The organism is Bifidobacterium catenulatum DSM 16992 = JCM 1194 = LMG 11043 (genome assembly GCF_001025195.1).
Classification (GTDB): Bacteria; Actinomycetota; Actinomycetes; order Actinomycetales; family Bifidobacteriaceae; genus Bifidobacterium; species Bifidobacterium catenulatum.
Map to the genome: position 1 here is coordinate 806,004 of NZ_AP012325.1, position 115,343 is coordinate 921,346.

General features: G+C 55.1%; 101 protein-coding genes and 3 tRNA genes (2 of these 104 cut by a window edge). 77 read left to right on the forward strand and 27 right to left on the reverse strand.

The features are described 5' to 3' along the window. From BBCT_RS03365 to BBCT_RS03380, 4 genes are all read right to left on the reverse strand, one after another. On the reverse strand, positions 1–315 hold the start of the coding sequence (locus tag BBCT_RS03365) for an SDR family NAD(P)-dependent oxidoreductase (protein WP_003835294.1). Its footprint begins 492 nt before the window's first position; the window shows 315 of its 807 coding nt (coding positions 1–315); the start codon lies at positions 313–315; its stop codon lies beyond the left edge, outside the window. Between the two features lie 186 nt (positions 316–501). Next, positions 502–1,713, reverse strand: coding sequence for a MalY/PatB family protein (locus BBCT_RS03370; protein WP_003835292.1), 1,212 nt, complete (start codon positions 1,711–1,713; stop codon positions 502–504). 14 nt (positions 1,714–1,727) lie between these two features. Next, the gene (locus tag BBCT_RS03375; RefSeq protein WP_033512915.1) at positions 1,728–2,636 is read right to left on the reverse strand and encodes a DUF3737 family protein; all 909 of its coding nucleotides are present in this window, start codon (positions 2,634–2,636) and stop codon (positions 1,728–1,730) included. Between the two features lie 125 nt (positions 2,637–2,761). Beyond that, positions 2,762–3,277 carry an NAD(P)H-dependent oxidoreductase gene (locus tag BBCT_RS03380; RefSeq protein WP_003835290.1) on the reverse strand — a complete coding sequence of 172 codons (516 nt, stop codon included), beginning with the start codon at positions 3,275–3,277 and terminating at the stop codon, positions 2,762–2,764. A gap of 317 nt (positions 3,278–3,594) precedes the next feature. Here BBCT_RS03380 and BBCT_RS03385 point away from each other — a divergent pair, with 317 nt between their 5' ends. Together BBCT_RS03385 and BBCT_RS03390 are read left to right on the forward strand one after the other, a co-directional pair. After that, positions 3,595–4,269: an AzlC family ABC transporter permease gene (locus tag BBCT_RS03385; RefSeq protein ID WP_003835289.1), complete on the forward strand. Its 675-nt coding sequence runs from the start codon at positions 3,595–3,597 to the stop codon at positions 4,267–4,269. Continuing rightward, positions 4,269–4,604: a branched-chain amino acid transporter permease gene (locus BBCT_RS03390; protein ID WP_033512927.1), complete on the forward strand. Its 336-nt coding sequence runs from the start codon at positions 4,269–4,271 to the stop codon at positions 4,602–4,604. The genes BBCT_RS03385 and BBCT_RS03390 overlap by 1 nt, the downstream gene beginning before the upstream one ends. Positions 4,605–4,654: 50 nt before the next feature. Here BBCT_RS03390 and BBCT_RS03395 read toward each other — a convergent pair whose 3' ends face one another. After that, positions 4,655–5,890 (reverse strand): glycoside hydrolase family 3 protein, encoded by a 1,236-nt coding sequence (locus tag BBCT_RS03395; protein ID WP_167335210.1) that lies wholly within the window; start codon positions 5,888–5,890, stop codon positions 4,655–4,657. A 139-nt stretch (positions 5,891–6,029) separates the two neighbouring features. Here BBCT_RS03395 and BBCT_RS03400 point away from each other — a divergent pair, with 139 nt between their 5' ends. The 13 genes from BBCT_RS03400 to BBCT_RS03460 all read left to right on the forward strand — a co-directional run bounded on the left by BBCT_RS03400 (position 6,030) and on the right by BBCT_RS03460 (position 21,093). Further along, the gene (locus BBCT_RS03400) at positions 6,030–9,302 is read left to right on the forward strand and encodes a UPF0182 family membrane protein (protein ID WP_003835286.1); all 3,273 of its coding nucleotides are present in this window, start codon (positions 6,030–6,032) and stop codon (positions 9,300–9,302) included. A gap of 108 nt (positions 9,303–9,410) precedes the next feature. Further along, entirely contained in the window at positions 9,411–9,923 is a 513-nt protein-coding gene (locus BBCT_RS03405; protein WP_033512930.1) for a GNAT family N-acetyltransferase, read from the forward strand. 87 nt (positions 9,924–10,010) lie between these two features. Continuing rightward, positions 10,011–10,610, forward strand: coding sequence for an aminoacyl-tRNA hydrolase (gene pth / locus BBCT_RS03410; protein ID WP_003835284.1), 600 nt, complete (start codon positions 10,011–10,013; stop codon positions 10,608–10,610). Beyond that, positions 10,600–14,148, forward strand: coding sequence for a transcription-repair coupling factor (mfd, locus tag BBCT_RS03415; protein ID WP_003835283.1), 3,549 nt, complete (start codon positions 10,600–10,602; stop codon positions 14,146–14,148). The genes pth and mfd overlap by 11 nt, the downstream gene beginning before the upstream one ends. A 137-nt stretch (positions 14,149–14,285) precedes the next feature. Next, on the forward strand, positions 14,286–15,584 hold the full coding sequence (gene eno / locus BBCT_RS03420; protein ID WP_003835282.1) for a phosphopyruvate hydratase: 1,299 nt from the start codon (positions 14,286–14,288) through the stop codon (positions 15,582–15,584). Between the two features lie 78 nt (positions 15,585–15,662). Further along, entirely contained in the window at positions 15,663–16,220 is a 558-nt protein-coding gene (locus BBCT_RS03425) for an FtsB family cell division protein (protein WP_003835281.1), read from the forward strand. Between the two features lie 8 nt (positions 16,221–16,228). Beyond that, positions 16,229–16,795, forward strand: coding sequence for a DUF501 domain-containing protein (locus BBCT_RS03430; protein ID WP_003835280.1), 567 nt, complete (start codon positions 16,229–16,231; stop codon positions 16,793–16,795). A gap of 27 nt (positions 16,796–16,822) precedes the next feature. Further along, a complete protein-coding gene (locus tag BBCT_RS03435) occupies positions 16,823–17,818 on the forward strand; it encodes a Ppx/GppA phosphatase family protein (RefSeq protein ID WP_003835278.1) in 996 nt (331 codons plus the stop codon). A 40-nt stretch (positions 17,819–17,858) separates the two neighbouring features. Then, positions 17,859–17,938: transfer RNA gene (locus BBCT_RS03440), tRNA-Leu, on the forward strand. A 104-nt stretch (positions 17,939–18,042) separates the two neighbouring features. Continuing rightward, positions 18,043–18,618: a hypothetical protein gene (locus BBCT_RS03445; protein ID WP_003835276.1), complete on the forward strand. Its 576-nt coding sequence runs from the start codon at positions 18,043–18,045 to the stop codon at positions 18,616–18,618. Between the two features lie 33 nt (positions 18,619–18,651). Next, a complete protein-coding gene (locus BBCT_RS03450; protein ID WP_003835274.1) occupies positions 18,652–20,112 on the forward strand; it encodes an L-serine ammonia-lyase in 1,461 nt (486 codons plus the stop codon). Positions 20,113–20,163: 51 nt separating this feature from the next. Next, entirely contained in the window at positions 20,164–20,571 is a 408-nt protein-coding gene (locus BBCT_RS03455; RefSeq protein WP_003835273.1) for an FKBP-type peptidyl-prolyl cis-trans isomerase, read from the forward strand. A gap of 42 nt (positions 20,572–20,613) precedes the next feature. Further along, positions 20,614–21,093: a GreA/GreB family elongation factor gene (locus BBCT_RS03460; RefSeq protein WP_003835271.1), complete on the forward strand. Its 480-nt coding sequence runs from the start codon at positions 20,614–20,616 to the stop codon at positions 21,091–21,093. 132 nt (positions 21,094–21,225) lie between these two features. Here BBCT_RS03460 and trhA read toward each other — a convergent pair whose 3' ends face one another. Then, entirely contained in the window at positions 21,226–22,113 is an 888-nt protein-coding gene (gene trhA, locus BBCT_RS03465; protein WP_003835269.1) for a PAQR family membrane homeostasis protein TrhA, read from the reverse strand. 143 nt (positions 22,114–22,256) lie between these two features. On the opposite strand from trhA, the gene BBCT_RS03470 reads away from it, so the two are divergent. Then, entirely contained in the window at positions 22,257–23,735 is a 1,479-nt protein-coding gene (locus BBCT_RS03470) for a sensor histidine kinase (protein ID WP_033512920.1), read from the forward strand. A gap of 126 nt (positions 23,736–23,861) precedes the next feature. On the opposite strand, the gene BBCT_RS03475 is transcribed toward BBCT_RS03470, so the two are convergent. The 4 genes from BBCT_RS03475 to BBCT_RS03495 all read right to left on the reverse strand — a co-directional run bounded on the left by BBCT_RS03475 (position 23,862) and on the right by BBCT_RS03495 (position 28,932). Next, complete coding sequence (locus BBCT_RS03475; protein WP_003835265.1) at positions 23,862–24,140, reverse strand: WhiB family transcriptional regulator; 279 nt, start codon at positions 24,138–24,140, stop codon at positions 23,862–23,864. 105 nt (positions 24,141–24,245) lie between these two features. After that, on the reverse strand, positions 24,246–26,024 hold the full coding sequence (locus BBCT_RS03480) for an FtsK/SpoIIIE domain-containing protein (protein ID WP_003835258.1): 1,779 nt from the start codon (positions 26,022–26,024) through the stop codon (positions 24,246–24,248). An 84-nt stretch (positions 26,025–26,108) separates the two neighbouring features. Beyond that, a complete protein-coding gene (locus BBCT_RS03485) occupies positions 26,109–27,536 on the reverse strand; it encodes an LCP family protein (RefSeq protein ID WP_172620098.1) in 1,428 nt (475 codons plus the stop codon). 73 nt (positions 27,537–27,609) lie between these two features. Beyond that, entirely contained in the window at positions 27,610–28,932 is a 1,323-nt protein-coding gene (locus tag BBCT_RS03495) for an LCP family protein (RefSeq protein ID WP_231858099.1), read from the reverse strand. A gap of 345 nt (positions 28,933–29,277) precedes the next feature. Between BBCT_RS03495 and BBCT_RS03500 the strand changes: the two genes are divergently transcribed. From BBCT_RS03500 to BBCT_RS03510, 3 genes are read left to right on the forward strand one after another with little or no spacing between them, the layout of a single operon-like run. Next, entirely contained in the window at positions 29,278–29,577 is a 300-nt protein-coding gene (locus BBCT_RS03500; RefSeq protein WP_033501720.1) for a WhiB family transcriptional regulator, read from the forward strand. A gap of 33 nt (positions 29,578–29,610) precedes the next feature. After that, the gene (locus BBCT_RS03505) at positions 29,611–32,712 is read left to right on the forward strand and encodes a glycosyltransferase family 2 protein (RefSeq protein WP_003835247.1); all 3,102 of its coding nucleotides are present in this window, start codon (positions 29,611–29,613) and stop codon (positions 32,710–32,712) included. Next, positions 32,709–34,241 carry a DUF5719 family protein gene (locus BBCT_RS03510; RefSeq protein WP_033513342.1) on the forward strand — a complete coding sequence of 511 codons (1,533 nt, stop codon included), beginning with the start codon at positions 32,709–32,711 and terminating at the stop codon, positions 34,239–34,241. Before BBCT_RS03505 ends, BBCT_RS03510 begins: the two co-directional genes overlap by 4 nt. Here BBCT_RS03510 and BBCT_RS03515 read toward each other — a convergent pair whose 3' ends face one another. Beyond that, positions 34,242–34,670, reverse strand: coding sequence for a metallopeptidase family protein (locus BBCT_RS03515; protein ID WP_081450277.1), 429 nt, complete (start codon positions 34,668–34,670; stop codon positions 34,242–34,244). It abuts the gene before it with no gap. Positions 34,671–34,747: 77 nt separating this feature from the next. On the opposite strand from BBCT_RS03515, the gene BBCT_RS03520 reads away from it, so the two are divergent. Both BBCT_RS03520 and BBCT_RS03525 read left to right on the forward strand, forming a co-directional pair. Further along, positions 34,748–35,554 carry an HAD-IIB family hydrolase gene (locus BBCT_RS03520; RefSeq protein WP_003835242.1) on the forward strand — a complete coding sequence of 269 codons (807 nt, stop codon included), beginning with the start codon at positions 34,748–34,750 and terminating at the stop codon, positions 35,552–35,554. A 20-nt stretch (positions 35,555–35,574) separates the two neighbouring features. Further along, positions 35,575–36,306 carry a ComF family protein gene (locus BBCT_RS03525; protein ID WP_047750610.1) on the forward strand — a complete coding sequence of 244 codons (732 nt, stop codon included), beginning with the start codon at positions 35,575–35,577 and terminating at the stop codon, positions 36,304–36,306. A gap of 20 nt (positions 36,307–36,326) precedes the next feature. On the opposite strand, the gene BBCT_RS03530 is transcribed toward BBCT_RS03525, so the two are convergent. From BBCT_RS03530 to glgB, 3 genes are read right to left on the reverse strand one after another with little or no spacing between them, the layout of a single operon-like run. Continuing rightward, entirely contained in the window at positions 36,327–37,403 is a 1,077-nt protein-coding gene (locus BBCT_RS03530; protein WP_033513340.1) for a sensor histidine kinase, read from the reverse strand. A 34-nt stretch (positions 37,404–37,437) separates the two neighbouring features. Continuing rightward, positions 37,438–38,166 (reverse strand): response regulator transcription factor, encoded by a 729-nt coding sequence (locus tag BBCT_RS03535; protein ID WP_003835236.1) that lies wholly within the window; start codon positions 38,164–38,166, stop codon positions 37,438–37,440. A gap of 15 nt (positions 38,167–38,181) precedes the next feature. After that, complete coding sequence (gene glgB, locus BBCT_RS03540; RefSeq protein WP_003835234.1) at positions 38,182–40,437, reverse strand: 1,4-alpha-glucan branching protein GlgB; 2,256 nt, start codon at positions 40,435–40,437, stop codon at positions 38,182–38,184. Between the two features lie 138 nt (positions 40,438–40,575). Between glgB and BBCT_RS03545 the strand changes: the two genes are divergently transcribed. Together BBCT_RS03545 and ispF are read left to right on the forward strand one after the other, a co-directional pair. After that, complete coding sequence (locus tag BBCT_RS03545; RefSeq protein WP_003835232.1) at positions 40,576–41,172, forward strand: CarD family transcriptional regulator; 597 nt, start codon at positions 40,576–40,578, stop codon at positions 41,170–41,172. A 9-nt stretch (positions 41,173–41,181) separates the two neighbouring features. After that, positions 41,182–41,676 carry a 2-C-methyl-D-erythritol 2,4-cyclodiphosphate synthase gene (ispF, locus tag BBCT_RS03550; RefSeq protein WP_003835231.1) on the forward strand — a complete coding sequence of 165 codons (495 nt, stop codon included), beginning with the start codon at positions 41,182–41,184 and terminating at the stop codon, positions 41,674–41,676. 24 nt (positions 41,677–41,700) lie between these two features. On the opposite strand, the gene BBCT_RS03555 is transcribed toward ispF, so the two are convergent. The 3 genes from BBCT_RS03555 to BBCT_RS03565 all read right to left on the reverse strand — a co-directional run bounded on the left by BBCT_RS03555 (position 41,701) and on the right by BBCT_RS03565 (position 44,690). Further along, entirely contained in the window at positions 41,701–42,537 is an 837-nt protein-coding gene (locus BBCT_RS03555) for a metal ABC transporter permease (RefSeq protein ID WP_003835230.1), read from the reverse strand. A gap of 2 nt (positions 42,538–42,539) precedes the next feature. After that, positions 42,540–43,433 (reverse strand): ABC transporter ATP-binding protein, encoded by an 894-nt coding sequence (locus tag BBCT_RS03560; protein WP_003835228.1) that lies wholly within the window; start codon positions 43,431–43,433, stop codon positions 42,540–42,542. 171 nt (positions 43,434–43,604) lie between these two features. After that, on the reverse strand, positions 43,605–44,690 hold the full coding sequence (locus BBCT_RS03565; protein WP_033513329.1) for a metal ABC transporter solute-binding protein, Zn/Mn family: 1,086 nt from the start codon (positions 44,688–44,690) through the stop codon (positions 43,605–43,607). A 140-nt stretch (positions 44,691–44,830) separates the two neighbouring features. Here BBCT_RS03565 and BBCT_RS03570 point away from each other — a divergent pair, with 140 nt between their 5' ends. The 7 genes from BBCT_RS03570 (at position 44,831) to BBCT_RS03600 (ending at position 53,143) form a co-directional block, all read left to right on the forward strand. Further along, the gene (locus BBCT_RS03570) at positions 44,831–45,706 is read left to right on the forward strand and encodes a bifunctional methylenetetrahydrofolate dehydrogenase/methenyltetrahydrofolate cyclohydrolase (RefSeq protein WP_033513335.1); all 876 of its coding nucleotides are present in this window, start codon (positions 44,831–44,833) and stop codon (positions 45,704–45,706) included. Positions 45,707–45,870: 164 nt separating this feature from the next. Then, the gene (gene rpsA, locus BBCT_RS03575) at positions 45,871–47,346 is read left to right on the forward strand and encodes a 30S ribosomal protein S1 (RefSeq protein ID WP_003835223.1); all 1,476 of its coding nucleotides are present in this window, start codon (positions 45,871–45,873) and stop codon (positions 47,344–47,346) included. Positions 47,347–47,437: 91 nt separating this feature from the next. Then, entirely contained in the window at positions 47,438–48,100 is a 663-nt protein-coding gene (gene coaE, locus BBCT_RS03580; RefSeq protein ID WP_003835222.1) for a dephospho-CoA kinase, read from the forward strand. 2 nt (positions 48,101–48,102) lie between these two features. Further along, entirely contained in the window at positions 48,103–50,214 is a 2,112-nt protein-coding gene (uvrB, locus tag BBCT_RS03585) for an excinuclease ABC subunit UvrB (protein WP_033513547.1), read from the forward strand. Between the two features lie 39 nt (positions 50,215–50,253). Continuing rightward, on the forward strand, positions 50,254–51,237 hold the full coding sequence (locus BBCT_RS03590) for a TerC family protein (protein WP_003835220.1): 984 nt from the start codon (positions 50,254–50,256) through the stop codon (positions 51,235–51,237). Between the two features lie 172 nt (positions 51,238–51,409). After that, positions 51,410–52,852: a pyruvate kinase gene (pyk, locus tag BBCT_RS03595; RefSeq protein WP_034248127.1), complete on the forward strand. Its 1,443-nt coding sequence runs from the start codon at positions 51,410–51,412 to the stop codon at positions 52,850–52,852. A 217-nt stretch (positions 52,853–53,069) separates the two neighbouring features. After that, positions 53,070–53,143 (forward strand) — tRNA-Leu (locus BBCT_RS03600). Between the two features lie 346 nt (positions 53,144–53,489). On the opposite strand, the gene BBCT_RS03605 is transcribed toward BBCT_RS03600, so the two are convergent. Next, positions 53,490–54,356, reverse strand: coding sequence for a D-hexose-6-phosphate mutarotase (locus BBCT_RS03605; RefSeq protein WP_033513515.1), 867 nt, complete (start codon positions 54,354–54,356; stop codon positions 53,490–53,492). A gap of 332 nt (positions 54,357–54,688) precedes the next feature. On the opposite strand from BBCT_RS03605, the gene BBCT_RS03610 reads away from it, so the two are divergent. The 5 genes from BBCT_RS03610 to glgX all read left to right on the forward strand — a co-directional run bounded on the left by BBCT_RS03610 (position 54,689) and on the right by glgX (position 62,147). After that, entirely contained in the window at positions 54,689–55,450 is a 762-nt protein-coding gene (locus tag BBCT_RS03610; protein WP_003835216.1) for an ANTAR domain-containing response regulator, read from the forward strand. Beyond that, the gene (polA, locus tag BBCT_RS03615) at positions 55,440–58,292 is read left to right on the forward strand and encodes a DNA polymerase I (protein ID WP_003835215.1); all 2,853 of its coding nucleotides are present in this window, start codon (positions 55,440–55,442) and stop codon (positions 58,290–58,292) included. Before BBCT_RS03610 ends, polA begins: the two co-directional genes overlap by 11 nt. 77 nt (positions 58,293–58,369) lie before the next feature. Then, positions 58,370–59,275, forward strand: a complete 906-nt coding sequence (locus BBCT_RS03620) for a Nif3-like dinuclear metal center hexameric protein (RefSeq protein WP_003835214.1) — start codon at positions 58,370–58,372, stop codon at positions 59,273–59,275. Between the two features lie 6 nt (positions 59,276–59,281). Further along, positions 59,282–59,941, forward strand: a complete 660-nt coding sequence (locus tag BBCT_RS03625; RefSeq protein ID WP_003835213.1) for an NUDIX hydrolase — start codon at positions 59,282–59,284, stop codon at positions 59,939–59,941. Between the two features lie 61 nt (positions 59,942–60,002). Then, entirely contained in the window at positions 60,003–62,147 is a 2,145-nt protein-coding gene (glgX, locus tag BBCT_RS03630; protein WP_147522591.1) for a glycogen debranching protein GlgX, read from the forward strand. 34 nt (positions 62,148–62,181) lie between these two features. Here glgX and BBCT_RS03635 read toward each other — a convergent pair whose 3' ends face one another. Next, a complete protein-coding gene (locus tag BBCT_RS03635; RefSeq protein WP_003835211.1) occupies positions 62,182–63,351 on the reverse strand; it encodes a hypothetical protein in 1,170 nt (389 codons plus the stop codon). A gap of 120 nt (positions 63,352–63,471) precedes the next feature. Between BBCT_RS03635 and BBCT_RS03640 the strand changes: the two genes are divergently transcribed. From BBCT_RS03640 to BBCT_RS03665, 9 genes are all read left to right on the forward strand, one after another. Next, a tRNA-Pro gene (locus tag BBCT_RS03640) sits at positions 63,472–63,545 on the forward strand. Between the two features lie 975 nt (positions 63,546–64,520). After that, a complete protein-coding gene (locus BBCT_RS08795) occupies positions 64,521–65,396 on the forward strand; it encodes a transposase (RefSeq protein ID WP_003835209.1) in 876 nt (291 codons plus the stop codon). A gap of 219 nt (positions 65,397–65,615) precedes the next feature. Then, the gene (locus tag BBCT_RS08800) at positions 65,616–65,777 is read left to right on the forward strand and encodes a transposase (protein ID WP_231858100.1); all 162 of its coding nucleotides are present in this window, start codon (positions 65,616–65,618) and stop codon (positions 65,775–65,777) included. 203 nt (positions 65,778–65,980) lie between these two features. Next, positions 65,981–66,367, forward strand: coding sequence for a GIY-YIG nuclease family protein (locus BBCT_RS09410; protein ID WP_231858088.1), 387 nt, complete (start codon positions 65,981–65,983; stop codon positions 66,365–66,367). Further along, positions 66,340–67,431, forward strand: coding sequence for a DEAD/DEAH box helicase (locus BBCT_RS09415; RefSeq protein ID WP_003835206.1), 1,092 nt, complete (start codon positions 66,340–66,342; stop codon positions 67,429–67,431). Before BBCT_RS09410 ends, BBCT_RS09415 begins: the two co-directional genes overlap by 28 nt. After that, entirely contained in the window at positions 67,386–68,306 is a 921-nt protein-coding gene (locus BBCT_RS09420; RefSeq protein WP_003835205.1) for a DEAD/DEAH box helicase, read from the forward strand. Before BBCT_RS09415 ends, BBCT_RS09420 begins: the two co-directional genes overlap by 46 nt. Positions 68,307–68,359: 53 nt before the next feature. After that, positions 68,360–68,497 carry a hypothetical protein gene (locus BBCT_RS09425; protein ID WP_003835204.1) on the forward strand — a complete coding sequence of 46 codons (138 nt, stop codon included), beginning with the start codon at positions 68,360–68,362 and terminating at the stop codon, positions 68,495–68,497. A 45-nt stretch (positions 68,498–68,542) separates the two neighbouring features. Further along, positions 68,543–69,619 carry a DUF262 domain-containing protein gene (locus BBCT_RS03660; protein ID WP_033513493.1) on the forward strand — a complete coding sequence of 359 codons (1,077 nt, stop codon included), beginning with the start codon at positions 68,543–68,545 and terminating at the stop codon, positions 69,617–69,619. Further along, entirely contained in the window at positions 69,612–70,283 is a 672-nt protein-coding gene (locus BBCT_RS03665) for a hypothetical protein (protein WP_003835200.1), read from the forward strand. Before BBCT_RS03660 ends, BBCT_RS03665 begins: the two co-directional genes overlap by 8 nt. A gap of 385 nt (positions 70,284–70,668) precedes the next feature. Here BBCT_RS03665 and BBCT_RS03670 read toward each other — a convergent pair whose 3' ends face one another. Then, the gene (locus BBCT_RS03670) at positions 70,669–71,892 is read right to left on the reverse strand and encodes a hypothetical protein (protein ID WP_003835199.1); all 1,224 of its coding nucleotides are present in this window, start codon (positions 71,890–71,892) and stop codon (positions 70,669–70,671) included. Between the two features lie 1,412 nt (positions 71,893–73,304). Between BBCT_RS03670 and BBCT_RS03675 the strand changes: the two genes are divergently transcribed. The 3 genes from BBCT_RS03675 to BBCT_RS03685 all read left to right on the forward strand — a co-directional run bounded on the left by BBCT_RS03675 (position 73,305) and on the right by BBCT_RS03685 (position 74,364). After that, the gene (locus BBCT_RS03675) at positions 73,305–73,424 is read left to right on the forward strand and encodes a hypothetical protein (protein WP_003835196.1); all 120 of its coding nucleotides are present in this window, start codon (positions 73,305–73,307) and stop codon (positions 73,422–73,424) included. Positions 73,425–73,701: 277 nt separating this feature from the next. Beyond that, a complete protein-coding gene (locus BBCT_RS03680; protein ID WP_228429074.1) occupies positions 73,702–74,010 on the forward strand; it encodes a LysM peptidoglycan-binding domain-containing protein in 309 nt (102 codons plus the stop codon). Between the two features lie 63 nt (positions 74,011–74,073). Further along, a complete protein-coding gene (locus BBCT_RS03685) occupies positions 74,074–74,364 on the forward strand; it encodes a hypothetical protein (RefSeq protein ID WP_003835191.1) in 291 nt (96 codons plus the stop codon). Positions 74,365–74,429: 65 nt separating this feature from the next. Here BBCT_RS03685 and BBCT_RS03690 read toward each other — a convergent pair whose 3' ends face one another. Further along, positions 74,430–75,629: a hypothetical protein gene (locus BBCT_RS03690; RefSeq protein ID WP_003835189.1), complete on the reverse strand. Its 1,200-nt coding sequence runs from the start codon at positions 75,627–75,629 to the stop codon at positions 74,430–74,432. Positions 75,630–75,760: 131 nt separating this feature from the next. On the opposite strand from BBCT_RS03690, the gene dcm reads away from it, so the two are divergent. From dcm to aroA, 7 genes are all read left to right on the forward strand, one after another. Beyond that, positions 75,761–77,110 (forward strand): DNA (cytosine-5-)-methyltransferase, encoded by a 1,350-nt coding sequence (dcm, locus tag BBCT_RS03695; RefSeq protein ID WP_128805892.1) that lies wholly within the window; start codon positions 75,761–75,763, stop codon positions 77,108–77,110. Positions 77,111–77,172: 62 nt separating this feature from the next. Next, complete coding sequence (locus BBCT_RS03700; RefSeq protein ID WP_003835185.1) at positions 77,173–78,603, forward strand: MvaI/BcnI family restriction endonuclease; 1,431 nt, start codon at positions 77,173–77,175, stop codon at positions 78,601–78,603. A 2-nt stretch (positions 78,604–78,605) separates the two neighbouring features. Continuing rightward, positions 78,606–79,787 (forward strand): zinc ribbon domain-containing protein, encoded by a 1,182-nt coding sequence (locus tag BBCT_RS03705; protein WP_228429075.1) that lies wholly within the window; start codon positions 78,606–78,608, stop codon positions 79,785–79,787. Continuing rightward, positions 79,777–80,121, forward strand: a complete 345-nt coding sequence (locus BBCT_RS03710; RefSeq protein WP_003835182.1) for a hypothetical protein — start codon at positions 79,777–79,779, stop codon at positions 80,119–80,121. The genes BBCT_RS03705 and BBCT_RS03710 overlap by 11 nt, the downstream gene beginning before the upstream one ends. Before the next feature lie 448 nt (positions 80,122–80,569). Next, entirely contained in the window at positions 80,570–81,655 is a 1,086-nt protein-coding gene (locus BBCT_RS03715) for a PDDEXK family nuclease (protein ID WP_128805891.1), read from the forward strand. 59 nt (positions 81,656–81,714) lie between these two features. Next, the gene (locus tag BBCT_RS09100) at positions 81,715–82,131 is read left to right on the forward strand and encodes a hypothetical protein (RefSeq protein WP_003835178.1); all 417 of its coding nucleotides are present in this window, start codon (positions 81,715–81,717) and stop codon (positions 82,129–82,131) included. Positions 82,132–82,162: 31 nt separating this feature from the next. Next, the gene (gene aroA / locus BBCT_RS03720; RefSeq protein ID WP_033513467.1) at positions 82,163–83,503 is read left to right on the forward strand and encodes a 3-phosphoshikimate 1-carboxyvinyltransferase; all 1,341 of its coding nucleotides are present in this window, start codon (positions 82,163–82,165) and stop codon (positions 83,501–83,503) included. A gap of 135 nt (positions 83,504–83,638) precedes the next feature. Here aroA and BBCT_RS09810 read toward each other — a convergent pair whose 3' ends face one another. After that, positions 83,639–84,070 (reverse strand): winged helix-turn-helix transcriptional regulator, encoded by a 432-nt coding sequence (locus BBCT_RS09810; RefSeq protein WP_197540541.1) that lies wholly within the window; start codon positions 84,068–84,070, stop codon positions 83,639–83,641. Between BBCT_RS09810 and BBCT_RS08595 the strand changes: the two genes are divergently transcribed. The 5 genes from BBCT_RS08595 (at position 84,015) to BBCT_RS03735 (ending at position 86,896) form a co-directional block, all read left to right on the forward strand. Beyond that, positions 84,015–84,416, forward strand: coding sequence for a pyridoxal-dependent decarboxylase (locus BBCT_RS08595; RefSeq protein ID WP_231858101.1), 402 nt, complete (start codon positions 84,015–84,017; stop codon positions 84,414–84,416). The two genes, BBCT_RS09810 and BBCT_RS08595, sit on opposite strands and share 56 nt — an antisense overlap. Next, entirely contained in the window at positions 84,413–84,586 is a 174-nt protein-coding gene (locus tag BBCT_RS09105) for a hypothetical protein (RefSeq protein WP_003835171.1), read from the forward strand. Before BBCT_RS08595 ends, BBCT_RS09105 begins: the two co-directional genes overlap by 4 nt. 241 nt (positions 84,587–84,827) lie before the next feature. Continuing rightward, entirely contained in the window at positions 84,828–85,004 is a 177-nt protein-coding gene (locus BBCT_RS09740; protein WP_197540542.1) for a nitroreductase family protein, read from the forward strand. Positions 85,005–85,265: 261 nt separating this feature from the next. After that, positions 85,266–86,606 carry an MATE family efflux transporter gene (locus BBCT_RS03730; RefSeq protein WP_033513526.1) on the forward strand — a complete coding sequence of 447 codons (1,341 nt, stop codon included), beginning with the start codon at positions 85,266–85,268 and terminating at the stop codon, positions 86,604–86,606. Between the two features lie 104 nt (positions 86,607–86,710). Further along, complete coding sequence (locus tag BBCT_RS03735; protein WP_003835165.1) at positions 86,711–86,896, forward strand: hypothetical protein; 186 nt, start codon at positions 86,711–86,713, stop codon at positions 86,894–86,896. A gap of 155 nt (positions 86,897–87,051) precedes the next feature. Here the strand turns inward: BBCT_RS03735 and guaA are convergent, their stop codons facing one another. Then, entirely contained in the window at positions 87,052–88,614 is a 1,563-nt protein-coding gene (guaA, locus tag BBCT_RS03740) for a glutamine-hydrolyzing GMP synthase (protein WP_003835164.1), read from the reverse strand. Positions 88,615–89,070: 456 nt separating this feature from the next. On the opposite strand from guaA, the gene BBCT_RS03745 reads away from it, so the two are divergent. The 4 genes from BBCT_RS03745 (at position 89,071) to BBCT_RS03760 (ending at position 96,849) form a co-directional block, all read left to right on the forward strand. Then, entirely contained in the window at positions 89,071–91,548 is a 2,478-nt protein-coding gene (locus BBCT_RS03745) for a phosphoketolase (protein ID WP_003835159.1), read from the forward strand. A 200-nt stretch (positions 91,549–91,748) separates the two neighbouring features. Next, the gene (gene pta, locus BBCT_RS03750; protein ID WP_003835158.1) at positions 91,749–93,419 is read left to right on the forward strand and encodes a phosphate acetyltransferase; all 1,671 of its coding nucleotides are present in this window, start codon (positions 91,749–91,751) and stop codon (positions 93,417–93,419) included. A gap of 88 nt (positions 93,420–93,507) precedes the next feature. After that, positions 93,508–94,737 carry an acetate/propionate family kinase gene (locus BBCT_RS03755; RefSeq protein ID WP_033513533.1) on the forward strand — a complete coding sequence of 410 codons (1,230 nt, stop codon included), beginning with the start codon at positions 93,508–93,510 and terminating at the stop codon, positions 94,735–94,737. 276 nt (positions 94,738–95,013) lie between these two features. Then, positions 95,014–96,849 carry an acyltransferase family protein gene (locus BBCT_RS03760; protein WP_003835153.1) on the forward strand — a complete coding sequence of 612 codons (1,836 nt, stop codon included), beginning with the start codon at positions 95,014–95,016 and terminating at the stop codon, positions 96,847–96,849. A gap of 109 nt (positions 96,850–96,958) precedes the next feature. On the opposite strand, the gene BBCT_RS03765 is transcribed toward BBCT_RS03760, so the two are convergent. After that, entirely contained in the window at positions 96,959–98,350 is a 1,392-nt protein-coding gene (locus BBCT_RS03765; protein WP_003835151.1) for a nucleobase:cation symporter-2 family protein, read from the reverse strand. A gap of 56 nt (positions 98,351–98,406) precedes the next feature. Continuing rightward, positions 98,407–98,988, reverse strand: coding sequence for a xanthine phosphoribosyltransferase (locus BBCT_RS03770; RefSeq protein ID WP_003835150.1), 582 nt, complete (start codon positions 98,986–98,988; stop codon positions 98,407–98,409). 190 nt (positions 98,989–99,178) lie between these two features. Between BBCT_RS03770 and BBCT_RS03775 the strand changes: the two genes are divergently transcribed. From BBCT_RS03775 to rpsD, 5 genes are all read left to right on the forward strand, one after another. Continuing rightward, positions 99,179–101,842 (forward strand): UvrD-helicase domain-containing protein, encoded by a 2,664-nt coding sequence (locus tag BBCT_RS03775; RefSeq protein WP_035136248.1) that lies wholly within the window; start codon positions 99,179–99,181, stop codon positions 101,840–101,842. Between the two features lie 120 nt (positions 101,843–101,962). Further along, a complete protein-coding gene (locus BBCT_RS03780) occupies positions 101,963–102,361 on the forward strand; it encodes a DUF4418 family protein (protein WP_033513212.1) in 399 nt (132 codons plus the stop codon). Between the two features lie 7 nt (positions 102,362–102,368). Continuing rightward, on the forward strand, positions 102,369–103,583 hold the full coding sequence (locus BBCT_RS03785; protein WP_003835144.1) for an ABC transporter permease: 1,215 nt from the start codon (positions 102,369–102,371) through the stop codon (positions 103,581–103,583). Beyond that, entirely contained in the window at positions 103,580–104,419 is an 840-nt protein-coding gene (locus BBCT_RS03790) for an ABC transporter ATP-binding protein (RefSeq protein ID WP_003835141.1), read from the forward strand. Before BBCT_RS03785 ends, BBCT_RS03790 begins: the two co-directional genes overlap by 4 nt. Positions 104,420–104,697: 278 nt before the next feature. After that, complete coding sequence (rpsD, locus tag BBCT_RS03795) at positions 104,698–105,324, forward strand: 30S ribosomal protein S4 (protein WP_003835137.1); 627 nt, start codon at positions 104,698–104,700, stop codon at positions 105,322–105,324. A 109-nt stretch (positions 105,325–105,433) separates the two neighbouring features. Here rpsD and BBCT_RS03800 read toward each other — a convergent pair whose 3' ends face one another. After that, the gene (locus tag BBCT_RS03800) at positions 105,434–105,799 is read right to left on the reverse strand and encodes a phage holin family protein (RefSeq protein ID WP_033513225.1); all 366 of its coding nucleotides are present in this window, start codon (positions 105,797–105,799) and stop codon (positions 105,434–105,436) included. Positions 105,800–105,852: 53 nt separating this feature from the next. On the opposite strand from BBCT_RS03800, the gene BBCT_RS03805 reads away from it, so the two are divergent. The 6 genes from BBCT_RS03805 (at position 105,853) to mltG (ending at position 111,672) form a co-directional block, all read left to right on the forward strand. Further along, positions 105,853–106,527: a histidine phosphatase family protein gene (locus BBCT_RS03805; protein WP_033513218.1), complete on the forward strand. Its 675-nt coding sequence runs from the start codon at positions 105,853–105,855 to the stop codon at positions 106,525–106,527. A gap of 88 nt (positions 106,528–106,615) precedes the next feature. Continuing rightward, on the forward strand, positions 106,616–107,005 hold the full coding sequence (locus BBCT_RS03810) for a DUF948 domain-containing protein (RefSeq protein WP_033513220.1): 390 nt from the start codon (positions 106,616–106,618) through the stop codon (positions 107,003–107,005). Then, complete coding sequence (locus BBCT_RS03815; RefSeq protein WP_003835127.1) at positions 107,005–107,241, forward strand: hypothetical protein; 237 nt, start codon at positions 107,005–107,007, stop codon at positions 107,239–107,241. Before BBCT_RS03810 ends, BBCT_RS03815 begins: the two co-directional genes overlap by 1 nt. Positions 107,242–107,328: 87 nt before the next feature. Continuing rightward, positions 107,329–110,007 carry an alanine--tRNA ligase gene (gene alaS, locus BBCT_RS03820; RefSeq protein ID WP_003835125.1) on the forward strand — a complete coding sequence of 893 codons (2,679 nt, stop codon included), beginning with the start codon at positions 107,329–107,331 and terminating at the stop codon, positions 110,005–110,007. Between the two features lie 10 nt (positions 110,008–110,017). Next, positions 110,018–110,473, forward strand: coding sequence for a Holliday junction resolvase RuvX (gene ruvX, locus BBCT_RS03825; protein ID WP_003835122.1), 456 nt, complete (start codon positions 110,018–110,020; stop codon positions 110,471–110,473). 14 nt (positions 110,474–110,487) lie between these two features. Next, positions 110,488–111,672, forward strand: coding sequence for an endolytic transglycosylase MltG (mltG, locus tag BBCT_RS03830; protein ID WP_003835120.1), 1,185 nt, complete (start codon positions 110,488–110,490; stop codon positions 111,670–111,672). On the opposite strand, the gene BBCT_RS03835 is transcribed toward mltG, so the two are convergent. Continuing rightward, positions 111,673–112,143, reverse strand: coding sequence for a prepilin peptidase (locus BBCT_RS03835; RefSeq protein WP_003835117.1), 471 nt, complete (start codon positions 112,141–112,143; stop codon positions 111,673–111,675). It lies immediately after the preceding gene. A 47-nt stretch (positions 112,144–112,190) separates the two neighbouring features. Between BBCT_RS03835 and aroC the strand changes: the two genes are divergently transcribed. The 3 genes in view from aroC to aroQ are tightly spaced (at most 17 nt apart) and all read left to right on the forward strand, a layout consistent with a single transcriptional unit that may run on beyond the window. After that, positions 112,191–113,384 (forward strand): chorismate synthase, encoded by a 1,194-nt coding sequence (gene aroC / locus BBCT_RS03840; protein WP_003835115.1) that lies wholly within the window; start codon positions 112,191–112,193, stop codon positions 113,382–113,384. 17 nt (positions 113,385–113,401) lie between these two features. Further along, entirely contained in the window at positions 113,402–115,021 is a 1,620-nt protein-coding gene (locus BBCT_RS03845; protein ID WP_033513227.1) for a bifunctional shikimate kinase/3-dehydroquinate synthase, read from the forward strand. A 17-nt stretch (positions 115,022–115,038) separates the two neighbouring features. After that, positions 115,039–115,343, forward strand: partial view of a type II 3-dehydroquinate dehydratase gene (aroQ, locus tag BBCT_RS03850; protein WP_003835112.1) — the 5' portion only. 145 nt of this gene lie beyond the right edge of the window; the window shows 305 of its 450 coding nt (coding positions 1–305); its start codon is at positions 115,039–115,041; its stop codon lies beyond the right edge, outside the window.

Here is a 115,343-nt window from a genome sequence, read left to right on the forward strand (position 1 = left end):
CTCATTCTGCCGGTTCCAATCGGCGTCAAGGAACCCGGTCCAATCTGCGAAACCCGCGTTATTGACGAGATGGTCGACCACAAGGCCCTGTGACGTGGTGAATTCATGGAGTTTCTTCGGCGCGTCGGATTCGCTCAGGTCAATGGCGAATGCCACCACATGTATGCCGAAACGCTGTTCGAGCCGTTCTTTCACCGTATCAAGTCGCTCCTGGCTGCGGGCGGTAATCACCAGATTATGTCCGTCCGCAGCGAACAACGTCGCCAATTCGCGCCCGATGCCGCCGGACGCTCCCGTGATAAGTACGTATCCCATGCCAACTCCTTCGTTGATGTCCGTTGACAATTATATTGGGAATGTGATGGAAATGGATGTTGCACGGAAGTCCCATTACGATTCACCACTTGGCGGTATCACCAGTTATGCGGGAGGATTTGGAGACCAAAATCCGTTTGTTCCAACTTGAAGGCGCGCTGAAACCGACATATGTGAATCGCGAATCTAGAAACCGGCTGCCGTCGGGGATGTCTTCGTGCGGTATGCGAGCAGGCCGTCGATGAACCGTGCGAGCCCTTCGATCATACGCGAGCGTGGGCATGCCACATTGATGCGTACAAAATCGTGTCCGTTCCCACCGTATTCGGAACCTTCGGAGAACATTACCTTGTGTTCGCGCTTAAGATAATCGCACAGCGCGTCTGTATCGTGCGTGATGGCTGAACAATCGACCCACAGCAGATAAGTGGCATGGCCTTCGATCATGATGACGCGTCGGTCGTTCGGTACGGATGCGTTGTATGCGTCAACCATCGCACGCGCGGTGGCCTTGTTACCCGCCAGATAGGCGCGCAGCTCATTCAGCCAAGGTTCGCCTTCCTTGAATGCGGTCAGCGTGGCAGTCATGGCGAAGGCGTTCGGTTCGGCCACTTCGTCGGTGTTAAGCGCACGCCACACCTTATGGCGTAGCACGGGATTCGGAATCATCGCGGCAGCGGAATTGAGACCGGCGATATTGAAGGTTTTGGTTGGCGCCATGCAGGTCACCGAATTCATCGCGCAATGTTCACTCACGGAGGCGAACGGTACATAATCAAAACCTGGATCGGTCAAATCGCAGTGGATTTCGTCGCTGATCACTGTCACATGATGCTTCCAACACAGTTCACCGATATGATTCAGCGTCTCCCGGTTCCAGATACGATCGATTGGATTATGCGGATTGCATAGGATCATCAACGTGGTCTGCGGATCAGCAAGCTTCGTCTCGAGATCGTTCCAATCGACCGAATAACGGCCTTCGCCGTCATAGGCAAGCGGCGATTCGAGTACACGGCAACCATTGTTGAGAATCGAATTGAAGAAAATATTGTAAACCGGCGTCTGAATAAGCACATTCTCATTCGGCGTGGTGAGCTTCCTGACCATGCTGGAGATGGCAGGCACCACGCCAGTGCAGAATACCAGCGAATCAGGGTCGATGACAAGCCCATGGCGACGCCCCCACCAATCCACATACGCCTGGTTCCATTCAGGCGGCACTATCGAATAGCCGAAAACGCCATGTTCTACGCGCCGACGCAACGCCTCGCGAATCTCGGGTGCGGTCTTAAAATCCATGTCCGCCACCCACATGGGCAATGCGTCGCCGGCCTCCTCCCATTTGAGCGAATAGGTGCCGAAACGGTCGATCGGAGTATCGAAATCGTAGGTCATATGGTCGATTCTATCTACCGCTCCGTAACGTCGGCCGTGATGACCGTCGTTGCTGACGGATCGATCCTCTCCGGATCAAGCGTCAGCTCACCGATCGCATCGGCACGAATCGCACCGGACGCAGGATTGAACACGCTGTCGATCGCGCCATGCACGTCCGCGTCCACGGAAGAATATTCAAACGCGAGCGTGGTATTGATAAGCCGACAGTTACGCAATACCAGATTGTCCACATAACACAAGCCCTGCAGGCTTTCAATCGTACAATTCTCAAACGTGACATTACGAGAATTCCAAGCCAAGTATTCGCCGGAAATAAACGAATCGCGCACAGTCACATTTTCGCAATTCCAGAAGCAATCCTTGGAAATCAATCGAGAATTCGAAATCTCAATATTACGCGCGCCATCAAACGGATAATTGCCAACCAAACGCAAATTATCGACTTTGATGTCAGAACAATTCATTGCTAAATAATCACCGCGCGCACTTACATTATTCATCATGACATTCGAACAAGCCCACAATGTTTCCTCGGCATTGACGAAATCAACGTTCCTCAACGAAACATCACGGCAACGGCGGAAATTCTTCGGCGCTTCAAATGTGCAATCCTCGACACGAATGTTGTTTGTATACCACACGCCTGCGCGTGCCATCTCGAACCACGTGCAATCCTTCGCCGAAATATCCGAGCAATACCACAGCGGATACTTCCATTTGAACGAACTCGACTCAAGCTCAATAGCATGTGCATGCTTCAACGGCGACTCGCCATCATCGAAAATCGTGTCGACATAATGACGGTCATGTGCAAAAAACTCCGCGCGCTCGCCGGTGAGAAGCGCCTGACGGGTCTCGGGAATGTCTTGATCGGCGTTGGATTCAAGTGTCTTTGGAATGTTCATCGTGTGCTCCTTCATGTGCTCCTTCATGTGCTCCGGTGGAAGAGCATAGAAACCTCAAGCACTCGAAGTCAAACGGGCGGCCATGTTCGTGCAAAGCGAAACCTAGCCGCCCATTCGGCAGTGGATCCGATATGGGTCGATCAGCCGATCAGCGCGGCAGGATACTTGGACACGGCCTCATCGATCTGCTCTTCGGTGGACGTGGCAACGCCTTGGATGAGGAACGGCTTCAGATACGTCGCATGCGTATGACGGAACGTGGTCTCGAACGGGGAAAGCAGCTCGTCCATGGTGCGCACATGGCTGCCTTCACGGGTGTAGGAATCGGCTGGAGATCCGGTGGACACGGACAGCATGAACTCCTTGCCTTCAAGGGCGCGCCCGCCGCCATAAGCCCAACCGGCCTTGATTACGTCATCCTCCCACTGCTTGAGCAGAGCGGGAGAGCTGTACCAGTAGAACGGGAACTGCAGCACAATGCGGTCATGCGTTTCGATGAGCCTCTGCTCATGTTCGACGTTGATTCTGAAATCCGGATATGCGGCGTATTCATCGACCACGGTCACGTCTCCGGTTTCGTTGGCCGCGTCCATAAGCTTGCGGTTGACCTGCGATTTTTCCAGATGCGGATGGAACACCAGAACCAGCGTTTTCATGCATACTCCTTTTAACTGTCCGACGATTTTCAGTATGCAGCATAATAGCCCTTTCCGTTACGTTTCGAGTGCGATCGGCCATAACCGGAGCCGATGGACCCAAGGGCGTTTGTCGGGGAGCGCGATAGTATGATGGCCGGCGTGATGGTAGGTGTCGGCATGCCATGAGATGAGACGAGGATTGAAAGGAAAGGCATTTGGTCTCGCGAATACAAGGTAGGAAGGCGGTCGCATCCACAGCCTTCAAAACCGCTTTGCCCAGAACGTTGCCGGTTTGTATCACCTTCTTCCTTCTGGCTTTGTCATATGGCGTGCTGATGGGCACGCGTGGTTTCTCCTTCCTGTGGCCCATGTGCATGAGCGCGTTCATCTTCACCGGTTCCATGGAATTCGTGACGGTGAATCTGCTGGTGTCCGCGTTCAATCCGTTCGCCACGTTCATGCTTGCCGTCATGCTAGGCACAAGGCATCTGTTCTACGGCATTTCCATGCTTGGCCGGTTCAAGAACATGGGGGTGAAAAAACCGTATCTCATCTTCTCCCTGTGTGATGAGACTTTCGCCATCGACAACGGCACTGTCATTCCCAAAGGCGTCAACCGAGGCTGGTTCTACTTCTTCGTGGGATTCCTCAACCAATTCTCCTGGGTGGCTGGTGCCACGGTTGGAGGCATTCTCGGCGGACGTATCACGTTCGATACCTCCGGACTCGATTTCATTATGACCGCCATGTTCGCCGTGATCTTCGCAGACCAGTGGCTGGCTACGAAACATAAGAGCCATATGGCGGCGTTGACCGGCATCGTCGTGCCTGCGATTTGTTTGGGAGTTTTCGGCGCCGACAATTTCATGATTCCCTCGCTTGCCGGCATGCTGGTCATGTTCGTTCTGCTGCGGCCGTATCTGAACGATCTGAAAAACGACAAGACGGATGAAGCCGGCGGAGCTGGCAGCGTAACGTCCGACGATATGCAGAAAGAGGCACGTGCATGATGATCATGACCACCTGGCAGGGCGTCGTAACTATTATCATGGCGATACTTGGTACCATTTTGACCCGTTTCCTGCCGTTTCTGGTATTCCCCGAATCGAAGGAACCGCCGCGTTTCATCACCTATCTGGGCACGGTGCTGCCGTACGCCATGACAGGTCTGCTCGTCGTGTATTCGCTCAAGGGCGTGCATCTGCTGTCCGGCAGCCACGGCATTCCCGAATTGCTTGCGATTATGGTGATCGTTCTGCTGCACGTATGGAAAAGAAACATGCTGCTGTCGATCGCCGGTGGCACCGCTGCTTACATGCTGTTGGTGCAGCTGGTATTCTCATGAAAGCTTTTGCGTAACAGCGCGGCTTTCGGCCGTGTCGCAGTGGGCCGTGATTATTTGGCGAGTTCCATATCGTATTTCAGCGTCATCACGCGAATCGCGGACTGCTTCACCTTGTCCGCAAAAGCAGAATCAGCCGCGGCCTTCGCATTCAAACCATCCAAAACCTGCTGAACATAATCGAAAGCGCCAATACAGGCAAGATCACCGCCGGCTTCAACCAATCGCACACCCAAATCACTCGGCTGAACACCGCTCAAGGCAGTGGCGGAGAGGGAATCCGAAGTGATGACACCCTGAAAACCAACCGTATTACGTAGATAATCCGTTACCAAAGTGCTGGAAAACACGGCGGGATTGTTCGGATCAATGGCCTGATAGGTAGCCAAAGACATCATCACCATGGAAGGGTTCACCTCCAACGCGCTATTGAACGCGTTGATTTCCGCACCGTCCAACGTGGTGGTGGTGTCAAGAATGCCGTCGGCGGTGAAATCGGTATTGCCGGTTACCGAACCAAGTCCCGGATAATGCTTGATGGCGCTGCCAATACCCGAATCCGCCATGCCCTGAATGAACGCTTTGGCATGGTCGGCATTACCGGCCGCGTCCAATCCAAAATCACGATCCAACGCTCCGACAGGGTCGTTCGTGGTGCGATCCACCGTCACCGTACCCACCACCGGCGCCAAATCGACATTGATGCCAGCTGACTTAAGCTGGGAACCCCATACGGCCGCCGACCGACGAAGCTGATCGGTCGACATCGTTCCCTGATCGGTGGCGGAAGGCATCTGATCGAAACCAGAGCCTTGAAGATGCTGCACCAAACCACCTTCCTGATCGGTGGTCATCAACAGCCGATTATTGGCCGGCGCATACGATTGCAATGCGGATGTGGCTGCGGCGACACCGGCCGTTCCAGAATTCCAGTTGCCGATGATCAGCACCGAACCGATATGCTGGTTCATAATGAGATTTTGCAATGAGGAAGGATCGGATCCCGCGTAGAGAGGTGCCATGACGAGCTGACCGACACGCTCTGCAAGACTCATGGCATTGACTGCAGCCACGGCTTTGCCGTGCGGAGAGTCGTCCATCACGCTTGGCACGTTGGATTTGTCAAGCGCATCATGTGATGCGCCGGACTGCTGCGAATTGGATTGCTCGGATTGGTTGGAGCCAGCATTCAAACTCGCGCTGGATGAACACCCAGCGAACGATAGCGGCAGTGCGATGGCGCACAGTGCGGCAGCACAACGAGCGAAATGAACGTGGACCCTCTTCATAGTGTCATTATCTATCACATGCCAGTGATGGCGAATACGATCGCATAAGAAAAGAACGGGTGGATTCGTGTTCGTGAATTGCGTAAACATTAGGCCAGTGGCATAAAGCACGTTCCGTGCCTGTCGATAGGCTATTAGTATGTCTTTTTTTGATATGTTTGGTCCCATGTTCGACCCGGAAAGCGGCCCGAGCCGCTCCCAAGGGCAGCGTGCCAATAAATCCGACAACGATGATCCCATCATTCTCAATGTCGAAACCGATGGCGATAACACCGCCCGGTCTTCGGCGAACATGCCTCCAAGAGGTCCGTCCGGTCCGCGCATCACACGCCAGCCGAACCGTCCGCGCAAATCGTCGAACGGCAACAAGATTCTAATCGGTGTGGTGCTGGCGCTTGCCATCATCGTCGGACTGTTCTTTGGCTTGGCGCAGTTCATCACCGATGTCATGTGGTATGCGCAGCTTGGCTTCCAAAGCGTGATTTGGACGCAGTTGGGTACCAGGGTAGGCCTGTGGGTGGCGTATGCGCTGCTGATCGCCGCGGTCGGATTCCTTTCCGCGTCGCTGGCGATCTGGGCTCGCCCCGATGCTGCCGATGGTTCTACCATTCGTATTAATGGCGACACCATCGAAGTGGGCAAGGGCGTGAGCTCAAAGAGTGCACGTCGTGTGGCAGTGGTGATTTCATTGATCGTCGGTTTGATGTTCGGATCGCAGTTTAATGCGAATTGGTCTGAGATTCTGCTGATGTTCAATGCGCAGAGTTTCGGCACCACTGATCCGCAATTCGGCATTGACAATGGTTTCTACGTATTCGTGTTGCCTGGTTTGAAGTTGATTATGTCGGCGGTGGCGCTGCTGTTGCTTGCAGGCATTATCTTCTCCATCGTCACGCATGTGATGATGGGTGGCATTCGCATCACCATGCCAGTGCATGGTCGTGGACTGTTCCACATCACCAAGCGTGCGCGTAGGCAGATCGGCATCTGGCTGATGCTCAACATGTTCGCATGGGCGGCGAATCAGGTGCTTGGTGTGTTCTCTCACCTCACGCAGGAGGGTAGCCGCATCACCGGCGCCACCTACACCACGGTCAACGCCACGATTCCCGTTACCTTCATCATGGCCGCCATCACCGCCACTCTTGGTGTGGTTCTCGGCGTGTGGATCATGAAATCGCATGCGCTGGAAGGCCAGGCCCCAATCGCGGTGCGCGCCTCCGAAGCGCTCAAGGCGTGGAAGGTGCCGACCGTGGCCATCGCATCCGCCATTGTGGTGAGCCTGGTGCTTACCGTGGCATGGCCGATGCTGCTGCAGCGTTTCCGTGTAAACCCGAACGCGCAGGAGATGGAATCAACATATATTCAGCGCAATATCGACGCCACTCGTGAAGCCTATGGTCTGAACAATGTGAAGACGGAACAATACCAGGCCACTACCGAAGGCGAGGAAGGCGCACTGGCCGACTCCGCGGAATCGACCGCGCAGATCCGACTGCTCGATCCGCAGATCGTTTCCCCAACGTTCAAACAGTTGCAGCAATCCAAGCAGTATTATACATTTGCCGACACTCTTGCCGTCGACAAGTATGAGGTCGACGGTGTGAGCCAAGATACGGTGATCGCAGCACGAGAACTTGACCTTGCCGGTCTTGACAATCGCAACTGGGTCAACGACCATACCGTGTACACGCACGGCTATGGTGTGGTGGCCGCCTACGGCAACAAGGTGACGGCCGACGGCCAGCCGAAGTTCTTCGAGGCGGGCATCCCAACCCAAGGCAAGCTCACCGAATCCGAACAGTATGAGCCGCGTATCTACTTCTCGCCGAACGCTTCCGAGTATTCGATCGTGGGCGCTCCGGAAGGCACGCAGTCGTGGGAGTTCGATTACCCGACCGGTTCCGAAGGCGCCACCAACACGTTCGGCGGCAATGGCGGCCCGAAGATCGGCAATATCTTCTCCCGACTGCTGTATGCCATCCGTTTCGGCTCCGACCAGATTCTGTTCTCCAACCGTGTGAATTCCGCATCACAGATTCTCTACGATCGTTCCCCGAAGGAGCGTGTGGCCAAGGTCGCACCATACCTGACGCTTGACGGCCGTGTGTACCCGGCGGTCGTGGATGGTCGTGTCAAGTGGATCGTCGACGGCTACACCACGTCTGACGTCTACCCGTATTCGCAGATGACCGATCTGGGCGAGGTAACCAAGGATTCCACCACGGAATCTTCGGCCACGGTGAGTGAGCTGGCTTCGAAGAACGCCAACTACATTCGCAACTCCGTGAAGGCTACCGTCGATGCGTATGACGGTTCCGTGGACCTGTACGTGTGGGACGAATCCGATCCGGTGATCAAGGCATGGCAGAAGATCTTTCCCGGCCAGTACCACCAGTTGTCGGAAATTTCCGGCGATCTGATGAGCCACCTGCGTTACCCGGAAAGCCTGTTCAAGGTGCAGCGCGAGCTGTTGACCAAGTACCATGTGTCGAGCGCCAGCCAGTTCTTCTCCGGTGAGGATTTCTGGCAGACTCCGGTCGACCCGACCGAATCTCAGCAGGCTCAGGAACGCGACATTCTGCAGCCGCCGTATTATTTGACGTTGCAGACCGGTGGGTCCAACGAGCCGGTGTTCTCGTTGACGTCGTCATATATTCCCGCAGGTACGTCAACCCGAGAGATTTTGACGGGATTCCTGTCTGTCGATTCTGATGCGGGCAACGAAAAAGGCAAGATCGGTGCGAACTATGGCACGCTTCGATTGCAGGAGTTGCCGAAGGATTCCAATGTGCCAGGCCCCGGTCAGGCGCAGAACAACTTCAATGCGTCGGCCGACGTGTCGAAGGAACTCAACCTGCTTGAGTCCGGCTCCACCAACGTGCAGCGAGGCAATCTGCTTACACTGCCGCTCGGCGGCGGATTGGTGTACGTGCAGCCGGTGTACGTCAAGTCCTCCGGTTCCACCAGTTTCCCGCTGTTGAAGAAGGTGTTGGTGGCCTTCGGCGACCAGGTCGGATTCGCCAACACATTGGACGAAGCGCTCGATCAGGTGTTCGGCGGCAACTCCGGCGCGTCCGCGGGCGATGCCGAAAACGTCGACGGTTCCACCAGCAGTAAGACCGACACGAGCGATACTGCCGGTACCAGTGGGGATGCCTCCGCTAACGGTTCTTCCGGAACCGACGGTACTGACTCGTCATCTGGATCGAATTCCGACAATGACAGCAGTTCCGGCAATACTGGCGGTTCCAGCACGATGAGCAGCGATCTGAAGAGCGCCCTCAACGACGCATCCCAGGCAATGAAGGATTCCGACGCGGCCATGAAGAAGGGCGATTGGTCCGCTTATGGCGAAGCGCAGAAGAAACTTCAGGAAGCGTTGAACAAGGCGCTCGAACTCGAGCAGTAGTTTCCGCACAAGTTCCGTACGATTGCTGTTTGCGTAAGGCGGGAGTCTGGTTCCTCATATATGGAACCGGTCTTCCGCCTTCTGCATATGCCCGGTATGCTCAAAAACATGAGTGAGTATTCCTACCGCATCGCCACGCAAAACGACATTCAAGCAATCACCGACATTTACAACGCTGCAGTCATACGAGGTGGATCATCGGCCGATATAACCCCACGCACATACGAACAGCGCAAAGCATGGGTTGAATCGCATCATGATCCGTACGCGGTGTTCGTTACGGAAACGGCAGATGATGACGGAGAGAGACAGATCATTGGATTCAGCGCGCTTTCCGTTTTCTACGATCGCGCGGGATATGATGGCGTCACCGATCTTGCCTACTACATCGACCCGCAATGGCAGGGCAGGGGAGTCGGCACATATACGCTCACCAAACTGCTTGAAGAATGCCGAAAGCGTAATATGCGTAAGGCATGCGGCATTATTTTCGCAGACAATGCCGGTTCGATCGCACTGATGAAATGGTTCGGTTTTACACAGTTTGGCCTCATGCCAACCGCCGCCACCGATTCCACCGGCACCATGCGTGACATGAGTTACTGGTATCTCGACCTGTAAGTACAATCTTTGCGGTTATCAAGACGAGACAACGCGGCGCAATATGAATGCGCGCAATCGTATGTATGAATGAATGGAACGATTTCAATGGCATCTGATTTCTGGCTGATCGCAGGACTCGGCAATCCGGGTTCCAAATATGAAGGCACCCGTCACAATATGGGATTTATGGCAGCTGATCTGCTTGCTGAACGTTGGTCGGTTAACTTTTCCGACCATAAAGGGCTTGCCATGCTCGGCAAGGGTGTGATGAACCTGTCTGGTCGTAACGTCAAATTCTTCCTGGCAAAGCCGCTCACCTACATGAACGAGTCAGGCAATGCGTTGGCTTCCATCAGCGCCTACTACCAGATTGAACCGGACCATATCGTGGTGATTCACGACGACATGGATCTTGATTTTGGACGTATCAAAGTCAAGGCAGGCGGCTCCGCAGGCGGACATAATGGCATCAAGTCGATTGACCGCGCCTTGGGAACTCCGAAGTATGCCCGTGTACGCATGGGCGTTGGACACGCGCAGCGAGGTGCCCACGCCCACGACAACACCGTGAACTGGGTGCTGGGCGGATTCGGACCGGATCAGCGCAAGCAGCTTCCGGAATTCCTCGCCGATGGCGCTGATGCCGCCGAAACTATCATTTTCAATGGCCTCGCCAAAGCTCAGGAGCAATTCAATGGCCGCTGAACCGGTGCAGTTGCCGACTTCAGGTTCCCTGGCTGGCATTCTTGACGTACTCGAAACCGACGAGGATTTTCGTGCGCTGATTTCCGGTGAGATCGAGGTGCCGGAATCCGACATAGACCCCAGCATTACCGTTGGCATTCCCGAAGGATTGCGCCCGGCACTGGCCGCTGGAGCATCGGGAACACGGCCGGTTGTATTTGTGGTGGCCTCCGGTCGCGAAGCCGAAGAGACGGTCGAGACGATTCGTTCGTGGTATTCCGGCGATCCGAACGACGTGGCACAGCTCGAAGCATGGGAGACCTTGCCTCATGAACGCCTCTCGCCACGCGCCGATACCGTGGCGAGCCGTATGGCGGTGTTCCGCAGGCTGAAGCACCCTCAAGAGGGAAGCAAGCTGTTCGGCCCCATCCGCATTCTCGTCATGCCGGTGCGATCCCTGATCCAGCCAGTGGTTGCAGGTTTGGCCGACGTGGAGCCTTTGGTGTTTTCTCAAGGCGAGGAATTGGCGCTCGACGAGGCGTCGCGTCGACTGGTGGAAAATGCTTATACTCGAGTCGATCTGGTGATGGATCGTGGTGAATTCGCGGTGCGAGGAGGCATTATCGACGTGTTCCCACCGACATTGCCACATCCTGTGCGTATTGAGTTCTTCGGTGATGAGATTGACACCATCAGGGAGTTCCACGCTTCGGATCAGCGTACGTATGGCGGGAATGTTCCTGTTGTTTGGGCCACGCCATGCCGTGAACTGCAATTGACTGACAAGGTGCGCAAGCGTGCGAAATCCTTGATTGGATCCATTCCCAATGCCGAAGACATGCTAGAATCCATTGCCAACGCCATTCCGGTCGAAGGTATGGAATCGTTACTTCCCGCATTGGTCGATGACATGGAGCCGGTGCAGGGCATGTTGCCCAAGCATGCGCTGGTCATGCTCTCTGATCCGGAAAAATTGCGTCGTTCGGCTGACGATCTCGCAAAAACCGCCAATGAGTTTCTTGCGGCCAGCTGGCATGTCGCAGCATCCGGTCATGGTGCCGGCGCTCCGATTACGTTCGATCAGGCGAATTTCTACGATTTTGAAGAAACGATTTCATCGCTGGTTTTCTCAAGGCATGACGTATGGAAGCTTACGAGTTTCGGCGTGGACTCAAGCAGGGAAGGACACGTTCAGCTCGACGCTGCCAATCCCGGCGAATATCGCGGAGATGAAGTCAAAGCCGCATCCGGTATCGAAGGTCTTCTTGATGCCGGCTATGCCGTCACCGTCACTGCAGGAGCGCAAGGTACTCTTGTTCGACTCAAGCGTGCCATCAACGAAACGGGAATCGCCAACTTCGACTGCATCAGATCGCGTGCCATCGACGGATTCGTCGATAATGCTGCGAAAGTCGCACTGCTTACCGAACGCGATCTGACCGGACGCACATCGGCCGCGGGACAGGCAAAAACACCGAAACGTCGCCGTAAGGCCATTGACCTTATGGAGCTCAAAGCCGGCGATTACGTGGTGCATGAGCAGCATGGCATCGGCCGGTTCCTCGAAATGCGACAGCGTACCATCGGAGCGGGCGCCAACCAGACAACACGCGAATATCTGGTCATCGAATACGCATCCAGCAAGCGCGGCGCACCTGCCGACAAACTGTTCATCCCCACCGATCAGCTTGACCAAGTCAGCAAATACATCGGTGCCGACGCTCCAAAACTCAACAAACTGGGCGGATCCGACTGGGCTGCTACCAAGGCGAAAGCACGTAAGCATGTGCACGAAATCGCCGAAGATCTGGTCAAACTGTATTCGGCACGTCAACGCATGCAGGGGTATGCCTTCAGCAAAGACACCCCTTGGCAGAAAGAACTGGAAGACGCTTTCCCATACCAAGAAACCGCCGATCAGCTGACTACCATCGACGAAGTCAAATCCGATATGGAAAAGCCCGTGCCGATGGATCGCCTGATTTGTGGCGACGTGGGATTCGGCAAAACCGAAATCGCCGTACGTGCCGCATTCAAGGCGGTGCAGGATTCCAAACAGGTGGCTGTGCTGGTGCCGACCACATTGCTGGTGCAACAGCATTTCGAGACGTTCACCGAACGTTTTGAAGGATTCCCGGTGGAAGTAAGGGCGATGAGCCGTTTCCAAACCACCAAGGAAATCAACGACACCATCAAGGGACTTGAAGACGGTTCCGTCGATGTGGTGATCGGTACGCACAAACTGCTCGGGCCGAAGGTCAAATTCAAGGATCTAGGCCTGGTCATCATCGATGAGGAGCAGCGTTTCGGTGTCGAACACAAAGAGACGTTGAAGGCGCTGCGTACCAATGTGGATGTGCTGAGTCTGTCGGCAACACCGATTCCGCGAACGTTGGAGATGGCCGTTACAGGCATTCGTGAAATGTCCACGTTGGCCACGCCTCCGGAAGACCGCTTGCCGGTGCTTACTTACGTTGGCGCGTATGAGGATGCTCAGGTTACTGCTGCGGTCAGGCGTGAGCTGTTGCGCGGTGGCCAGGTGTTCTATGTGCACAACCGAGTGCAAGACATCGCTTCGGTTGCCGCGAAGATTCACGAGCTGGTGCCGGAATCGCATGTCGGCATCGCCCATGGCAAGATGGGGGAGAAGCAGCTCGACGGTGTGATCCGAGACTTCTGGCATCGCGACATTGATGTGCTCGTATGCACCACCATCATCGAAACCGGTCTTGATATTTCCAATGCGAATACGTTGATCGTCGATCATGCCGACCGTTTCGGCCTAAGCCAGCTGCACCAGCTGCGTGGCCGTGTCGGGCGAGGCCGTGAGCGTGCCTACGCGTACTTCCTGTACGATCCGACCAAGCCGATGACCCAGCAATCTCATGACCGACTGGCCACCATCGCGCAGAACACTGCGCTTGGTTCAGGTTTTGACGTGGCGATGAAGGATCTCGAGCTGCGTGGCACTGGCAATCTGCTGGGCGACGAGCAGAGCGGGCATATCGAGGGCGTTGGCTTCGATCTGTATGTGCGCATGGTTTCCGAAGCTGTCGAACAGTACAAGGAGCCGGAACGTGTGGAATCGGTTGCTGTCACAATTGATCTGCCGATCGAAGCGTCCATCCCCGTCGGCTACATCGATTCCGACAAATTGCGATTGGAAGCCTACCGCAAGCTGGCAGGGGCACGTACGGAAGCTGATCTTGACGAGTTGCGCGATGAACTTACGGATCGTTACGGCAAGCCTCCGGTCGATTTCGAAGCATTGTTCGATGTGGCGCGATTGCGATTCAAAGCAAGAAAGCTTGGCATTACGGAGATCATCGGTCAAGGACGTAACATTCGTGTGTCCAAATTCGAGCCACGTGAATCCGTACAGATGCGCATGGCGCGAATCTACAAAGGCATCCAGTACAGGCCTGTCACTCAAACGTATGTGATCCCCACCCCGTTTGCGGGTTCGCTTGGATCCGGGCCAATGAGTTCCGATGAGATCGTTGGATGGACCAACCAACTTCTCGACGATCTTGACTGGAAGCCAGCGCCAAGGAAATAACAGGCGAAGTTCCGGACGCGTCCGACACGTTTTATGTGAGCGTTCACATAAAACGTGTCGGATAAGTTTGCCATACGTCCACAAAACGCACTATTCTAGGCAATGTCATCACAACCTAACGTTTATAAGGAGTAGTTGTGGCAGTAATTGAAAGCGTTTACGCGCGTCAGATTCTCGATTCCCGCGGCAACCCGACCGTTGAGGTCGTTCTCGACACCGAAGACGGTGCTCAGGGCTTGGGCCTCGTTCCGTCCGGTGCTTCCACCGGTGAAGCTGAGGCTTGGGAGCGTCGCGATGGCGACAAGTCCGTGTACCAGGGCAAGGGTGTTCTCAATGCCGTCAAGGCCGTGAACGAAGAGATCGCTCCGAAGGTCATCGGCATGGATGCTGCCGACCAGCGCGCTCTCGATGAGGTCATGATCGAGCTCGACGGCACCCCGAACAAGGGTCGTCTGGGCGCCAACGCCATCCTCGGCGTGTCCCTGGCCGCTCTGTACGCCTCCGCTGAGTCCGCAGGCCAGCCGCTGTACCGCTACATCGGCGGCACCAACGGCCACATCCTGCCGGTTCCGAACATGAACATCATGAACGGTGGCGCTCACGCTGACTTCGCCACCGACATTCAGGAGTACATGATCTCCCCGTACGGCTTCGACACCTACAGCGAGGCTCTGCGTGCAGGCGTTGAGGTCTACCACACCCTGAAGAACGTCCTGAAGAAGGAAGGCCTGGCCACTGGCCTTGGCGACGAGGGCGGCTTCGCTCCGAAGATGAAGTCCAACAAGGACTCCCTGAACTACATCATGGACGCCATCTCCGCCGCCGGCTACGAGCCGGGCAAGCAGATCGGCATCTCCCTCGACGTGGCTTCCTCTGAGTTCTACAACAAGGAGACCGGCAAGTATCACTTCGAAGGTGACGATCGCGAAGCCGGCTACATGCTCGACTTCTACGAGAACCTCATCAACGAGTACCCGATCGTTTCCATCGAGGATCCGTTCCAGGAAGAAGGCTGGGAAGACTGGGCTGCCATCACCGCCAAGCTCGGCGATCGTCTGCAGTTCGTCGGCGACGACCTGCTGGTCACCAACCCGGCACGTCTGGCTAAGGGCATCGAGCTCGGCGCCGCCAACTCCCTGCTGGTCAAGCTGAACCAGATCGGTACCGTCACCGAGACCCTCGACGCCATCGAGCTGGCCACCAAGAACGGCTTCACCTCCATGGTTTCCCACCGTTCCGGCGAGACCCCGGACACCACCATCTCTGACCTGGCTGTGGCAAAGAACACCGGCCAGATCAAGACCGGTGCTCCGGCTCGTGGCGAGCGTATTGCTAAGTACAACCGCCTGCTCGAGATCGAGGAGGAGCTCGGCTCCACCGCTCAGTACGCTGGCTACAGCGCTTTCAAGGCTTGCAAGAAGTACATCGCCAAGTGAGCGTAAGCGCATCGAATATGCGCTGATGTAGAGTGCCCGTCGTGTTCCTCGTCGAACGCGACGGGTATTTTCGTTGCTATGAGCTCAAAGTCACGCAAGAAAGCATCCAAAAAAGGCAGCGCGGGTCCCATCGCGTTCTTTGTGGCGGTATTTATCGTGGCTTTAGGAGCTATCCAGTTGGCGTCGACATTCCACACCTATGCGTTGAATATGGCTGAATTGAATGGCTTGAAGAAGCAGGAAGCCGCGTTGATAGCGCAAAAGCAGGAATTGGAAAACGACATCGCGCGCTGGGATGACAAAGCCTACGTTACGGCGCAGGCGAGGGATCGTCTGGGATTCGTGTTTCCGGGAGAACAGGCGATTCGTGTGGAACATCCCGAAGCGGTAACCGGCGAAACCACAGAAGATAAGAAGACGACGGACGAATCGCGGAAAACCGTACTGCCTTGGTACAAGGAAATGGCGTATTCGTTCAAACAGGCCGACCAATCGGATGAGGTGAAATCGAGGGAAACGTCCGAAAGTACGGCAACCGGCGAATCGGATGCGAATGGAACAAGCCCGGAATCCGGTGGTCAGCAGCAGGCTTCACAAGACAACAACCAACAGCAATCAGGAGATCAGCAGGAGTGACACAGGGTATGACAATCAGCGAACAGGCCAAAACCTTGGCGAAGAAGGTTCTCGACCAGCCTGCCACCGAGCATGATATTGCTGTGGTTGAGCGTCAGTTGGGTCGCTACCCGCGTGGCATGGTGGCTGTCGGAGCGCGTTGCGTGTGCGGCAGGCCTTTGGCTGTGGTCACGCGTCCGCTGCTGCCGGGAGGCGTGCCTTTCCCTACCACTTGCTATTTGACTGGTCCGGAAGCGGTGAAAGCCATTTCCCACATCGAAGCCGAAGGTAAGATGAAGGAGTACAACGATCTTTTGGCTGAAGATGACGATCTGAAAGCCGCTTACGAGCGTGCGCACGAACTGTATTTGGCGTTCCGGCATGAAATCGCCGTTGCCATGGAAGACAGCGAAGAGCATATCGAAGGCACCAGTGCCGGCGGCATGCCTGTTCGCGTTAAGTGTCTGCACGCCTTGTTGGCGCAAACGCTGGTGATGGGCGAGGGTGCCAACCCGATTGGAGACATGGCATTGGAGGCGATTCGTCATGAATTCGACCCCAATGTATGCCGTTGCACGGTGGCAAATGAAGACTGAACCATATTCAGACAGAAAGAAGAAGCAATGAAATCCGTTACTGTTGCCGGCATTGATTGCGGTACGAACTCGATTCGTCTGAAGGTCTCCCGCGTCAGTGAAGACGGCGTTGAAGATATTGTTCCGCGTATCCTTCGTGTGATTCGTCTCGGTCAGGATGTTGATAAGACGCATCGTTTCGCCGATGAGGCATTGGAACGTGCTTACGCCGCTGCCCGCGAATTCGCCGAGGTGCTGAAAGATCATCCGGTGGACGGCATTCGTTTCGTTGCCACTTCGGCCACTCGTGATGCTGAGAACCGTGAGGAATTCGAAGACAATATCGAGCAGATCCTCGGCGTGCGTCCAGAAGTCATCCCCGGCACGGAAGAGGCTGATCTAAGCTTCCTTGGTGCCACGAGCGTGGTTCGTCGCGACGTCGAAGCTCCGTATTTGGTGGTTGATCTGGGTGGCGGCTCTACGGAATTGGTGCTTGGCGGCGACGGTGTAAGCCATCCGAACACGCAGGTGCAGGCCGCGTTCTCCATGAACATTGGCTCGGTGCGTATGACCGAACGCCACTTGAAGAACGATCCGCCTACCGAAGCACAGATTCAAGAGGCTATTGCCGACATCGACGAGCATATCGATGAAGCGTTCAAAACGGTTCCTGCAGGTAAAACCCGCACTATCATCGGCGTGTCTGGCACAGTGACTACCATGACCGCTCTGGCCATGGGATTGACCGAATACGACCATTCCGCGGTGGATGGTGCCAGCTGCTCGCTGGAAGACGCTTATGCGGTCGATAACAAGTTCCTTAAGATGCCGCGCGAAGAGCGCCTGACCTATAAAACCATTCACCCGGGTCGTGTTGACGTGGTCGGCGGTGGTGCTCTGGTGTGGAATCGTGTGCTCGCCAAAGTCAGTGAGGCAGCCTATGCCGACCATGGTCAGCATATCGACTCCTTCATGGCCAGCGAACACGGTTTGCTTGATGGCATTGTGTTGGATTACGGCACGCGATTGCTTGCCGAACGTTAACGTGGCATAATAACTTGGGCGTCGGCTTGTTCGACGCCTTGCCGCCATGGCGAAACTGGTATACGCAACCGACTTAAAATCGGTCTCTTCGGATTGCGGGTTCGATTCCCGCTGGCGGCACCGAATGACGTTGTAAATGTGTTGCTGGATAGCACGTACGAAACAATCCGTTATTACACTGGCGGCATTGATAACCCCAAGTAGCCGACTGGAACGGAAAAAGTATGACGTCGAAAGATATCAAGCCAGTAATCGAACAGCCCGATACGGAAATTCCGCTGATGCTCTCCCAAGCGATTATCGTCGCAGGAGTTTTGGCTGTGGGCGAACTAGCTTGCTCTCCGCTGTATTTCTCGTTGTTGAAGTCGTCGTTGGCGTTGATTCCATGGGCTATGGAAGCGGTGTTCATGGCAGTGGCGTTCACGTTCGTTGTGGGCTTTGCGTTGCTGTGGTGTGCCGAATCGTTTACGCTCAAAATGCGTGAGCGGTTCCGTCCGTTCGCATATGCGATTGTTGGACTTATCGGTTACGGTGTGTGGAGCCTGCTGGTGTTCTCCGCCACCATCAATTCCGTGCTTGCCATGGTGGGGGAAAGTGTGCTCACCAATGGCCAGATTGGTGCGATTGCGCTGAATGGCGCAGCTCTTGGCTTCGTCGCCTTCCTGTTCGCCAAGTTGCTTGACGTTAAACTCGGCAATCGTAAAACCACTGCCATCATCATGCTGGTGGTGGAAGTTGCGGCCGCCATCATTGGTTTGATTATTATGATTCTCATGTTCCGTGCATTGTATGCAGCCTGAGCAAGGCACCTGAGAGGCAAGGCGGCGATTGGTATGTTTAGTATTCTCGAAATGTTCAAGATAGGCGTTGGGCCAAGTTCCTCACACACTGTTGGTCCGATGGTGGCGGCATGCAAGTTTGTCGAATCCCTTGAGCATACGGGAACGCTTGGCCGTGTGAGCCGCGTGCGTACGGTACTGTATGGGTCTCTTGCGTTGACGGGCTTGGGGCACGGTACCGATCGTGCGACTGTGGCAGGTCTGGAAGGCAACATGCCGCAAACCGTCGATACGGATCATGTGAATACCATTCGTCATGAATGCGAGGCGAGTGGGGAACTGTTGCTGGCGGGTAAGCATCGCATCGATTTCGACTATGAGCATGATGTGGTGATGGACGTGTGGCATCGCATGGCCGCGCACCCTAATGGCATGCGTTTCCAAGCATTTGACCAGCAGAACAATCTTGTTGATGAACAGGTCTGGTATTCCATCGGTGGAGGCTTCGTGCGGCAAGGCAATGCCGAGGATCTGATGATCGGCATTCATGAGCGTCCGCCGGTCGGAACGTCTTTCGCCGATCAGCAAAGTGATTCCTCACTTGATGACGTTTCGGATGTGCCATATCCATTCACGTCATGCGACGAACTCATTGCTCTATGCGAGAAGCACCATATGAGTATTGCCGACATTGTGTGGGCCAACGAAACGGCCATGCAGTCGGCGGTGCAGGTTCGTAGCGAACTGGATAACGTGTGGAGGGTGATGCGTCGTTGTGTACAGCACGGATGCTATACGTCGCAGACCGTGCTGCCCGGCGGTTTGGATGTGCCCCGCAGGGCGCCGAAAATGTATGCAAGGCTTGCCTCCAACAGTGATGTGCTTGCGCGAGACAAGAAGCGCGTGGATGCGGTGCTCGAATCGTCGGATGCGGCATGGGTGGATTTGTTCGCTTTGGCGGTGTCGGAGGAAAACGCCAGTGGTGGGCGAATCGTCACCGCACCGACCAACGGTGCTGCAGGAATCATTCCGGCAGTGCTTCACTATTACTGGCATTTCGTTGACCATGCGAATGAAGAGGGTGTTATTACCTTCCTGCTCACTACAGGCGCGGTAGGGTACCTGTTTAAACGCAATGCCTCCATTTCCGGTGCGGAAGTCGGATGCCAGGGAGAGGTCGGTACGGCATGTTCGATGGCTGCGGCCGGTTTGTGCGCGGTGATGGGTGGTACTCCGCGGCAAGTGGAGAACGCTGCGGAAATCGGCATTGAGCATAATCTGGGACTGACCTGTGATCCCGTGGGAGGTTTAGTACAGATTCCATGCATCGAACGCAACGCCATGGCGGCGAATACTGCTATCAATGCGGTTCGTATGGCCATGCTGGGAGATGGAACGCATATCGTGACCTTGGATCAGGCCATCAAAACCATGAAAGACACGGGCGAAGACATGATGGCCAAGTATAAAGAAACCTCAAAAGGTGGTTTGGCGGTCAATGTCGTTGAATGCTAGCGGTGGTTGGTGCTAGTCTAGGTGGCATTGTGCTTTTCAAGGAGGTTCACCATGGCATCTCAAATGCCCGTTGTCAATGTTGAGTTCGGCGATCGCCCGACCATCGAATTCTCGTCCGAGACCGCTCCGGCAGGTCTGAAGGTTGTGGAGCTGCTCGAGGGCAATGGCCCGATGGTTCGTCGCGGCGACACCGTCACCGTTAACTATCACGGTGTGGTCTGGGGCAAAGACACCCCGTTCGATTCCAGCTTCGACCGTCACCAGCCGGCCAGCTTCGGCATCGGTGTTGGCCAGGTCATCAAGGGTTGGGACCAGACCGTTCCGGGTCACAACGTCGGTTCCCGCTTGGTGGTGTCCATTCCGCCGGAGTATGGCTATGGTTCCCGTGGCGTTCCGCAGGCCGGCATCGGCGGCGAAGACACCCTGGTATTCGTGATTGACATCATCTCCACCCGCTGAAACTAAGCGGTATAGAGTAATTTCCAAGGTCAAGGAGGCAACATGGCCGAAGAAAAAACGCTTCTGCTGACGCAGGAAGCTTATGACAAGATGAAGGAAGAGCTCGCTTGGCGTGAAGGCGAGTATCGCGACGAAATCCTTTCCAAGGTTTCCGCGGCACGCGCCGAGGGCGATTTGAGCGAAAACGGCGGCTATCAGGCCGCTCGTGAGGCTCAGCGAGTAAATCAGGGACGCATCGAGGAACTGACCGTCAAGCTACGCAACGCGAAGATTCTGACCGCACCCAAGGCCGGTGAAGTCGGCGACGGTTCTTTGGTGACGCTGGATGTCAACGGCCGTGAAATGGTCTACGTGCTTGGCACGCGTGACCTATCCATCGCCACGGACTACAGCATCATCAGCCCGGAATCCCCGATCGGCGCAGCCATCAACGGCGCTCACGAGGGAGACACGGTGTCGTATACGGCTCCGAACGGACGTGAGATTTCCGTGACCATCAAGGAAGCCAAGCCGCTCGCCTGAGTGATGTTCGCCATAAGCCGAATCTGATATTCCAACGACATGAAGCGATATGACAAGGCTGGTTCATCGAATAAAATGATGAACCAGCCTTGTCATATATTTCGTCAAACTGCAATCAGATATGATCTGAACTTACGGCCATAGCTGCACGATCACCATGTAAATCGCCACCATGTGGCATGCGTAACCGGCGACGGTGCCGCAATGAAAAATCTCATGGAAGCCGAACACCTTCGGCCATGGATCAGGCTTACGTAGCGCGTATACGATGGCTCCGGCGATGTAGCAGGCGCCGCCCGCGGCCAACAGCACCACAACCGCTGGGCCGGCGTATGGTGAAATCCAGAACAATCCCATGAATGCCACGCCGGAAACGCCGAAAATAATATACACAATCACGTAAAGCCAGCGTGGGGCACTGATCCAGATGACGTGAATGATGAGCGCCACGGTAGTGCAGATCCACATGCCTGCGATGATTGAATTGCGCCAGAATGGTTCGAGTGCAAAGGAGACCGGCGTATAAGTTCCTGCGATTAGCAGGAAGATATTCATATGGTCGATGCGTCGTAGCGCGTCGGTAACGCGAGGTGACCAATCGCCCAAATGGTAGCAGGCGGAATTGCCGAACAATACCAGCGAACACGTCATGAACACGGCGCAGGCCCACTTCAAACCGATACCGTGTGCCAGACAGATTAGCACGATGCCGGCCGCCAACGCCAGAGGAGTGGCCACGGCATGAATCCAGCCACGCATCGCCGGCTTGGGGCGACCATGCACGTCAAGACGAATCTTGCGTTCAATCTCCGCCGGAGTGATGCCTTCTATTTTTGCGGCACGAGCTTCGCCCTTGGCGATAGCCATTTTCGCCTTGCCGTCGGCCTTCTTGCGGATGTTCTCGGCCTTGTTGCGTGCCTTCACGCGAATTATATCGGCCTTGGCTTGAAGAGCCTGTTCGCGTGCTTCTGCGATGATCGCGCGTTTTTCCTCGATCTGAGCTTCTGTGGGTTTCGCCATCTGCGTGCCTCCACTGTAAGTTACGGAACCGTAACCTACGTTACCGTAACTCATGGATATGTCAACATCCCTTTCCAATAATATGCGTCTAATATGCGCATGTGTCGTACAAAACCTCTGGCGTGATGCGTATGATGGAACGCATGGCTGATTTCTCACATATCTTGACGACCCGCCCTGATTTCGACGACGAAGATCGTGAATGGCTGCATCATCTGGTCGCCGACTGGCAGGTGATTGCCGACCTGAGTTTTGCTGACCTGCTGCTCATTTTGCAAAATGGCGAGGGCAAATACATTATCGCCGAGCAGTGTCGTCCATCCACGGTGATGAGCCTGAGAACCGATGACGTCGTTGGCGATGTTGTTGAGGAGGAGATGAGCGCTGAATTGGATGCCGCGATGGCTTCCGAGTCGGTGTTCCGTTCCACGGTGCTCCGCACGGTGGGTGGATCTACGGTATGCAATGTGTATGCGCCGGTGCGCCACAACGGCAAGACGCTGGGACTGGTGGTACGTGAGACGAACATGGCTACCCGAGAGTCGAATGGACGTTACGAATCCGAAAGCATCAGCGCGGGCAAGCATCTGTATGAGATGATTCCGCGCGACCAGTTCCCGTACCGCAATCCGATCATGAACCAGCGTCATAATGCGCGTGTGGCGGACGGTTTCATCGTGCTTACCGTCGACGGCATCGTGCGATACGCTTCGCCAAACGCCATCAGCTGCTTCCGACGTTTGGGGTCGGTCAGCACCATGCAGGGGGAGTACCTGAGCGAAATCGGCACCAAACTGCTGCGTGAGAACGATCCCGTGCTGGAAACCCTGCCTCTGGTGCTCAGTGGCAAGGCTGCCGTCGATTCTGAACTTGACGCCAACAAGTCCGCAGTGTCCATGCGTTCGCTGCCGTTGATGGATGCCAATGGCCGTGTTGGCGCTGTCGTGCTATGCCGAGATGTGACCGAGCTTCGTCGTCGTGAAAAGGAACTTCAGACCAAGGATGCGACGATTTCCGAGATCCACCATCGCGTCAAGAACAATCTGCAGGCGGTTTCCGCATTGCTACGGCTGCAGGCACGTAAAACCAAGTCCGAAGAAGTCAAGAAAGAGCTGAAAGAGGCGCAGCGCCGTGTGCAGACCATCGCCATGGTCCATGAAGGCTTGAGCCAGACCGCCGATGAGATCGTGGACTACGACAAGGTCATTTCCAGTCTGTTGAAGATGGCTGTGGATCTGGCCACCATGCGCGACCAGCACATCGACATCGATTTCATCGGCCGATTCGGCATGATGCCGGCGCAGGATGCCACGCCGCTGTCTCTGGTGCTGACCGAGCTGATCACCAATTCCGTGGAACATGGTTTTGAAGGCCGGAAAGACGGGCACATCACGATTTCCGTGGGCCGTGGCGGCAACAACCTCAATGTCGTAGTTGAAGACGATGGCACCGGTTTGGCCAATGAGGAGCATGACGGCATGGCGCGTTCCTCCGGGTCAGGCCTAGGTACGCAGATCATCAGCACGTTCGTCAACAACGATTTCGGAGGTACGGTCCGTTGGGAACCTCGCCGCGGCGGCGGCACCCGAGTGGTGCTTGACATGAAGCTGCGTGCAGCATAAGGCCGATGAACGCGAAAGCGATTCGGAAGGCATAAGAAAGTCCGGTCGACTGTTAGAAGTCAACCGGACTTTCTTGTAAGCTGCTATTCGCAGAGCATATGCAAATGACGGATCTTCGAAAAACCCTTAGATCTGCATCTGCATGGCCTGGGAACGACGGGCTCGCATGGCACGACGCTTAAGCGCGCGGCGCTCATCCTCGCTCAGACCGCCCCAAACACCGTAATCCTGATTGGTGTCGAGAGCGCATTTCAGACACGCGTCAATCACCTTGCAGGTGCGGCAGACGGCCTTGGCCTCTTCGATCTGCTGGTAGGCGGCACCTGTGTTGCCGACCGGGAAAAACAGCTCCGGATCCTTGTCGCGGCATGCGGCCTTGGCGCGCCAGTCAAAAGCACTGCTCATATAATCGCCTTCCTCTTGCCATGTACGGCATATAAGTCTGTTACTCAGATAACCACGAATCGTGCGACTTTTCAAGAGTCTTTACGAAAAGAATCCCACGAATCGTCAAAAACCTTGAAATTCCACACATTGAATAGGGCGGGCTTTGGCTTGCTGAATGAGCACGCCACGACCGTGAAGGGTATAGTCGTCCGCTGAGAATCCGTCCAGAATTGCTCCGGGAATGCCTAACATCAGATCATTGGAACGTTCTCCGCAGGGAAATGCCACACGGGTGGGGCATCGGTCCAACAGTGCGGAAATGGGTTTTTCCGTAGCTGCAATCACGGTGATATTGGGATTTGCCAATGCCTCCCGCAGCTCGTTCGCTTCAGGCGAAGTGGAAAAAGGATTGAGCGGCTCGTCCGCATCATCCACAATCCAAATGGTGCGTTCATGCAAAGGCGATGGCCTTCCGTCATCCGTCACCATGCCATGCTCGCTTTTGCGTGTGAAACGAATATTGGCACGACCTGTGTCGTACAGCCAACGTGCGCAATGCAGCAGCAAATTGGTTTTGCCGCTGCCATAAGCGCCGATAATGGCGATGTTCTGTTGGCTCACGTTGAGAACGGCGGTATGTACAAGCACGCCATCGTCGGCAAGAGCGAAAGGAATTTCGTTCCATGGCCGGTTCGTTGTGGTCGACAGATCGGATTGCGTCGCATGCCGGGCGAGAGGATCGGAAAACAAGAGAACGGGGCGTTTGCAAGCATGGAATCGTGCGGCTATGTTGATGTTGAGGATAAGCCGGTCGACATCTCGAACCGCGCTGCATAGGAAAGGCGTGGTGCGCTGTCCGTCATTGCAATAGGCGGCGCCAGGCATATTGGGAGGAATCAACGCCGCGTCGCGTATACCGATCAATTCGTTCGACTGCATCTGGTCCGTAACCCTTAAACATATGTTTAGCGACATGTTGGCCTTCATATCGGCATGGACTTGGCCCATGGGATTTTGCGTGCAGACAATCAAATGCATGCCAAGGGAACGGCCGAGCGATGCAAGACGGTTCAACCGTTGCATATAGTCGGGCAGACGGTCGCGAAGCGCGTGGAACTCGTCGATGACCACGACCAGTCTTGCCGGAGGATTGGCCAGCTGATCGAAACGGGAGACGCGTTCGGAGCTTACCAAAGCCTCACGCCGAATCAGCTCCTGTTCGATGGCGTTCAGTGCACGGACCGCATGGGACAGGTCAAGATCGCAAACGTTGCCAACCGTGTGTGGAAGCTGTTCCAAGGCGTTGAATGTCGATCCGCCCTTGAAATCCAGAAACACGAAATGCAGATCGTCCGGGCTATACTGCATGGCGAGCGATAGACACCAGCTGATGAGCAGTTCCGATTTTCCCGATCCCGTGGTGCCTGCAACCATCGCGTGCGGGCCTGATCGTTGCAAATCCGTACGGAACAAGCCATGTTGCGTGATTCCTAAGAGGCAGGAGGATGTGGGGGAGAGCCACGTTCGTGCGATGGTACGCCACGGCAGCATGTCGTCGTTCAAACCGTAGAGGTGTTCGAAACATACACGGGGCATCGCGGCGAATGATGGTCGGTCAATGGTCCGCTCTAGCGTTTCCGCAACCTTCGACGGTGTGGCGTCCGCAGGTTCGTCATACTGCTGTTTCTGACGGGACCGCAATGCCATGGATACCAACGACATCGCGCTGCCGATAAGCCCCGGGGCGAGCATAGCCACGTACAGCCATTGTCGTTGCGCGATCATCACGACAAGCATGACGAGCTGCGCCAGCACGGGTGCGGCCCAGCTGATGAGCATCAGCCGGTCTTCATTGAATCCATCGGTATGCTTGCGTTTGTTCTTGCCCTTCATACACGCCATAGTGGGCAATGCGGATGAGCGGGTGCAAGCTGAAACCATGGTTGTGGTCGGAGGATGAGTTATCCACATCTCCCGACCGGAATGTCAGCCTTGCTGTTCGGCAAGCGTGCCTACAGTGCCTGCTTTGTGGGTGCCTTTGGCCAGCTCGGAGAACAATTCGAGATTCTTCTCCTCATCCAACAGTACGCTGGAGCCAACGCCATCAACGTAATAGCCGGGGTCGGTCCAGTAGACGCTTCCCGAAATGCCTTGGTCTCCAGAAGCGCTTTTGAAGGCCAAGGCCATGCGCATCAGCGATGAGGTCGAAGCCTTCTCATCCACGGTCACGGAGCTTAACGCCGCTTCCGCGACTTTCTTGACCTTGCCGAAGTTCAGAAGCGTATTCTTGGATGCGCCTTTTTTCACTATGGCATTGATGACCTGGCGCTGACGGGCCGCACGCCCGAAATCACCTTGCGCGTCGGCATAACGCATACGAGAGAACGCAAGCGCGGTGGTGCCGTCGGCAGTATGACAACCGGCAGTCCAGTTCAATTGGGAGTACGGGTCATCCACGTCTTGGTCGTAGCACAATTCGACGCCGCCAAGGGCGTCGACCACTTTGACAAGGCCGCCGAACTGCACCATGGTAACATGGTTGATTTTCTGCCCTGTGATGTCTTCAACCTCGTTGACTAGCTGTTTTCCGCTATATAGTTGCGCGACCGCATTGATTTTCATATAGCTTTGGTCGATTTCCACCAAGGAATCACGCGGAATGGAAATCAGTGAGGACGGGCCGGATTTCGGCTTGGTGAGCACGAGAATAGTGTCCGTTCTGAAACCGGTCACGTCTCCCGCATCGCCAATGGTGCCTTCGCGCTCGTCGGAACCGAGAATCAGCCAGCTTTCGCCGGCAGTATCGGCTTTGTCGGTCAGCCAGGACTGTTTGTTGAGCTGCCCGTCCACCCAATTCCATGAGGAGAATATCGACAATCCCAAAGCGAGGAGTATGACAAGGAAGATGAGCAGAATGGTTTTTCCCACATGTCGCTGTCCATGCGGTCGAGCGGCTTTTGCGACGGATCGCAATGCCGATGTGCCGGAGCTGGCCATGTTTTGGTTTGGGGTGCCTTGGTTAGTCATTCGTGGCGTGCTTGCTGGTATGGAGGAGGAGCCTCGTACCTGTTGTGCCGCACGTTTCGGATTATGCGATGCTGAAGCAGGTGCGAATGATGCGGGAGAGGACGTGGCCGGTTTGCGTGTTCCGCTGGCGGAACGTGCGACAGGACGGAAGCTTTGCGGTGCGCCCGACGAAGCTGCGGAAGACGATTGCGTAGATCGTCTGGCCGAATGCGAAGCGCTAGAACGGGCCGGTTGCGAGGCGGGAGAAAAACTCGGAATCGATGGGGAGCCGGATTTCGGAGGGACCGGGGATTTATGAGGTTGTGGTTCCGTCTTCTTCCGTCCTGCGGACGGGATGAAGCTCGGTGGTACGGACAGGGGGTCCTTGCCGCCGTTCTCTTCACTCATACAAATATCCTCCAAAAAGAAATCCGTTCCTACACCATTTACACCGTGTAGGAACGGATTCGGTGAAAGCGGTCTAGTTCTTTGCGGGAACGGCACAAACCGTCGCGTTGAGGTAACGGTCGGCAAGTCCGATGTACTGCCCGGTAAGAGCGTCATGGATGGAACCATCTTCAGGGTCGACCGTGCCGCCGGTGTTCGGATCGATCAGCGTGCCATCGGCCTGCGTGATTAGACCAGTGACCGAATCGGGTGTTGGCGCGGCTTCCTGAGAACCCGTGTTGTCGGTGCCTTCAGTCGAATTATCGGTGGAATCGCCGGCATTGCCTGCGCTGTCGGCATCAGTGTTCGTATCGGACTCATCAGAACCATAAATCGGCTTGTCCATGCGCATCTTCTCCCAAAGCGTCTCCGCCTCATCGGCCCAGACCGAACGGTTCGGATCCGACGGCGCGGACACCACTGGAACGGTCTGTGAATACAGGTTGGACAGATTGAAATCCTTGAGGCTCATGGCGAGACCTGCAAGTGCGGCGGTGTCAGCCATGCCTTGTGAAATATACAGTGATTGCAACGCCGATTTCGCCAGCTGATATAGCTGTGCGGTATCGGTGAAAAGATTCTTGCTGAGCGCCTCGTTCATCAACTGTTTGATGAGGTACTGCTGCCTGGTTGTGCGCGACGTGTCGGAACCATCTCCCAAACCATGGCGGGTTCGCGCGTACTGCGTCGCCTGATATCCGTCCAGATGGTGCAGTCCCTTGGTGAGCTGTAGGCTGGTGTAGGGATCATCGACATCCTGCGGGATGCACAGGTCGACGCCTCCCACGGCGTTGATCATCTTGACCAAGCCTGCGAAATCCACGACGATGAAGTTCTGAATGTTCAATCCGGTGAGGCTGTTCACTGCATTCAATGTGCAGCTTGCGGCCGAAGCGAGATCACCGCCGGTCTGATATGCGTTCGCGAAAATCGAATTGAACATCACGTTGTATTGCGCGGGAATTGTACCATTGGTTGTCTCGCACTGAGGTACATCCACCAAGGAATCGCGTGGAATGGAAACCAGGTTGATTTTGGTGCGGTCCGCGGAAATCTGCGCCACCATCGTGGTATCAGCCTGATGGTTGCCTACCACATCGTCGAAATTGCCTCCGACTGACTGGTTTTCCTCGCCGTCGCGGGAATCCTGTCCGATGAGTACGAATTCGATGGGCTTGCCGGAATTTGGGTCGATGATCGACGTGTTGGCGTCAAGTGAACCTTGGCCGATAAGCTCCACTGAATGGTTTTTGATGATGCCATTCACATCCAACCATGTCGCAGCTGCCGCGGTACCCGAGAACACCAGCATCGCCGCGATGACCGAAGCGACTATCGTTCTCGCGCGATGCTGCACTCGATAGCCAAGGCTGTGACGCGGCTGTGCGTCTCGCAGTCCATTGACGTTAGGAAGCTTATCGCCGGCTGGTGATGTGGTCACGGTATCGCCTTCCTGTTTGTATAAAAGATCACGCCATATCTCAACGCGTTCTAGAACATATCACTACGCTGTTATGGGATTATAGAGATGTTCCCCGATTTTCGCTGATTCTGCTTCAGGCCCCCGTCATCTTGATCGTTCCTCGTACCACATTTTTCTTGAATCAAGGTTATTGACACGGCGGAAAACTTGACAAAAAGAAATTGCATGTGTGTAATTCAACGTGACTAAGTGCGCATACGTATGGATAGGGGAGGACGCATGTGGGGTGTGATCGATGAGTCCTCCGACAATCCGCTTGCGGAGTTGTGGGGTCTGTTCAAGCGCGATGACGATGTTTCCTGGCAGCATAGGGCCTTATGCTCCCAAACCGACCCGGAGGCGTTCTTTCCCGAAAAGGGCGGTTCCACTAGGGACGCCAAACGCGTGTGCGCCCAGTGCGAGGTTCGCGAACAGTGCCTGAAATGGGCCATCGAACACGATGAGAGATTCGGTATTTGGGGTGGTTTGAGCGAACGCGAGCGGCGTCGTTACAAGAAGGAACACAAGGAACGGGCATGACGTACGGCGTGCCCCGTGCGTACACTTGAAATTATGAATTCTAATGCCAGCAGCGATATTCAGGGAATCGTGACCGATCTGCTCAACAGCAGGCCGTACTCTCACCGGCAGGATGCCGATCCGTCCGTGGCTGCGGTGATTACCGCGCAGAGCGATTTACGTTTTTTCCCCTCCACCTTTGCGGCGGTGCTCGCACAGCGTGTGCTTCCGGGCACCATCATCGTTGCGGATTGCACCAATCAGGTCGAACAGCCCATGCAGATGACGTTTGACGTCATTCCGTCGCCGGCTGGCGTGCTTACGGAAGTTCCTGAAAGCAAGACCATACGTGTCGTTCTGGTAGGGGTGAAAGGGGCGACGTCATTCACGAATGCCGTGTCTCGTGCGATGCGGCAGATCGACCTTGACGCCCAGATCAGCGCACTGTGGACTTTGCACGACGACTCGAGGCCGGCTGACGAGTCATGCCTCGAAGCATTGCTTGATGCTTGGAGAAATACACCGACGGCGTCTTTGCTCGGCGCGAAACAGCTGGATTGGCAGGCGAAAAGCCTGCATAACGTCGGCCTGTATGCGGGGCGTCACAATCTCGTATCTTTGGTGGTGGATGGGGAACCCGATCAGGAACAGTATGATGGCCGGCAGGATGTGCTGGCAGTCTCGCTTTCCGGCGCGTTGGTTCCATTGGCCACCTTGCGAACGTGGAAGGGCGCTGATTCCTGGTTTGGCACCTTCGCCGAGTCCACGGATCTATGCCGGCGCATCTGCCTGGGTGGAGGTCGTGTGGTGGTGGTGCCGCAGGCTCGGATTGCCCATAGGAGAGCACGGTTCGAAGGCGTGCGCTCCAAAAGCGGCCAGCAGGTCGGAGACGAGGATGGTCGCATCGATCCATATCTCGCGAAGCGTGAAGCGAATACGAAATATGCGTACACGGATGTGCACCGTTCCTGGTGGCTTTTGCTGTGGATCTGGTCGTTTATCAAGGCACTGGGCTTGGCCGTGCTCTGCCTCACCCGTAAGCAGCCGTACCATGCCTGTTGTGAGCTGGCTTTGCCGTGGCGTTCGTTGCTTTGTCTGCCGGGCGCATGGCGTGCTCGTGCCAGGCTGCGCGAGCAAAGCAAGGTTTCCCTGAAATCATTGTCGGCATTGCAGGCGGGCCGTCAACAAATCAAACAATGGAACGATCGCAAGCGAGCCTTCCTCGACCAGCGTGGCACGGTGATTCTTAGCCCCCTCGCCAAGGCGCATCTGCGCAAAAGGCTGATGCGCAGATGGGGATTTGCCCTCACCTCTGCGCTGATCGCGTTCGCTTGGATCGTCTTCCTGTATTGGAATGTGTTCCGTAGCGTGCTCTCCGGCGCGTCGATGTATTCGCATACATTGCTGCCGACCGACGCAGGCTTTGCCCAGCTGGTCCGTGCCGCCACTACATCGTGGGCGTATACCGCGGGAACTGGTGTCAGCGCGCCGAGTGCGCCATGGCTGTTGGTGCTCATGGTGGTTTCCGTGTTCACTGCGGGGCATGTGGCGACCGCCGTCGCTGTGGTGTTTTTCCTGTCTGCGCCGTTGATGGTGCTGTCGTTTTGGGCTTTGGCTGGAATCTTCACCCGCTCTGACACGGTACGTTGCGTGACTGCATTGGCATGGTTCGCCATAGCGTTGTCAATGAGCGTATATAACGATGCCGATGTGGCGATGATAACGGTTATGGTGTTCCTCCCCGCGGCTTTCGCGTTCTCTTTCCGAGCTGTGGGTATGTATCGAACGGAGGATTTGCTCAAACCTCAGGCTTCCGTGCAGGCCGCCGCTCTTGCCGCGTTATGCTTCATTCCCGTTGTGGCCTCCGAACCGCAATTGTTGCTGCCGTTGATGTTGTCGTTCCTTGTGTTCCTTATGCTTGTGCGTTCCCATAGAACGACCTTGCTGTTGATTCCGCTGCCGGCTGCATTCGTATGCGCGCCGACGTTGGTCAATGCGGTGCGTTACGCGGGAGCTGGCACCTGGCGTCAAATTTTCGGTAACGTGATGTTGCCGTCGTCGGCGCATGATGGGCGTCCGATGATCGTCAATCTTTCGGATATTGTCTCCCGAGCGTTCGGCGTCACCCTATCAGGTGAGGCATGGCAGTATGCAGCTGTGGTGATATTGGCCTTGATTGTGCTTCTCGCCGCGGTGTCGCTGTTCCTGCCGTTTGTGCTTCGGGTGTCGCGCATGATGTGGGTTGTGTCGGTTGCGGGCTTGGTCACTTCGCTGCTTTCCGCTGCGGTTGTGGTCGCGGTCGACTCCGACGGAGCCGTGGCCGGTTCCGTGCTTCCAGGCGTTTCGTTCACGATGATGGGATTGCTGTCTTGCGTGTGCATGGTCGCCGGTAGTGCGGTGCAACGATTCGTCATGCTGTGGCAGCGGCCTGCCGGTGATATTGGGATTGAGGAGCATGGATCCTCTGAGGGCATTATTGCCGGTCATGCCGTGCGAATCGTGCTGGTCGTCTTGATCGCCGCATCCGTTGTAGCGAGTGCCGGTTTCGATTTCATCACGCGAGATCATGACACGGTCGCTGCCAGTGATTCGGGACTGCCGATTGTCGCTTCCGACTTTCTTGCGCAGGATGAGGCGAGACGTGTGCTTGCCGTACGTGCGGATAGCACAGGTTCCATCAGCTACAGTGTGATGCGCACCCGTCGAGGTGATTTGATTGACAGTTCTCCGGCGCAGCGCGTCGAAGTGGCTTTCGGCCGTTCCGATGATGCGAGCAAGGCGATTGCGAAGGATTGTGCTCAGCTATTGTCAAATGCTGATTCCGATGCCGTTACCGATCTGAGCGAATTGGGATTTGGTGGCATCTATGTGGTGCGTTCCGGTGATGACAAGGCGCAAAAGCAGATATCCGACCAGTTGAGCTCCAATATCAGTGCTTCCGATGGTACGCAGAACGTTGTGAGCACCGATGCGGGGACATACTATCGCCTTACCATTCAAGACACAGCCAAGCAACATATCGACCGCAAGGGGTATCGCCAGGCGGAGTCGAGCGTTTGGCGCCATGCATGGCTGTGGTGCATGGGGGTTGTTATTGCCGCGTACTGTTTGGTTGCGTTTCCGCGCATGAGGCGTCAGGGTCAGGAGGAAGCATGAGTAAGCATTCCCGTTCCAAAACGGTTTGGCGTATGGTGCTGGCGGTTGTGTCAGTGCTGGTTATCGTCGCATTGGTGGCTGTGGCTGCGGTATATCGTCCGACATGGATTCATGCCGATTCGCCGATGACGCAACGTTCATCCGTGTCTCGTACGGTCAGTCCCCGCCAACTGGAAACGTATTGCCCTGCGCGAATGACGATTGCTGATACCGATGCGTATGGTGACAGTGAATATCAGGCGTCCAACGGCAATATCGCATCGTCGGTGCGTTACACGGCATTCGGCGCGGTGTTCCATTCCTCCGTAGGATTTCTTGGCACTGATGAGACCACTTCGGCGTTGGTGCTGACCAAGGATGATGAGGGAGCGGACGATGATGTTTTTATTGCGTCCGGTACGGTCAACGACGGTTCCCAGTTGCAGAACACCCGTTTGTTGTCGGCTTCCGATGGAACGGGAGCGGCTTCCTCGATGATGTCTTGGGCCACTGATGGAGATTTGAAAGGCGTTTCCGCGGCTTCCTGCGTCACGCCGGCTTTGAAGCAGTCGTTGATGGTGTCGGGCACCAAAACAGGCATAACCCAGCAACTGGTTGTGGCCAATCCTTCAGCCAAAGCCACATCGGTGAACATCAAGGTCTGGGGATCCGACAAGGCCGGCGCTCTGGCGTTATCTACAGGTTCGACGTTGACGGTGGGAGCGGGCAAGGAATCCATATTGAACCTTGCCGCGGCGGCTTCCGAACAGGATGCCCTGTATGTCACCGTGTCCAGTGCGGATACTCCGGTCGCTGCCGTGGTCCGCACGATAACAATGGACGGTCTGACTTCGAAAGGGTCGGATTACGCGGTTCCCAACAATGTTTCTGCGAAAACGCTGGCGATTAACGGACTGTCGGAAGGCGATGACGTCAATCTGTATGTGTATCCGTCCCAGCAGGCCGACGTCACGGTATCTTGGACGGACGGAACAGGAACGAAGAACACCAATCAACAGACGCTTGAGGCGAATCGTGTTTCGGTCATCGACTTGGGTTCCGTTCCCAAGTCGGCGACCGGCCTCACCATCAGCGCCACTGAGCCGGTAACGGCTGCTGCAAAAGTCACCAATGATGGAGACGGCGATCAGGCTGATTTCGCTTTGGTCAATGCCTCGGTGCCTATGAACGTCTCCGCCATAGCCGTTCCCGACCATGCCACAGCGCAAGTGAGCGTCACCAACACATCGGACGACGATCGCACGGCTACATTGACGTCATATAACGGAGACGGCGATATCGTGGAACAAAGTGACCTCACCATCCGAGCTGGCGCTTCAACTACGATCGAATTGGCGGATATCAATGATGGAGACGTGGCCGCGGTCAGTCTCGCCGATCCGGATCAATCCATGGTGTGGAATATCCGCGTAAGCCAGAAGGACGTTTCGGATGCAAAGCTGGCCGGAGTGTCCATTATCGGCGCAACTGATCTGAAGGAAGCCCGCGAACAGGTGTGGTCCAATCAGAACATGACCATCGTGCGCTGATCACATACCCCAATCCGGGTCGATCTCCTCAGGACGGCGCCCATACAGTTCCGCAAGACGCAACACCACTTCGTCTCGAATCGCGAACTGAAGATCCATGCGGCTACGCGCGTGCGACTGCAAAGGCATACGGTACAGCACTATGCGCGGCGGTATGCCATGCTCGGCAGGAAACGACTGCGATCCCAAACGCGGTGTGGCCTCCCAAGGCGCCGGGTCGGATGGCGGCACATCTTCGACAGCAAACTGCACCGGCGCCACCAGTTCCGGCCACGCATCGTTGAGCCTGCGGATCTGCGCCACCAGCATATCGTCGAACATGCCGCTTCTTGTACGATACCGTGGAAGTCTCGTGCCGAACATCGGCGTTCTCGTTCCACGACCATGACGATTTCTATACACGGTTGATTCCCAAGGCAATTGATACATGGCCTCTACCATATCAGGGCTTTGCGCGAATCATGCGATACCATATTGTTCATTGCACCGACATAGGAGGAACGATCATGGCGGATATTTCCGTGCCCTGTTGGAATGACGTGAATATCGATGATTTGTGCGCTGGGGCACGACTTATCGCCTTCGATCTTGACAACACACTGGCAAGGTCAAAAAAACCTATGAAGGACGATATGGCCGAATGCTTTTCCGCATTGACGTCACTGATCGATGTCGCGGTGATCACCGGAGGCAAGTATGCGTTGCTGAAAAGCCAGGTGGTGGAACGGCTGACAGGGCAGGCAAACCGGGCGAATCTGCATCTTATGCCGACCAGCGGCACGCGATACTATCGTTGGGATGGTGCGAATTGGATGCAGGTCTTCGCCCACGACCTCAGTGAAGAGGATCGTGCGAAAGCCTACGAATCGTTGGAACGCAATGCGCGCGGGCAGAACATATGGCTCACCCATGTTTGGGGCGAGCGCATCGAAGACCGCGGCAGCCAGATCACGTTCTCCGCATTGGGGCAGCTTGCACCCACTGAGGCCAAGGAGACATGGGATCCGACCAACGAGAAGAAAAATCGTTTGGCGAGGGCTGTCGCTGCCGATTTGCCGCATCTTGAGGTGCATCCGGGCGGAGCCAGCAGCGTTGATATTTCTGAAAAAAACGTTGACAAGTCGTTTGCGGTCCGGGAATTGGCCGATATTCTTGGCATCAAGGTGGACCAGATCGTATTCGTAGGGGACCGTATGGATCCCGATGGCAATGATTACCCTGCGGCGCGGGCCGGTACCAGGGCGGTGAAGGTCACCTGCCCAAACGATACCGTGAAACTGTGCGGTGGAATCATTGCCAGTCTGTCACGGTAGAACCGGATGGAAGTCCGCGTATGAACTCAATGACGAGGGCATGTTCGCAGGTTGTTGATCTGCTGTTTCCCAGAGGCTGCGCCGGCTGCGATAGCCCGGATGACGTGCTGTGCGAAGACTGCATGGCGTTGTTCTCCCGTTCTTCCGCTCAGACTTTCGATGGCGTTGCGATGGGAAGCTGGTTTGCATGCGGATGGTACCGTGGTACCGTCAGACAAGCGGTTCTCGCATGGAAGGACCATGGGGATGAGGAATGCGACAGGCCGTTTTCTGAAACCATATGCAGACTTGCTGAAACATCTGGCGTCATTGATTTCATTCACGACAGACAAAACTCTTACCGTGCCGTTTTCGTGGTTCCGGCACCGTCGTCGCATGCTTCGATGCGGCGTCGAGGACGAAGGCACATGATACCGATCGTCAAACGGCTGGCAAGTTTTCTTCAACGGCAAACAGGTTGCAAGGTGACGGTATGCGACGCCTTGGAAAACAAGGGCGTCAAAGGAAAATCAGTGCAGACCAAGGGCGCGGCACAGCGTTCGCAGCGCTTGAAAGGGCATGTTTCGGTGCGTTCTTCGGTTTCATTGCAGAATACGATGGTGATTTTGGTGGATGATATCGTCACGACTGGTGCGACCATGCGTAGTTGCGTCGAGACGATGCGGAAGAACGGTGCCACGGTTATTACTGTGCTCGCGCTGGCGCACACTCCGGCGGGAAAGCAGATGGACGAGCCAATGCAAGCACAGTAATAACCGTAGAAAAATATTATTTATTTGTCATCCGAAATATGATATTTCGGCAGGATGATTTCGAAATCGGCGCCGCGAGGATCGTCGACAACCCTCACCGAGCCGCCATGCAATTGGGCGGCCCAACGTGCGATTGACAGTCCAAGGCCGGTTCCGCCCGATTCGGTGCCCGGTCCTGTTTTTCCCTTGACAAAGCGACGGAAGATATCGGAACGGGCCTCCGGTGGAATCTGGGAGCCGAAATTGACGACATTCGTGACGATGGTACCGAAATCCTTGTTTTCATGCGCTTCGATAAGCACTTTGGTGTTGTCTGCGGAATGTTTGAGCGCATTCGCGATGATATTGGTGAACAGTTGGCGCAAGCGGTCTTGGTCGCCTTCCATTTCGATATCGTCGGGCACATGCATTTCAATGTCGTGCGCATGCCCCGCGTCGGCGATCTCCAAAGGTTCAACGGTTTCATCGAGAAAATCCGCGAAATTGAACATTTCGATCTGTAGGCTTGCCGCACCGGCTTCCATGCGCGAAAGATCAAGCAGAAACGCGATCAGGTCGGATAGACGATACGTTTGGTTGAGGATGCTTTCCAGATTCGAAGGAGTGGGTTCGACCACGCCATCCGCCATGTTCTCGACCATGGCCTGCAGTGCCGATACTGGCGTGCGTAATTCGTGGCTTACATTGGCTACCATATCTCGGCGCATCTGATCGGCATGCTGGAGTTCTTCCGCCATTTCGTTGAAGGTGAGGGCAAGCTGCCCGACTTCGTCGCGACTATTGGAATCGACATGCACGCGCACGGTGTAGTCGCCGTCGGCCATCGCCTCGGCCGCGTCGCGCATTTGGCGTAGGGGAGAGGTGAGACCTCTGGAGAAGAAGTAGGTGATGCCCAAAGCCACGGCAAGGGTGATTGGCATGGCAATCCATACGCTCAGGCCGACTTTGAGCAGAAACCACGCCATGATGAACGCGATGGCGGTGGAGAGGGTGATCAGAACGCTCAATTCGACTTTGAGCGATGAAAACAAACCAATAGGGCGTTCGGTTTCCAATGGATTAACCGAACGCCCTGATTTCGTATCAGTAGCACGCATACTACCGAATCTTAGCGCAATGGCTCCTTGATCATTAGTCCTGGAGTTCCGGCGGTTCGAATGCGTAACCGACGCCATGCACGGTGCGAATGGTCTTCGAGCCGAGCTTGTGGCGGAGCGCCTTAACATGCGAGTCGACTGTGCGGGTGCCGGAGGCATCCACCCAGTCCCACACCTCTTCGAGCAGTTTCTCGCGGGTGAGCACGGACTTCGGCTTACGGGCCAGTGTGGCCAGCAGATCGAATTCTGTAGGAGTCAGATGCACCTGCTTGCCGTTGACGGTGACGATGCGTTGCGCCGGATCGATGACCAAGGAACCGAAATCGAGAAGCTTCTCGTTTTCGGAATTCTTGGCGATGACCTTGGCGCGATCCACACGGCGCAGCAGCGCCTTGCAGCGGGCGATGAGCTCGCGCATGGAGAACGGCTTGGTCATGTAATCATCTGCTCCGGCACCGAGGCCGATGACTTTATCGGCCTCGTCGTCTCGTGCCGTCAGGATCAGCACTGGCACAGGACGCTCCGCCACAATGCGTTTCGTGGCCTCAAGCCCGTCCATCACAGGCAGCATGATGTCCATGATGACCAGATCAGGACGCAGGGTCGCGGCGGCCTGAACCGCGCTGGCACCGTCAGATGCCACACGTGCCGTCCAGCCTTCCGCTGTGATGCGTTGGGCAATGGCAGTGGCCAGTGTCGGCTCGTCTTCGACCACCAGAACGGTGCGTGGAGTCGCTGTGGGTTGTGCTGATGAGTTGAGCATAGCTTTCCGCCTTTCTCAGAGTTCCGGCTTCAAGAATACTGCGCCTAGTGCCGGAACGGTGATCTTTGCGGACCAATCTCGTGAATGATACTCGCCTTCGACTGCTTCGACCGTGCCATTATGAATGCCGGAGCCGCCGTAGATCTCGTCGTCCGTGGTCAGCACTTCCGTCCATTTTCCGCCCTTGGTGAGTGGCACCTGATAGTCGGACCAGGCCTCGCCGGAGAAGTTCACGACGGCGACCATCTGCTCGCCATCCTTGCCGATACGCACGAAGCTGAGCGTGTTGTGGTCGGCGTCATCGCTGGTGAGCCACTGGAAGCCTGCGGGATCGAAATCCTGGCTCCACAATGCCGGCGATGTCTTGTACAGCTCGTTCAGGTCGGCGACAAGCTTCTGCACGCCCTGATGATCGGGCCATTCAAGGGCATCCCAGTCGATGGAGCCGTCGTGGTCCCACTCGCCATACTGGGCGATTTCATTGCCCATGAAGGTGAGGTTCTTGCCCGGATGAGCCCACTGGTAGGCGAACAGCGCACGGACACCGGCATACTTCTGCCAATCGTTGCCCGGCATCTTGCCAAATACGGAACCCTTGCCGTACACAACCTCGTCATGGCTGATCGGCAACACATAGTGTTCTGAATAGGCGTACACCATGGAGAAGGTGATCTCGTTGTGATGCCATTTGCGGTTGATCGGCTCCTCATGCAGATACTGCAAGGTGTCGTGCATCCAGCCCATGTTCCACTTGAGACCGAATCCCAAGCCGCCTGCGTCAGTCGGTGCGGTGACGCCTGGGTATGCCGTGGACTCCTCGGCGATCATCATGATGCCTGGATTGTTCTTGTATGCCGTGGCGTTGGCTTCCTTGAGGAAGTCGATGGCCTCGAGATTCTCGCGGCCCCCGTAGATGTTCGGATGCCACTGGCCGGCTTCGCGGCTGTAATCCAAGTACAGCATGGAGGAGACCGCGTCCACGCGGAGAGCGTCGATATGGAACTCATCCAGCCAGAAGCAGGCGTTGGCCACTAGGAAGTTGCGCACCTCGCGGCGTCCGAAATTGAACACGTATGTGCCCCAATCTGGGTGCTCGCCACGCGTCGGATCCGGATCCTCGTACAGCGGCGTGCCATCGAAGCGACCCAGTGCGAACGCATCCTTCGGGAAGTGGGCCGGAACCCAATCCATGATCACGCCGATGCCGGCTTCGTGCAGTTTCTCAACGAGATACTTGAAGTCGTCCGGACCTCCCAAACGTGAATCAATCGCGTAGTAACCGGTTACCTGATAGCCCCAGGAGCCGGAGAACGGATGTTCCGCCAGCGGCATGAACTCCACGTGCGTGAAGCCTTCCTTCTGCACGTAGGGGACCAGCTTGTCGGCGAGCTCGCGGTAGTCGTTCACGTCCTTGCGCCAGCTGGAGGCATTCACCTCGTAGATGCTGACAGGGCCGTTATGCGGGTCTTTGGCCGCACGCTCGGCAAGCCAATCGGCGTCATTCCACTCATGGTTGGACTCGACCACGATGGATCCGGTGCGCGGCGGAATCTCATGGGAGCGTTCCATCGGATCGGCCTTCATGGTCCACTCATTGTTGGCGTTGAGAATCTCATACTTATAGATTTCGCCAGCGCTGATGCCCGGGATGAACAGTTCCCAGATACCAGAGGATCCGAGTTCACGCATGGCGTGGGCACGGCCATTCCAGCCGTTGAAGTCGCCGACCACACGCACTGCGTGGGCGTTCGGAGCCCACACGGTGAACGCAGTGCCGACCACCTGCTCGTCCTTTACGCCTTCGGAGGAACCCATCGGGTCGTCGTAGCGGAGCACATGCGCGCCAAGCGCATCCCACAGGCGCTCGTGGCGTCCTTCGCCAAACAGATACATGTCCATCTCGCCGATGGTCGGCAGATAACGATAGGAATCGTCGGAAACAACAATGGAACCGTCTTCATATTCGGTGCGAATGCGGTAATCCGGCACGCCGTAGCCTTCATCGGTGGCGACAGCGGGAACGAGTGCCATGAAGACGCCATTGTATTCATGGATTGCGAGTGTTTGACCTTGCTCAGTGAGGATCGTCACGGATTTTGCCAACGGACGCAAGACGCGAATCGTGACGACATCCGCGTGTTTGCCGGAGCCGAGGTGACCACCGAGCACCTCGTGGGGATTGTAGAACGTACCGTTGCTTACTGCATCCAGTGTGCCCTGGGAAACGGGAACAGCAACGACATCTTCATTGATCTTGGATTCTGTAGCCATGGCAAAAGTGTAAGCATGAAATGCAAGAAAAGTGGCCCGTGTCGCGCCTATTTTTTCGTTTTTTCAAGCGTTTTTGGTCAAGTCCACCCCTAATGGCACAATAATTCGGGTTTTGTGTAAGCTTTTCACGGAGGATTCATGGGTTACAAGGTCGGCGACATGGTCGTCTATCCGCGTCACGGCGCTGCGAAGGTGGAGGCCATCACCGAACGGACAGTCAAGGGAATCACCCGCGAATATCTGCAGCTGTCGGTGCTTTCGTCTGACGGTCTGGTCATCAACGTTCCGGTCGACAATGCTAAGAAAGTTGGCGTGCGAGACATCGTCGACGCCAACGAAGTGGCCAAGGTATTCGAGATTCTGCGTACTCCGATTATTGAGAAGGAGATGAACTGGTCTCGTCGCTATAAGCTAAACGTCGAGAAGATCGCCACTGGCGACGTCAATAAGATCGCCGAAGTGGTGCGTGATCTCGCCCAACGTGATGTCGACGAGCATGGTCTGTCCGCAGGTGAGAAGCGCATGCTTACCAAGGCCCGCAACATTCTGACCTCGGAGATTTCCCTGTCTGAAAAGCTCGACGAGACCGAAGCCCAGCGTCTGCTGGATGTGAACCTCGGATATGAGCCTGCTCAGCCTGGCGATGAGAAACATCATACCGAGGCTCCTGAGGAAGCAGCTACGGATACGTTGGCTCGAGTCGAAGCCGAAGGTAAGAAGTCCAAGAAGAAGTAAGGCGTTTTCATGCGTATCGGTCAGGGTTTTGACGCTCATCGATTCGCATCCCGTGATGCAGGCAAGCCGTTGTGGCTTGCCTGTTTGCGTTGGGATGGCGATGGTATCGAGGGTGATTCGGATGGCGACGTCGCGGCACATGCGTTGATTGACGCTTTGCTTTCCGCGGCACGTCTTGGCGATATCGGCACTTTGTTCGGTGTCGGATCGCAGTCCGACGGCGCCGGCAAACATGGTGCCGAGATGCTGCAAACCACGGTCGATTATCTGAACGAACATGGCATGAGGCCGTCGAGTGCCAGTGTGGTCGTGATCGCCAATCGGCCGAAAATCGGCAAACGTAGGGAAGAGGCCGAGCGGGCGTTGTCCGAGGCTGTGGGCTGTGACGTGTCGTTAACTGCCACCACTACGGATGGTATGGGATTCACCGGTTCCGGCGAAGGCGTCGCCGCGATCGCCAATGCTTTGGTGGAGCCGGTCGAGCCGGTACGTCAGGAAGCCTGATTTCTTTTTCTTGCGGCTGTTTCGTTATTTCCTTTTGAAGGACTCAACCGCTTTCGCGATTGCCCAGAACAGCGTTGAAATCGTTACAATAATGAAGCTTGGGGGAGCCGGGAACATGGTGGAAAGCACCAGTCCTCCCCAAATCGAAATCAGGCAGATTGCCGTGGCGACGACCATCGCCTTGAATGGCGAGCGGGCAATGATGTTGGCGGTGGCGGCGGGAGTGATCACCAACGCGAAAATCAACAATGTGCCAACTGCTGGAACTGCAATCGTGATGACGCCGGCCATAATCGCCATAAAACAGATATTCATAAAACCGACGGGCACGCCTTTTGCCTGCGCTACCTGTTCATCGAGCGAACTAAATAACAATGGACGATAAATAACGGCCAGAACCGCCAACAGCAGCACATCGAAAATCGCAAAGCCAATGATCTGACTGTCGGTAATCGTCAGAATCGATCCGAACAAAATCGACTGCATCTGTTGTGAGGCCGAACTTGACATACGTGCGAAAAACAAGCCAAGGCCGGTGGCGAAGGCGAGCACGGTTCCAGTGGCGATCTCACGCTGTGAAGCCTTCTTGCCGAGCGCACCGATCACCAGCGCTCCGCCAAGAGCGAACACGCCAAGACCTGCGGAAACAGGCAGGCCGAGCAATACGGCTCCGGTGGCGCCTGGCAATCCGATATGCGCTAAGGCGTGGGCTGCGAACGTGGAATGTCTGGCGATGGTGAAATAACCCATCACGCCGGCTGCCAATGCGATGCACAGGCCGGCGAGAAACGCGTTCGTCATGAATGGGGCGTTGAGCGTGGAAACCCAATCCGGGTCGAAAGCGAATACGGTGCCGTCCATGCTCAGTCCTCCTGCGTGGTGTGGCTGTGATGGTGAGATTGCGCGATTTCTCCGGAAGCATGCGCACCGATGCTCATGCTTTCAGGCTCGTCCTCGCTTGGCGTCACGAACATATCTCCCTGCGGAGTGGTGACCACCTGCACGGTCGTACCATACAAATGCGTGAGTAGATGGGAATCCAGCACCTCATTCATACCTGCATAGTGCGGATGCCCGTCAAGCAGATAGACGGCTCCGGTAAGAATCGGCAGCAACATGTTGAGATCGTGCGCCACCACCTGAATGCTCATGCCGAGCTCGCGGTTGAGTTTGGCGAGCACATGCACGGTGGCGCGTTGACTTGCCAGATCGAGATTGGCGAGGGGTTCGTCGAGCATCAGCAGTTTTGGATCGTCCACGAGCGCCTGCGCGATGGCGACCCTTTGGCGCAGTCCGCCCGAAAGCTCGGACAGGCGGTAGTTCGCTTTGTCTTGCAGTCCGACGAAGTCCATAGCTTTGCGGGCCTTGTCTCGAAGTGCTTTGGTGACGGGATGGATGCCGAATTTGGTGCCCGTCAGGCCGAGGAGCACCGACTGTTCCGCGGTGATATTCGATTCAATGTCGGAAGCGTAGCTTTGCGGCACATAGCCGATGCGGCTGTTCGCGGAACCTGCAGGCCGCCCGAGCACCCTGATGCTGCCATGCGCGGTCGGGATCAGTCCCAGTTCGGCCTTCATCATCGTGGTCTTGCCGGCGCCGTTGGTGCCGACGATTGCGGTTACCGAGCCTTGCGGAATGCTGAACGTGCCATGTTGCCAGATGACGCGATCGCCTCGCTTGACGCAGGCGTCATCGAATTCGATGCAGGCATGTGTCTCGTCGTGCATGGCTTCTCCTTGGTTTGAATGCACGTACATACTCGCAAATGGTGTTGACAATCATTCTCAATAAGGGAGATGTGGGCCGGCATTCAAAGCGGCTCGTTGAAGAAATCCCAAGACGATGTCAGAAACCTTCATAAGCAAGAAAAAAGACCGTCTCACGTTCGGTCGAACGGTGAAACGGTCTTTGAAGATGATACTGAAAGATTATTTTCTCGGATTTGGCTGCGGGGCATCATTTGATTCATCATTCGATTCATTCGCCGTTTGCGAATCGTCAGCAGCGGAGGAATTCGCAGAATCCGTCGAATCCGTACTTCCCGAGCCAGCGTTGGAGCTGGTGTTGGCGTCGGATTGCTCGGCGAACATGTCGTTCAGCGAGAGGATGAGTGATCTGATCCACGATGTCAGGCTTTTGCAGTCGGAAGGCATCTGTTCGCTGATGTCAAGTACAGGAACATCAGACTTGTAAGCGGTGCCGGTCAGCGTGTTCGTGGCGTCGCTTGCGGATTGCGTGTCGTTGATAAGCACGTCAACCTTATGTTTTTCCAGCAATTCCTGGAATTCCTGAAGATCGTCAGGGGTTGGTTCAGAGCCTGTGCCTGTCGATTGCAGGTATCCCTCCGGCGTGTTGTCGGTGAACCCCATATCGCTGAGCAGATAGTAGGCGACGGGTTCGGTGGCGGCATAGGAGGCGTCCTTATGCGTGTCGCTGAACGTCTTCATGTCCTTCTCTATTTTCTTTTCTCGTCTGTTCCACGCGGTGAGTTTGTTACTGAAATACTTCTTTTGCGTGGGCATGATGCGGCTGTACGTGTCGGCCAATTCCTTGGCCATGGCGTTGCGGGCGTCGCTGGAGAACCACAGATGCGGATTATCGCCCTCGATTGCGCCGACCATCTGTGCTGCGGAAACGGAAACGGTGTCTTTGCTGAGATTCTTGACGGCCCAAGCATCGTAGCCCGCGCCATTGGACACCGCGACCTGCGCCTGTTGAAGCTTGCCGATGTCGTCGGTCTTTGGTTCGAAATCATGCGCGTCAACATCAGTCGAAGACAGAATCGACGTGACTTTCACGTGAACGCCGCCTATCTGCTCGGCGAGAGATCCCCACTGGTTGACCGAGGCGACCACCTCGATCGGCGTGATCTGTTCGGTCTGGGCATCGGAATCGGCGGAAGCATCATCGTTCTGCGAAGAGGATTCTCCGGAGCATGCTGCCGTGCCGAACGTCATGCAAAGCGCGAGTCCTGCGGCAAAAGCGCGTAACGAAGAACGTTTGTACAAGCGCATATCGGTTGCCCTCTTCCTGAACCGCCTTAATCGTGTTCATCTCATAAATACGTGTGCGACTTACGACTGAAACCAAGATAGCCTACGATACATGCAAATGCCAATACAACAGCAATCCAGTAAAGAGGGGAGTGGCCGGCATGGCAGTGAAAATCGATGGAAAGATGGTGTCCGCGCAGATTAAAGCGAATCTCGCCGAGCGCGTCGCATCATTGAAAGAGCGGGGGGTTAACCCCGGCCTTGGCACCATTCTGGTTGGTTCCGATCCCGGCTCCGTCAAATATGTTGCTGGAAAACATGCCGATTGCGCTGAAATCGGCGTGAACTCCATTCGAAAGGAGTTGCCCGCCGACGCAACGTTCGAACAAATTGCTGAAGCCGTGCGGGAACTTAACGCTGACCCTGCCTGCACGGGCTATATCGTGCAGCTGCCTTTGCCGAAAGGTATTGACGAAAACGCCATCATTGATCTGATCGACCCCAAGAAGGATGCGGATGGCATGCATCCGTACAATCTTGGCGAACTTGTGCTGCACGCGCGAGGTGACATTACCACGCCGCTGCCGTGTACTCCGCGAGGTGTGATCGAACTGCTGAATGCCTATGACATCGACTTGGACGGCAAAGAGGTCTGCGTGCTCGGCCGAGGCATCACCATCGGGCGTACGGTTGGTCTTTTGCTGACGCGCAAGGCGGTGAACGCCACGGTCACGCTGTGCCACACAGGCACCAAGGATGTGCGCAAGCATATGCGCGAGGCCGACGTCATTATTGCGGCCATGGGTTCCGCAGGCTTTGTCAAGCCGGAAGACGTCAAGGAGGGCGCGGTGCTGGTCGATGTCGGCGTTTCCCGTGTGTTTGACGAGGAGGCTGGCCGATATCGCGTGAAAGGCGATGTTGACAAAGCCAGCTACGAGAAGGTTTCGGCATATACGCCGAACCCGGGTGGCGTCGGCCCTATGACCCGTGCCATGTTGTTGGAGAATGTGGTCGAGATGGCCGAGCGTCAGCTGTAATTGCGCTTTATGCACGATGCGAGATGATTTCGGGCGTGTCGCGTGTTGTGGCACGCCTTTTTTGTGCATGGTCCCATGTAAACTTACACCTTGCATGTGTTACATTGCATGCACATAATTGAAGACCGATTTTATCCACCCACTATTTGTAAGAAACCAAATTAATGGCAGAGAACAATAACGAAGTCGCCAAGGTCGCCATCAACGACATCGGCACCGAAGAGGACTTCATCAAGGCAGTCGATTCCACCATCAAGAACTTCGGTGATGGTGATCTGGTCGAAGGTACCGTCGTCAAGGTCGATCACGACGAGGTCCTGCTCGACATCGGCTACAAGACTGAGGGCGTCATTCCCTCCCGCGAGCTTTCCATCAAGAAGGACGTTGATCCGGACGAAGTCGTCGAGGTCGGCGACACTATTGAGGCTCTTGTCGTCACCAAGGAAGACAAGGAAGGCCGTCTGATTCTGTCCAAGAAGCGCGCACAGTACGAGCGTGCTTGGGGCGACATCGAGAAGATCAAAGAAGCCGATGGCGTTGTCGAAGGCACCGTTATCGAAGCTGTCAAGGGTGGTCTCATCGTCGACATCGGTCTGCGTGGCTTCCTGCCGGCATCCCTGGTCGAAATGCGTCGCGTCCGCGACCTGTCCCCGTACATCGGCCAGACCATCAAGGCCAAGATCCTCGAGCTCGACAAGAACCGCAACAATGTGGTGCTCTCCCGTCGCCAGTACCTCGAAGAGACCCAGTCCGAAGTGCGCGAGACCTTCCTGTCCCAGCTCAAGAAGGGCCAGATTCGCGAAGGCGTCGTGTCCTCCATCGTCAATTTCGGCGCATTCGTTGATCTGGGCGGTGTTGACGGCCTGATCCACGTTTCCGAGCTGTCTTGGAAGCACATCGACCACCCGTCTGAGGTTGTCAAGGTCGGCGACAAGGTCACCGTCGAGGTGCTCGACGTTGATCTCGATCGTGAGCGCATCTCCCTGTCCCTCAAGGCCACCCAGGAAGATCCGTGGCAGCGTTTCGCTCGCACCCACGTTCCTGGCCAGATTGTCAAGGGCAAGGTCACCAAGATCGTTCAGTTCGGTGTCTTCATCTCCGTCGAAGACGGCATCGAAGGCCTCGTGCACATCTCCGAGCTGGCCAACCGCCACGTGGAGAACCCGGAGACCGTTGTCAAGCCGGGCGAAGAAGTGTTCGTCAAGGTGATCGACGTTGATCTCGATCGTCGCCGCATCTCCCTGTCCCTCAAGCAGGCCAACGACTCCGTCGATCCGGCTTCCGAGGACTTCGATCCGGCTCTGTATGGCATGCCGGCAGAGTACGACGAGCAGGGCAACTACAAGTATCCGGAAGGCTTCGACCCGGCAACCAACGAGTGGATCGCTGGTTACGAGAAGCAGCGTGAGGAGTGGGAGTCCCAGTACGCCGCCGCTCACGATCTGTGGGAGCAGCACAAGGAATTTGTGGCCAAGGAGCTCGAGAACGCTGAAGCTTCCGCCGCTGAAGATGGCCAGGCTCCGAAGGAAGAGAAGGTCGAAGAGGTGTCTTCCAACTACTCCTCCGAGAACACTTCCGCCGGCACCCTCGCCGACTCCGACCAGCTCGCCGCTCTGCGCGATCAGCTGCTCGGCAAGTGATTGAATGCTGAGCTAGAATCCAATTCAGCTCAGGCTAGATCCTAGAAAAGACCCCGTTCCTGATTCAGGTTCGGGGTCTTTTCGTATGTGCATGGCAAGCGTGCATGCGAAGCGCATTACAATGGCGGTTGTGGTGATTCGAATAGGATTGACCGGCGGCATAGCGGCTGGCAAAAGCACGGTATCTGCAAAGCTGTGTGAGCTTGGTGCAGTACTTGTCGATTATGATCTGCTTGCGCGTCGAGTGGTGGAACCAGGCAGCATTGGCCTTCAGCGTATAGCGGAATGTTTCGGCTCCGATGCTTTGACCGATCGAGGCGAGCTCAATCGAGCGTGGATGGCAGAGCATGTATTTTCCGGCTCTGATGCGGAACGGAAGCGCAAGATGCTGGACGGAATCGAGCATCCACTGATTTATGAGCTTGCAGTGCAGCTCGAACATGAGGCTGTTGAGGCTGATTGCCAAGCCGTAGTGGTGCATGACATACCGTTACTCGCCGAAGTAATTGGCAGCATCCCTTTTGAATTCGACCATATTGTGACTGTTGAAGCGCCTGAACAGGTGAGGGTCGGCAGAATGATGGCAACGCGAGGTATGAGCGAAAGCCAGGCGTGGAATCGTGTGATCCATCAATCCAGCATGGAACAGCGTCTTGCCATTGCCGATGAAGTCATCGATTCCACACAGCCATTGGAACAAATGTTCGAGCATATTGATATGCTGATGAAACGATGGCGCACGGAAGCGAGGTAGGCATGGGATTCAACATCGAACGCGTGGATAAACCGTTTGTGGTCAAATCGCCATATAAGCCGAGCGGCGACCAGCCCAAGGCGATTGAAGAGCTTGCGGAACGTATTGAAAACGGTGAGAACGATGTGGTGCTCATGGGCGCCACCGGAACTGGCAAAACCGCCACCACAGCATGGCTTATTGAACGTCTGCAACGCCCGACGTTGATCATCGAACCGAATAAAACGTTGGCGGCGCAGCTGTGCGCCGAGTTCCGTGAACTCATGCCAGACAATGCGGTGAGCTATTTCGTTTCGTATTACGACTACTACCAGCCGGAAGCCTACATACCACAGACCGATACGTATATCGAAAAGGATTCCAACATCAACGACGACGTGGAGCGGCTTCGCCATGCGGCCACGGCGAACCTGTTGACACGTCGTGATTGCGTGGTCGTGGCCACTGTCTCCTGCATCTATGGCTTGGGCACGCCTGAGGAATACGCTGGGCGTATGCTGTTTCTCGAGGAAGGCCAGCAGATCGACCGTGACGACTTGCTGCGCACTTTCGTTGCCATGCAGTACAAGCGCAACGATATCGCCTTCACCAGGGGTACTTTCCGTGTGCGTGGCGATACCGTCGAAATCATTCCCGTGTATGAGGAACTGGCCATCCGTATCGAATTCTTCGGTGATGAAATCGACCGTATCTCAACCCTGCATCCACTTACCGGAGATGTGATTGGGCATCAATCGCAAGTCCATATTTTCCCTGCATCGCACTATGTGGCAGGGCCGCAACGTATGGAGCGAGCGTTGTCTACCATTCAGCAGGAACTTGATCAACGTACCGCCGAACTGCGCAAACAAGGCAAGGAACTTGAGGCACAACGTCTTACCATGCGTACCACATACGATTTGGAGATGCTTTCCCAAGTTGGCGTCTGCTCCGGAGTGGAAAACTACTCAAGGCATTTCGATGGCCGTGAGCCGGGCACGCCGCCGCATACGTTATTGGATTTCTTCCCTGACGATTTCCTACTCGTCATTGACGAGTCACATGTTACCGTGCCACAGATCGGAGCCATGTACGAAGGCGATGCCAGTCGCAAACGCACGTTGGTCGAACATGGCTTTCGTCTGCCTTCGGCGATGGACAACCGACCGCTCAAATGGCCGGAATTCCAGGAACGCGTCGGCCAGACGGTATATCTGTCGGCAACGCCGGGCGACTACGAACTTGGTCTGAGCGATGGAGTCGTCGAACAAATCATTCGTCCGACCGGTCTTGTCGACCCGCAGATTGACGTGCGTCCGGTTGACGGGCAAATCGATGATCTGCTTGCGGAGATCAAGGACCGTGTGAACAGAAACGAGCGTGTGCTCATCACCACGCTCACCAAGAAGATGGCTGAGGATCTGACGGATTATCTTCTGGAGCGTGGCATCAAAGTCGAATACCTGCATTCCGATGTGGACACCCTGCGACGTGTCGAATTGCTGCGCGAACTGCGCGAAGGCAAAATCGACGTCATCGTCGGCATCAACCTGCTGCGTGAAGGTCTCGATTTGCCGGAAGTGTCATTGGTCGCCATTCTTGACGCGGACAAGGAAGGTTTCCTGCGTTCCTATCGTTCGCTCATCCAGACCATCGGACGTGCCGCGCGAAACGTGTCCGGCACCGTCATCATGTATGCGGACGACATCACCGAAGCCATGCACAAGGCCATCGATGAGACCAATCGCCGCCGTGATATCCAGATCGCCTACAACAAGGAACATGGCATCGATCCGAAGCCGCTCATCAAGAAGATCTCCGATGTCAACGACATGCTTGCCAAAGAGGACGTCGACACCCAGACATTGCTCGGTACCGGATACCGTAACGCGGACAAAGCCGGCAATTCGCATCTTGGCGTGCCTGCCACCAGCAAGGAGGAGTCCGACAGACGGCATGAGGAGATTCTTAAGGCCGGACTGCCCGCGCAAGATCTAGCTGATCTCATTCGACAACTGTCCGAGCAGATGCATACCGCCGCCGAACAACTGCAATTCGAGCTTGCAGCTCGTCTGCGTGACGAGATCCGTGACCTGAAAAAGGAACTTCGGCAGATGACGGAGGCGAGCAAATAGTTCTCGACTGGTCATACGGCATCCGTACCATAGTGGATTATGGCTGAAACACCACTTGTTTTTGAAATCGCCACGTTCGCGGTGCTTGCCGTCTTCTTCGTGGTCGACTTGTTCATCATCGGACGTAAGCCCCATGTGCCCTCCACCAAGGAATGTGTGCAGCATATCGCGTTCTTTGTGGTCATGGCGTTGATCTTCGGCGGGCTTATGTGGTTCTTCGCGGGATCGAAACCGGCCATCGAATTTTATTCGGGCTGGCTTACGGAATATTCGCTGAGTATCGACAATCTATTCGTCTTCGTCATCATTATGTCGAATTTTGCGGTGCCAAAACAGCTGCAGAAATTCGTGCTGTCCATCGGCATCACCATCGCATTGGTGTTGCGCGGCGTGTTCATCCTCATCGGCGCGGCCATTATCTCCCGCTTCACCTGGGTGTTCTTCCTGTTTGGTGCGTTTCTTATCGTTACCGCCATCAAGTTGGTCACTGGGGGAGACGAAGATGAGGAATATCATGAGAATGGCTTGATTCGCGCATTGCGCAAGGTCATCAAGATCACCGATGAGTATGACGGAGAAAAGTTGCGTACCGTCAAAAACGGTGCCAAGTATTGGACTCCGATGCTGATCGTCTTTCTGACCATCGGCACCACCGATGTGATGTTTGCCTTTGATTCTATTCCTGCGATTTTCGGTTTGACGAAGGATCCGTTCATTGTGTTCACGTCCAATGTGTTCGCGTTGCTCGGTTTGCAGCAGCTGTACTTCCTGCTTGGCGAGCTGCTCGACAAGCTGGTGTATCTGCCGCTTGGACTTTCCGTGGTGCTGGGCTTCATTGGCGTCAAGCTCATTATGGAGGCATTGCACGGCAATTCGTTGCCGTTCATCAATGGCGGTCAACCGATCGCTTGGGTGCCTGAAGTGCCTACATGGCTATCTTTGGCGGTGATCGTTGTGGCGATTGGTGGTGCCGCATTGGCCAGCGTGCTGAAGATGCGTGCCATCGAAGCAAAGGAAAAGTGACGATTTGAGAAACCGCATGGAAACATGTGGTTTCTTTTTAGCAAAAAAATGTGAGCGCTCACAACACGCCTTGTTTCAAGGTGGAAGTGAGTGCTTTTTGCTAGTAGACTGGTCGGTTGGAAACAGGGTCGTCAGATCCCAAATCAATATCAACAAGAATAGGCAGGCATTCATGCGTAAAGCCAAGATCGTAGATACCATCGGTCCAGCTACCGAGTCCCTGGAAGGCATCACCAGCCTTGTCGAAGCAGGTATGGACGTCGCTCGTCTGAACCGCTCCCACGGCACTCCGGAGGACCACCTCAAGGTCTACAACAACCTCCGCGCCGCCGCCAAGGCCACCGGCCGCAACGTCGCAGCCCTGGTTGATCTGCAGGGTCCGAAGATCCGTTGCGGTTGGTTCAAGAAGAACGCCGACGGCGAAGACAAGGTCCAGCTGACCGAAGGCCAGGAGTTCGTCATCACCACCGACGATATCGAGGGCGACGAGCATATCACCTCCACCACCTTCAAGGGCCTGCCGGGCGATTGCCACGCTGGCGACCCGATCCTCATCGATGACGGCAAGGTTCGTCTCGAGGTCACCAAGGTCGAAGGCAACAACGTGTACACCAAGGTTATCGTGGCCGGACCGGTTTCCAGCCACAAGGGCATCAACCTGCCGGGTGTCGCGGTGTCCCTGCCGGCTCTGACCGAGAAGGACGAAGCCGATCTGCGTTGGGCTATCCGCACTGGTGCCGACATCATCGCCATGTCCTTCGTGCGTTTCGCCACCGACATCGACCGCGCCCACGAGATCATGGACGAGGAAGGCCGTCGCATTCCGGTCGTCGCCAAGATCGAGAAGCCGCAGGCTCTTGAGAACCTTGAAGAGATCGTCAAGGCCTTCGACGGCATCATGGTTGCCCGTGGCGACATGGCCGTCGAGTGCCCGCTGGAAGAGGTCCCGCTGGCTACTAAGCGCTGCATCGAGCTGGCTCGTCAGTACGCCAAGCCGGTCATCGTGGCTACCGAAGTCCTCGGCTCCATGGTCAATTCCCCGGTTCCGACCCGTGCAGAGGCATCTGACTGCGCTAACGCCGTCCTCGACGGTGCCGACGCGACCATGACCTCCAATGAGACCGCCGTCGGCAAGTACCCGGCAGTCACCGTGAACACCATGAGCCGCATCTCCTCCTTCGCCACCGAGCATGGTTTCGACCGTATCCCGGAGCTGAAGAACCTGGATATGTCTTCCACCGGCGCCGTGTCTTCCGCAGCTGTGGATTTGGCTGACAAGCTGAACGCCAAGGCCATCGTTGCCTACACCCAGACCGGTTCCACCGTGCACCGCGTGTCCCGCGAACGCCCGGCCACCCCGATCTATGGCATCACCAACAACGAGCACACCTATCACTGGCTGGCTCTGTCTTGGGGCACCGAGTCCTTCCTGCTCGATGAGGATTACCACGACAAGTCCCGCAAGGACCTGATGGTCTTCACCGATAAGATCCTGAAGGATGCCGGCAAGGTCACTGATGGTGACAAGATCGTTGTGCTGAGCTCTGCCCAGGGCGAGCACCAGCCGGGTCGCACCGATTCCATCTACGTCCACACCGTTGGTGCTTGCGACTGAGATGCGTTTCGGTCAGCGACTGACTGATTAGCGAATAGGAGGGCTTTCGTCCGTTTGGATGGAAGTCCTCCTATTGTTTTCGGATGATGTTGATTTGTCGCCGATTTACAGATTGCGATAGGTTGCGATCAAAGTGTTGCACATGGTGCGAAACGCCGACCGCTCAAGGACTTTGCAAAATCATTTTTCTGTGTTAATATAATCAAGTTGTGCGAAAGCCCCTGTATCCCAATTGGTAGAGGAGACAGCCTCAAAATCTGTACAGTGTGGGTTCGAGTCCCACCGGGGGCACCGGATTGATGAACAGCCGTGGTTGGAGATTTCCAGCCGCGGCTTTCTCTTTGAAAACCCATCTGGCGCATGTGCCGTTACGTGGTGGCTCAGTGTCTTGTCATCTACTAGGCGGTGCCGTCTTCTTTGGTTCATATGGCGAGTCAGCCGCCGGCGTTGCGCTTGGCGTTCGGGTTGGTTCCGGCGGTCCGCGTACACGATGAAACCGCACTTCCGATTATCGAATCTGAGTTTCTTCAGTCTAACAATCGGGGTGTGGTTCATCTCAGTCTTGGATGGCCTTTTGCGTTTATAGCGAAAACAAGCGCCTTTGGCGACGGTTTAAACGACTGAAACTGCCTGTCGCTCAGTGTTTTACAGCCAAGGTCTGCTGCAGCGTATGCGAATCGTGTGGAGGCACGACGACCGCGCAATCACGATTGTTGACCGCTTCCACGCACACGCAGCCACGCCATTCGCCGTCGCCCAAATCTCCGATGGCATTGCCGGCTTGCTCTCCCGGATTCCATACCACGGTCTGCGCTGCGCCCTGCTTGGCGACAATGATGGTGCGCTGCAACACGGGGTCGCGCAGCTCAAGCGTATCCGCCGAATAGTAGATGCGGTCAACCATGCCTTGGAAGGTCACAGGTTCATCACCTTGGCTGCAACGCGGATCGCCATCCAATACGGTATCGAGATAGTCCGCGCCCTCCAGCCCGCACACCTGCGACTGTTCGGCGTCGCCAACCTGCAGGTATGTATGCAGTGCCTCTTCGTAAGACAATGGCTCGTCGCCATCATTATATACGGTAAGCGACATCGTCAATTCACGACCGACCTCAATAGTGTAAACGGCATGAAATTGAGGATTCGGGCCAGAAACAAACTGGGAAAGTATATCTGCGCCGATCTCACTGGAATCCAATGTATAGCGCAACAAAACATCGGAAGAACCTTCCTCATCATAATGCCAGAAACTGTTGCGGGCAAAACCATGCTTGGGTGTCTTCGAAGCCACATGGCCGCCTTCGAAACCGGAATTGAACCAAGGGAAAATAATGGGAACACCACCACGGATGGCAGTGCCTTCCTTAAGGTAAATCGCCTTTGGTCGCCAAACCACAGCCTGTTCGCCGGCAGGTGCCCAAGAAAGCACATGCGCACCGTAATCGCTGACTGATGCCGTTGCGTCTTCGTTGACAATATCTCTGATAGTGAAAGTGTTATTCATACGCCCAGTATAAGCAAGGTGACGTTGAAACATGATTCCCGGAAAGATACTTTGCAAGATTGCGATATTTCCTGAATTTTCCAGCTTGATATGCAAGGCAGGAATGAGGATTGCTGCAACACGCGCTTGTAGGCTTCTGCTAGTATCATCCATGAAAGTACAAGGAAGATAGCCGGTTCGTTTCAACTTGCGTTAGGAAAGGTGAATCAAGGCTGTGAAAAGCTGAGAATTCCCAGAATCCGAACGATTGCAAGTAACTGCATCGAATCATTCCGGAAGCGAGTTGGGACGTATAAGGCCGGCTTTGGGTGTGACAGTGGAAAGAGACCGACATGTCTGCAGAAGAGACCACGGAACCGGACGAAGTGCTCACCGACGATGAACTTCAGGCTGCCGCAGCGCCTGAGCGGCCCCTCGAAGAGGAGAAGCCTCGCAAGCGTACCGTCGTCGTGGCCGAAGACGAATCTGTGAACCGTATGGATTTGGTTGCCATGCTGGAAGATAATGGCTACGAGGTTGTGGGCGAAGCCGCTAACGGTGAAGAGGCAGTTGATCTGACTCGCAAGTTCCGTCCGAGTGTAGTGTGCATGGATGTCAAGATGCCTCGTATGGACGGCATTGAGGCGGCGGGCATCATCTGCGACGAGAACATCGCCCCGGTTGTTATGCTTACGGCGTTCTCCCAGTCCGATCTGGTGAAGAAGGCTACCGGCGCTGGTGCCATGGCGTATGTTACCAAGCCGTATGAGGAGTCCAAGCTGCTGCCGGCTTTGGAAGTGGCCATGGGCCGTTTCGCTGAAATCAACGATCTGCTCGACAATGTGGAACGCAGCGAATCCAAACTGCATGAAACCGAAGAGCGTCTCAAGAAGGCGGAAGAGCAGCTGAAGAAGGCTGAGGAAACCCTCGAGGAGCGTAAGCTCGTCGACCGTGCCAAGGGCCTGCTTATGGACAAGGCCGATTTCTCCGAGCAAGGCGCATTCCGTTGGATTCAGAAGACCTCTATGGACCAGCGTATTCCGAAGAAGCGCTTGGCCATGGCCATCATCGCCAAGTATGGTGATCAGAAGTCGGAAGCAGAGGATGAGCGCTAACACAGCAACTGTGGAAGGCACTTCACGCGGGACGCTATTGGTCGTTGACGGCCATTCCTTGGCGTTCCGCGCTTTTTTTGCCTTGCCCGTAGAGAATTTCAGTACATCCGCAGGCCAGGCAACCAATGCCGTCTGGGGTTTTGCCACCATGCTGTCGCAAGTGATCGATGCCGAGCATCCTGATCATCTTGCCGTCGCTTTCGACGTCAAGGGCGGCACGTTCCGCAATACGATGCTGCCGCAGTATAAAGGTACGAGAGATGCGGCTCCGGAAGATCTGCTTACGCAGTTGCCTCTGATTCAACAGATGCTTGATGCGTTGGGTGTCACGTTCATTGAAAAACCCGGATATGAGGGTGATGACGTGATCGGCACGTTGGCGAGCATGGGAGACGAAGCTGGCTATCGCACGCTGGTATTGTCTGGAGACCGTGACGCGTTCCAGCTCATTAACAACAACATCACCGTGCTGTATCCGGGGCATCATTTCAAAGACCTGAAACATATGACTCCCGATGCGGTGGTGGAGAAATACCATGTCACCCCGGAACAGTACCCGGATTTGGCGGCGCTTCGCGGTGAAACCGCTGACAACATTCCAGGCGTTCCAGGCGTGGGCGATGGCTTTGCAGCCAAGTGGATTAACCTGTATGGCGGGCTTGACCAAATCATCGAGCACGCCGACGAGATCGGCGGCAAAAAAGGCGAGGCACTGCGGGCCAACATCGACCAGGTTAAGCTGAACCGTTCCGTGAACGCCTTGGTGCGTGACCTCGACCTTGGTGTGTCCATCGAAGATCTGACCTTCGGTCAGGTGGATGCCAACCAGTTGAATGAACTGTTCACCAAGCTTGAATTCGGCATTCGCACCAAAAACCGTGTGCTAAGAACATTCAACGCAGGCAAGCCTACGAACAATCTCGTGCCGCAAGACGAGTCCAGCAAACTGGAAATACCCGAATACGAAACGATTGATTCGCCGGAAGCGTTGGAATCATGGGCGCAATCCAATCTGCAGACGACAAACAAGCATCTGCATGATGAGCGAGAAACCGCGCCGAAAACAACTCCTTCCGGTTTCGCCATTGATCATACGAAGAAATGCGCGAAATCCGTGGCCCATTCATGGGTGTTGCAGGTGGAAGGCGAAAGCAAGCCGGGGAACGCGGCCTATTCGTCGCTGATGATTGCATCGCAAGGCAAAGCGATTCGCATTAATCATATTGATCGCGATATGGCGTCACAACTGCAAACGCTACTTGACGAATACCACCAATCCATGGTGGTGCATGGCTATAAGGAACAATCCCATCTGTTGGGAAGCGCCGGCGTGAAACTGCCGGAACCGCTGTTCGATACCAAACTTGCCGGGTATCTGGTCCATCCCGATTTCCATGCAGACACTTTGGAACAGGCGGCGGCTCATTTCCTGGATCTGCATGTCGAGGAGCAGTCCGAAAGCGCTACGCAAGGAACGCTTGATTTCGACGAGCCTGAAGAATCCGTGCAACAGAAAGACGATCAGCTTCCGCGCCACACGGCGATTGTGGGGCTGTTGGCGCGAAATCTGTCGAATTCGCTGGATCAGCGTGAACAGTTCGCCTTGTTGGAATCCGTGGAGATTCCAGTATCTCGTGTGCTTTATGGCATGGAACATGCCGGTGCGCAAGTCGACATGAACAGGCTGATGAACATGCGTGAGCAGCTTGCCTCCGATGCAAATCATGCGCAGGAAACGGCATGGCAGTATGCGGGCAAGCGTGTGAATCTGCAAAGTCCCAAACAGTTGCAGAAAATCCTGTTTGAGGATATGGGTTTGAAACCCACGAAGAAGACCAAAACCGGTTCGTATACCACGAATGCGGCGGCTTTGCAGACGTTGCGCGATCGTTCGTATGATAATGACAGCGCATGCCAGTTCCTTGACGCATTGTTGCTGCATCGCGAGAAGAACAAGCTCAAGCAGATTGTGCAGACGTTGATCGATGCGACCAACGGGTCTGACGGACGTATCCATACGACGTTTGAGCAGACTGTGGCTGCGACCGGTCGATTAAGCTCGGTCGATCCGAATTTGCAGAACATCCCGAATCGTGATCCGGCTGGACGTGAGATTCGTTCGGCTTTTGTGCCCGGTGAGGGTTTTGAATCGTTGCTGAGTTCGGATTATTCTCAGGTCGAGTTACGTATTATGGCCGACCTTTCCGGTGATGAGGCGCTGATTGAGGCGTTCCGTTCTGGTAGGGACTTCCATAAGTATGTGGCGAGCTTGGTGTATGGCGTTCCTGTTGATGAGATTACGTCTGATCAGCGCAGTCATGTTAAGGCGATGAGCTATGGCTTGGCGTATGGGTTGAGCACGTATGGGCTTTCGCAGCAGCTTGGCATTAAGCCGGGTGAGGCCGAGTCATTGAAGCAGCAGTATTTTGCGACGTTCGGCAAGGTCCATGAGTATTTGGAGTCGTTGGTTTCCACGGCCCGTGAAAAGGGATATACGGAGACGATTTATGGTCGTCGTAGGTATTTCCCGGGGCTGAAGTCGCCGAATCGTGCGGTACGTGACGCTGCGGAGCGTGCTGCGCTGAATGCGCCTATTCAGGGTTCCGCCGCGGACATTATGAAGATCGCCATGATTCGGGCTGATGATGCGTTGCATGAGTCTGGTCTTGCCAGCCGTATCATTCTGCAGATTCATGACGAACTTGTGGTGGAGATTGCGCCGGGCGAGGCGGAGCAGGCCACCGCGTTGGTGAAGGATGCCATGGAACATGCGGTTGACATGGCGGTTCCGCTGGATGTTTCCACGGGTATTGGTTCGGATTGGCAGCTTGCCGCGCACTGATGCCGCCTGTTTGGGACATGTCGGTTGCCGTGCGATAATGCCACGTATATGAAGTCGCGGATGATGAGGAGGTTGCGATGGCTGCGTTAAGCCAGGTCGTTGATGTGTTGGAAACGCTATATCCGCTTCGCTATGCGGAACAGTGGGATGAGCCTGGTCTTATCGTGGGTGACTTGCGTCAGCCTGTGCGCAATATCGCTTTTGCGGCTGATCCCTCTATGGCGGTGGTTGATCAGGCGATTGCCGGGGGCGTTGATTTGCTGGTCTGCCACCATCCGTTGTTCTTCCGTTCCGTTCATGCGGTGTCGGGATTGGGTTTCCGCGGTGAAATCGTGCGCAAGCTCAATCGTGCCGGATGCGCGCTGTGGGTGGGGCATACGAATGCCGATGCAGCATATCGTGGTGTCGGCATGGCTGCGGCTGACATGTTTGGTCTGGTGGACCAGCGTCCGCTCGTGCCCATCGACGATCCGAACGCCGAGCATCCGGTCGGTCTGGGACGTGTCGGGCGGCTTGCCGAGCCTGTGATGCTGCGTGATTTCGCCCGCCGTGTGGCCGACGTGCTGCCGTATACCGAACTTGGCGTGCAGGTTTGCGGTGATCTGGACGCTCCCGTCAATACGGTGGCGGTATTGCCGGGATCCGGTGATTCGCTGTTCGATGAGGTGCGTGCGACCGGAGCCGACGTGTATGTAACCAGCGATCTAAGGCATCATCCTGTAACGGACGCCATCGAACAGGCCCGCTATGAGGCTTCCATGCGCGCTTCCGGCATCGCTCTGGGTCATGGCGATGAGCATGTGCGTCCTGCGTTCATCAACACTCCACATAGCGCCATCGAATCCATGTGGTTCCAGTATGCGATGAAAGACGTTCCTCAGACGGTTGCGTCCGTGACCGGCGACACCCCCGACGTGCGTTGGATTTCCATGAACACCGATCCATGGAACATGGTAATCCCCTCAAGCGGACAGGAACGATGACACGTCATGAATAACGAAGCGGCAGACGAAACCCAATTTGATACATTGCTGGACGAGTCCAGCGACGGAGTGGACATGTCCGGTACGGTCACGGTGCTTGACAGCAAGCACGTGTACCAGGGTGCTATCTTCGGTGTCGACGACATGCGGATCGCATTGCCGATGCGTGGTGGCGGGCGAACGGTGATTCGTCGGCAGGTGATGCGTCACGCGCCTTGCGTGGTCATGCTGGTGCATGATTGCGCGAACGACCGGTACCTGATCGAACGCGAATATCGTATCGGTTGCGATGCTTTCGCCTACGGTCTGCCGGCCGGACTCATCGACGGGGGAGAGGACGTTGAAGAGGCCGCGTTGCGCGAACTTCGCGAGGAGACCGGTGTGGAACCCACCGGACATGACGGCATCGAATTCGACCATGTGGGGCAGTTCTACTCGTCCGAAGGTATGACCGACGAGCTTGCCAACATCATGGTGCTTCACCTGCACGCATGGCATCCCGTCGAACGTCACTTCGACGGCGATGAGCATGTCGAATCGGCGTGGATTTCCTGGCAGCGGCTACGCGACACTCGCATCACCGCATCCAATTCCATGATTGCCATTCTTCACGAGCAAATTCGGAGAAACCGGCAAAATACAGCCAAAAGTTCGTTCGAATCGTAAAAATAATCGCCGAACAACACGAAATTACGATTTGGGGGCTAAAACGTGAGATACTTGAATCATGCAAATCAGACCCGGATCGATGTATCCGCTCGGCGCAAGCTATGACGGCGCCGGCGTGAATTTTGCCCTCTTTTCCCAAGTGGCACAAAAGGTCGAGCTTTGTCTTTTCGATGAGGAAGACAACGAAACTCGAATCGAAATGACCGAGCAGAACTCGTACGTCTGGCACAACTATCTGCCCGGAATCCAACCGGGGCAGCGTTACGGCTACCGTGTGTACGGCCCGTACGACCCGATGCAGGGTTTGCGCTGCAACCCGAACAAGTTGCTGCTCGACCCCTACGCGAAAGCTATCGAAGGCAACATCGACGGCGATGAAAGCCTCTACTCGTATTGGTTCAAGAGCCCTGACGACGTTGCCAGCATGAACACGCTCGACTCGGCCCCACACACCATGAAAGCGGCCGTGGTGAACCCCTATTTCGACTGGGGCAACGACCAGCATCCGAACATCTCATACCACGATTCGGTAATTTACGAAGCCCACGTACGCGGCATGACTAACCTCAACATGGACGTGCCGCCGGACATTCGCGGAACCTACGCGGGACTGGCCTACCCCTCCGTAATCGAATACCTGAAGAAACTGGGCGTCACGGCCATCGAACTCATGCCTATTCACCAGTTCGTCAACGACAGCTTCCTGCAGGAAAAAGGCTTAAGCAACTACTGGGGATACAACACTATCGGCTTCTTCGCCCCGCACAACGCCTACTCCAGCTCCGGGCAGCGCGGCGAACAGGTCAACGAGTTCAAATCCATGGTCAAGGCATACCATCGTGCCGGCATGGAAGTCATCCTCGACGTGGTATACAACCATACCGCCGAAGGCAACAATCGCGGACCGACCCTCAGCTTCAAAGGCATCGACAACGGAGCCTACTACCGTTTGGTAGACAACGACCGCAGACACTATTTCGACACCACAGGCACCGGAAACTCGCTGCTCATGCGTTCGCCGCACGCGTTGCAGCTCATTACCGACAGCCTGCGCTATTGGGTCACTGAAATGCACATCGACGGATTCCGATTCGATCTTGCGGCCACATTGGCGCGTCAGTTCCAGGAAGTCGACAAACTGTCGGCATTCTTCGACATCGTCGAGCAGGATCCGGTCATCTCCCGCGTCAAACTGATCGCCGAGCCATGGGATTTGGGTTCCGGCGGATACCAGGTGGGCGGCTTCCCATCCAGCTGGTCCGAATGGAATGGCCGCTATCGTGATTGCGTGCGTGACTTCTGGCGTTCACAGCCGTCTACCTTGCCGGAATTCGCCAGCCGACTTATGGGCAGTTCCGACCTGTATCAGGTCAACGGCCGCCGACCGGTCGCATCCGTGAACTTCATCACCGCGCATGACGGCTTCACCATGAACGATCTGGTGAGCTACAACGAGAAGCATAATGAGGCCAACGGCGAAGGCAATCGCGATGGCGAAAGCAACAACCGTTCTTGGAACTGCGGTGTCGAAGGTCCTACGACCATCAAGGATGTTAACGAGCTGCGACAGCAGCAGATGCGCAACATGTTTGCCACACTGCTGCTCAGTCAAGGCATTCCGATGATCTGCGGCGGCGACGAAGTGGCGCGCACCCAGCAGGGCAATAACAACGCCTACTGCCAGGACAATGCGATCTCCTGGACGAACTGGGATTTGGACGAGGATCAAAAGGACCTGCTCGAATTCGTATCGAAGCTGATTCATTTGAGGCTTGAGCATCCTGTGCTGCATCGCCGCCGCTTCTTCTCTGGTCGCGAGCAGGGAGACGACAGCACTGCGATTCCGCAGGTCGAATGGATGGATCACACCGGCTCCATTATGGATATGGACGACTGGTCGAACACACACGCTTTCACCGTGATGATCTATCTGAACGGTTCCGATATTCCGGAAACCGACTGGTACGGCAATCAGATGGTCGACAATGATTTCATTCTGATTTTCAACGCGCATTACGAGCCGATCATGTTCACCCTGCCCGATGAGCAATATGGCAAGAAATGGCGTCTAATTGTTGACACGCATAATCCAAAGGGGCCAGAACTCAATTATGAGGCTGGTTTTGCGATTACTGCGCAATCAAGAAGCTTCCTGCTGTTGATGAGCGACAAGAAGCCGTCCAACGGACATTACAATTTCTGATTGTTTTTTCGACGCTGTTTTCCAGCTACGTTTTTTAGACTTCCGAAGCAAGCCGGGAAACAGTGTCGGGAACGGTTTCGCTGACTTCCGCAAGATCCTCGACGGAGCGGGGCCTCTCGGATTGTGCCAGTACCAGCTGCGTCTGCACGCGGTCCGCTTCGATGGCGGCAATCTGACGCGAGAAAATGATGAACCAGCCAAGGAACATCATGCCGGCCAACGCCTCCACGTTCGTCAGCGTGTTATGCCCGCTCAGCCATTGGAATCCGGCATAAGCGCCAATCACAATCGCAAGATCGGAAACCACGTATACGATCTTTGAAAGTTGCGGGGCAAGCCAAGGCAGGGCAATCATCAGCACGCTCATCAAACATGGCAGGCCGCGGGCGAACACGTTGTGCAAAATCGGATGCGGCGTGTAACGGAACATGCCGATGCCTACGAAGGCGATGCCGGCCAACGCCAACATGATCGACAGCAGCAGAATCCTTGTACGGAAATGCTTCGGCGTTTCATTGATGGAGTTGGAATCCAGATACTGCAATTGCAGACGATACGTGGTGATGAGCTCGGAAACGGCGAAATAGCTGATGATTACAATGCAGATGCCCGCGAGCATCAGCGTCGAATTGAACATACGTGCGGCGAACGTCGTACGGTCGCCCAGTTGGGAGAAATTATTGTTGTACCAATATGGATCGTCGGACGTCAATCCTGCGATGCTCACGCCAGACACCACGAAAAACGGCAGTAGGGAAGCGATCGTTTTGGCGTTCATAAGTTCCGCCTGTACGAAAGTGATATAGCCTACAACGCCTGCGATGGCCGCGCATAGGATCGGCAGATAGCCTTTCAGCGTGCGGATGCCCATCATGTTGTTGATGATGGACAACATCATGAACGACATGACGAAAATGGTCGAGGCATACACCACGGAAAGCGCGAGGATCTCGAAAATACGACGGACAGGAATAGTCCAACCATGTTTGAGCGTCAACGAGCGTGATTTTCGTGCATAACCCAGACTGAATGATATAACACCGCATCCTGCCACGATTCCCGAGCAGACAGTGAACAGTCGTTGCGTGACACGCCAAATGGCGGGAGCGAACTGCGTGTAAGCGTTCATGACAAACCAAGCGATGATGGCGCATATTACAAAGGAGATAATGCCCGATGATTCAGCCTGCTGATGACGTCCCATGCCACTCTCCCTTCCGAAACGCTATTGTAAGCCTGTCGTTGTCCAACCATACGCTATAATAGAAACTCGTGTTCACATGATGCGATTCCGCGATGCGGGTTCGCTGAAAGCGAGCAGGAACGGGCTGTAGCGCAGTTTGGTAGCGCGTCTGCTTTGGGAGCAGAATGTCGCAGGTTCAAATCCTGTCAGCCCGACCCACAGGGGAGATTCGTTGAGATTCCAACGTTTCTCCCTTTTTCATGCCCAAAAAGTGTATCATTGCCTGTATCATTATTTCCAATAAAGAAGCCCCCGCCAAAATGACGAGGGCAGAAAAGGAATTACTAATCAACGTAATCCCAATATCGGTCAGTCGATGTTCTAATATCATCGATCGGTTACAGAGGTGAGGAATTAACCTTTGTAACCACTTAGATGCACTAATCTGTGCGTGTAGACGAAATAGATCATCAAGTTACAGAGGTGGCCTTAAAAAAATAACACTAGGCACTCCGTGCCCGCCGAGCGGCTGCACCGCTCAGCGTTTTTTAAGGCCACCCGCTACGCGGCTTCATGCACCAGAGAGAAACAACACACAGCACAACCGCACTCACAGACGAAGCACGGGCACACAGAGCTAACGCCTCTCACCACCTCAGTGATTTATCTGCAACTTGCGACCTAGGATGACCCGCGATCCTCTCTTACGAGAGTTCGCTCTCATCGCTAGGGTCTACGTCACAGAATCACCTCGGCAATCGAGCCACGCCCCCATGCACCTGTATCCGCCCATACGCACGGCCATACTGCACATCTCCAAGCACACAGAAGCCTCTACACGGATGGTTTTAAAGATACCTGCCCATTCACGCAGGAACCAGAGCCATTCCTTACGAGATACCTGAGTGTCATACTCAAGGTTCATAACCAGCTCACCGGTCTCCACATCAGTAAAGATGCCGGCCAGCGGTTGAACCTTCGCCCAGACGCCAGATACGGCCAAGCCGCAGGACAGTCAAAAGCACCAGCGGATCTCCGAGGAGAAGCAAGAACACGGAGAGTCGTTTTAAGGCGCTTGTGTTGTTTTCGTGGGTGGTGGTTCGTTGTTGAACCGTTGTGGGAGTAAGAGAAGAGCGCTTTTTGGGTAGGATGTTTAACGACCAAGAAAAAACACAGCCAAAAAGCGCCTGATGAACAGCATATTCAACCAGCTCCTCAACGTCAAAGGCGTGGTGGTCGAGACCGTGCGGATCGTCGACTCGCCCCTGCGCCCCGAGCCCGTGCTCGAGGTTCGCGTGCGCCCGCGCAAGGGCATACTCCGATGCTCCCGCTGTGGCAAACGTCGTCATGGTTACGACCAAGGTGGCGGCGTGCGTCGTTGGCGGCATCAGGATTTCGGCTGCTGGCGGGTCGAACTGGTCGCCATGATGCCGTGCGTCGACTGCCCCGGGTGCGGGGTCGTGGTCGCGTCCGTGCCGTGGGCGGAACCAGGCAGCCGGTTCACGAGGGATTTCGAGGCGGAGTGCGCGTGGCTGATGACCGTCGCCGACCAGAAGACGGTGAGCGGTTTCCTGCACGTGGCGTGGAGGACCGCGGGTGACATCGCCCATAGGGTCGCGGATCGTCTCAGGGCCGACATGCCGTCGCCGTTCGACGGCCTCACCGCGATCGGCGTGGACGAGACGAGCTACAGGAAGGGCCACACGTACATCACCGTGGTCGTCGACCACGAACGGCGCCGCGTCATCTGGGCGCACGACGGGTACGGCAGGGACGTGTTCGACCTGTTCTTCCGACAGCTCACCGACGAGCAGAAAGCATCCATCAAAGTGGTGACCGGTGACGGGGCGCGTTGGATCGACTCATGCGTCAGGGAGCACTGCTCGAACGCCGAACGCGTGCTGGACGGGTTCCACATCGTCAGCTGGATGAGCGACGCGCTCGACAAGGTCCGCGAGCGCCTGTGGAACCAGGCGCGCCACGAACACGACGAGGAAACGGTCAAGCGCATGCGCGGCGTCAAATACGCGGTACTGAAGAACCCCGGCGATCTGACCGACAGGTAGTCCGAAGCGTTCGACGCGTTGAGGAACACGGACCCCAAGGGCCAGCTCCACCGTGCCTAGCAACTCAAGGAGCCATTGAGGACCCTGCCTAAGCACCCGCCCGAACAGGCCAGGGGCGAGTTGAGACACCGGGTGTTCCGGGCCTCGCATTCACGCATACCTGAGATCGTCGAACCGGCGAAGAAGATCTGACGCCGCCGGCCGGACATCCTCAGGACCATCCAACTCGGCTACTCCAACGCCAGGCTCGAGGCCTTCAACAACAGGACCAAGGTCACCATCCGCATGGCCTACGGCTTCCACCACGTCGACAACCTCACCGCCCCGATCACGCTCCGATGCGGTGGACTCGACATCCGACTACCACAACCCACGATCTAACCCACGAAAACAGCAGAAGCCTCTTATTTCTCTACGCACTTCTACTCAAGACATGGCTCCAAGCGCATACGAATTTGTGCCCATGCCTGATGTCTCGCAGCACTGATCAAACGAGGAGCTGTTTGATAAGTACAAGCTATCGGCCGAAGAACGGCATCTAATTGATGAAGCTATTCCAGAAATGCAGATGGAGGCTTCCGACAATGCCTGACAACTTCTTCCCTGAACGTCCTGACCTCACTCCGACCATTTACGCCTATGCGATTGATGATGCCGGCCATAAAGGTCAGTTGAAGGTAGGCTATACGGATTGCGATGTGCGTACTCGAATCCTTGAGCAGACGAAGACCGCTCAGGTGAACTTCCGTATCGTGCTGGAGGAAAGCGCGATACGTGACGACGGTTCCGCGTTCGACGACCATCCGGTGCACAGGATGCTCGAACAGCGATTCGTACGCACTGGGGCGAATGATTCCGCTGCTCGGTCAAGGATGTACGGGAGGCCATCACAGCTGTCAAGGAGCGTCGCGGATCCACCACTCAGCGCACGCAGAGCTTCGGCATGCGTCCGGAGCAGCAGCGTGCCGTGAAGAAGACGCAGGAGTACTTTGCGCAGTTCAAGAAGGATAATCCCGGCAAGGCCCCGCGCTTCCTGTGGAACGCGAAGATGCGTTTCGGCAAGACGTTCACCAGCTACGAGTTCGCCAAGGCGCAGGGCTATCAGCGTGTACTGGTGCTGACGTTCAAGCCCGCTGTGGAGAACTCGTGGCGTGAGGACTTGGAATCGCACAAGGATTTCGAGGGGTGGCAGTTCATCTCCCGCGAGACCACGCAGAACGGAGGCTTGGACTACGAGCACGCCGACAAGAGCCGTCCGATCGTGTGCTTCGGTTCGTTTCAGGACTACTTGGGCAAGAACGAGGCCGGAGACATCAAGGCGCAGAACGAGTGGGTGCACGAGATCAATTGGGATCTGGTCATCTTCGACGAATACTACTTCGGCGCATGGCGCGACAGCGCGAGAGAACTGTTCGAGCAGGAGGACAAGTGCGAGCAGAACGACAACATGAACTCGGTCGCGCAGCTGATTGATGAGAGCTTCGAGCAGGGCGATACGGACTTCCTGCCAATCACCACGGGCGCGTACCTATTCCTGTCAGGCACGTCGTTCCGCGCGATCGTCAACGGCGAGTTCATCGAAGAACAGATCTTCAACTGGACGTATTCCGACGAGCAGCGGGCCAAGGAGAGGTGGAAGCCGGCCCAGGGGAAGAATCCGTACGAATCGCTGCCACGCATGGTGCTGATGACCTATCAGATGCCCGATCAGATCCGTGAGATCGCATCCGGCGGTGAGTTCGACGAGTTCGATCTGAACGAGTTCTTCGCCGCGAAGGGTGACGGGGATCAGGCCGAGTTCAAACATCCAAGCGAGGTACAGAAGTGGCTTGACCTGCTGCGCGGCGGGTTCGCCGAGACGACGGTGGACGAGCTGAAGATGGGCGCGAAGAAGCCGCCCATGCCGTACTCCGATAAGCCGGTTGAAGAACATCCTGACGCACAGTTCTGGTCATGCCCTCGGTCGCGTCCTGCTATGCGATGGCGAACATGCTCAGGCAGCGGCAGAACGTGTTCTACCACGACTACACGGTGAATGTGTGCGCGGGTGCGGAGGCCGGCATCGGTCTGGACGCGCTCGGCCCGGTGCGCAGGTCGATGGCGGATCCGCTGGAATCGAAAACCATCACCCTGTCGTGCGGCAAGCTGACCACGGGCGTGACCGTCAAGCCGTGGACGGGAATCCTCATGCTGCGTAATCTCAAGAGTCCGGAGACGTATTTCCAGGCGGCGTTCCGCGTGCAGTCGCCGTGGACGATCGACAACCCGGACGGTCTGCATCCCAACGAGACGCTGATTCTGAAACGCGAGTGCTACGTGTTCGACTTCGCGCCGACCAGAGCGTTGCGGCAGATCGCGGACTACAGCTGCTCGCTGCATCCCGACGAGACGATCTCGCCTGAGCAGAGCGTGGGCGAGTTCATCCACTTCCTCCCGGTGCTCGCCTACGACGGCAGCAGCATGAAGCGAGTCAACGCGACCGACGTGCTCGACTGGGCCGCATCCGGCACGTCGGCCACGCTGCTCGCCAAGCGCTGGGAGAGTGCACTGCTCGTGAACGTGGACGACCTGACCCTGCGCAAGCTGATGAACAACCAGCGTGCCATGGATGCGCTTATGAGCATCGAGGGCTTCCGCAGCCTCAATGACGATCTGGAGAAGATCATCAACAAGTCCGACCATCTCAAGGAGATGAAAAGCAAGGACGAGAAGCCCACGCGCGAGGAAAAGAAGGAGATGAACGCCGAGGAGAAGGAGACCAAGAGCCTTCGCAAGCAGGTGCAGGAAAAGCTCATCAAGTTTGCCACGCGTATCCCGATCTTCATGTACCTGACGGATTACCGCGAGCAGACCCTGAGGGACGTCATCACCAAGCTGGAGCGGAACTGTTCAAGAAGGTCACCGGCCTGACCAAGGACGATTTCGAGCTGCTGCTCAGCCTCAACGTGTTCAACAGCGCCCGCATGAACGACGCCGTGTACAAGTTCAAGCGATACGAGGATGACAGCCTCTCCTACGCCGGCATCGACAAACACGAGAACGACGCACAGGTCGGTCCGTTCGACACCGTAATTCCGTCTCAAGAGTTCGAGGAGATGTGAGAGGCGTGATTGGTAGTATTGTATCAACAGGAAGGAACATGAAAAGTGAAAGCATTTGATACCAGAGCATATAATATTCTGGATTTTAACGAGTGGAATGAAAATGGACAGCTTATTCTTTCACCAGATTTTCAGAGAAGAGCTGTGTGGAATACAAAAGCTAAATCCTATTTAGTGGATACAGTATTAAGAGGAATGCCAATGCCGAAGATTATTATCACGCAGGCATTGGTAGATGGCAAGAACGTAAGAACCGTGGTTGATGGGCAACAACGGCTTCGAGCTCTACTGGATTACATCAATGACGGATTTACGGTCTCTAAGCTACATAATGAGCAATACGGAGGACTGGTGTTTTCCGCATTACCTGATTTCGTTCAGCAAGAAGTATTGCAGTACGAACTTGGTGTAGACGTCCTGTTTAATCAGAATACAGCAGATATTCTTGATATTTTTTCACGACTTAACACATATTCAGTAAAACTAAATAGTACAGAATTACTTAATGCACAGTACCTTGGCGCATTCAAAACATTTGCTCATCAAGTCGCAAGGCAGTACGTCCAATACTGGCTTGATTCCAAGATATTGACAAGCAGCAATGTAGCAAGAATGAGCGAAGTGGAACTAACTGGCGATTTGCTTATCGCACTGCTTGACGGCATACATGCGAAAAAATCTATACCAGCTTTCTACAAAAAATACGACGAAATTCCCGAATCAAGCAATGAATACTCAAATATGAGAAATGCGATTGAAGCATTTCATGCAACTATGCAAAATTTGCTAGATATATATGCTCCAGAGGAAATAGCTTTAACAAATTATAGAAGAGTGCATTTATATTACACACTCTTCTGCGTAATTGCATCAATTCGCACAAACTGCCTGAAGACGAACCTTGAAATAGAATCACTGCATTCCATGCCAAACAATAAACTTAGAATCTTTTTTGACAATTTTTCTGCTACATATGACGAAAAAATCGACAGTAAAGAACCTTCTTCTGACTGGAATCAGTTTATTCAGGACTCAAGGCGAGCAACTACTGATCAAGCAACACGAATTCGCAGATGGGAATTTATCCTTCGACAATTGAAAGATTATGCCAACAATGAATGATTCCGAAAACCTACAGCAGGTCTTCAGCAAGTTTTCGGAAGACTTTAATACACTAGTAAGTTTTCACAACAATCTCCTCTCTTCGAAAGGGGTAGATGATCAATACAAGGAGCTACTGTTTGAAACGTTATTTTTTCGTCTTTTCCGCTTGTACGAGAATACTATAGGAGATTTCTTTATTCAGTATTCTCTTATGGCGAGCAAGCATCCCGACCAATATACTTGCTACATTTCCCCCAAAGATGAAGTACATGCACAAAAGTTACTAGCGGGAGGCTTAGTGCAGTCCGATGATACCGTTAGATTAGATTGGGCAAAACCTAATCAAGTAAAAACAAAAGCAGAGATTTTTTTCAGTACAGAGAATCCGATATATATTGAGTTAGGAGCAAATAGTAATTCCGATATTATCAAATCTGCAGAAGTGATTCGTAATTATATTGCGCATAATAGTCCTGAAAGCAGAAAACGGTTTACACGCGTTGCCTCAAGTTTCATCCCATCAGCAAGCCCTGATTCAATTCTTTCCGCGGGAGTATTCCTTATGACCACACCAAAAATTGGATGTTCAAGGAACAAAGAAATATTTATGTTTTTTGCTAATTCGATTTATAATTTCTTCGATGACATTAAGACATTCTTTGACGAGCAGTCGGAAGAATGATTCACATGTTCGACACGCCGAAGCTTCTCCCCTTCCGCATGCGACAGGGACGGTAACGAGATGGTAACGATGACCGTCACGATGAACCAATCCCAGCCCGGTCAAGCAAACTTTCCAAAATCCGGAATCCGCTTGATTCCAACGAAAACCAGCTCACCCAAACCCAGCCGGACAAGCCAATCAAACACCCGCCCAAACAGAATGTCGCAGGTTCAAATCCTGTCAGCCCGACCCACAGGGGAGATTCGTTGAAATTCCAACGTTTCTCCCTTTTTCATGCCCAAAAAGTGTATCATTGCCTGTATCATTATTTCCAATAAAGAAGCCCCCGCCAAAATGACGAGGGCAGAAAAGGAATTACTAATCAACGTAATTCCAATATCGGTCAGTCAATGTCCAGAGAAATCCCATCGGGATAGATACCGTACTTGCTCTCACGGTTAGGATCCAGAGGCTCGACACACTCCTTCAAGGAACTGGCAAACCCACTGTCCCCGATCTCCCTACCAGAGAGAGAAACCTTCACCTCGGAACCGTCAGGATAGTGGATGAAGCTGCTATGCTCCTTCTTACGCCGAGACCCGCCAACGAACAACACGACCTTGTCAATACGGTTGAAGAAAGCATCCCTATCACAAGGAGACTCACCGACATACTGGTCTTCCAAAGGCCAATTGGACGTGATGATGAACTTCTTAACGGCGAGATACCTATTCACGTTCCTAGCGTGGACCTCACCGGAATAATTATCGAGAATCTTGATCAGATCAGCAAGAGCAATGCCGCTACGCGCAAAAGAACGGTCAACAGATCTACCACGCAGATCATCCAGAAGAATCACGGACTCACCCTTATAGTTGTCAAAAGGTGCGGCCCAATCCTTCACGAGATAGACATCGTCAAGCCTCTTGCCAGTCTCAGGATCATGCAAAGCAGTCCACGTCTTACCAGTGCCGGTCTCACCCCAACGGTATTCCACAAAAGGAAGCTCATCCTCACATGCCTTGGATTTCTCCTCAAGGTACTTAGCTTCAAGCGTCTTGCAGTACTGAAGGTTATCCGCCACTATCACAGCCAGAGAAGGGTCTTTAATCACATCGCTGAGAGACCTACCTTCCTTGTAGACCTCAAAGTAGATGATCTTCCTGTCCCTAAGCTTCTTCGAGGTATAGCCAGACCCATCGAACCTCTTGTACTCCTCATAGGTCATGGAGGTGTCCACCAGATCGTTCCAAGTCAAAGGATCACCATCATCGTTCTTCTTCGTGGAGTACTCATGGATAAAGGGGCCAGCGACCCTAGTGTCTTCCTTGGTGCAATAGGAGTACGAACCCTGAAGATTCTTCACAACCTCAAGATGGATGCCAGGAAGCTTATTCATCAGAGTCTTGCCCCTTACACGACCGTCAGAGGCTATAACGCCTTGCAAATGCAGATGTTCGGAATCCTTACCACGTTCAAGCTGACAGGCATACCGGTAATGGGACAACTTCTTCTCAAGAGCACTTTCGATCTTGGAAGGGTCTTCGGTGCCGAAGCATTCCTCGACATTGTTCAACGTAAAGAACCAGTTATTACGAGAGCTGGAGACCAGATTAGAGTCTTTCATTGTTGATAGTTTTCCGTTTCTGTGGCTACTACCTTTCATCACTCGGAAGGACTAATATCAGCGTCGTTTTTTGTAACAAACAGCCTAAAATGGAGTCTCTGGCGTGTTACAAATCTAGAGGTCAAAAATTCACTAATAAGTGTGTCTATATCAAATCAGTATCAAAGTTACGCAAATCCCTAATAATAATACTGGGCATCTAGCCGGTTACAAACCGTCTAGACCGCTTCTCCGTTTCGCTACGAAGCTTGCCCCCGGGATTTGCTCTTCGACCCGCTCAAGGCACTCCCGGCCGCACAGCACAGCCGTATCCAACAACCCAGACGCAAGCACACAGAGCTAACGTCCTTCACCACCTCAGCGACTTATCTGCAACTCAGAAACCACAATGGACCGCGATCCTCGCTTTTCGCGAGTTCGCTCCCATTGCTAGGTCCTTCGCCACAGAGTCACCTCGGTAATCAGGACACGCCCCATGCACCCACGTCCAGACGCCAGACACGGCCAAGCCGCAGGACAGTCAAAAGCACCAGCGGATCTCCGAGGAGAAGCAAGAACACGGAGAGTCGTTTTAAAGGCGAAATCTCCATCTCACGTGCAATCTATCAAAAATGCGTTTTTCTTCGAATCGAGATCTGGCTATTCATCTAGAGGCACTAATAAGTGAACGTAGACGAATAGTTCGTTCTCATCAATCCAAGACCAAGCCAAAAGCAAAAACACGAGGCTCTTAGAAAACGTATCTCAGAAAAGAACAAAACAACCGTAACCACATGATCTGCTCGCCGCAGAGCGTCTTCCAAGGCCAGACCTGCCCCCCTCATCAAGATGAGGCGTATCGAAACCTCAAAAGGTTCCTCGAGATGAGACAAGCTCATCGTTCTGGCCTCTTACTATGATCTGGTTTAAAGCGATACGAAGTATCCTTAGGTGTATCATTATCACACCTGAGAGCCTATAAACGTTGAGATGACGCTATTCAAATCAAATCCTGTCAGCCCGACCGTAACCCCTGAAAACATTAGGTTTTCAAGGGGGTTTAATTATACCGTCGAAAACAATCCGCATACAAATGCATACAAACGCCGCGATACCTCCATGCCTGATTCACACGAGTTCGCGCTCGTGGAGGGCTCTGATCGCGTCCGCCACGTCGTCCACAGGTTCTCGCCCCTCGCGGCGCGAAACAGCCAGTCGTCATCATCCATGTCATTCATCCGCTTTTCGATGTGGTGATGTTTTCTTGGACTTCCCGGCCGGGAGGAGAACCCTCTTATGGCGAAGTACAACAAGGAGCAGCGTGACAGGGCAGTGGACCTGTACATCAAATACGAGCGCTGCGCCGCCGCGGAGGGTTCCTAGGCCGGGTTAAGCAGGAGTTCCTCCGCAAGCGCGGCTTCGCGGGCGTCTCGATGGACGGGTTCATCGGCATGCTCGACGGCTACATGGTCTGGTACCGGAACAGGAGGATCAAGACGAAGTTCGGCATGAGCATCATGGCTCGTCGAGGTGCGCTCGGTCTTGCGGCATGATCGGTGGTGATGGAATCAATGACGAGTCCAACAAAACGTCACCAGCCCCAATTGCTTAAGAAAAATTGAAGCAAAACAGTCATTTCCTTTCCTCCCGGGAACCATCAGTTTGGTTGATAAGCACTCGGGAATCCATCAAGGAACCGGACGATGCCGGTGTTCTCATCCCACCGGCACCATCACCGCCGGCAATGTCCAAATTGAGCGCTCAGGGTGTACAGGAACAAGTGCCGACGCCGAACACCTTTATTTGATCACATACACTTCCGACCGAAGCGTGAGCGTGACCGTGCGCAACGGCGATACCATGTCCGGTATCGCCAAGCGAACCGGACTGTGGCCGCTGTCCGCATGGAGTGCGCCATCCGGCAACATCAACCTGATCTATCCGGGCAACATCGTCACCTATCGAGGCACGTCAGCTGCTGCCAGCGGATCCGTGTCCACAAGTGGTCGTGTGCATGTCGTCAAGCGTGGAGAAACTCTCAGCGGCATCTTCGGGGCCGACGGATGGCAGCGCGTCGCCCAGTTGAACAACCTCGCCAGCCCCAATCTTATTTACCCCGGTCAGCGGCTCCGCTACTGACCCAAACCATTGTGGCCTTCGACACCATGCCGGAGGCCACTCTCATCATCTAAGGAGAAACCCATGGATATTTCCACCGCAACCACCCTTGCCTCTGGGATTGTGGGCCTGATCGTGCCCGCCGTCGTGCAGGCCTTTAAGAAGTACATTCCCAGTGGATACGTCGGGCTTGTCTCTTTGGCCGCATCCATCCTGTTCGGCACCATCGCCATCGCCGCCACCGGCGGATTCGACGGCACCCACACATGGGGAATCACGCTCGCAGGAATAGTGGGCGTCGCCCAGACCGTGTACACGCTCGTTAACCAAGTGCTCGACGGGGAACTATCCAAAGATAAACTGCGCAACCAGTAGTCTGATTTATACTACTTCAATTTACGTGGACTCGGCCAGTTGGCTGGATCCACGTAAATCTGTAGCTACTTCTGAGGGGAAGAGTTGTTTGCCGACTGCTTATCGTTTTTAACAGCAAGAGGACAATCAACATATAGGAGGCTGCCCTTCTTGTATGGAATGACCGTGAGGAGTCGGTCGCATTTGTGCATGATCGCTCGTAAGGAGTTAGTTGCCTCCGTATCGGCAGTGAATCGATGCTTGATGCGAGTTTCCACTCGTTGAAGGCTTTCTGCTTGGCTAGCCCCGGCAGTACTGAGTTCGAGTACAAGTGCGTCTGCAATTAGAATGGACAGTACGTCATTTTTCCAAGAAAAAGCTCCATGGACTTTGCTGACAAGTTCCTTCCTGCGGAGGAAAATGACATCGGTGCTGTGTTCGGGCTGTATAAATCTAATCGCTTCAGTTGGGCTAGTCACATCAATGGCTGCAGGAAGAGCACTGGGATCAATGCCTTCGGGCACTCTAGTGTTAGGAGGCAAGACCACCATTTTCTCGGTGGCCACTTCCGAATCTTCCGCTGAAGCCACTACCTGTTCTTTCCAAGCTTTTTTATCGATGTTGAGTTGGAACTGCTTGTTAATTGCGGTGATGAGATTCAGCATATTAATGATGACAATTGTTAGCATGCTGAAAAATGACGTTCCGGCATAATATCGGTCACGATATGAAAGCTTTGCCGCTCTTGCTTTGTCTCCCTTGGGGTCAGCATGAACCAAATCTGAGTACAGCCAAGCTTCGCCTATCAGGAGATCAGATAAGGGTCGACCCTCGGGAACATTATCTTTGTCATACATTTGAATCGAATAAGATTCACCGTTGTTTTTATCGTGTAGATCTCGAAATTTCTTTCGACAAAAATCGAAACACTGCTTGGCCTGTCCAGTCAATTGCTTTCCGTCAAGTAGCATATCGATCGAGCGGAATACTTTTTCAAGATACACGGGTTCAGATTCGAGGATGCATGGCCTTGTGCGAGCTGCTAGAGATTCAAAAATCTCTTGGTCGGGCATTATGTATTTGATTCGAGTAGGTTGCCCTTCCTTGTAGCTAATTGTCATTGAGGGTTTAACATATTTCTCGACAGAGTTATTTTGGACTAGCGAATGTGCTTCTACGCGGCGTGCTCGAATCACAAAGCGGCGCAAAATGTCTCTCGCCTCCAGATCGTCTACAGGATGGCGTAGCTTCGACTGCTTTTTGGTCGAGTCGGTTTTCTTAGACATCAGCACCTTTCAGTAAGACATTTTGTCGTGCGGCATACACATAATATACCTTTAGTCGAACGAATGTTCGAAATGTCCGACATATGCTTCTCCGGGAATTTTTGTCATCATAATGATATATGTTCTTCCCTATGAGTAGCGCTATCGAATCAAACCTTAGCACCCAAGCCACCGATGGCTTTGATGAAGCAACTGAGCTTATCACGTTGTTGCGTGGTTCTATGACGCGCCGTCAGCTTGCCGAGTCGTTGCATGTATCCACCTCGACTGTGGAGCGCTGGGAGTTGGGCAAGGTGGAGTGCAAGCCTGCTTATGTTCCTGCGCTGCGTGAATTGTATTTCGGCACCACGCATGAAGACGGCACCGATTTCCGCACCATTGACCTGTTTGCCGGCATCGGCGGCATCCGTCGTGGTTTTGCTTCGGCTGGCGGGCATGCGGTGTTCTCTTCGGAATGGAATGAGTTCTCGGCCCGCACGTATCGCACGAACTATGGGTTCACCGAGCAGATGGCCGGAGACATCACCAAGGTGGACGTGGATGACATTCCCGACTGCGATGTGGTGCTCGCGGGCTTCCCGTGCCAGCCGTTCAGCGTGGCTGGAGTATCGAAGAAACGCAGCCTAGGCCGTGAGACCGGATTCCGGGACAAGACGCAAGGCACGCTGTTCTTCGACGTGGCGCGCATCATCGCGGCGAAACGTCCGGCGGCGTTCCTGTTGGAGAACGTGAAGAATCTGACCTCGCACGACCGGGGCCGCACCTTCAAAGTCATCCTCGATGCCCTGCAGAACGAGCTGGGCTACGAGGTGCATTGGAAGGTCATCGACGGACAGCACTTCGTTCCCCAGCACCGCGAACGTATCTACATCGTCGGCTTCCGCTCGCATACCGACTTCACATGGGATGACCTCAAGCTCCCCGAACATAAGCCCGTGCTCGCTGACATCCTTCATAAAAACGACGGCACCGAGCCGTATCTGCCTTGGGACGGCGACCGGTACTTCGACTACGAGCACAACAAGGTGCAGGACAAATACACGCTCACCCCACGCCTGTGGCAGTACCTGCAGGACTACAAGGCCAAGCACGAGGCCATGGGACATGGCTTCGGCTATGGCTTGGTGACGCCTGACATGGTGTCCCGTACCTTGTCCGCCCGCTATCACAAGGACGGTTCCGAGATATTGGTCGCGCAGGAAGGTGAACGCCCCCGCCGGCTCACTCCGCGCGAATGCGCCCGCCTCATGGGATACCCGGATGATCTGCGCATTCCCGTCTCGGACACGCAGGCCTATCGCCAGTTCGGCAACTCCGTGGTCGTACCAGCCATCGCGGAGATCGCCCGCATCATGCGTCCCCATATCCTCAAGGTCATGCAGGAGAACAAGGCCCCCGAACTGATCTCCGATTCCGAACTGGCCGACGAGGCGATCCAAAAGGCCCGCCAACTGGCCGTCGCCGGCGCAAGCCACGACTGAAACGACACGCCGCTAGACCGTTGATGCTTTGGCGCTGACATTGGCATGGGTATTGTTGAGGTATGCGCGATACCCATGTCAACGACGATCAGCAATGGTACGACACGGCCGACATCCAGCAGGTCCACGACCTGTTGACCCGAGCCGGTGCCGAAAGCATCTGGGTCAAGCGGCTGGTGCCCAACAACAACTCGAAACAGCAGATCTTCCTAGGCAACGATCCCTCCGACCTAGCTTTCCTTCCCCTCGGCACGCCGTGGTACACGGATCCGAAATCACAGAAGAAGAAAGCCGGGCCGCTGCTGATTCGCATTCCGGTTCCGTGGCGATGGGTCACGCCTGACGGCGAGTTCGACGCGCCGAACGCCAACATGTGCTTCTACCCGCAATATCCCGAGGTAAGGTTCTCCGGCTTCCTGAAGGGATGCAAGGAAGGCCCGTCCGAGCTGTTGAGCGAGACGAAACGTGGCCACGAAGAGGGACGCTGCTTGTTCTTCGGAACCGTGAAGGACACGGGCGAAGGAATGGGACATGTTGTCGCCTTGGTCGTCGGCGCTCCATCGCCGGCCGCCCAATACGTCTTGAACATGGACACATTCGAGAAAGGGCACGTCTGCCCGGTCGTGTTCCAAGGCCAGAGAAAGCCCGGCGAATTCTCCATCCTTGAGGAAGCTCTTCTCGGCATCATGGGCAAGAAGATCATCCCATGGCGTCTGCGCAACGACGGAACCATCGACAAGCCATACATCGCTCCCAACGCTCCCGGACTGACTCTGGAGGCGGAACTCGGCGTGGGAGAGAACGCCATTCCCGGCCCGGACTTCGACATCTGGGAGCTCAAGGCCATCAAACAACCATCCCTTGAGCGGCGCAGCAACCACCGGGTCACCTTGTTCACGCCGCAGCCCGACACGGGATGGATAACGGGACAATCCCAAGCCGATTTCGTCCTGCGCTACGGACATGTCAGCGGCACCGACGAAAACGGCAATCCCGACGAGTACTACTTCACTTCGGGCGACATTAACCGCCCCGGCGAAGACAAAGAGGGAGCGAAACTCAACCTTAAACTCGTCGGCTTCACCGATGCCAAGCACTTCGATCCCAACGGGATGATCGCCCTATACGACAAGCAGACCGGCGAACTCGCCGCCGGATGGTCATACCTCAAGCTACTGGAACACTGGCAGCGCAAGCACAACCGCGCCGCTTACGTGCCGTATCTCAGGGAAAAAGAAGACGGGAAGACCACGGTAGAATTTGGCCCACTCGTCACCCTCGGCATCTCCACCAGCTTCGGCCTGTTCCTAAAAGCCTTCCAAGACGGCAAGGTCATCTACGACCCCGGCGACAAAATCACCCTCAAAGATGGCAAATGGACGCCCCATTCCCGAAGCCAATTCCGCATCAACCTCAACGACATCTCGGCCATCTACCAAGAAGTAAAAGAAGTGGATCTGCGAGATTCCGATTCTTCGCAAAAAGAGGAATAGCCATGGCAATGATAATGTGTCCCGGCTGCGGAACAAGTATTTCCGACAAAGCGTTGTCCTGCCCGCAATGTGGTTTTGTCGGCGACGATCCGAGTCGTCCGATTTCTCAACAAGCAGTTTATGAGATGGTGCCAAAGTTCCAAGTTGAGATTGATCGTTGGGATCCACAATCGCAATCATTGGTGGGCGAGTCATTGGATATGTCCTTGGAGACCCGGCGTAAAATCTTCGGCTTCCTAGGCAATCTGGAACAGCTCCAGACGCTTGCACCAGGGCTGTTCCAGCTCATCAAGGAATTCTCCAACAAAGATGAAGCCACATTGGTGGCTCATTTGCCCGAGGAGATCATGAAGATGGTTGAAGAAGGAAAGCTCTTCTTCAAGGAGGATGCCAACGGGAAGATTATGCCGCAAGTGTTCGACGTGAACGGGAAGTTCTATAAGCAGGTGCGGCTTGACTGGGAGCAGATGTCGCCTGATGTCATGGATACAATGCGGCACTTGCAGACTCAGGTGGCCATCGCAATGGTGTTGTCCGAGGTCCGCAGCCTTAGGGACCAAATCGAAGGTATTCGAGTGGACTTGCAGAATGACCGTCTGGCACTGGCTGAAGGCGCTTGGGATAAACTCATGCAAGCCCGTGTCATTGAAGATTCACGGCTGCGCGATGCATTGATAGTACAAGCCATATCATCCGCGACCGATGCCAAGCGAACATTGATGCGTAATTTCGCGGAGAACGTCAAATACCTGAAAGCCCATTCCAATGAGCGTATAGACAAGAAACTGATTTCTGCCGTCACTCAGCAAAATCAATCGAGGGCTGCCGATGCGTTCAACGATCTGGCGCAGATCACCAATGCTGTACGTGTCGAAGGCGCTGGATATGCCATGCTCAATCAAAACGAGGCGAGCATGGTATGTTTGGAACAGTTCCGAGAATTCATCGACGCGAATAAACTTAACGAGCGAGACACCTTACTGGCAATTAACTCGCATCTCCCGGTTGGGTCGAAGATGCCTGACATGGTTGACCAATTCGAGGATCTGGCGCTAAGGATCACGGCGCTAGACGGCGCGTCGCAGCTAGACCGTATCCCCCAAAGATTGCTTGAGCCATTCAGACCTGAGCCGGAGACGAACGAAAGCAACAGTGAAGAGGAGGACGGCAACAATGTTCCGTAAGAAGAAGAATGATCCAGCTCAGAGCGAGGGGACTGAAAACAGTCCTCAAAGAAAGTCCGTTAACGATGCTCAAGATGCCGTTGCGCCCCATGGCCACGCTTTCATGCGCAAGACAATCAAGCGTTGCGAAAACTGCGATAGCGAGTTGGAAAGCACGAGAAAGTCCAATTTGTGCGAAGCATGTGAGAAGGAACAACTGCAGAAAAATGTCAAGAAAGGTGCGGCAGCTGCTGCTATCGGCCTAGCAAAAGTGGTTATTCCGAAAGTTGCCCCATATGCCAAGAAAGCCGCTCCATTGGTAGCCAATGCTGTAAAAAAGATAGTGTTTAGATAGCAAAACAGTCTTCCAATGTCGCAAATTCAGAGCGGCTGCGCAATAATGCGATGCTCTATGGATTATGGATTCGGAGTGCTGAGCAATGCCCAAGAAAAAGACTCATAGTGAGTTCCTTGCCGATCTCGGACGGCTGAATGCTCATGCTGACGATCTGGAGATTGAGTCGGAATATCAGGGGTCGAAAGCGCCAGTGGATGTGCGTTGCCTGCGCTGCGGTCATAAATGGATGACGATGCCTGGCACGTTGCTTCAAGGGTGCGGATGCCCTCGGTGCGGTGAGAAGCAGCTCCGGCGTAAGAAAACATACACCAATGAGAAATTCCTAGAGAAGCTTGCCAAGATCAATCCTGAGGCGGAGCCATTAATGGAATACACGAAGGGCTCTAGTTACATCGACGTTCGATGCAAGCGATGCGGCACGATATGGTCCTCCAAGGGATACAACTTGTTGCAGGGCAAGGGATGTCCCCATTGCGGTGCGATTCGGGGCGCGAGGAACAACCAAGGCAAGACTGGTGTCAAGACCCGTGAGCAGTTCTCGGCCGAGCTGGCTGAGGCGTCGCCGGACATCGAGGTGCTTGGCGATTATGTGAACGTGCATACGAAGATCAAGGTCCGGTGTCATGTCTGCGGCCACGTTTGGTCGGCGGTGCCGGGTGCGCTTTTACGAGGTCACGGCTGCCCGAGGTGCGCCCGATCCGGCACCAGCTTCATGGAGCAGTTTCTGCTCTATGCCCTCAGGCAAGCGCTTGCCGGGGAGACGGTTCTCTCACGGGACAAGACGACCATCGGAATGGAGCTGGATATTCTGATTCCATCGAAGCGGCTTGCGGTCGAGCCGGGCGTGTGGTTTCTTCACAAAAGGAATGTCAAACGTGACGGCGAAAAGCGGAGAAGATGTCATGAGGCCGACATCCGGCTTGTGACCATATACGATCAATTCCCGCAAGACATGGAGTCTCCGTTCGATGACGATTGCCTCACATACCCGTTTGATTTGAACTCAGGCGACCGTTCGGCGCTCAGGGATCTTGCGATTGGATTGATTAAGGATGCGGGTGGCATCTGTGAGTTCAGCGCGGATGACTGGGCGAGGATTGAGGAAATAGCGACCGAAGAATCACGTGCCCAGAGTCCCGATCAATTTGTCGAGAGGTTGCATGCCATTCATCCCAATATCGAGGTCGTGGGCAAGTATGTGAATGTTAATACGCGAGTCCGAGTGCGTTGCAACGTGTGCGGGAGGGTGTGGGATGCCTTGCCGGCAAGTCTGCTCGCAGGTGATGGATGCCGAACGTGTGGCACGAAACGGGCTCATGACCAATTGCGCAAGTCCCAAGACGATTTCATTGAGCAAGTCAGGGAAGCGAATCCCGACATCGAAGTGCTTGGCGAATACGTTTCGAGACATGGCAAAGTTCACGCTCGTTGCCGTGTCTGCGGTCACGAATGGGATCCCGTAGCAGCGAGCCTGCTCAGAGGATCAAATCACAAAGGATGGAAAGGAATCCATGGCAAACTTAAGCTTTAGAGAATTTCTCATGGAAGCGCTCATCGGATAAAGTCGACACGCCGAACGCCGTTGCCACCATGACTGCCAAATCCAGTAAAAAACCAGTAACAATGACCGTCACGGTGAGCCAATCCCAGCCGTCTCAACAAAGACAGCCAAAAATCAAGAACCGCCATTTTTCCAACGATATTAGTCTTAGCAAAAAGCCATTCAATCCAACAAGAAACACCCCGCGGAAACAGGATGTCGCAGGTTCAAATCCTGTCAGCCCGACGAAAACCGTTAGAAACAAAGGCGTTTCAGTCGGTTTGAAAACCTTTTCCGGTTTCCGGTATAAACAGTGCAAACACGGAACGACCTCCTTGACGTCAGTCCTCCAGCATGCGGAGTGGAGCATCTCGACCGCGTCCGCGCAACCGTCCAGATTCTCCGGCCACAACGCCGCGTACGTGCCCAAAGTGACCGTCGCGCTGCATGGTGATACCGGAACATGATTTTCCACGGGTTTTGGATACGATAAACCCTATGAACGCATCTCAAGAGAATCTTTGGCCGGCGCCGTTTGCCAGCAAGTCGCTTGACGCCACCGTTGTGGTGCCGGGCAGCAAATCCCTGTCGAACCGTTATCTCATTCTTGCGGCTCTCGGGCATTGTCCTGTGCGATTGGTCGGTCTGTTGCGCTCGCGTGATACCGAGCTGATGATGGACGCGCTGCGTTCGTTGGGAGTGCGCTGTGAAATCGATGAGCAGGTTGACACCACAGTTACGGTGGTGCCGCCGTCCGACGGCCGGTTCCACGGTGGTACGAAGGTGTTCTGCGGTCTTGCAGGAACGGTGATGCGCTTTGTGCCCGGTCTTGCCATGTTCGCAGACGGTCCTGTGGATTTCGACGGTGACGAGCAGGCGTACGCACGTCCGATGAAGCCCGTGTTGGACGGTCTTGAACAGTTGGGGGCATGTATCGAATACCACGGCGAGGAAGGTCGCCTGCCATTTACAATCACTCCACCACAAACGGTGAGCCAGTGCGCCGAGCCGAGCGTAGTTAGCATTGATTCTTCGGGATCCTCGCAGTTCATTTCAGGACTATTGCTCATCGGCTCTCGAGTGCCAGGCGGTTTGGAACTGCATCACACGGGGGAGAAGACGCCGAGTTTGCCTCATATTCGCATGACAGTGGCCGATCTGCATGGTTCCGGTGTGCGTGCCAACGCCGACGAACACGCCCGCGTGTGGACCGTGCAGCCGGGAGCCGTGCAGCTGCCCGAAACCGTGACGGTCGAGCCTGACCTGTCGAATGCCGCCCCGTTCCTTGGCGCAGCGCTCATCGCCGGAGGAACCGTGCGCGTGCCTCATTGGCCGGAATCCACCACGCAACCCGGAGGCCTACTTCCGGGCTATTTGGAACGTATGGGAGCTGAGATCAGCTTCCCGGTGATTGACGGCGTCCGGTATTGCGAAGTGACCGGCGACGGTCGTGTCAGCGGCCTAGGTGATTTCGACCTGACGGCGGCAGGTGAGATCGCGCCATCATTGGCCGCAATCCTAGTCTTCGCCGATGCTCCTACGCGAATGCTGGGCATCGGTCATCTGCGTGGCCATGAGACGAACCGCTTGAAAGCATTGGTCAACGAGATCACCAGAGTCGGGGGTGATGCTCGTGAGCTTCCCGACGGGCTGGAGATCGCGCCAGTGCCGGCAATGAATCTCAAGCCGGCTGAAATGGAAACCTATGCGGACCATCGCATGGCGACGTTTGCTGCGATGCTGGGGCTGAAAATCAACGGCATCCAAGTCAAGAACATTGCGACCACCGCGAAAACGCTTCCCGATTTCGCAAACATGTGGACCAACATGCTGGCCTAGCAATAATTGTCCAGGATAATCCGCAAATAATCCACGATATTGAAAACGGTACGGAAATGTCCTTCCTCCGCAAAAACGGAAGAAGGACATTCTACGTTTGCACAGGATCGTGATCATTTTGCGGATGCCGCTATGTCAAGCCACGATGGTTCTTAGCTTTCCTGACACGGCTTGGCCTTGTCCGGCCCCAACATGGCAAAGGTAGTGGCGCTCGAAAACGTCATAATGCCTACGAAAAACACGGAACCAATGGAAACCTGACACCGTACGTAAAGAGGTAAGCAGCGACGAGGAGTCCGACACCTTGAGAGGTGTTATCTGGCTCGAGCCTAGAAGACGGAAGGCATGATGAAGCCCCCGGAAATTTCGCACTTTCGGGGGCTTCAGACTCTTGCCCAGTTCCGTCAGAGAATACTCTACTTTCGGCGGCACTTCGGCATAGACCTCACGGTGAACAAGCCTATTTGCCTCCATCCGCCAGCTGCTGGAGGATGTCGCACGGGCGGACAGCCTGGTATGGGATGCCCACAAATGGCTGTTCCAAACGTACGCCTGCAGTACGGTCATGTTTCGTGACAGGAAACACTTGGCAGCCTTTTACAGTTCTGACCCGGAATATCTCCGGGATGCCGCCGCAGAGAACGGAGAAATCAACTATTGGGAATGGGGCATTGAACTGACCCGCCCCGCGCGCAGCCTGAAATTATGGCTCACCCTGCAGACGTTGGGGACGGATCAGATCAGTGATATGGTGACCCACGGCATCGACCTAGCCCAACAGACGGAGTCCATGCTTCGGAACCAGCCGGAATGGGAAGTTGTAACGCCTACGCAGCTGGCCATTGTGAAATTTTGTTATGCGCCTCAGGGGCTCACACCCCAGCAACAGGACGAACTATTTCTCGGCGCATGATGGAGGAAGGCTTTGCCTGCGTGCTGACCACCCAGCTGAAAGGCCGGACCGTTCTGCGGATCTGCCTGATCCACCCGGAGACAACGGAGGACGATATCCGCCATACGATACAGCGTATGTACCAATATGCCCGTGCGCTGAAAAAGGAACGTGTGTCGAACTTTTCTTGAATTATATGCCATAAAGTAACACAAAAAACAACAGATAGCCGCCACAATTCCGTAATGATTGATGCTCGACAGTCTCCTGAAAGAATGCTATAATAACGCGCGTAAAATTTGAGTGGACTTTTCCGGATTCGGTCATCTTTTTGCCACACAGCTATCTTGTGATAGCCGTGTGGCTTTTTTGTTGTCTGCATCTTGGAAAATCTGGCAGAACGGAGGATGGTACTTGTATGGAAAATGATTTTTGTCTCTTATCAAAACGCGCCGCAGCGTAAGGACCTATCAAGCAGAACCTGTACCCGCTGAGGCTCTGGACGCCGTACTGGAAGCGGGGACTTACGCGCCTACCGGCGGCGGACGTCAATCCCCTACCATTATTGCAATTACAGACCCAAATATAGACAGGAGATCGCAAAGTTAAACGCAGAAGTGATGGGGAGCAGCATAGACCCCTACTATGGTGCGCCTGTCGTGGTTTTGGCAGATGGCGGTGCAAGCACCTTCGCGGAGGATGGAAGCTGCCGGAAACCTTACGCGGTGTCGGGGCGGTTGCATTGGGGTATCCAGCCCAGGAAGACACTCAACCCGCAGTACGCAAACAAAACTATATCGTTCGGATTTAATGATCCTGCTGTCCGGCGCAATTTTTTGCGCCGGACACTTTGTGGAGAGGAGGGAAAGTATGCAGACGAATAATAAAATGGCGGTCGCTCCTGTTGGAAAGCTCATCTGGCAAATGTCGATACCGCCGCTGATTTCCATGTTCCTGCAATATTCCTATAACCTGATAGACAGCGCGTTTGTGGCACGGTTGAGTGAGAATGCACTGATCGCTGTTTCTCTGGCATTCCCGATTACAACATTGATGAATGCAGCGTCTATCTGGATCGGTGTCGGCGTGAATGTGCTGATAGCAGGATATCTTGGACAGAAAAAGCAGGATGATGCAAATACAACCGTCACACATGGATTGTTACTGGCCTTTGGAATTGGTGCTTTGCTCAATCTTCTGGCATTACTGATTATGAAACCCTATTTTCGGGCATTCACCAATAATGAAGAAATTTATCAGCTGAGCATCGCCTACATGAGTGTGTGCTCCTTCATGCAAATTCCCAATATGGTGCATATCGCCATCCAGAAGATGATACAGGCCACCGGGAACATGGTCGCTCCCATGTGTTTTCAGATTGCGGGAGTGATTGTTAATTTTGTATTCGATCCCATCTTGATTTTTGGTATTGGTGTTTTTCCGGATATGGGCATCCGCGGCGCTGCAGTGGCTACTGTTGCGGGCTATTCATTATCCATGATTTTGGCATTTGCTTTGCTGCTGGGCAAAAAGCAGAAAGTGCAGGTAAAAATCAAAGGCTTTCATTTGCAAAAGCAGATGATCCGCCGTATTTTTGCCTTTGGCCTGCCATCTTTTATTATGAACGCCCTCAGTTCGTTTATGGTGACGTTCGTCAATCTGTTCCTGGTGGCGTATTCCGATACGGCGATTGCTTTCTTCGGCGCATACTTTAAGGTGCAGCAGTTGATCGTTATGACGGTAAACGGCTTGATCCAGGGCTGTTTGCCTGTCATGCGGTTTAACTACGGCGCAGGCAACAGCGAAAGGCTGCATTCCGCTTTCCGATACGGAACCGCTTTGGTCACTGGTATGATGATACTGGGGACATTGGCCGTCATCCTTTTTCCAGCACAGATTTTGGGATTGTTTACGGCGTCGGAAACCATGCGCTCCTTTGGGATATCCGCGATGCGGATTATGGCGGCAAGCTATCTGTTTTGCGGTCTCTCTACTATGATTTCCACCTATTTTCAAGCTACGGAAAAAGTAGGTTCCAGCATGGCAATCCAATTATGCAGGCAGATGCTTTTCCTTGCTCCCGCCTTATGGTGTCTGGACAGATTGTTCCATCTGAACGGGATCTGGCTTGCATTTCCGGTTGCCGAAACTGCCACTTTGCTCGTTGCTCTTGTGATGATGGCACGGCATCGCCACAAAAATATCTCATAACGTGTTCCAGAGAGGAAAAATGATGAACGACACTTTCATGAAAGAGAAACCGGTATTACGCTGATTTTATCCATGTCATTGCCTATGGATGTTATCCATGCTAAATGCTCACTGCGTGGGCGGAACAAGCAGAAAAATATCACAACGGCGAAATCAACCGGGAAGACTATGACAAGTGGCGTTATAACTACCCGAAATATGATGAAACATCCGGCTATGTGAAAGTGCCGTCCCAGCAATTCAGCGATGCGCTGGTGGAGGCGTTCAAAGACCGGCTAAAGAATGACTAAATCTGAGTAAAACAAAAAGAGCTATCTGACTTCTCTAACAGAAATCAGATAGCTCTTTATTCTTGAATAATCTAGAATGTTATCATTTTGTTGTCACGGGGCAATTCCGTAACGCAAAAGTCCAGCATTTTCAAGACTTTTTGGCTTTTCGTGTATTATTCCCACTCGATGGTTGCCGGCGGCTTGGACGTGCAGTCGAGCACCACACGGTTGATCTGACGGCATTCATTGGTGATACGCGTCGAAATCGTGGCAAGCACATCGTACGGAATGCGGGACCAGTCTGCGGTCATGGCGTCTTCGGAGGAAACCGGACGCAACACGATTGGCGAACCATACGTGCGCTCGTCGCCCTGCACACCCACGGAATGCACATCGGCAAGGAGCACGACCGGGCACTGCCAGATATCGCGGTCAAGACCAGCCTTGGAAAGCTCCTCGCGAGCGATGGCGTCGGCCTCGCGAAGCAGATCCAGACGCTCCTTGGTGATCTCGCCGATGATGCGGATGCCGAGGCCCGGGCCAGGGAACGGCTGACGCCAGACGATTTCGTCCGGCAAGCCAAGTTCGGTACCGATGGCACGAACCTCATCCTTGAACAAGGTACGCAGTGGTTCGACGAGCTGGAACTTGATGTCGTCCGGCAGACCACCCACATTGTGGTGCGACTTGATGTTGGCTGCGCCGTCGCCGCCGCCGGATTCCACAACATCCGGGTAGAGAGTGCCCTGAACAAGGAACTTGACTTCCTTGCCGGAAGCGCCCGCCTCTTCGATGACCTGACGCTGAGCCTTCTCGAACGTGCGAATGAACTTTTCGCCGATGATCTTGCGCTTCTTCTCCGGCTCGCTCACACCCTTCAGGGCGGTGAGGAAGTCTTCGGAGGCGTCCACGGCGATGAGCTTGATGCCGGTCGCCTCGACGAAATCATGCTTGACCTGCTCGGCCTCGCCCTTGCGCAGCAGACCGTGGTCCACGAACACGCAGGTGAGCTGGTCGCCGATGGCCTTGTGCACGAGAGCCGCCGCGACTGCGGAATCAACGCCGCCGGACAGGCCGCAGATCACCTGTGCGTCGCCGACCTTCTCGCGGATTTTCGCGACCTGGTCCTCGATGATGCTGGAGGCATCCCAGTTGTTGCCGAGACCTGCGCACTTGTGCAGGAAGGTCTCGATAAGCTGCTGGCCCATCGGGGTGTGCTTGACTTCAGGATGCCACTGCACGCCGTACAACTTGCGGGATTCATCCTGCATGGCGGCAACAGGCGCACCCTCGGTGTGCGCCAGCACTTCAAAGCCTTCCGGCGCTGTCTTAACAGCCACGCCATGGCTCATCCACGTGTTCTGATCGGCGGGGGAGCCTTCGAGCAGGCCTTCCGACTTGTCGATGAAGGTCTCGGTTTTGCCATACTCGCCAAGGGCGGCCTTGTCGACATCCGCGCCCAAGGCATAGGCCATGGCCTGGAAGCCGTAGCAGATGCCCAGCACGGGAACGCCGGCCTCGAACAGTTTCTTATCCACACGCGGAGCGCCCGGCTCGAACACCGAAGCCGGACCACCGGAAAGGATGATGGCCTGCGGATCCTTGGCCAACATCTCATCGACCGGCATGGAATGCGGCACAAGCTCCGAATAAACATTGGCTTCACGCACGCGACGTGCGATCAGCTGGGCGTACTGGGCTCCGAAATCAACAACGAGCACAGGACCTGCAGCCATAACACTCTCCCTTTTGATATGAGGTATGAAGAAGCAACAATATTAACTGTTCTATTGTGGCGACGCTAGCAGACATTAGAAACGCTGTGAACAGAAAGTGAACAAACCTCACAATTGCTTACTACGCATGGTTCAACACGCCGCATGCAAGTATTGCAAAACGAACGTGAAAAAGGTGCGAAGGTGGCTTGAAATCGTTGATATTGAGCCGTTTATCAATCTTTTTGATAGCATGTGAAGTATTCACAAATCTCCCGATAAAAGCTCTCATTTTTTAACAGAAACGACACACTTACGCACACAGTCGCAAAAAAACAGCAAAAAGTCGCACCTCGCTCGTAATATGCTCAAGTGATTGGGAATGAATCGTTCCGCGGAACCGCAAGGTTTTGCAAGATTCAGGACCGAATGAAAATAAACAATCGCACAACACAGTGCAGGAGTACAGGAGTACACATGACGAGTCCTGTTATTGGCACCCCTTGGAAGAAGCTGAACGCTCCGGTTTCCGAGGAAGCTATCGAAGGCGTGGATAAGTACTGGCGTGCAGCCAACTACCTCTCCATCGGCCAGATCTATCTGCGTAGCAACCCGCTGATGAAGGAGCCTTTCACCCGCGAAGACGTCAAGCACCGTCTGGTCGGCCACTGGGGCACCACCCCGGGCCTGAACTTCCTCATCGGCCACATCAACCGTCTCATCGCTGATCACCAGCAGAACACTGTGATCATCATGGGCCCGGGCCACGGCGGCCCGGCTGGTACCGCTCAGTCCTACCTGGACGGCACCTACACTGAGACCTTCCCGAAGATTACGAAGGACGAAGCTGGTCTGCAGAAGTTCTTCCGCCAGTTCTCCTACCCGGGCGGCATCCCGTCCCACTACGCTCCGGAGACTCCGGGCTCCATCCACGAAGGTGGCGAGCTGGGTTACGCCCTGTCTCATGCCTACGGCGCTGTGATGAACAACCCGAGCCTGTTCGTTCCGGCCATCGTCGGCGACGGCGAAGCTGAGACCGGCCCGCTGGCTACCGGCTGGCAGTCCAACAAGCTCGTCAACCCGCGCACCGACGGTATCGTGCTGCCGATCCTGCACCTCAACGGCTACAAGATCGCCAACCCGACCATCCTGTCCCGCATCTCCGACGAAGAGCTCCACGAGTTCTTCCACGGCATGGGCTATGAGCCGTACGAGTTCGTCGCTGGCTTCGACAACGAGGATCACCTGTCGATCCACCGTCGTTTCGCCGAGCTGTTCGAGACCGTCTTCGACGAGATCTGCGACATCAAGGCCGCAGCTCAGACCGACGACATGACTCGTCCGTTCTACCCGATGATCATCTTCCGCACCCCGAAGGGCTGGACCTGCCCGAAGTTCATCGACGGCAAGAAGACCGAAGGCTCCTGGCGTTCCCACCAGGTGCCGCTGGCTTCCGCCCGCGATACCGAGGCTCATTTCGAAGTCCTCAAGAACTGGCTCGAGTCCTACAATCCGGAAGAGCTGTTCGACGAGAACGGTGCTGTGAAGCCGGAAGTCACCGCCTTCATGCCGACTGGCGAACTGCGTATCGGTGCCAACCCGAACGCTAACGGTGGTGTGATCCGCGAAGAGCTGAACCTGCCGGCCCTCGAAGACTACGAGGTCAAGGAAGTCGCTGAGTACGGCCACGGCTGGGGCCAGCTCGAAGCAACCCGTCGTCTGGGCGTCTACACCCGCGACATCATCAAGAACAACCCGGACTCCTTCCGCATCTTCGGACCGGACGAGACCGCTTCCAACCGTCTGCAGGCCGCTTACGACGTCACCAACAAGCAGTGGGACGCCGGCTACCTGTCCTCCCAGGTTGACGAGCACATGGCTGTCACCGGCCAGGTCACCGAGCAGCTCTCCGAGCACCAGATGGAAGGCTTCCTCGAGGCCTACCTGCTCACCGGTCGTCACGGCATCTGGAGCTCCTACGAGTCCTTCGTGCACGTGATCGACTCCATGCTGAACCAGCACGCCAAGTGGCTCGAGGCTACCGTCCGCGAGATCCCGTGGCGCAAGCCGATCTCCTCCATGAACCTGCTCGTTTCCTCCCACGTGTGGCGTCAGGATCACAACGGCTTCTCTCACCAGGATCCGGGTGTCACCTCCGTCCTGCTGAACAAGTGCTTCAACAACGATCACGTGATCGGCATCTACTTCCCGGTGGATTCCAACATGCTGCTCGCTGTGGCTGAGAAGTGCTACAAGTCCACCAACATGATCAACGCAATCATCGCTGGTAAGCAGCCGGCCGCTACTTGGCTGACCCTGGACGAAGCTCGCGCTGAGCTCGAGAAGGGTGCTGCTGAGTGGGAGTGGGCTTCCACCGCCAAGTCCAACGACGAAGCCCAGATCGTTCTCGCCTCCGCTGGCGACGTTCCGGCTCAGGAGATCATGGCTGCTGCCGACAAGCTCAACGAGCTCGGCATCAAGTTCAAGGTCGTCAACGTTGTGGATCTGGTCAAGCTGCAGTCCACCAAGGAGAACGATCAGGCTATCTCCGACGCTGACTTCGCTGAGCTGTTCACCGAAGACAAGCCGGTCCTGTTCGCTTACCACTCCTACGCCCGCGACGTGCGTGGTCTGATCTACGATCGCCCGAACCACGACAACTTCAACGTCCACGGCTACGAGGAGCAGGGCTCCACCACCACCCCGTACGACATGGTTCGCGTGAACAACATCGACCGTTATGAGCTCGTTGCCGAAGCTCTGCGCATGATCGATGCTGACAAGTACGCCGAGAAGATCGACGAGCTCGAAGCCTTCCGTCAGGAAGCCTTCCAGTTCGCAGTCGACAATGGCTACGATCACCCGGATTACACCGACTGGGTCTACTCCGGTGTCAACACCACCAAGCAGGGTGCTGTCTCCGCTACCGCCGCAACCGCTGGCGATAACGAGTGAGTCTAGCCTCTATAGGCTGATTGCTTGAACAAAGCCCCAAGGGATTTTCCCTTGGGGCTTTTGTCATATCCGTAACACTGTAATGTGTTGCGACACCATGTCATGAAATGCATGTCTGTTACCGTTCACGCATTACAATGGCACATGGTGCGAAACAGCGCAGTCACACACCTTAAAAACAACGAATAGGAGCAGACCTCGTGAGTCTAACCAGCGTCACCATCATCAGCCCTGAAGCAGCAAACGGTCGCAACGTTGTGGCCCTTGGCGTCACCAAGGCATTCGCGGCTACCAAGAAAACGGCCGTGTTCCGCCCGGCGGTTTGCCGCAAGGAAACCTTCACCGACGTTCTGCTTGAAGCAAGCAACGCGGGACTAAGTCGTGAACAATCCATAGGTGTTTGCCCGAAGCGTGCACGCACCGACAAGGAAGGTTCCCGGGCCGATATTGTGGCCGCCTACACGGAAGCCGTCGAAACCGCCCAGCCCGAAGCCGTGGTTGTTGTCGGAACGGATAAATCCGCCATCAACGACCCGTCCATCTTTACGTTCAATGCTGACGTAGCTGCTGATCTTAAGTCCGTCACACTTCTTGCCGTATGCACCATCAACCGCACTCCGGAACAGGTTCTGGGCACTGTCGAGGCATCGAAGACCATCATTGAAAATGCAGGAAGCAAGGTCGCCGGCGTGTTCATCACCGGGTGCAAAGATGAACAGGTGGAACCTCTCAAGGAGGAGTTCGCAGCTTACGAGGTGCCGGTGTGGACGTTACCCGCCGTTGATTTTAACGAGGAAGACGCTGTAGCCAAGGCTACGGAGGCATTCGAGGCGAATGTCAATGCCGAAAAGCTTATCTCCGCTGTTGAGGTTCCGTTCGAGGCGCCGACCACGCCATACGCATTCCAGTACAGTCTGCTGGGCAAGGCCAAGGCAAATAAGAGAACCATCGTGCTTCCGGAAGGAACCGAAGACCGCATCATCAAGGCGGCCGACTATCTGCTCGAGCGCGATATCGTCGATCTGATCATCGTCGGAGACAAGGAAAGCATTCTCGCCCGCGGCGAGGAGCTTGGACTCAAATCCCTTGAAAAGGCGCAGTTCCAGGCCAAGGATGACGAGGAAGTGCTCGTTCCGATGGTCGCCAAACTGTGTGAGCTGCGCGCAAAGAAGGGCATGACCGAGGAACAGGCTCGCAAGCAGCTCACCGACGACAGCTACTTCGGCACCATGCTCGTGGTGCTCGGCAAAGCTGACGGTCTGGTTTCCGGATCCATCAACTCCACGGCCAACACCGTACGTCCGGCCCTGCAGGTCATCAAGACCAAGCCGGGATCCTCCCTCGTGTCCGGTGCGTTCCTCATGTGCTTCAAGGATCATGTCGCCGTGTTCTCCGACTGCGCCATCAATCTGAACCCGTCCGCTGAGCAACTTGCGGAAATCGCCATCCAGTCCGCCGAAACGGCAAAGGCGTTCGGACTCAATCCGAAGGTCGGTATGCTGTCGTATTCCACGCTGGGATCCGGCAAGGGACCGGACGTCGACCTCGTGGAGGAAGCAACCGCACTCGTGAAGGAGAAGGCTTCAGGACTTGCGGTTGTCGGCTCCATCCAGTTCGACGCGGCTTGGTCGCCGACCGTTGCAGCCACCAAGGCCAAGGGCAACGATGTGGCAGGCCATGTCAATGTGTTCGTGTTCCCGGATCTGTGCGCGGGCAACATCGGGTACAAGGCCGTCCAGCGTTCCTCCGGCGCGGTGGCCGTCGGTCCGGTGCTGCAGGGCCTGAACCGACCGGTCAACGACCTGAGCCGAGGCGCAACCGTGCAGGACATCATCAACACGGTTGCCCTGACCGCCATCGAAGCCCAGTAAAACGCTATTTTGTAGCAAGCAAAGAGTAATCTAAAGTTTGGAAAGTCGCGCAAGCGGCACATCGATTAACACATGGAGGATGCCCACAATGGCGAAAACCGTCCTTGTCATCAATTCCGGTTCCAGCTCTATCAAGTATCAGCTGGTTGATCTTGAAACCGGTGAAGGTATTGCTTCCGGCCTGGTCGAGAAGATCGGCGAGCCGGTTGACGGCCACTACAAGCACGAGTTCAACGGCGAGAAGCATGAGCTGGAAGAGCCAATCCACGACCACGAGCAGGGTCTGAAGCGCGTGCTCGGCTTCTTCAACGAGTTCGGCCCGAAGCTGGACGAGGCCGGTATCGTGGCGGTCGGCCACCGCGTGGTGCAGGGCGGTTCCATTTTCCCGAACCCGGCCTTGGTCACCGACAAGACCATCAACCAGGTTAAGGACCTCGCTGTGCTCGCACCGCTGCACAACGGTCCGGAAGCCAAGGGCGCTGAAGTCATGCGTGCGCTTCTGCCGGACGTTCCGCAGATCTTCGTGTTCGATTCCTCCTTCTTCTTCCAGCTGCCGAAGGCCGCAAGCACCTACGCGCTGAACAAGGAAATCGCCGACCAGTACCACATCCGCCGTTACGGCGCCCACGGCACCTCCCACGAGTTCATCTCCTCCGTGGTGCCGGACGTCATCGGCAAGCCGGCTGAAGGCCTCAAGCAGATCGTGCTGCATATCGGCAACGGCGCTTCCGCTTCCGCGGAGGTCTCCGGAAAGCCGGTCGAGACCTCCATGGGCTTGACCCCGCTCGAAGGCCTCATGATGGGTGGCCGTACCGGCGATATCGATCCAGCCGTCGTCTTCCACCTGATCCGCAACGCCCACATGAACGTGGATGAGCTCGACGCTCTGTTCAACAAGCGTTCCGGCATGATGGGCATGACCGGTTTCGGCGATCTCCGTGAGGTTCACCGTCTGGTTGCCGAAGGCAACGAGGACGCCAAGTTGGCTCTCGACGTCTACGTGCACCGCATCGTCGGCTACATCGGCAACTACACCGCTCAGATGGGCGGCGTAGACGTGATCACCTTCACCGCAGGCGTCGGCGAGAACGATGACGTGGTCCGCAAGATGGTGTGCGACAAGCTCGCCCCGTTCGGCGTCAAGCTGGACGAAGAGAAGAACGCCACCCGTTCCAAGGAACCGCGCATCATCTCCACCCCGGATTCCAAGATCACCATCTGCGTCATTCCGACCAACGAGGAGCTGGCAATCGCCCGCAAGTCCGCGGCCATCGCAGAAGCAGGCGAGGACACTTACGGCAACGTCTTCTCCAAGTGAGCGAGGAGATCCCGCAGTCAAATGATTGACGGGACCGTATGAAGAGGACCGTACGTTCCATTGGCATCAAATCAATACCAATGGAACGTACGGTCCTTTTTCGAATAATCGTTATGTTTTCGCCGCTTCCGAGGTCTCGTTCACCGAACGTTTCCAATCGTCCCAGACAACGCCTTTCCATATCTGTTCATGCTCCGCATAATGGGGGAGGGGCTGGTAGTACGATACGAGACGTTGTGTCTATTACGCACATACGTCGCATGTTGAGAGAAGCGGTTGATTGTTGTGGTAAGACGTCGTTTTGTCGGTCTAAATGGCCTCAAGGGCATCGCCTTGATCGCGATAGTGTTGTATCACTGCGACCAGGGCACTCTGCGGGGCGGATTCTTTGGTGTTGACATATTCTTCACCATTTCAGGTTTTCTGATTTTCTCGTCGTTGCTGAATCATATTGATTCCGGCAAGGGAATAGGTTTCAAGGAATACTACCTCAAGCGTCTGCGCAGAATATACCCGGCGTTGATTCTGATGATTCCCGTCACCGTATCGTTGGCATGGTTCATCAACCAAGACATGTTGGTGGGCATTAAAAACCAGATGGTGACGGTTATGTTGGGTTGCTACAACTGGTATGCCATCGGCAGTGGTGCCAGCTATTTCTCGCAGATGAATCCAGACATGTTCCGTCATCTGTGGTTCATGTCGGTGCTGATGCAGTTCTATTTGTTGGCTCCTTTGCTGATCTACATGCTTCGAAAAATTCTGGTACGTTGGGTGCCGGTGGCGGTACTTGCTGGACTTGCCGTGTGTAGTGCGCTTTCTATGGGATTGCAGTATCACCCGGGAACCGATCCAACCAGAGTGTATTTCGGTTCGGACACACATGCCATGGGACTTTGGCTAGGTGCCATGCTGGCATGGCTGCTGATGATCATACGGCGTGGCAACGGTCGTCCGGAAGAAACGGCGATTATGGAATACGCTCGTCTGGTCTGGAGCAAGATCGGCCCTGCGGTGGCTTTTGCGGCATTACTGATTCTGTTATGGATGATGCAGCACGTTGAGCAGGGTCCTGCTGCTTTCTATGGAGGGTTTTTCGCGGCTTCGCTACTTTCAGTGGTTCTGGTCGCCGGGTCCATTCCTTTCGGATCTTGGATGCAGGATCTGCTGGTGTTCAAACCATTTGATGTGGTCGGCCGATATTCATACGGCATTTACCTGTGGCATTGGCCTTTATGGTTGTTTACCAAGGCGATGTTCCCCCAGTGGGGTGCGCGTCATCTTGGATGGATGCTGCTAATTACATTCGCTCTTACCGCATGTTGTACCGCCATGTCGTGGAAGTTGGTGGAACAGCCTGTTGCCCGAGGCGGATTCATCGCCATGATTCGTCCTCTTCCGGAAAATGGCATATGGGATGCTGCCAGATGCTGGATAACGATCGTCGTGGTATTGAGTACATGCTTGATGTCCGGATACGTGGTGGACAACGCACCAAAGCAGACCAGTGTGGAACACGCGTTGGAAGAGAATGCGAGAATGCTGAAAGAGCAGCAGGGCATGCATTTCGACTTCGATAGGAAGCATCCGCCAACGCCTAAGAAGCCCGTACACACCATGCCTAACGGGCAGCAGATGGTCGCATTCGGTGACTCGGTAATGCTTGCCTCCAGTAAAGGTTTGCAATCCGTTTTCCCTGGAATCACTGTTGATGCGGAAACCTCACGCTCGATGACCAAGGCGTTGGGACTTATAGACAAAGCCAAAAGCCAGCCGGAAGGATTGCGCCAATGGGTGCTGGTCGGCTTGGCTACGAATTCAGCGGTGACCGATGGCCAACTCAATGACATACTGAATGACATTGGACCGAATCATGTGCTTGTGCTGATTAACGCGCATGCCCCCGTGTCTTGGGTTCCCGGAACGAACGACGCGTTGAGCGACTTCGCGGCCACCCATTCCAACAACGTTGTTCTCGTTGACTGGGATGCTACGATTTCGGCGTATCCTGATGAGCTTGCCGGAGATGGTATTCACCCCGGCATGTCCAATACGTTGTACGCCCAAGCCGTTAAGGATGCGATTACGAACTGGATTAAGCAAGGACACTGAGAATAGCTTCTCGTAAATCGTGATAAAGCAGTTTTGCGATGAATATGAGGAATCCCCCTGACTCGTTTGAGCAGGGGGATTCCTCATATCACCTTAAGACTGAACAGTCTCAGTCTTCCTGATGCTGCGGAGCCGACAGGAAATGCTCTTCACTCGGTAGCAGCGCATTCAACAGCACGGCCACAACGAACGCCACAGCGATGCAGTTGGATGCGAAGATGGACTGGAACAGCGGCGGGAAGTTGACGAAAATGTCACCGACCTGCGTGAAACCAATACCGATGGTGAGGCTCAACGCTGCAATGGTGATGTTGCGCTGCGTGTAGCCGGCCTCGGAAATCATCTGGAAGCCAGACAGGATGATGTTACCGAACATCATGATGGTGCAGCCGCCAAGCACGGCCTGCGGCAGGGAATTGAACACTTCTGCCACAGCAGGAACGAAGCTTGCGATCACCAGAATCAGACCACCGGAAAGAATCACCTTACGATTGACGACCTTGGTCATGGCGACCAAGCCGATATTCTGTGCGAACGACGTCAACGGGAGGCAGCCGAACAGGCCAGAGACGGAGGAGATGAGACCGTCGCCTGCAATGGCGCCCGCAGTCTCCTTATCGGTAGGCTGACGGTCTAGACCAACCTTGGTGAGTGCTGCGGTATCGCCGAGCACCTCTACGGAAGACACGACGTACAGCAAGGCGAAGGAGATAATCGCACCCGGATCGAATTCAAGCTGGAAAGGCATGAAATGCGGCACGGATACGACCTGCAGATTCGAGAATCCGGAGAAATCGACCTTGCCCATAAAAATCGCTGCAACATAGCCGACAACCAAGCCGAACAGCACGGAAAGCTGCTTGGCGGTACCCTTCATCAGCAGCTGGAAAGCCAAGCAGGCGACCAGCGAAATCAGACCGAGCGTAAGATTCTGCCAGCTTCCGAAATCCTTGGCGCCGGAACCACCGCCGAAACTGGTGGCACCAACGGAAAGCAGCGAAAAACCAATCGACGTAACCACAATCGCGGATACGATCGGCGGTACGAAGCGACGCCAATACTTGGCGGTCAAACCAAGCACTACCTCCAACAGGCCGCCAAGCACGACTGCGCCGGCAACCGCGCCATAGCCTTGATTCTGGGCGATCGACATGGCGGCGGCCACATATGTGAAGGAAATGCCCGTGACCATTGGCAGTCGGGAACCGATCAGCCACACGCCGTACAGCTGCAGGCAAGTGCCCAGACCTGCCACCAGCAGACCGGCCTGAATGATCGTGGCAGACTGCTCGGCACTCATGTTGGCGGCGGAAGCCACCAGGAAAATCGGAGCCAGATTGGCCACGAACATCGCCATGACATGCTGCAGGCCGAACGGGATGCCCTTCCAGAACGAAACAGGTGCGTCCAAGCTGCTTAGTGCTTCAAAGGAAACGCCCTTCTTTTCGTTCGTGTTGTCTTTCTTCTTCTCTTCGCTCACAACGAATCCTCTCTCATTCATACTGTGATGAGCAACAGGTTGTAATGGTTTCTGATGCGTGCCCTAAGATACGACGATCAGGAGCGGAACTCGATGGCACCGGTTTCCGGATCCATCGACTCCACGATTGCCAGGGAATCAACGTCGTATCCCGCTGCACGCAATTCATCGCCGCCACCTTGGAAACCCTTCTCCACCGCGATGCCGATGCCCTCGACCGTCGCTCCGGCATCATGGCACAGATTAATCAGGCCCTTCAGCGCCTTGCCGTTGGCCAGGAAGTCATCAAGCAACAGCACATGGTCGCCTTCGTTGAGATACCTCTTGGACACGATCACGGGGAATTCCTTCTGCTTGGTGAAGGAGTAGACGGTGGTGGTGTACTGGTCGCCATCGAGATTGATGGACTGCGCCTTCTTGGCGAACACCACAGGTGCATTGTCGAAATGACGCGCGGCAACACAGGCGATACCAATGCCGGAAGCTTCAATGGTCAGGATCTTATTGATGGTCTTATCGGCAAAGTGCTCCGCCCAAGCGGCACCCATGCGGTCGAACAATTCGACATCGCACTGGTGGTTGAGGAAAGCGTCCACTTTCAGCACATTACCCGGCTTGACGGTACCCTGCAGGCGAATGCGCTCTTCGAGCTCCTTCATGAATCCCCTTAGATTATTGGCCGCATAAGGCGGCGTTGATGTTGACATACGGTGAACCGCATATAAACGTTCAGCATACGCGTGTCAATTGACCATGCGAGTGTTGCGCTGACCTGCATGTGTGATAGACATGAATTTCGCAGTAATCGACTTCGAATCTTCATGGAAAGAGGAACCGGTGGAGCAGAATATGGGGCCAAGTCTGTGCGATCCGCAAAGTCTGATCAAGGACCTCAATCCGCAACAGATGGAAGCGGTGAAGTACTACGGTCAGGCCCTGCTTATCGGAGCAGGCGCCGGATCCGGTAAGACCCGCGTGCTCACCAGACGCATCGCATGGCTGCTGGCACACGGTTTTTGGGCGAGCAGCATTCTCGCCATCACCTTCACGAACAAGGCCGCAGCGGAAATGCGTGAACGTCTTGCTGCCCTCGTAGGGCCTGAAGCCGAACATATGTGGATCTCCACCTTCCATTCCGCGTGCGTGCGTATCCTCCGACGAGACGGCAAGGAAATCGGCCTTACCTCAGGATTCTCCATTTATGACACGGCTGATTGCGAACGTTTGGTCAAGCTCATCAGCGGCGATTTGAACATCGATACGAAGCGGTATACGCCGCGCATGCTGCTCGGCAAAATCTCCGACTGCAAGAATTCATTGACTTCATGGCAGGACCAGTTGAAAAGCGTGAACTGCGACTACAAGCCAGGCCAGCGCGGATATCAGGTTTCAGCCGGCGACGTCGATGAGCTGGTCGCCGTGGTGTATGCGGAGTACCAGCACCGTCTGGCCATGGCGAACGCCGTGGATTTTGACGACCTGATCATGCGCACCGTCGAATTGTTCCAGCGTTGCCCACAGGTGAGCGAATACTACCGGCACAAGTTCCGTTATGTTTTCGTGGACGAGTATCAGGACACCAATCATGCGCAATATGTGCTCGTACGTGAGCTTTCCGGCATTGATTCAGGAGAACAGCCCGATCCGCAGATGCGAGGAGCGGGCCGTGTCGGACCGTCTTGGATTACGGTGGTAGGTGATTCCGACCAGTCGATTTATGCGTTCCGAGGCGCGGATATTCGTAACATTCAGGATTTTGAGCAGGATTTCCCTAATGCGAAAACCATCATGCTCGAGCAGAATTATCGTTCGACGCAGACCATTCTCGACGCAGCCAATGCGGTGATTGCAAGAAATGAAAATCGCAAGCCGAAAAAATTGTGGACAGCACTTGGCGAAGGCGACAAAATCGTCGGATACGCGGCCGACAACGCACAACAGGAAGCAGGGTGGATAGCCAACGAAATCGCGCGAATCCACGAAGAGGAAGGCATCGCATACCGCGACATCGCCATCATGTACCGTGCCAACGCGCAATCACGTTCGCTTGAAGAGGCCATGATCAACGCCAATCTTCCATATCAGCTGGTCGGTGGCACCAAATTCTACGAGCGCAAGGAAATCAAGGATGCGCTCGCATATCTGCAGGCCATCGTGAATCCCGCGGACAATGTGAACGTCCGCCGCATCCTCAACGTGCCGAAGCGTGGATTGGGCGTTCGTGCCGAAGGCCTCATTGCCTCGTATGCGGATGCTCACGACACTACGTTTTTTGGTGCGATTGAACATATGGAGCAGATTGAAGGCATGTCCGCGCGTACGACGAAGCCGTTGGGCGTATTCCGCGACATGATGCATGGGCTTGCGGATTTCGCGAAGGACCATGATACGAAACCATCCGAAGTGGTTGCCGAAGTGCTCTCCAAGAGTGGGATTTTGGAGGAGTTGCAGCGCTCCGAGGACCCGCAGGACGCTTCCCGCGTCGACAATCTTTCCCAACTGCAGTCGGTGGCTGCGGAATTCGAGCAGAACACGCCTGATGCCACATTGGCGGGATTCTTGGAAACCACGGCTTTGGTGGCCGATTCCGACCAGTTGCCGGGGGAGAACGAGGACTCCGGCAAAGTAACGATGATGACCCTGCATACGGCTAAGGGTCTGGAATATCCATACGTATTCCTGACCGGCATGGAGCAGGGAACATTCCCGCACCAGCGGGCCATGGAGGATACCAGTGAGCTTGCCGAGGAGCGTCGCCTTGCCTATGTGGGCATCACCCGCGCGAAGCGTCGCCTGTATGTGACGCGTGCGGCCGTGCGCGCGCAATGGGGGCAAGCCAACGATATGATGCACAGCCAGTTCCTTGACGAGATTCCCGACGAGCTGATCGATTGGAAAAGACGTGAGGCCGGAGTCGAACGCATGCGTGCCAGCTGGCGGAATGATGACGACGAGTTCGGCGGCTGGGATGATGACGACGATTTCGGATCAGTGCCGTTCGGTGGCTCCTCATATGGAAAGTCGAGTTATGGTGGTTCCTCATATGGTTCCGGTACGTATGGATCGCGGTCCTCGTACGGGTCGTCCTCGTATGGGTCGGGTCGCGCGCAATACGGTGGTTCGTCCGCGCGCGGCGCATCATCCTTGTACGGCTCCAGCTCGCAACGTTCGTATGTAGGAGCGGGATCGAGCTCCTCATATGGTTCTTTATACGGTTCGTACGGCTCCGGCAAGTCCAGCGGAAAATCCGGCAAGGTCACTACTAGACGAGTCAAGCCGAAAAGCAAACCTGTGGACCTGACCAAATCCTCGCAGGCAAGCCAAACCGACAATCGGAGCGGCTTGAGCATCTCGGACGTGCATGTCGGAGACAGGCTCACGCATGACCATTTCGGCATGGGCACGGTCATCGAAATACAGGACAAAGGCGCGAATTCGGTCATTACCGTTGATTTCGGCAATGGTGAGGTCAAACGTCTGCTGCTGCGTATGGCACCCATCGAAATGCTGTGATGAAGCTGGAAAGCATATGAAGCCTTTCTCTATAGCACGAAGTTGAAGAAAAAACAAGACTATCTTTTTCAAAAGGACCTTGCAATAATCGGTGATGCTTGTCTTTTTGAGAGGAAAATCATGAATAAGAAACTGTATGCCGGTATTTCGCAGATTCTGCTTGGCGCTTTGGTGGCCATCGCACCGCAGACCTTCGCTCACGTGTGCGCGGTCAAAGAAACGCCGATGGCATGCCATTACACGGCTCAGGCTGCGCTCGGCATCGGCATTGTGATTGCGGTGCTTGGCGTCGCAGGGCTGTTCGTTTCCAATCAGACCCGTGCCGGTCTTGACATTGCCAATGCCGTGCTTGGCGTGCTGACCATCACTGTGCCAACCGTGCTTATCGGCGTGTGCAAGGGTGCCATGATGCACTGCCATATGGTCACCTTGCCGACGCTGGTCGTGCTTGGCGTGCTGCTGGCCGTGCTCGCGTCAATCGCTGCGTATCTTGATCTCAAGCCGGCAAAGCACGCCTGATCTTACGATGGCGAATCACATCACCCTCGCCGGTTTGCCGCTGGTCAACCTCAAGCGCAAACCGTTTCGTACTGCAGCGCTTACCATCGTCGTCACTATGCTTACTATGGCCTTTTATGGAGGCTCGCTGCTGTCCATGAATCTTGAAGCTGGCTTGAACAGCATGCAGGAACGTATGGGCGCCGATCTTATGGTCACGCCGCAAAACACCAAAAACGAGGCCGAGGCGTTGCTGACCAATGGATCAGCAAGCACGTTCTACTTCACCAACGACATCACCGGTGAAGTAGCGAAAGCCGACGGCATCGACGAAATCACGGAACAAGCATATATCTCATCGCTGGCCGCCGCATGCTGCGACGAAAAAGTGCAGATCATCGGATTCAATCCCGATACCGACTTCGTAATCACCCCTTGGATCGCATCGCAGTTCGACGGCACGCTCCAGCGCGGTCAGATTGTTGCCGGAGCCAGCATCAACGTGTCGGGCAATAACACGGTCAAACTGTACGGACATGAATTCCCGGTGGCGGCGCAACTTGCCAACACGGGTACGTCACTCGACAATTCTGTATTCGTGAACATGCAGACCGTTCCCGACGTGGTCGGCTATTCCGCCAAGGTGGGTCATGCCGCCATTCCGGAAGAATATGCCGACAAAGCCGTTTCAGCAGTGCTCATCAAGGTCAAAGATGGTTATTCCGCTCAGCAGGTCGCTGCGAACATCACCAAAACGACCGGAATCAAAAGCCTTGGATACGTGTATCCAGGCGGTATTACGGCTACCACGAAATCCAATCTGAACGTGATTATTCGCTACGTGACCATTTTCGTCGCGGTGTTCTGGATTATGGGCCTGATCGTGCTGCTTGCGGTGTTTTCGTCCGCCATGAACGAACGTAAGCGTGAATTCGCCGCGTATCGTATTCTTGGGGCCAATCGTTCCACTTTGGTTGGCATCATCGTGAAGGAATCAGCCATGATTGGAGCTTCGGGCGGAGTTGTTGGCATTGCGGTCGCATCTCTTGCGATTTTCCCGTTCAGTACGCTTATCGGACAGCAGCTGCAGTTGCCGTATCTGCAAGCCAACATATGGAATGTGTTGGCATTGATCGCAGTGAGTTTCGTGCTCGCAGTGCTTACCGGACTACTTGCCTCCGTGGCGACGGCGGTGAAACTCTCCGCTCCCGAAACCTATCTGACTTTGAGAGAAGGTGAATGATGGCGGAAAACACGGTTCTCGAAGTAAAAGAGCTCACTCGCGAGTTCACACGTCGTGGCAAATCGTTCGCGGCTGTGGATCATGTCGATTTCACCTTGAATCAAGGCGAGTTCGTGGCGATCGTTGGACGTTCCGGCAATGGTAAAAGCACGTTGCTGAATCTTATAACCGGTCTGCTCAAACCCACGTCCGGATCCATCGATTTGGACGGTAACGACGTGACGCGGCTGAATGACAGGCAAATGTCGATCGTGCGCAATCGCACCATCGGTTTCATCACACAAAGCCAGACGTTGTTGCAGAATCTTACGGCGCTTGACAATGTGATTCTTCCTTCCGTTCTGCAGAACGGCAAAACAGAGCAGTGCGATACCCAGGTACTTGCGGATTCGCACGATTTGAAAGCGACGGAAGAGAACGCTTCTGATTCGCCTTCCGAACAGACGGTCGATAACGGACTTCCGGATGTCATTGCGGCGGTTCCGGCGGTAAAAGCGCAAAACAATCTCGTTCAGGATCATGCCGTGGAACGTGCGCACTCGTTGTTGCGCCGACTGCAGGTCGATGACTTGGCGGAATGCTATCCGAAAGAACTTTCCGGTGGTGAGATGAGACGTGTCAGCATAGCGCGAGCTTTGATGAACGGTCCGAAACTACTGATTGCCGATGAGCCCACCGGCGATTTGGATGCCGAAAGCACCGCCATCGTTATGAGGCTACTGCAGGAAGCCACCAAAGACGGCACGGCCGTACTCATGGTCACCCATGATCCGGATGCGCTCGCATATGTGGATCGAACTTACCGCATGGACAGGGGCGTACTGTCTGAGGCATAGCGTCGAAATGGCGACGTGACATGCCGAAGAGGGCGGAACGGCAAGCTCGTCCCGCCCTCATGTGTATTATTAATGATTGGTGTGCGCCCGCAAGGGACATGCCGTCTGGAGTCTTAGCCCATCAGTGGGTCGGCGGCCGATACGAGCTGTACTACGGCACGTGTTCAAGCCGTTCGTGTTCTGCACGAAGAAGCACTGGAGAGGCTGGCTCAGCGCATGTCGGGAAACCGGTTTGCGTTCCGTTCAGACAACGACAGAACAAACAAAGGATTAAACCAATGACGAACGTTCAGCGTTCTCGCCGCCAGGTGCGTCTTTCCCGCGCCCTCGGCATCGCACTGACCCCTAAGGCTCAGCGCATTTTCGAAAAGCGTCCGTATGCTCCGGGCGAGCACGGCCGCACCCGCCGTCGCACTGAGTCCGATTACGCAGTGCGTCTGCGCGAAAAGCAGCGTCTTCGCGCTCAGTATGGCATCTCCGAGAAGCAGCTTCGCGCCGCTTACGAGAAGGGTACCCACACCGCCGGTCAGACCGGTAACGCCATGCTGACCGACCTTGAGACCCGTCTTGACGCTCTGGTTCTGCGTGCAGGCTTCGCCCGCACCACCGCCCAGGCCCGTCAGTTCGTGGTCCACCGCCACATCCTCGTTGACGGCAACGTCGTCGACCGCCCGTCTTACCGTGTCAAGCCTGGCCAGACCATTCAGGTCAAGGCCAAGAGCCAGACCATGGTTCCGTTCCAGGCCGCTGCCGAAGGCGTGCACCGCGATGTGCTGCCGGCAGTCCCGGGCTACTTGGATGTCAACCTGCCTTCTTTGAAGGCCACCCTGACTCGCAAGCCTGAAGCCGAGGAGATCCCGGTGCAGGTCAACATCCAGTACGTGGTCGAATTCTACGCCCGCTGATCTGGATCTACATACTGTAAGAACCTACAGTATAAGGACATACAGCAAGAGCCTCGCAATCCCAACGGTTGCGAGGCTCTTCGCTATCTAGTGAACGAACTGTTAACATCTAGTCACCTATGATGCCTCCTACAATGCCACTGACAATCGTCATGACAAGAGAGCCGAGCACAGACCATACGAATCCGTCAATAGTGACGCCCACAGAGAAAAACGACAGCGCCAACCATGATGCGAGCTGCATGAACAGCCAGTTAATCACCAATGCGACCAATCCGAACGAAATAATCGACAACGGCAATGCGATGATGTGGATGATCGGCTTGATGGAAGCGTTGATCAGCGCCATGAACAACGCGAACGCAGCAACGCCAAGCACAGGAGGCTCTCCGATGGCATGCATGCCGGGGAGAAACGCGACCATAACGCCCGCCGCGACGGTAAGAATTAGCCAACGAGAAATAAAATGACCCATAACAACATCGTATAGCATGAATTTGCTCAAACCGTGAGGGTAGCATGGAACCCATGTTGCTTCATCTTCATCTCGTCCGACACGGGCAGACGTTTTTCAACCGATATAACAGATTGCAGGGCTGGTCGAATTCTCCATTGACGGAATCCGGCATCGCCGACGCAGACAAAGCCGCAAACAAATTGAAGGATTTCGATTTTGCCGCGGCATATTGCTCCGACACCACGCGTGCGCAGATGACCGCCCAGCGTATTCTCGATGCGAACGAGGCGTCCGGGCATGTTCGCCCTCAATTGATGAGCGACATGCATTTCCGTGAACAGTTCTACGGCTATTTCGAAGGCCAGGATATGGGTGTGGCATGGACCGCCGCTGGAGGCCCCCACGGTGCGAAGAACTACAATGACATCGTTGAAAAGTACGGCCTTGGTGCGACGCGTGACTTCCTCAAAGAGGCCGATCCGTTCCACGACGCCGAATCCGATGCCGAGTATTGGGTGAGGGTCGAGGCCGGTTTTGCTTTGATCGCGTCCAATCCCATGCTGAAAGATGGCGATGATGTGCTGCAGATTTCCCACGGCAACACGCTGCTGAGCCTTATGCACCGTTTTGCTCCGGAAGGATACGATTTGAGTGAACGTCCGGCCAATGGGTCTGTGACCGTTCTTGACTTCGATACGACGAAACCCATCGAAGAGGCGGTAAGCGTCATTTCATACAACCAGTGAACATAGCTTGCTCTAGGTCGGGGCTTTTTACTACTGTTATGCGGGTATTGTGTTCGCGGGCAACCGTGGGACTGAAAAGAGGTTCAAGATGGGTGTTGGAGAAATAGCCGGTCTGATTGCAGCAATCGCTTTTGCGATTCTTGCTGGTTTCATGATCTACCCGTTGATTCGTCTCGGTAAGCTGTTCGACCAGATCGCCGAAACCGTCAAAGATACGGGGGATCATGCGATTCCCGCGCTTGACGAAAGTGTGATCACCGTCCAGCAGGTCAACAAATCGTTGGAAGACGTCAACAAGATCTCTGCAGCGGCTTCCACCACGGCCAATAATGTCGGTGCGCTGACCGATCTGTATGGATCGTTCCTCGGCAAGCCGGTCATCAAGGTCGCTTCCGCGGCATATGCCCTGAAAACCACTGCGCAGTCCTTCATGAACAAGAAGAATGTCAACAGCGCAGCAAGCAACAAGGGGGAGTGATGTTCAAGCGTCTCTTCTGGATTTCCATCGGTGTGGGCATCGGTGCTGTGGCCGTGACCAAGGCACAGGCATACGTCAAGGCCAACACTCCTGACGCGGCCAGGCAGTTCCTGCTTGGACCAGACCAAGATCATGTGGCCGTACGTACCCTTGAAGGCCTGTTCAATGAGTTCGACAAAGCACGCCGAGCCCGCGAAGCTGAACTTAATACCAAATATGCGAGCAAAATCAGCTGATTCTTCAGCGTGACACAAGTTCAGACAACAATTACGAATTCTTTGGAAGGCATTAGGCCTGCCAACAAAAAAGGAGCTCAATCTCAAATGCGCACTTCTGAAATCGCGAAGCGCTATCTTGATTATTTCGAAAAGCACGGCCATCTTATCGTGCCTTCGGCATCGCTGATCTCTCCGAACCCGACCACCCTGTTCACTATCGCAGGCATGGTCCCGTTCATTCCTTACCTCATGGGCGAGCAGACTCCGCCGAAGAGCCGCATGGCATCCAATCAGAAGTGCGTGCGTACTTTGGATATCGACGAGGTCGGCAAAACCACCCGTCACGGTACTTTTTTCCAGATGCTGGGCAATTTCTCCTTTGGTGATTACTTCAAAGAAGAAGCCATCCATTATGCGTATGAGCTGCTGACCACCCCGCAAGACAAGGGCGGCTACGGCTTCGATCCGGAGAAACTGTGGATGACCACCTTCACCGACGATGAGGAAGCCCGTTCGATGTGGAAGAACGAGGGTGTTGACCCCGAACACATCCAGATCATGGGCATGGAAGACAACTTCTGGACGACCGGTGGTCCTGGCCCTGGCGGCCCGTGCTCCGAAATCTACGTGGACCGTGGACCGGAATATGGCGTGGAAGGCGGCCCGATCGCCGACGAGAACCGCTACATTGAAATTTGGGATCTCGTGTTCGAAAACTACGAGGTCGATAATGTCAAGTCCAAGACCGACCTGCACATCGTGGGCGAACTTGAGAACAAGAACATCGACACCGGCGCTGGTCTGGAACGCCTTGCCTATCTGATGCAAGGCAAGCAGAACATTTATGAGACCGACGAGGTTTTCCCGGTCATCGAAGCAGCTCAGAAGCTGTCTGGCCGTACGTATGGCGATGACGAAGCCATGGACGTGCGCTTCCGCATTGTGGCCGACCATGTGCGCTCCGCCTTGATGATCATGTCTGACGGTGTGCGCCCATCCAACAACGGTCGTGGCTATGTGCTGCGCCGACTGCTGCGTCGTACCGTCAAGGCCATGCGCGAACTTGGTGTGACCGGTCCGGTCATGCCGACCCTGCTGCCGACTTCCAAAGCGGCTATGGAGCCGAGCTATCCGGAACTCAATAACACTTTCCATGATGTGTCCGAGGCAGCCTACGGCGAGGAAGATGCGTTCCGCCGCACGTTGGAATCCGGTACCGAAATCTTTGATCTCGCTGTGGCAAAGGCCAAGGAATCCGGATCCGACGCCGTTTCCGGCGAAGATGCGTTCAAGCTGCACGACACCTATGGCTTCCCAATCGAGATTACCCTCGAAATGGCCGCAGATCAGGGCGTCAAGGTAGATGAGGCCAAGTTCCGTGAGCTTATGGCCGAACAGAAGAGCCGCGCACGTGCCGATGCACTTAAGAAGCGCCACAACGTGGATCTTTCCGTCTACGACGATTTCAAGAAGACGCTGGTTCAGCCCATCGACTTCCTTGGTTACACCGACATGTCCGCGCGTGCCAAGGTGCTGGGCATCATGCAGGAAGGCAAGGGCTCCGTTCCCGCAGTCACCGGTCCGGCCAATATCGAAGTCATTCTCGACCGTACCCCGTTCTACGCGCAGGCCGGTGGTCAGCTCGCCGATCAAGGTGAGATTCTCTCCGACGATGGCGCCGTGCTTGAGGTCGACGATGTGCAGAAGCCGATCAAGGATCTCATCGTGCACCAGTGCCGTCTGACCGAAGGCACGCTGGTTGTCGGTGCCGAGGTCAACGCCAACATCGATCTTGATCGCCGTGGTGCCATCGCTCGCGCGCACACCGCTACCCACATGGTGCACAAGGCGCTGCGCGAGGAGCTTGGTCCTCAGGCCACCCAGCGCGGTTCCGAAGATGCACCGAACCGTCTGCGTTTCGACTTCCAGTGGTCCAGCGCTCCGAGCAAGGATGCGATGAACTCCGTGGAAGCCCGTGTCAACGAGAAGCTGCGCGAAAACCTCGCCGTCACCACTCAGGAAATGAAGTTCGATGATGCCATCGCCCTGGGTGCCATGCACCTGTTTGGAGAGAAGTACGGCGACGTCGTGCGTGTGGTTTCCATTGGTGAAGACGGCTGGAGCCGTGAGCTTTGCGGCGGTACCCACATCGATCATGTAGGTAAGATCGGCGCGATCAACATCATGTCCGAAGCTTCCATTGGCTCCGGAGTGCGCCGTGTCGATGCGGTCGTGGGCGAAAGCGCTTACGAGTTCAACGCTCGCGAGCATGCGTTGGTGTCCCAGCTTTCCGACATGGTCAATGCCCGTCCGGATGAGCTGGCCGATCGCGTGAACGCGTTGCTTGCCAAGCTCAAGGAATCCGATCGCCGTCTTGCGGCTATGTATGAATCCCAGCTTTCAGCTTCCGTTCCGGTTCTGGTTGCTGAGACCAAGGCTTCTCAAGCTCCGGTCAAGGTGGCTGCGAAGAACGTCGAACATTTCGGTTCCTTCGACGCACTGCGCAAGACCGTACTTGACGTCCGTGGCCAGCTCGGTGAGGAAAATCCGGTCGTGGTGGCCCTTTCTGGCGTGAATGAGGAAGGCAAGCCCATGGTTGCCGTGGCCACCAATGAAGCCGCACGCAAGCAGGGTATCAAGGCGGGAGATCTCGTTCGAGGCGCATCCAAGATCCTCGGCGGCGGTGGCGGCGGCAAGCCGGACTTCGCTCAGGGTGGCGGCGTGGACGCCACCAAGATTGACGAGGCTCTCGAGGCGTTGGTCCATCAGGCCATGAAGGGCTGAACCACCAAACATGGTTTGGCTTGGCATTGATTTGGGTGATGCCAGAGTCGGACTCGCATTGTCTGACCCCGGCATCACCCTCGCATACCCCGCGGGCAACATCCAAGTCTACGGGGATTCATTTCGCGCATTGGATGAGGTCGTCGACGTCATCGAAGACGAATTAGTCGATCATGTGATAGTCGGGTTGCCGTTGTTGTTAAGCGGAGAAGAAGGCAAAAGCGCGAAGAAGGCACGGCGGTGGACTGTTAATCTTGAGAGAAGACTGCGTGCCGCGGTGGAGGATGACGAATACTCGTTGACGCAAGTCCCAACCATCGAATTGGTTGACGAGCGACTGACCACGGTGACTGCGCATCATCAGCTGTTCGATGCGCAAATCGGTGGACATGAGCATCGTCCGATGGTCGATCAGCAGTCGGCGGTGGTGATACTGCAGACAGCAATCGACAGAAGAAAGAGATAAGAGGAGAAAGACCTGTGACCGATAATCTCAATGATTTTTTCTCCGATAACGCGCAATGGGTGGATTCGTCGGATGACACATCCTTCAACTCGGCAATGCCGCCGCAGCCGCCGAAATCGCGTAGAGACATGCGTCGTCGCAGAGAACAAAAGCGTCGTCGTCTGTACATCACGATTATTGCCGCACTTGTGGTAGTCATTCTGATCGGTGTCGGCGGATTCTCCGGAGTACGTGCGTTGAAGCGTTGGAAGGCCGCGAACGAAGCGAACTCGCAGAGCCAGATCGAGGATTACACGGGACCAGGCGATAAGGAAGTGACCTTTACCGTAGAATCCGGTCAGGGCGCCGCCGAAATCGCTGAGAACCTTGTTAAAGCGAAGATTGTCAAGTCCGCTGCCGCGTTTACTTCCGCGGTAAGTGGGGCAGCGGCCACGTTGTATCCGGGATCGTATGCTTTGAAGACGCATATGAAGGCGTCCGACGTGGTCAAGATTTTGTCTGACCAAAGCCAGGCTGGAGGCTTCGCCGAAATCAGGGCCGGTGAGCGTGTGTCTGATATCATCGCAAATGCGGCGCAGGCATCGGGCATAGACGTTTCGGAATTCCAAGCCATCATAGATGGTGGGGGATCGGGAATCCTCCCTGAAGAAGCCGGTGGCAAATTCGAAGGTTGGCTTGAGCCTGGCGCCTACAATGCGCAGAACAAGTCTGCTGAGGATATTATCAAAAGCATGGTCGATGCGCGCATCGCCAAGTTGGATGATCTGGGCGTGCCGACCGGCAGCGAACGTGAACGTATTTTGATCATCGCGTCCATTGCTGAATCTGAAGTGGGCAGTGACAAATACTATGGGCAGGTCGCAAGGGTCATTCTCAACCGTATTGACAGCGACATGGCGCTCGGTATGGACACGACTGTCGCCTACGGTCTAGGTATTTCCGCAAGCCGGCTTACCGATGACCAGCTGAACGATGACAGCAATCCGTACAATACCCGCATTCACAAGGGGCTGACGCCGACGCCAATCAGCAATCCGGGAGATGACGCCATCAAGGCATCCATCAATCCTCCGGAAGGCAAATGGATGTATTTCGTCACCACCAATCTGCAAACCGGCGAAACAAAATTCGTCGAAACGGAAGACGAGTTCTGGAAGATTCGCGACGAGTATAAGAACAACAACGAAAACGCGAACTAATCAGAACATAACGCCAACCGCAATGCCTATCGCCCCGGTCGTCACAATCGCCGGGGCGAATGGCGTTCGGCCGGCGTAAGAAGTATGCTTTTGCGGATCAAAACGTGTCCATAGGGTAATCCAGCACAAACCAACTACGCCAATAGCAAGCCACCAAGACACTACGGCGAACAGGCCGAACATGCCGACTGCCAAACCCATAAGCAACGTGGTCGTGACGTCGCCAAATCCCACCGAGCCGGGTTTCATCAAAGCAAGAGCGCATTGCAGCGCCGCCGACAGCGCGGCGAAGAGCAGTGCCTGCAACGCCAAGAATAGTGTGTTGGCGTAGAGCGCGTATATGAGGTTCACGATAATCTGTACCACGCATCCTGCGGCGACCCATGTGCGTGGGATGCGACGTGAACGGATGTCTTCGACGCTGACGGCTAGTCCACAGAGCAGACTCGGCAGGCAAATCATGTACCACATACCGTTAAGATAGTCCACTAGTTGTATTCGGAAGAAAAGGAGTCGGCATGTTGCGCTGGCAGACAGCAGGTGAGTCGCACGGCGAGGCGCTTGTCGCCATGATCGAAGGGCTGCCTGCGGGCGTCCACGTTACTACGGAGGATATTGTTGGCGCGTTGGCGCGTCGTCGTCTTGGATATGGCCGTGGCGCACGTATGAAGTTCGAGCAGGACAAGGTCCGTATGCTTACCGGTGTGCGTTTCGGTGAGACCATCGGCTCTCCGGTGGCCATTGAAATCGCCAACACCGAGTGGCCGAAGTGGACTGAAGTGATGAGCGCCGACCCGCTTGATCATGAGATCGCTCGTGAGGGTCGCAATGCCCCGCTGTCCCGCCCGCGCCCAGGGCATGCTGACCTGACCGGCATGCGCAAATACGGTTTTGATGACGCTCGTCCGGTGCTGGAACGTTCTTCCGCACGTGAGACGGCTTCACGTGTGGCGCTGGGAGAGGTTGCCAAGCAGTTCCTGGAGCAAACATTCGGCATCCGCACCGTTTCGCATGTGCTCTCCATCGGCGGTGCGGGCATTACCGATCCGCAGCAAGCTACGCTTCCTAAGCCGGAGGATCTTGAAGCATTGGATGCCTCTCCGGTGCGTACGCTTGACAAGGAAGCGGAAAAGCAGATGATCGCTCGCATTGATGAGGCGAAAGAGAACGCCGACACGTTGGGCGGTGTGATTGAGGTTGTGGTGTACGGCGTTCCTGCGGGCGTCGGTACCTATGTCGAGTCGGATCGCCGTCTTGACGCGGCTTTGGCAAGCGCTGTGATGGGCATTCAGGCCATCAAGGGTGTGGAAATCGGTGACGGCTTCCTTGAAGCCATGCGTCCTGGTTCCCAGGCCCATGATGAGATGGTGGTGGGCGAGGATGGTCGTATCGCCCGTCTGAGCAACCGTGCCGGTGGCATCGAAGGCGGCATGTCGAACGGCCAGCCGATTGTGGTGCGTGCGGCCATGAAGCCAATTCCATCCATTCCGAAGGCGCTGCGAACCGTTGATGTGACCACGGGCGAACCGGCGCAGGCTATCAACCAACGTTCCGACAATACCGCGGTTCCGGCGGCCGCGGTTGTAGCCGAGGCGATGGTGCGTCTGACCATCGCGCAGTATGTGCTTGAGAAGTTTGGCGGCGACTGCGTTGCCGAGACCAAGCGCAATGCCGAGCAGTACATTGCCTCCTGGCCTGAGCATATGAGGTGATTCGTTTCATGGCTGGTATGCGCAGGCCTGTCGCCGTGATCATCGGCATGATGGGCGCGGGCAAAACACGTGTCGGCAAGGAAGTGGCACAGATGATGAATCTGCCATTTGCCGATGCCGATAATGAGATCGAATATGATGCGGGAATGCGGATTCCCGAGTATTTCGAAAAGTACGGCGAGTCGGAATTCCGTAAACTGGAAAGCGACGTTGTGCTTGACATGCTTGAGGATTTCGATGGCATCTTTTCCTTGGGCGGGGGTGCGCCGATGACACCTTCCATCCAAGAGGGATTGGCGAGATACGTTGCGTCTGGTGGCAAGGTCGTGTATTTGATGGCTGATCCGGAAGAGGCCATGGAACGCGCGAATCGTGGTGGAGGTCGTCCGATGCTCAACGGTGATGCCAATATGCGTTGGAAGAAACTCTATAAGGAACGTGACCCGGTGTTCAGACGCGTGGCGAACGTGCATGTGGGCACGCGCGGCCAGTCTCCGCAGGCGGCTGCGAGAAAGCTGATGGAAATGATTGATCAACGTATAGTACATGTCACCGGTTCTACCATCGAACCGTACGATGTTCATATCGGCGAGGGTGTGATGGGACAGCTTGCACAGATTTTGGGCAGCAAACCCGTCAAGGTGGCGCTTATCCACACCCAGCCGGTGCAGCGTCATTCGGATCGTGCGCGCACGCTGCTTCGTCAGGCAGGCTATGATGCGTACGACATTATCATTCCTGATGCGGAGGCTGGCAAGACCATCGAGGTGGCCAACGGTATTTGGCAGCGCTTGGGCGATGAGGGTTTCACCCGTTCCGATGCGATTGTCGGTCTTGGTGGTGGAGCGGCAACCGATTTGGCTGGTTTTGTGGCAGCCACATGGATGCGTGGTATTCGCTATGTGAACTGTCCGACGTCGCTGCTTGCCATGGTTGATGCTTCGACCGGTGGTAAAACTGGCATTAATACACCGCAGGGAAAGAATCTGGTCGGTTCGTTCTACACTCCGGCCGGAGTGCTCGCCGACTTGAAGTCGCTCACATCGTTGCCGAACGACATTTTCATCGAGGGTTTGGGCGAGGTTGCCAAGTCCGGTTTCATCATGGATCCGGAGATCCTGCAGATTCTTGAGGATCATGCCGATGAACTGCGTGCCTTCGATGGGTCGGCGTTTCTGGATTCCGATCTGAAGGATGTGGTCGCGGAGCTGATCGAACATACCGTGGGCGTGAAGGCCTACCATGTGTCTGCCGATCTCAAGGAGGCGGGACTGCGAGAATTCCTGAACTATGGGCATACGCTCGGCCATGCCATCGAAAAGCTTGAGCATTTCCGTTGGCGTCATGGCAACGCGGTTGCGGTCGGCTGCGTGTATGCGGCCGAACTGTCGCATCTTCTGGGATACATCGATCAGGATCTTGTGGACTACCATCGTTCGCTGCTGGAATCACTGGGCTTGCCCACATCTTGGAACAACGGTACGTGGGACGATGTGCTCGCTTTGATGCATCGAGACAAGAAGGCCCGCGGCAACAAGCTTCGTTTCGTGGTGCTTGAAGGTGTTGGGAAGCCTATTCATCTTGAGGATCCACCCGCGGACGCCGTCGAAGAAGCGTTCCGTCGCATTCAGCAGTAATAACAAGGGAGTTGAACATGACTAAAGTAGTAGTCGTCAATGGACCGAACCTCGGACGCCTTGGCGTGCGTCAGCCCGACGTGTATGGCAAGCAGGATCTTGAAACCTTGCGTAGCCTGTGCACGCAGTGGGGTGAGGAGCTTGGTCTTGACGTGGAAGTCCGTCAAAGCGACGATGAAGCTGAAATGATCGGCTGGATGCATCAGGCCGCCGACGAAAAGACTCCGATTGTGATGAATCCTGCGGCATTCACCCATTATTCCTATGGTCTGGCAGATGCCGTGCACATGGTGATTGATGAGGGGCTGCCTCTGATGGAGGT

Coding starts and splice junctions, on each gene's coding strand:
- BBCT_RS03370 (WP_003835292.1), bottom strand. CDS start 1,713: ATGACCTACGATTTCGATACTCCGATCGACCGTTTCGGCACCTATTCG.
- BBCT_RS03375 (WP_033512915.1), bottom strand. CDS start 2,636: ATGAAGGAGCACACGATGAACATTCCAAAGACACTTGAATCCAACGCC.
- BBCT_RS03380 (WP_003835290.1), bottom strand. CDS start 3,277: ATGAAAACGCTGGTTCTGGTGTTCCATCCGCATCTGGAAAAATCGCAG.
- BBCT_RS03385 (WP_003835289.1), top strand. CDS start 3,595: ATGGGCACGCGTGGTTTCTCCTTCCTGTGGCCCATGTGCATGAGCGCG.
- BBCT_RS03390 (WP_033512927.1), top strand. CDS start 4,269: ATGATCATGACCACCTGGCAGGGCGTCGTAACTATTATCATGGCGATA.
- BBCT_RS03395 (WP_167335210.1), bottom strand. CDS start 5,890: ATGAAGAGGGTCCACGTTCATTTCGCTCGTTGTGCTGCCGCACTGTGC.
- BBCT_RS03400 (WP_003835286.1), top strand. CDS start 6,030: ATGTCTTTTTTTGATATGTTTGGTCCCATGTTCGACCCGGAAAGCGGC.
- BBCT_RS03405 (WP_033512930.1), top strand. CDS start 9,411: ATGAGTGAGTATTCCTACCGCATCGCCACGCAAAACGACATTCAAGCA.
- pth (WP_003835284.1), top strand. CDS start 10,011: ATGGCATCTGATTTCTGGCTGATCGCAGGACTCGGCAATCCGGGTTCC.
- mfd (WP_003835283.1), top strand. CDS start 10,600: ATGGCCGCTGAACCGGTGCAGTTGCCGACTTCAGGTTCCCTGGCTGGC.
- BBCT_RS03425 (WP_003835281.1), top strand. CDS start 15,663: ATGAGCTCAAAGTCACGCAAGAAAGCATCCAAAAAAGGCAGCGCGGGT.
- BBCT_RS03430 (WP_003835280.1), top strand. CDS start 16,229: ATGACAATCAGCGAACAGGCCAAAACCTTGGCGAAGAAGGTTCTCGAC.
- BBCT_RS03435 (WP_003835278.1), top strand. CDS start 16,823: ATGAAATCCGTTACTGTTGCCGGCATTGATTGCGGTACGAACTCGATT.
- BBCT_RS03445 (WP_003835276.1), top strand. CDS start 18,043: ATGACGTCGAAAGATATCAAGCCAGTAATCGAACAGCCCGATACGGAA.
- BBCT_RS03450 (WP_003835274.1), top strand. CDS start 18,652: ATGTTTAGTATTCTCGAAATGTTCAAGATAGGCGTTGGGCCAAGTTCC.
- BBCT_RS03455 (WP_003835273.1), top strand. CDS start 20,164: ATGGCATCTCAAATGCCCGTTGTCAATGTTGAGTTCGGCGATCGCCCG.
- BBCT_RS03460 (WP_003835271.1), top strand. CDS start 20,614: ATGGCCGAAGAAAAAACGCTTCTGCTGACGCAGGAAGCTTATGACAAG.
- trhA (WP_003835269.1), bottom strand. CDS start 22,113: ATGGCGAAACCCACAGAAGCTCAGATCGAGGAAAAACGCGCGATCATC.
- BBCT_RS03470 (WP_033512920.1), top strand. CDS start 22,257: ATGGCTGATTTCTCACATATCTTGACGACCCGCCCTGATTTCGACGAC.
- BBCT_RS03475 (WP_003835265.1), bottom strand. CDS start 24,140: ATGAGCAGTGCTTTTGACTGGCGCGCCAAGGCCGCATGCCGCGACAAG.
- BBCT_RS03480 (WP_003835258.1), bottom strand. CDS start 26,024: ATGGCGTGTATGAAGGGCAAGAACAAACGCAAGCATACCGATGGATTC.
- BBCT_RS03485 (WP_172620098.1), bottom strand. CDS start 27,536: ATGAGTGAAGAGAACGGCGGCAAGGACCCCCTGTCCGTACCACCGAGC.
- BBCT_RS03500 (WP_033501720.1), top strand. CDS start 29,278: ATGTGGGGTGTGATCGATGAGTCCTCCGACAATCCGCTTGCGGAGTTG.
- BBCT_RS03505 (WP_003835247.1), top strand. CDS start 29,611: ATGAATTCTAATGCCAGCAGCGATATTCAGGGAATCGTGACCGATCTG.
- BBCT_RS03510 (WP_033513342.1), top strand. CDS start 32,709: ATGAGTAAGCATTCCCGTTCCAAAACGGTTTGGCGTATGGTGCTGGCG.
- BBCT_RS03515 (WP_081450277.1), bottom strand. CDS start 34,670: ATGTATCAATTGCCTTGGGAATCAACCGTGTATAGAAATCGTCATGGT.
- BBCT_RS03520 (WP_003835242.1), top strand. CDS start 34,748: ATGGCGGATATTTCCGTGCCCTGTTGGAATGACGTGAATATCGATGAT.
- BBCT_RS03525 (WP_047750610.1), top strand. CDS start 35,575: ATGAACTCAATGACGAGGGCATGTTCGCAGGTTGTTGATCTGCTGTTT.
- BBCT_RS03530 (WP_033513340.1), bottom strand. CDS start 37,403: ATGCGTGCTACTGATACGAAATCAGGGCGTTCGGTTAATCCATTGGAA.
- BBCT_RS03535 (WP_003835236.1), bottom strand. CDS start 38,166: ATGCTCAACTCATCAGCACAACCCACAGCGACTCCACGCACCGTTCTG.
- glgB (WP_003835234.1), bottom strand. CDS start 40,437: ATGGCTACAGAATCCAAGATCAATGAAGATGTCGTTGCTGTTCCCGTT.
- BBCT_RS03545 (WP_003835232.1), top strand. CDS start 40,576: ATGGGTTACAAGGTCGGCGACATGGTCGTCTATCCGCGTCACGGCGCT.
- ispF (WP_003835231.1), top strand. CDS start 41,182: ATGCGTATCGGTCAGGGTTTTGACGCTCATCGATTCGCATCCCGTGAT.
- BBCT_RS03555 (WP_003835230.1), bottom strand. CDS start 42,537: ATGGACGGCACCGTATTCGCTTTCGACCCGGATTGGGTTTCCACGCTC.
- BBCT_RS03560 (WP_003835228.1), bottom strand. CDS start 43,433: ATGTACGTGCATTCAAACCAAGGAGAAGCCATGCACGACGAGACACAT.
- BBCT_RS03565 (WP_033513329.1), bottom strand. CDS start 44,690: ATGCGCTTGTACAAACGTTCTTCGTTACGCGCTTTTGCCGCAGGACTC.
- BBCT_RS03570 (WP_033513335.1), top strand. CDS start 44,831: ATGGCAGTGAAAATCGATGGAAAGATGGTGTCCGCGCAGATTAAAGCG.
- rpsA (WP_003835223.1), top strand. CDS start 45,871: ATGGCAGAGAACAATAACGAAGTCGCCAAGGTCGCCATCAACGACATC.
- coaE (WP_003835222.1), top strand. CDS start 47,438: ATGGCAAGCGTGCATGCGAAGCGCATTACAATGGCGGTTGTGGTGATT.
- uvrB (WP_033513547.1), top strand. CDS start 48,103: ATGGGATTCAACATCGAACGCGTGGATAAACCGTTTGTGGTCAAATCG.
- BBCT_RS03590 (WP_003835220.1), top strand. CDS start 50,254: ATGGCTGAAACACCACTTGTTTTTGAAATCGCCACGTTCGCGGTGCTT.
- pyk (WP_034248127.1), top strand. CDS start 51,410: ATGCGTAAAGCCAAGATCGTAGATACCATCGGTCCAGCTACCGAGTCC.
- BBCT_RS03605 (WP_033513515.1), bottom strand. CDS start 54,356: ATGAATAACACTTTCACTATCAGAGATATTGTCAACGAAGACGCAACG.
- BBCT_RS03610 (WP_003835216.1), top strand. CDS start 54,689: ATGTCTGCAGAAGAGACCACGGAACCGGACGAAGTGCTCACCGACGAT.
- polA (WP_003835215.1), top strand. CDS start 55,440: ATGAGCGCTAACACAGCAACTGTGGAAGGCACTTCACGCGGGACGCTA.
- BBCT_RS03620 (WP_003835214.1), top strand. CDS start 58,370: ATGGCTGCGTTAAGCCAGGTCGTTGATGTGTTGGAAACGCTATATCCG.
- BBCT_RS03625 (WP_003835213.1), top strand. CDS start 59,282: ATGAATAACGAAGCGGCAGACGAAACCCAATTTGATACATTGCTGGAC.
- glgX (WP_147522591.1), top strand. CDS start 60,003: ATGCAAATCAGACCCGGATCGATGTATCCGCTCGGCGCAAGCTATGAC.
- BBCT_RS03635 (WP_003835211.1), bottom strand. CDS start 63,351: ATGGGACGTCATCAGCAGGCTGAATCATCGGGCATTATCTCCTTTGTA.
- BBCT_RS08795 (WP_003835209.1), top strand. CDS start 64,521: ATGAACAGCATATTCAACCAGCTCCTCAACGTCAAAGGCGTGGTGGTC.
- BBCT_RS09410 (WP_231858088.1), top strand. CDS start 65,981: ATGCCTGACAACTTCTTCCCTGAACGTCCTGACCTCACTCCGACCATT.
- BBCT_RS09415 (WP_003835206.1), top strand. CDS start 66,340: ATGCGTCCGGAGCAGCAGCGTGCCGTGAAGAAGACGCAGGAGTACTTT.
- BBCT_RS09420 (WP_003835205.1), top strand. CDS start 67,386: ATGCTCAGGCAGCGGCAGAACGTGTTCTACCACGACTACACGGTGAAT.
- BBCT_RS09425 (WP_003835204.1), top strand. CDS start 68,360: ATGAACGACGCCGTGTACAAGTTCAAGCGATACGAGGATGACAGCCTC.
- BBCT_RS03665 (WP_003835200.1), top strand. CDS start 69,612: ATGAATGATTCCGAAAACCTACAGCAGGTCTTCAGCAAGTTTTCGGAA.
- BBCT_RS03670 (WP_003835199.1), bottom strand. CDS start 71,892: ATGAAAGACTCTAATCTGGTCTCCAGCTCTCGTAATAACTGGTTCTTT.
- BBCT_RS03675 (WP_003835196.1), top strand. CDS start 73,305: ATGGACGGGTTCATCGGCATGCTCGACGGCTACATGGTCTGGTACCGG.
- BBCT_RS03685 (WP_003835191.1), top strand. CDS start 74,074: ATGGATATTTCCACCGCAACCACCCTTGCCTCTGGGATTGTGGGCCTG.
- BBCT_RS03690 (WP_003835189.1), bottom strand. CDS start 75,629: ATGTCTAAGAAAACCGACTCGACCAAAAAGCAGTCGAAGCTACGCCAT.
- dcm (WP_128805892.1), top strand. CDS start 75,761: ATGAGTAGCGCTATCGAATCAAACCTTAGCACCCAAGCCACCGATGGC.
- BBCT_RS03700 (WP_003835185.1), top strand. CDS start 77,173: ATGCGCGATACCCATGTCAACGACGATCAGCAATGGTACGACACGGCC.
- BBCT_RS03705 (WP_228429075.1), top strand. CDS start 78,606: ATGGCAATGATAATGTGTCCCGGCTGCGGAACAAGTATTTCCGACAAA.
- BBCT_RS03710 (WP_003835182.1), top strand. CDS start 79,777: ATGTTCCGTAAGAAGAAGAATGATCCAGCTCAGAGCGAGGGGACTGAA.
- BBCT_RS09100 (WP_003835178.1), top strand. CDS start 81,715: ATGACTGCCAAATCCAGTAAAAAACCAGTAACAATGACCGTCACGGTG.
- aroA (WP_033513467.1), top strand. CDS start 82,163: ATGAACGCATCTCAAGAGAATCTTTGGCCGGCGCCGTTTGCCAGCAAG.
- BBCT_RS09810 (WP_197540541.1), bottom strand. CDS start 84,070: ATGACCGTACTGCAGGCGTACGTTTGGAACAGCCATTTGTGGGCATCC.
- BBCT_RS09105 (WP_003835171.1), top strand. CDS start 84,413: ATGATGGAGGAAGGCTTTGCCTGCGTGCTGACCACCCAGCTGAAAGGC.
- BBCT_RS03730 (WP_033513526.1), top strand. CDS start 85,266: ATGCAGACGAATAATAAAATGGCGGTCGCTCCTGTTGGAAAGCTCATC.
- BBCT_RS03735 (WP_003835165.1), top strand. CDS start 86,711: ATGCTCACTGCGTGGGCGGAACAAGCAGAAAAATATCACAACGGCGAA.
- guaA (WP_003835164.1), bottom strand. CDS start 88,614: ATGGCTGCAGGTCCTGTGCTCGTTGTTGATTTCGGAGCCCAGTACGCC.
- BBCT_RS03745 (WP_003835159.1), top strand. CDS start 89,071: ATGACGAGTCCTGTTATTGGCACCCCTTGGAAGAAGCTGAACGCTCCG.
- BBCT_RS03755 (WP_033513533.1), top strand. CDS start 93,508: ATGGCGAAAACCGTCCTTGTCATCAATTCCGGTTCCAGCTCTATCAAG.
- BBCT_RS03765 (WP_003835151.1), bottom strand. CDS start 98,350: ATGAATGAGAGAGGATTCGTTGTGAGCGAAGAGAAGAAGAAAGACAAC.
- BBCT_RS03770 (WP_003835150.1), bottom strand. CDS start 98,988: ATGAAGGAGCTCGAAGAGCGCATTCGCCTGCAGGGTACCGTCAAGCCG.
- BBCT_RS03775 (WP_035136248.1), top strand. CDS start 99,179: ATGGGGCCAAGTCTGTGCGATCCGCAAAGTCTGATCAAGGACCTCAAT.
- BBCT_RS03780 (WP_033513212.1), top strand. CDS start 101,963: ATGAATAAGAAACTGTATGCCGGTATTTCGCAGATTCTGCTTGGCGCT.
- BBCT_RS03785 (WP_003835144.1), top strand. CDS start 102,369: ATGGCGAATCACATCACCCTCGCCGGTTTGCCGCTGGTCAACCTCAAG.
- BBCT_RS03790 (WP_003835141.1), top strand. CDS start 103,580: ATGATGGCGGAAAACACGGTTCTCGAAGTAAAAGAGCTCACTCGCGAG.
- rpsD (WP_003835137.1), top strand. CDS start 104,698: ATGACGAACGTTCAGCGTTCTCGCCGCCAGGTGCGTCTTTCCCGCGCC.
- BBCT_RS03800 (WP_033513225.1), bottom strand. CDS start 105,799: ATGGGTCATTTTATTTCTCGTTGGCTAATTCTTACCGTCGCGGCGGGC.
- BBCT_RS03805 (WP_033513218.1), top strand. CDS start 105,853: ATGTTGCTTCATCTTCATCTCGTCCGACACGGGCAGACGTTTTTCAAC.
- BBCT_RS03810 (WP_033513220.1), top strand. CDS start 106,616: ATGGGTGTTGGAGAAATAGCCGGTCTGATTGCAGCAATCGCTTTTGCG.
- BBCT_RS03815 (WP_003835127.1), top strand. CDS start 107,005: ATGTTCAAGCGTCTCTTCTGGATTTCCATCGGTGTGGGCATCGGTGCT.
- alaS (WP_003835125.1), top strand. CDS start 107,329: ATGCGCACTTCTGAAATCGCGAAGCGCTATCTTGATTATTTCGAAAAG.
- ruvX (WP_003835122.1), top strand. CDS start 110,018: ATGGTTTGGCTTGGCATTGATTTGGGTGATGCCAGAGTCGGACTCGCA.
- BBCT_RS03835 (WP_003835117.1), bottom strand. CDS start 112,143: ATGTGGTACATGATTTGCCTGCCGAGTCTGCTCTGTGGACTAGCCGTC.
- aroC (WP_003835115.1), top strand. CDS start 112,191: ATGTTGCGCTGGCAGACAGCAGGTGAGTCGCACGGCGAGGCGCTTGTC.
- BBCT_RS03845 (WP_033513227.1), top strand. CDS start 113,402: ATGCGCAGGCCTGTCGCCGTGATCATCGGCATGATGGGCGCGGGCAAA.